Genomic DNA, 115,343 nt, shown 5'->3' with positions numbered 1-115,343 from the left:
TTCAGATTCGTTTTATAGCGCGAAGTTCCGAACTAAAGTTTCTGCAAAAAGTAAAAATTTATTGTCCGTCTTTACAAAAGCCTGGTTATTGTTCTACAGCCATCAGACGCCGGTATTCATCCCACGCATAGAGGTCTGTCATACCGCTGATATAATCCTGTAGCAGGCGGCAGCGATAATAATATTCCCATAGAGGAAATTCAGGAGAATCTGACGATAATTTACTGACGGCCTCGACATAGGCCAGCCGATGGCGCGTGGAGAGCTTGTGGAATAAGCGCGATTCAATCGGAAAGCGTTTCACCCGTTCTTTTTCTACCAGTTCAGTAAAGTCTGATAACGACAGACTTAATAAAGGACGATAAATCTCTAATAACCCACTAATCACCCGGTAGCCCTGTAATTCAAGCTGCTCGACATCTGGATGGCTAAATACATGTTTTACAGCGACATTTTTATATAACTTCAGAAGATCGCTACATTCACTGGCATCTTCCAACAGCGCATGATTAAACGTTCCGGCAAAAATCGTCGGTAAATTATCAATAAATCGTTGTGCCGCATAAGGCACCAATTTATTGAGAGTATTAACCCGTAAATACATAAAAAACTGATCTTCCGTGCTGCGACTTAAGCTATTTGAGCGTGATTTTTCCCAGGCATTTTCTACTACCTGTGCAAACAGCGAACCTTTCTCATGCTGACCCCATGCCTCGTGGAGATGATGATAAAGCTGTTCAACGGTAAATATTCTTTTCTCAACCGCATCTTCAAGATCAGCCACACAATAAGAGATATCGTCGGCAGCTTCCATAATCCACGTTAATGGAAAACGACTGTAAAGAGCCAAATTAAGTTCTTTACGCAAACGGGAAATATAGACTTCTTCGGAAAGATAATAGCCCGGCTTTTTCATTAAATAGTTATGCGTCTCAGGCGTATCACCACGCCACCACGCCGGACGGGTATATTTTAAAATACCGCCAACCTGCGACCAGGTGAGATTCATCCGCATCAATGTATGCACCAGGCGAATCCCCTGCGCATTGCCTTCAAAATGACATAAATCCTGACGAATTTTGCGCCGCAATTCATTGAGCGGTTCCTCTCCTTCCCTTAATCGCAACGTTGCCACACGACAGCGATCATCGGTCAGCGGCTGACTTTCGGCATCCCCCGGGTACAAACGCTGGCGAAACCAGTCATTAATCGCCGCTTCGCCAAAATGACCAAACGGCGGGTTACCGATATCGTGCATCAGGCATGACATCTCGACAATGCTTTCAAAGGGGCCGGTCAGCTCGTCCAGACCATACTCCTCCAACAATTTAAGCTCTTTCAGACGACTTAATATCTCTTTGGCGATATAGCGCCCTACCTGCTGCACTTCCATAGAGTGGGTAAGACGCGTGCGCACGGCTGCATTACGCTCAAGTGGGAAGACCTGGGTCTTTTGTTGCAGACGGCGAATTGCCGGGGAGTTGATAATACGTCCCCGATCGCTTTCAAAGATCCGCAGGATCTCATGCTCGGTTTTAACGCCCTGCGGTGAACGATAACGACGATGCCAGTTTATTTTTTTTCGGAAATCAATCTGTGTCATGTCCTCTCCCGCGTGAGAAATACGCTTCCCCTTAAGCGCATGATAAACTATGCCCTCAAATCGGGCTTATCGCGAGTAAATCTATGAAAATCGGCATCATTGGTGCAATGGAAGAAGAAGTTACGCTGCTGCGTGACAAAATCGAAAACCGTCAAACTCTCCGCCTGGGTGGCTGTGAAATCTACACGGGTCAACTGAACGGAACCGAGGTTGCGCTTCTGAAATCGGGTATCGGTAAAGTCGCTGCGGCGCTGGGTGCGACTCTACTGCTGGAGCACTGCAAGCCAGATGTGATTATTAACACCGGTTCTGCGGGGGGGCTGGCATCAACGCTGAAAGTAGGCGATATCGTTGTCTCTGACGAAACACGTTATCACGACGCCGACGTGACGGCATTTGGCTACGAATACGGTCAGCTACCTGGCTGCCCGGCAGGCTTCAAAGCTGATGATAAATTGATCGCGGCTGCCGAGTCCTGCATTGCCGAACTGAATCTTAACGCCGTGCGCGGTCTGATTGTCAGTGGTGACGCTTTCATCAACGGCTCCGTTGCTCTGGCGAAAATCCGTCACAACTTCCCGCAAGCCATTGCGGTAGAGATGGAAGCGACGGCTATCGCTCATGTCTGCCACAATTTTAACGTACCGTTTGTGGTGGTACGCGCCATCTCTGACGTGGCCGATCAGCAGTCTCATCTCAGCTTCGACGAGTTTCTGGCCGTTGCAGCCAAACAGTCCAGCCTGATGGTTGAGTCACTGGTGCAGAAACTGACTCATGGCTAAGTCACTGTTCAGGGCGCTGGTCGCCCTGTCTTTTCTCGCGCCGCTGTGGCTCAACGCCGCGCCGCGCGTTATCACTCTTTCTCCCGCCAACACTGAACTTGCCTTTGCCGCCGGGATCACCCCGGTAGGGGTCAGCAGTTATTCCGACTATCCACCAGAAGCCCGGAAGATTGAGCAGGTTTCCACCTGGCAGGGGATGAATCTGGAGCGCATCGTGGCGCTGAAGCCCGATCTGGTGATTGCCTGGCGCGGGGGCAATGCCGAGCGGCAGGTTGACCAACTGATTTCGCTGGGAATAAAAGTGATGTGGGTCGATGCGACAAGCATTGAACAAATTGCTGATGCGCTACGCCAACTGGCACCCTGGAGCCCGCAGCCAGACAAAGCCGGGCAAGCCGCGCAAACCTTACTGGAACAGTATGCGCAACTGAAAGCGCAATATGCTGATAAACCTAAAAAACGTGTTTTCTTACAATTCGGCATTAATCCGCCGTTCACCAGCGGAAAAGAGTCGATTCAGAACCAGGTGCTGGAAGTTTGCGGCGGAGAAAACATCTTTAAAGACAGCCGGGTTCCCTGGCCGCAGGTTAGCCGCGAACAGGTATTAGCACGCGCCCCACAGGCTATTGTCATCACGGGCGGAGCGGATAAAATTCCTAAAATAAAGCAATACTGGGGCGAACAGCTCAAAATTCCCGTTATTCCTCTCACGAGCGACTGGTTTGAACGCGCAAGCCCACGTATTATCCTCGCTGCACAACAACTCTGTAATGCGCTTTCACAGGTGGATTAGCGCCTGATATTTTCAGGTGCTCAGTGGGGATTGAGAAATGCTCGTCTATTGGCTGGATATAGTCGGCACAGCGGTATTTGCCATCTCCGGCGTTTTGCTAGCCGGAAAATTGCGTATGGACCCTTTTGGCGTCCTGGTTCTGGGCGTGGTTACCGCAGTAGGTGGCGGGACAATTCGCGACATGGCGCTGGATCACGGTCCGGTATTTTGGGTGAAAGATCCCACAGACCTGGTCGTCGCGATGGTGACCAGTATGTTGACTATCGTTCTGGTACGCCAGCCAAGACGCTTACCAAAATGGATGCTGCCTGTGCTTGACGCGGTTGGCCTGGCGGTGTTTGTTGGTATTGGTGTCAACAAAGCCTTTAATGCGGAAGCAGGCCCACTGATTGCCGTTTGTATGGGTGTGATCACCGGCGTTGGCGGCGGGATCATCCGGGATGTACTGGCGCGTGAAATCCCGATGATATTACGCACAGAAATCTACGCGACGGCCTGCATTATCGGCGGTATTGTCCACGCTACAGCCCATTACACGTTCTCCGTACCGCTGGAAACAGCCAGTATGATGGGGATGGTTGTAACGCTATTGATTCGGCTGGCAGCTATCCGTTGGCATCTTAAACTACCGACGTTTGCACTGGATGATAATGGACGTTGAAGAGAAGATATGCCGGATAGGTTATCCGGCATATTAAAAGCAGATTAGATGCTGAAGGAAGAACCGCAACCGCAGGTGCTTTTCGCGTTCGGGTTGGTCACGATGAAACGTGAACCTTCCAGACCTTCGGTATAGTCAACGGAACCGCCGACCAGGTATTGCAGACTCATCGGGTCAACCACCAGGCCTACGCCCTGTTTTTCGATAGTCATATCGCCTTCGTTCACCTGATCATCAAAGGTGAAACCATACTGGAAGCCGCTGCAACCGCCACCAGTGATATACACGCGTAACTTCAGATTCGGGTTATCTTCATCAGCGATCAGGCTTTTAACTTTGTTGGCTGCTGCGTCGGTAAATTCCAGCGGCAGTGCTACGTCATCACTCATATTTTGCTCCAAACGACATCGGCAATTGGGCAAATTCTAACCCAATAATAAGCGCCATTATCTAATACCCTGGTATTTCGTTCAAGTATTCTCGCTGGCAGCCGCGGCCTTGCTTCGCGCCAGTTGTTCCGCTTCCTGTTTTGCCAGCGTGCGGGCAAGAATCGCTGAGTATAGCGGTTTTCCGCCGGTAAATTGTGCTAATAGTGTTGCGCCAAGACCGGTAATAATCATTGGCAAAATGAGCTGATAGTTATCTGTCATCTCAAGTACCAATATTATCCCGGTTAGCGGCGCACGAACGGATGCCGCCAGTAACGCGCCCATTCCAGCAATAGCAAATGTCCCTGCTTCAAGGTGATATTGCGGAAACAGTTCCGTAGCGACCATGCCAAATGCCGTTCCCAAAACCGTACCAAGCGCCAGCATCGGGGCGAAAATACCGCCCGGTGCACCAGAAGAAAAGCAGAGCAGTGTGGTGATCACCCGCGCAACAAAAATAAAAATCAGCATTCCCATGCTGAAATTCCCTGCTGTCGCGATAGGAATCAGGTTAAAACCGCCGCCCGAAGTTTCTGGCGCAACGAAACCAAGCAAGCCACACAGGCCGCCAATCGCACCGCCCATCAGCACCCATTTCGTGATATTGCCGCCGTGCACACGGTGCAACAAATCCTGCATCCCCAGCACCCATTTATTAAAAATAGGGCCGAAGATACCAAAAATAATACCGAGGATCAGATAAAGCCAGAGCGTATTGAGCGGCGCATCAGAGAGTTTACCTACGTCAATTAACGCGACTTCGTGATTAAATATCCGGTACATAATGGTCGACATAATGACGCCAATAAATACCGCTTTAATCGAAATTAGCGTATAGCGGAATTGCGGACGCATCTCTTCGATAATAAAAAGAATGCCCGCGAGCGGCGCGTTAAAGGCCGCCGCCAGCCCCGCCGCCGCACCGGTTGCCAGCAACGTGTGACGAGCTTCATCACCTTTCATGCGGAAAATATCAAGCACCATGCGGCCAATGTTACCGCCGATCTGTACGGTTGGCCCTTCACGTCCCAGCACCATGCCACCGCCCAACGTTCCCAGACCACCAAAGAACTTCACCGGCAATACACGCCACCAGCGGACGGGACGTTGATCTTCCAGCGCGCCTTCAATTTCCGGAATACCCGAACCACCTGCTTCCGGCGCGTATTTGCGCACCAAAAAATAACCGAACATCGCCAGCACCGCCGAACAGAGAAAAGCGACGGTCAACAAAAGTGGGTAATTATCGGCAGTATGTACCAGCGCGCCCATACGTTGGTTCTGCAACCAGGCGACGCCTTTGTCAAAAGCTACTGCCGCCAGCCCGACAAGGGTGCCAACGACCGCAGCCATAAACAAAATGGCTAATGGCGTTTTGTCGCGCTCAAGAAGTTGACGAATCAGTTGTCTACGTCGCAGACGCGCAGCCTGCGGTATTTCAGAAGAGGGTGTATCAGTTTTCATCCAATGATCACTTATTGGTCATACAAATAAGATGACGGCATTCTACTCGCTCGTTCGATGAAAATCCTTTGCAAAGCGTAATGTTTCAAATGCGCAAAACTTTTATACTCTTAGAAATCCGGGTTGCCGCAGTACAAGCAACCTGATGCTTGACGAGTATTTAACTTGTTATGAATAACATAGAATAGCAGCCATTCACTTTTTCTACGAATCAGGAACCCTCCATGAGTAAGTCTGAAAATCTTTACAGCGCAGCGCGCGAGCTGATCCCTGGCGGTGTGAACTCCCCTGTTCGCGCTTTTACCGGCGTGGGCGGCACTCCACTGTTTATCGAAAAAGCGGACGGCGCTTATCTGTACGATGTTGATGGCAAAGCGTATATCGATTATGTCGGTTCCTGGGGGCCGATGGTGCTGGGCCATAACCACCCGGCGATCCGTAACGCAGTAATTGAAGCCGCCGGGCGCGGTCTGAGCTTTGGTGCGCCGACCGAAATGGAAGTAAAAATGGCGGAACTGGTGACCGAACTGGTGCCGACAATGGATATGGTGCGTATGGTGAACTCCGGCACCGAAGCGACGATGAGCGCTATCCGCCTCGCCCGTGGTTTTACCGGCCGCGATAAAATCATTAAATTCGAAGGTTGTTACCACGGCCACGCCGACTGTCTGTTAGTGAAAGCAGGATCTGGTGCACTGACGCTGGGTCAACCGAACTCTCCGGGCGTTCCGGCGGATTTCGCCAAACATACCTTAACCTGTACCTATAACGATCTGGCGTCTGTGCGCGCCGCGTTTGAGCAGTACCCGGAAGAAATTGCCTGTATTATCGTTGAACCGGTAGCCGGTAACATGAACTGCGTTCCGCCGTTGCCGGAGTTTCTGCCGGGTCTGCGCGCGCTGTGTGACGAGTTTGGCGCGTTGCTAATCATTGATGAAGTAATGACCGGCTTCCGCGTGGCGCTGGCGGGCGCACAGGATTATTACGGTGTCGTGCCGGATCTCACCTGTCTGGGCAAAATCATTGGCGGCGGGATGCCTGTTGGTGCCTTCGGCGGCCGTCGTGATGTGATGGATGCGCTGGCCCCGACCGGCCCGGTGTATCAGGCGGGTACACTTTCCGGTAACCCAATTGCGATGGCAGCCGGTTTCGCCTGTCTGAATGAAGTCGCGCAGCCGGGTGTTCACGAGACGCTGGATGAATTAACCACGCGTCTGGCGGAAGGCTTGTTGGAAGCGGCAGAAGAAGCGGGGATTCCTCTGGTTGTGAACCACGTTGGCGGCATGTTCGGTATTTTCTTTACCGATGCCGGGTCAGTGACGTGTTATCAGGACGTAATGGCCTGTGACGTGGAACGCTTTAAGCGTTTCTTCCATATGATGCTGGACGAAGGTGTTTACCTGGCACCGTCAGCGTTTGAAGCGGGCTTTATGTCCGTGGCGCACAGCATGGAAGATATCAATAACACCATCGATGCCGCACGTCGGGTGTTTGCTAAGTTGTGATGATTTTGCCTCGCCCACCGGGCGAGGCATTTTATTAACGGCTCTGCTTTCTCAGCAAATAAATAAAATACGGCGCGCCGATAAACGTCGACAATAATCCCGCCGGGATCTGGAACGGAAACAACACCATCCGCCCGCACCAGTCCGCAAACACCAGCAGCAAACCACCCACCAGCGCCGAAATCACAATGTGCGGCATCGTCCGTCGAAAGCCCATCATCCGTGCAATATGTGGTGCCATCAGACCAACAAAACTCAATGGCCCAATGGTCATTGTCGCGGTCGCCGTCAGACAGGCCGCCAGCATCAGCAACGCAATTCGCGTCGGCGTCAGCGCCATTCCCACGGCTCGTGCGGTATCACCACCCAGCGGTAAAATGGTCAGCCAGCGACGGCACAGCGGCGTAATTGCCAGCAAAATCACCATCACAATTCCGGTGCGCCAGACCTGCGCATCGGTGGCATTGTAGGTCGAACCGGAAATCCAGGTCAGCACTTGCGCCATACGTGGATCGCCGCTCGCCTGCAACATCATCAGCAGCATAGTGAACGCGGTGCTTAATGCCATCCCCGCCAGCAGCATCCGATGTGGTGAAAATCCACCGCGCCCGGCGGCGATCATAATGATCAACAGCGTCACCGCCGCACCGAGACTTCCCGCGGGCAGCAACCAGCCAAAGGCGTTGCCCGGCACCAGAAACAGCATCAGCACTACGCCAAACGCCGCACCAGAGCTGATCCCCAGCACTTCGGGGCTTGCCATCGGGTTTCCGGTCAGCCGCTGAATAATACAGCCAGCCACTGCCAGCATCACGCCTGCAAACAGTGCCGCCATAATTCGCGGCCAGCGCCAGGGCATTAAATCCTCAAGCAGTACCCCACTCGCCCACGTCCAGCCTTGCGAATCACGACCAAACGACAGCGCCACCACTACGGCAATCAGCAGCAGCACACCACCAGCAAGGGCAAACGCCAGCACATGTTGGCGTTCAATCGCGACCCGATCGTTAACCTTCATATCCGGCGCGCTAATGCTGCGTAAACGTGGCAGCAGCCACAGCAGCAGCGGCGCACCAATCAGTGCAGTGACCGATCCGGTGGAAACTTCCATCCATACGCGGGTTAGCCAGAGAATTATCTGATCGGAAAGCCAGAGAATGAGTGCCCCAATCAGTGACGCCAGCATCAGCCGCGGCAGCAGACGACGCGCGCCCAGCATTTTCGCCAGCAGCGGCGCGAACAAACCGATAAAGCCGATAATCCCGACCGCGTTCACCAGCAAGGCGCTGATAACAATCGCCAGAGACAGCGCAGCCAGACGCGCCAGCGACAGTGCCAGCCCCAGATTGCGCGCCACGCCATCATCAAGCCCCATCAGGGTTAACGGGCGCAGTAGTAGCAATGTCAGCATCACGCCGCCCAGTAACTGCGGCCATAAACGTTCAACGCCGCCCCAGTCGGTTTGCGTCAGCGTACCGGTGCTCCACAGGAACATGCTTTGCAACTGGTCATGATGAAAAATGACCAGTAACTGGTTGATTGCCCCACAATAAAGGCTCACGACCAGACCCGCGAGGATCAACGTCACTGGCGAAAGGCGTTTACCCCACGCGACGCCAAAGACGATTAAGCCAACCACACAAGCCCCCGCCAGCGCGGCGAACTGACTTGCCGCCACACCAGGAATCGCCCACAGCGTGGTGACGGTAATCCCCAGTTGCGCGCCCGTTGCGACGCCAAGCGTGGTCGGTTCCGCCAGCGGGTTACGTAGCACTTGCTGAAACAGCACGCCAACCAGCCCCAGACCCGCGCCAACCAGCAGCGAAATAGCCAGACGCGGCAGCAAGCTGTAGTGAAAAATCATCTGCTCAATGACGTCAATATCCGGCGACCAGATTGCCTGAGTCCACTGGCTACGCGGCAGCGCATGCGAGAAGTTCATCCAGGTGAGCACCACAGCGGCAATCACCAGCAACGCCAACAATAATGCCGGAAAAAGCACAATTCGTTTACTCACGCCTGGCCTCCAATGGCGTTATCCAGAATGCGCACAAAGTGCATTGCCGAAAGCGTCGCGCCATAGAACCAAACTGCGGGTACGCGTTGAAAACGCCCTGCACGGACAAACGGCATGGCCTGCCACAGCGGTGTCGCCATTAACGCGTCCATGTCCTTACTGTTATCGTGATCAAAACACAGCACATCAACATCTTTATACGCCGCCAGACGATCAATACTGACCGCGGTGCTGCCCCAGAAGTTGGTTTCCCCTTGCCATGCATTCACAATACCGTACTCATCGAGAATTTCCTGGAACAAGCTGTTTGGACCGAAGACCAGCATATGGCGCGGATCGAGAAGCGACGTCAGCAATAACGGGCGCGCTCCACGCTTTACAAAGCGGGGTTTCATACTGCGGATAAATTTTTCATATTGCGCTAAATGCTTTTCTGCCGCACTTTGCAGGTTGAGCAAATCCGCCATTTCCGTCAGTGACTTACGCGCCATCATCAGTGGCTGTTTGCCGTCGCTGAAGTTAAATCCGCGCCCCGGTGCAATGCGTGCCAGCATTTCTGGCGAAGGGCCATATCCTGCCGACCAGACCATAAACGACGGTTTCATTTCGGTCAGTAGTTCGAGGTTAGGTTCTGTACGCAAACCAACGTCAATCACCGATTCCGGTAATGGCGGTTCGCTGACCCACAGTCGATAGTTAATGGTGTCCGCCACACCGTAAGGCATGATGCCGAGCGCCAGTAGCAGTTCCACCGGCAACCACTCCAGCGCCACAATACGATGCGGATCAATCGCCGCCGCGCGAGCGGTATTCATCTGCCATAACAACGGAGAAAGCGCCATCGCCGTTAACAGTCGACGACGCGAAAAAAGAGGTAAGCCGCTCATCAATAAACAAAACTCACAGGTGCGGCACCCGCCGGATGCGGCAAAATACCCATCGGGATGCCATAAATCATTTCGAGGGTTTCGCCGCGCATAATTTCCGCAGGCGCTCCCTGAGCAATCATTTCACCGCCGCGCAGGGCGACCAGATAATCACAGTAACGCGCCGCCATATTGATATCGTGCAGCACAGCAATCACCGTCAGGCCGCGTTCCTGGCTTAAACGATGCACCAGCGCCAACACGTCAACCTGATGAGCGATATCCAGCGCCGAGGTCGGTTCATCCAGCAGCAGGCATCGGCTATCCTGCGCTACCAGCATGGCGATCCACGCTCGCTGACGTTCACCGCCAGAAAGGCTATCCACCAGCCGATGCGCCAGTGGTTTTAAGCCGACAAGAGCGATGGCTTCTTCGACCTTTTCGCGATCTGCCGCGCCAAATCGCCCCAACGCGCCGTGCCACGGATAGCGACCAATCGCCACCAGTTCGCGCACGGTCATCCCTTCAGCCGGAGGAATCTGCTGCGGCAAATAAGCAACTTTGCGGGCAAAGGCTTTACTGCTCCAGCTTTCCAACGGCTGGGCATCAAGAAGAATTTCGCCTTCCGACGGCGGCTGATGACGTCCCAGCATTTTGAGCAGTGTGGATTTACCAGAACCGTTGTGACCAATCAGGCCGGTCACTTTCCCGGCAGGAAAGGTTAACGACAGCGGATGCAAAAGCGTGCGCCCCGGCACACGAAAGGAAATATTACGCAGTGCAAAAGTGGTATCGGAATGATTCGTGTATTCCTGCATAACAGCCAACTTGTGAAGCGGGCACGGAAATCCGTGCCCAAAGCGAAAATTAGAAACGGAAGGTTGCGGTTGCAACGACCTGACGTTCTGCGCCCCAGAAGCAGCCATAGGTGTTAAAGCAACTGGCGACGTATTCACGATCGAACAGGTTGTTAACATGCAGCGCCACGTTGGAGCCAGCCATACCAACTCGCGCCAGATCATAACGCACTAATGCATCAACTACCGTATAACTTCCCACTTTAAAGGAGTTAGCCGGATCACCGTAGCTGGAGCCAGTATAACGACCGCCAGTACCCAGCGTCAGGCCAGAAAGTGGGCCGTCAAAGAAGGTATAGTCAGCCCACAGAGAAGCCATGTGTTTTGGCACCTGCGCAGGCGTATTACCTTTGTAGGTAGTATCGGTGGTGTATTCCGCATCGGTGTAGGTATAAGAACCGACCACGTTAACACTTGCCGACAGCGCCGCTTTTGCTTCGATTTCTACGCCACGCGCGCGGATCTCACCACCTTCAACCGAGAAGAATGAACCCTCAGGATCTGCCATCAGGTTGTTAGTTTTGGTGAGATTATACAGTGCACCCGTCACCACGATTGGGCGATCTTCCGGTACGTATTTCACGCCGACTTCGTACTGCTTACCTTTAGACGGTGCGAAAATATTACCATCCTTCCCGACCTGAGAAGAAGGTTCAAACGATTCGCTATAGCTGAAGTACGGTGTTACGCCGTTATCAAACAGATAGTTAACACCACCACGCCAGGTGAACTGTTTGTCATCACGTTTGTCAGTCGTTCCCGCTACGCGGTTAAGCGATTCTTGATCTGCCCAGTCATAACGACCGCCCAGAGTGACCAGTACTTTATCCCACTGCGCCTGATCCTGAACGTAAATGCCTGTTTGCTTCTGCTTATTCAGGATGCGGTACGGGCCGGAGTTATCCGGGTCCTTGGCATTGAAATCGAAATCGGTATTCACCGGATTATACAGATTCAACAGCGGCACAGAGTCGTCGTAACCAAACCAGGCGTTGATGTCATTACGCATACGCATAAAGTCGACGCCAGTCAGCAGAGTATGGTCGATATCGCCAGTGGCGAATTTGCTTTGTAACTGGGTATCAACAGAGAAGTTTTGCAGTTTCTCATCATCAACAACGTATTTCCGCGCCAGGTAGTGACCTTTATCCGCAGGTGCTATAGCTGCACACTGCTGGCTGTAAGCATTCGCCGGATCGGAGCAGACACCGTAGCCATAAACGCTGTTTTGCGAGGTTTTGTTTTCAGCAAAACGCAGGTTCTGACGCACCGTAAAGGTGTCGTTAAATTCGTGGTCGAAGCTATAGCCCACCATCTTCTCGTTACGAGAATAGGTATTGTTCTTCGCACCTTCGTTAAAGTCGGTCGGCAGACGCTTACCGTTCGGCAGCGGCTCAACGGTTCCCTCTTTCGGCAACCAGCCGTAATAGCCCGTTTCCGGCTCGTTCTGGAAGTAAGAAAGGAAGGTGAAATTGGTTTTATCGTCCGGACGCCAGGTGAACGCAGGAGCAATAGCATAACGCTGCTCTTCTGCGCCCTTCTGCTGGGCATTAGCAGAACGCGCAAGACCGGTCAGACGATAAGAATAAACGCCGTCATCATCCAGCGCATCGCTGAAATCAAAACCAGTCTGGAACAGACTGTCAGTCCCGGCTTTAAATTGAACTTCTTTCAGCGGTTCGGTAGTCGGGCGCTTGCTGACCATATTCAACAAGCCACCTGGGCTGCTTTTCCCGTAAAGCACGGAAACAGGACCACGCATGATTTCAGCGCGCTCAAGCATATACGGATCGATAACCGCATCGTTATAGAAGTTACCCTGCATCTTCAGGCCGTTCAGATAGTTATTCTGACTTTGGCCTTCTGCAGCAAAACCACGGATGATCAGGTGGTCATAAGTGTTGGACGCACCACGCGTACCGACCGAAACCCCTGGCGTATAGCTAAGCGCTTCTTTTACTGACTTCGGCTGGTGTAGCGCCATCTCTTCGGCTGTGACCACAGAAATAGACTGCGGTACTTTTTGAATCGGCGTATCTGTTTTAGTACCGGTGGCTGACTGTCGCGCCGCAATAGTGGCTGCCGGCCCCCATGCGCTTTCTTGCGGCGCAGGTGCAGCGGTAACGGTGATAGTCTCTTCTTTCGGTTCAACCGCTGCCTGTGCATAAACAGACATGCCGCTAACCGCTGTGGCTACTACGACTGCGATTTTACGCAGCGAGTGTTTTGGCTGAGCAGTTTTGTAACGCGCCATTGGTATATCTCTGATGTAAAGTGAAAGTGAATGATAACGTAAACGAGAATGATTATTATAAAGATGAAATAATATTCGAAACGGCGAGACGATGGCAAGCAGTACCCATCAGAGAAGCAACCAAAGGGTCAATAAACAATCAGATGAAAAGAAAGGGTTAATGCTTTTGGAAGGATGTTATTTTACCGGATGGCGGCACGCCATCCGGTAGGTCACAGTTAAATGTTAATTACTACCAAACATTTCCTTAATCCAGCCCGCCACGCCGTCGCTGTCTTTCTGCTCTTGTTGAGCAGGTTGCTGCTGCTGCGGCTGAGAAGACTGATCAAACGGATTGCCTGACGGCTGCTGCTGCATCTCACTCTGTTGACACAGCGATTGCGGATCGCTGGTCCAGACCGGCAAGATACGCATTCCACCGCTGCAAACAAAGTTGCCGTCGTAGTCGACGCCCATATCCACGATATCTTCCGGCGGTACAAGATTCAGCGGCGTTGGCGTCTGGTTAGCCAGATAACGCTGGTAAATCGACATCGCCCCGCTGGCACCGTACAACTTAGTCGGCTGGTTGTTATCGCGGCCAACCCAGGTGATGGTCACCGTGCTGCCGTCAATGCCCGCAAACCAGGTATCAACGTTGTTGTTGGTAGTCCCGGTTTTGCCCGCCAGGTGCAGATTCGGGTATTTCGCTCCCAATTGGCGACCAGTACCACGTTGCACCACTTGCTGCATGGTCCATAGCGTCAGATACGCCGCTTGTGCCGGAACTGCGCGTTCCGCCTGCGGGAAGCTCTGATAGAGCACTTTACCATCTTCGGCAATAACTGAACGCAATGCAGAAAGCGGCGCACGGTTACCACCGCTGGCGATAGTCTGGAATGCCTGCGCCACTTCGATTGGCGTTAAGTTCAGCGCCCCAAGCAACATTGCCGGAACCGGATTCAACTGATCTTTCGGCACGCCCAGTTTAATCCAGGTGTCCGTTACCGCAGGTAACCCTAACGCCATCCCCAGATTCACCGTTGGCACGTTCATCGAACGGGTCAGCGCATCTACCAACATTACTCTGCCGCTCTCGCTATAACGGCGGTCATCGTTCTGTGGTGACCAGACCTGACCGTTAGGCTGACGCAGCGCGATTGGCGCATCGGCAATCCACGTATTCAGGCGATAGATTTTCGGCTGGCTTAAGGCCGTCAGATAGGTCGCTGGTTTTGCCAGTGATCCAATCGAACGACGCGCCTGCATCGCACGGTTGTAACCCGCAAACTGCGGTTCGGAGCCACCGACCATCGCGCGAACTTCACCGCTAAAGCGGTCAACAACCACAATCGCCGTTTCCAGATCGCTCAACTTACGCTGTTTCTTCAGTGCCGGAATGCCTTCCACGGCGGCTTTTTCTGCCGCGTCCTGAGCCACTGAGTCAAAAGTAGTGAAGATCTTCACGCCAGAGAGATCTTTCACTTTATCGCCCAGTTTCGCCTGCAACTCCTGGCGCACCAGTTGCATAAAGGCAGGCTGCGGAGAGATCACCCCACCGCGCGGCTGTACGCCCAGCGGACGTGCGCTCAACATGTCGTAGAGTTCTTGATCAATAATCTGCTGCTGTTGCAACAGACGCAGTACCAGGTTACGTCGCTCAAGCGCCAGTTTCGGGTTGCGCCACGGGTTATAGATAGACGCACCTTTCACCATACCGACTAACAGCGCCTGCTGATCAAGGCTCAACTCTTCTACCGGACGACCAAAGTAGTACAGGCTTGCCAGCGGGAAACCACGGATTTCGTTGTCACCGCTCTGACCGAGATATACCTCGTTCATATACAGCTCAAGAATGCGGTCTTTGCTGTAACGCGCATCCATGATTAACGCCATATAGGCTTCGTTCGCTTTACGCCAGTAAGAACGTTCGCTAGAGAGGAACAGGTTCTTCACTAACTGTTGAGTCAGCGTACTCGCCCCCTGCACCGTGCGCCCGGCGGTCAGGTTCGCCAGCACCGCACGTCCAATGGAGTAGAGACTGATACCATCATGCTCGTAGAAATGACGGTCTTCTGTCGCCAGCAAAGTATCTACCAGCAAATCCGGGAAGCCACTACGCGGCACAAACAGACGCTGTTCGCCGTTTGGTGAGGAGATCATGGTGATCAGACGCGGATCAAGACGGAAGAAACCGAACTGACGGTTGTTCTCCATATTGACAATAGTCGCCAGATGATCGCCCTCAAAAGTCAGACGCGCACGCACCTGTCCTTCTTTACTATCCGGGAAATCAAACGGACGGCGGATCATCTCAATGCTGTTGGCCTGCACGGTAAATTCGCCAGGACGGGTCATCTTCGACACCTGACGATATTGCGTGGCCTCCAGCAATTTCACCATCTCGTTCTTGCTGATGGTCATGTCTGGCTCAAGGTTTACCATCCGACCATAAACTGCCGCTGGCAATTGCCACACCTTGCCATCAATACGGCTGCGAATTTTTTGATCGAGATAAACACCGTAAACGGCGATTAACACCGCAAATACGATCCCCAGTTTCAGTAGCAGCCATAGCCAGCCGCGTTTACCACGAGGCTTACGCCCTTTGCCCTTACCTTTGCGTGGCATCGGTTCTTCATCCTCATAGTCATCATAATCGTCGTCATCTTCGTAGCGACGACGTCTTACCTTTTGTTTGACAGGACGCGTCGGTTTCCCTTTGCGTCCAATTGGCTCGCGGTCATTCCCGGCCATACATTTTCTCCGCAATATTCAGGCGCAAAAGCCCGATTTTCTATTCTTCTGTGACAAGACAGAAGAAGATATCTCTCAAAGTACTTTTCGCCCTCCCCCTATGGGAGAGAACCGGGGCGAAGGGACTGCCCGTGCCCGTTTACCAACCTCACGAATACTTTTTCGTCCGTCGCGTCGGTGCGGTATTCGCCGGGTCGTCCGGCCAGACGTGTTTGGGATAACGCCCTTTCATCTCTTTTTGCACCTCGCGATACGCTCCCTGCCAGAAGGCACTTAAATCACGCGTGATTTGCAGCGGCCTCTGGGCGGGTGAAAGCAATTCCAGCACCAGCGGCACGCGCCCCTGAGCGATAGTCGGATTAGTGGCTTCGCCAAACATCTCTTGCATTCTCACCGCCAGCGCGGGTGGGTTATCTTCATGATAACGAATGGCGATCCGGCTTCCCGTCGGCACAGTGTAATGCGCAGGCAATTCACTATCCAGACGTTGCTGCATTCCCCAATCAAGTAATCCGCGCAGCGCCTGATAAACATCAAGAGATTTCAGGCCACGCAGCGAATGTACGCCGGCCATATGTGGCAGCAGCCACGTTTCCAGCGACGCCAGCAAGCTCGCCTCATCCATTGCTGGCCAGTCATATTCCGGTAACCACTTTGCAGCACACAGCAAACGCAAGCGTAGCTGCTCCGCTTCCGGCGTCCAGTTAAGAACGTTTAGACCTTTATCGCGAATACCGTTGAGCATTGCATGATGTAATTCATCTTCCGACGGTTTCGCCAGCGGCTGTACTTTTACTGTGAGCTGACCAATCTGCAACCGACGCCAGGCCTTCAGCGTGCCTTGTGCATCGTCCCATTCAACGGTGTCAGATTGCTGTAATAGCTGTGAGCAGCGTTGCACTAACTCATCAATATCGACCGGTAGCGCCAGTAGAATTCGTGCATCCGGCGAGGCGCTGCCCTGCAATAACAAAGGAGCGATCAACCACTCGTGGCGGCTTAAGGCATCATCCGCGTCCAGCATTGCTCCCATACCGTTCGCCAGTTGATAACGACCATCCTGGCCACGGCGACGAGCAATACGATCGGCAAAGACCTGGGCAAGTAGCGGCGCAATAAACGCACTGTCGGCCTCGCCACCACGGACGTTTAAGCGCTTTAACAGTTGCTGACTACGCTGTTGCCAGGCCGGTTGATTGCGGGAAAACGCCACTTCCAGGTCGCTATTCCCCATGCGGGGCGGCTCTTCGAGAATGGCGGCAATTTTTGCGGCGGTAGCGGCTTCATCATCACTCTTCGCGCTCACCAGCATAGCGGCTAACCGCGGATCATTACCCAGCGTCGCCATTTTTTGCCCTTTCGCGCTAAGTCGTTCGCCATCCAGCGCGCCAAGCATCTGTAACAGGCGTTTCGCAGCCTGTAGATTCACCGTTGGTGGTTGATCCAACCAGTTCATCTGCGCCGGATCGCTGCATCCCCATTGCAGTAATTCCATCAGCAAACCGGAGAGATCGCTTTGTAAGATTTCCGGTTCACTTTGTGCAGCGGCGCGTTCCGCCTGCTCTTTGGCGATCAAATGCAGGCAAATGCCCGGCTCCAGTCGCCCGGCGCGCCCGGCACGCTGCGTCATCGACGCCTGACTAACTCGCTGGGTAATCAACCGTGTAAGACCCGTTCGCGGATCAAAGCGCGCCATCCTTTCCTGGGCGCAATCCACCACCAGGCGAATACCTTCGATAGTTAAACTGGTTTCAGCAATATTGGTTGCCAGCACCACTTTGCGCATCCCTTGTGGTGCCGGGAGGATCGCTTTTCGCTGATCGTTCAACGACAATGCGCCATACAGTGGACAAAGCAACACATCACTGCCTACACGCGAAGCCAGTTGTTCCTGCACACGCTGAATTTCCCCGACGCCAGGTAAAAACAGCAGCAGAGATCCAGCTTCCTGGCGTAGCAATTCGGCGGTGGCGACAGCAACGGCTTCGTCAAAACGTTGATGTGTAGGCAGCGGCAAATAGCGGCGCTCCACCGGATACGAACGCCCTGCGGAAACAACAACGGGGGCTTCCGGCAACATTTGCTGTAAGCGCTCGTTATCCAGCGTGGCTGACATAATCAGCAGCTTCAGGTCATCGCGCAGCCCTTGTTGCACATCGAGTAACAACGCCAGCGCCAGATCCGCCTGCAGACTGCGTTCATGAAACTCATCAAGGATCACCAGACCGACGCCGCTTAGTTCCGGGTCGCGTTGGATCATGCGCGTCAACACCCCTTCAGTAACGACTTCCAAACGGGTATTCGGCCCGACGCAATTTTGCGCACGCATCCGGTAGCCAACGGTATCGCCGGGCTTTTCGTTAAGCAGCTCCGCCAGCCGTTGCGCGACGTTACGCGCCGCCAGACGCCGCGGCTCCAGCAGGATGATTTTCCCGCGAATACCAGGATGCGCCAGCAGTTGCAGCGGCAGCCAGGTCGATTTCCCGGCTCCGGTCGGCGCGCTTAATAACACCTGCGGTGCACAATCGAGGGCGGCAAGTAATTCAGGTAAGACGGCAGCAACGGGCAACGACGACACAAAACGCTCCTGAGGGTTAACATTCTTCGCGGCGCATTGTAGCATCGCGGTAATTCATAACCGAGTGCCTGACATGTCTGAACCGCAACGGCTGTTCTTTGCCATCGACTTACCTGCAGAAATCCGCGAACAGATTATCCACTGGCGCGCCGCACAGTTTCCACCAGAAGCGGGGCGTCCGGTTGCCGCTGAGAACTTGCATCTGACGCTGGCGTTTTTAGGCGAAGTGAGCGCAGAGAAAGAGAAGGCGCTCTCACTTTTGGCCGGACGGATTCGTCAACCCGGTTTCACACTAACGCTTGATGACGCCGGTCAGTGGCTACGTTCTCGCGTGGTGTGGCTTGGTATGCGCCAGCCGCCGCGCGGATTAATCCAACTGGCGAATATGCTTCGTTCACAAGCAGCGCGCAGTGGTTGTTTTCAAAGCAATCGACCGTTTCATCCGCATATCACCTTATTGCGCGATGCCAGCGAGGCGGTGACAATCCCGCCGCCTGGCTTTAACTGGTCGTATGCGGTGACGGAGTTCACCCTTTACGCTTCCTCGTTTGCCCGAGGACGCACACGCTACACGCCGCTAAAACGCTGGACACTGACGCAATAACAAGGGTTTTATCGCAATGGAATTTTCACCCCCTCTACAACGCGCCACGCTGGTTCAACGTTATAAACGTTTTTTAGCCGATGTGATCACACCAGATGGCCAGGAATTAACGCTACACTGCCCGAATACTGGCGCGATGACCGGTTGTGCAACACCTGGAGATACCGTCTGGTATTCAACTTCCGACAACACAAAACGGAAATATCCGCACACCTGGGAACTGACCCAAAGCCAAAACGGTGCATTTATTTGCGTCAATACACTTTGGGCAAACAGATTGACGAAAGAGGCTATCCTTAATGGGAATATTTCGGAGCTGTCAGGCTATAGCTCGCTGAAAAGCGAAGTAAAATACGGTGCCGAACGCAGCCGTGTTGACTTCATGTTACAGGCGAGGTTTCGACCTGACTGCTATATTGAAGTGAAATCGGTTACGTTAGCGGAAAACGAACAGGGATACTTTCCCGATGCAGTGACTGAACGAGGTCAGAAACATCTTCGGGAGTTGATGAGCGTAGCGGCTGAAGGCCAGCGTGCAGTGATTTTTTTCGCCGTGCTACATTCAGCCATTACACGGTTTTCACCCGCGCGCCACATCGATGAGAAATACGCGCAACTATTGTCAGAGGCTCAACAGAGGGGGGTAGAAATTCTGGCTTATAAGGCGGAACTTTCTGCTGAAGGTATGGCTCTTAAAAAATCACTGCCCGTTACTCTGTAGTTGAATAAGTAACTGGTTAATTTACATTCTGGTCGCGTGCGCAAATACGCTTTTCCTCACACAGTTGTCAAGTGTTACGTTTAGATAATTGCTATCCGGAAAAGCATCTGCTATTTATAGCGGCCTCATTTTTCCCCCGAACATGGGGATCGATAGTGCGTGTTAAGGAGAAGCAACATGCAAGAAGGGCAAAACCGTAAAACATCGTCCCTGAGTATTCTCGCCATCGCTGGGGTGGAGCCATATCAGGAGAAGCCGGGCGAAGAGTATATGAACGAAGCCCAGCTGGCGCACTTCCGTCGTATTCTGGAAGCATGGCGTAATCAACTCAGGGATGAAGTCGATCGCACCGTTACACATATGCAGGATGAAGCCGCCAACTTCCCGGATCCGGTAGACCGTGCCGCCCAGGAAGAAGAGTTCAGCCTCGAACTGCGTAACCGCGATCGCGAGCGTAAGCTGATCAAAAAGATCGAGAAGACGCTGAAAAAAGTGGAAGACGAAGATTTCGGCTACTGCGAATCCTGCGGTGTTGAAATTGGTATTCGTCGTCTGGAAGCGCGCCCAACAGCCGATCTGTGCATCGACTGCAAAACGCTGGCTGAAATTCGCGAAAAACAGATGGCTGGCTAATTAAAGCTGTTCCATCACGTTTACCACAGGCGGGAAATGCTCCCGCCTTATTTTTTGTTCAAAGAGATGACAGACACACACTATATTGGGCGCTTTGCCCCCTCACCTTCCGGCGAACTTCATTTTGGTTCTCTGATCGCTGCGCTTGGCAGCTATCTGCAAGCACACGCCCGGCAAGGTCGCTGGCTGGTACGCATTGAAGATATCGACCCACCCCGTGAAGTTCCCGGTGCCGCAGAGACTATCCTGCGCCAACTGGAACATTACGGCCTGCACTGGGACGGCGATGTTCTCTGGCAATCCCAACGTCACGACGCCTATCGTGAAGCCCTCGCCTGGTTACGTGAGCAAGGACTAAGTTATTACTGCACCTGTACGCGCGCACGTATTCACAGTATTGGCGGTATCTACGACGGTCATTGCCGTGAATTGCATCATGGCCCGGACAACGCGGCTGTACGTATTCGGCAGGTGCATCCGGTTATGCAGTTCACTGACCAACTGCGCGGCATTATCCACGCCGACGAAAAACTGGCGCAGGAAGATTTTATTATTCATCGCCGTGATGGTTTGTTTGCCTATAACCTGGCTGTGGTGGTTGATGATCACTTCCAGGGCGTGACTGAAATTGTCCGTGGCGCAGATTTGATTGAACCCACAGTGCGGCAAATCTCGCTGTACCAGCTTTTTGACTGGCAAGCGCCAGATTACATTCATTTGCCGCTGGCGCTTAACGCACAAGGCGCTAAACTTTCCAAGCAGAATCATGCGCCTGCGTTACCAAAAGGCGACCCGCGCCCGGTACTAATCGCGGCACTTCAATTTCTTGGTCAGCAGGCAGAAACACATTGGCAGGATTTCAGCGTCGAGCAAATCCTTCAGTCAGCCGTCAAAAACTGGACGCTGACCGCCGTACCTGAGTCGGCAATTGTAAATTCAACATTCTCAAATGCGTCATGCTGAGCTATGATTAGCCGCTATTTTTTTGTCCTGAATGATGTTTGACACTACCGAGGTGTATTATTTTTACCCGAGTCGCTAATTTTTGCCGCAAGGTGCTAAGCCGCGAGGAGAGCGAGGCTGAACAGGCAGTCGCCCGTCCACAGGTGACGGTGATCCCGCGTGAACAGCATGCTATTTCCCGCAAAGATATCAGTGAAAATGCCCTGAAGGTAATGTACAGGCTCAATAAAGCGGGATACGAAGCCTGGCTGGTTGGCGGCGGCGTGCGCGACCTGTTACTTGGCAAAAAGCCGAAAGATTTCGACGTGACCACTAACGCCACGCCTGAGCAGGTGCGCAAACTATTCCGTAACTGCCGTCTGGTGGGTCGCCGTTTCCGTCTTGCTCACGTGATGTTTGGTCCGGAAATTATCGAAGTCGCAACCTTCCGTGGGCACCACGAAGGCAACGTCAGCGACCGCACGACCTCCCAGCGTGGGCAAAACGGCATGTTGCTGCGCGACAACATATTTGGCTCCATCGAAGAAGACGCCCAGCGCCGCGATTTCACCATCAACAGCCTGTATTACAGCGTCGCGGATTTTACCGTCCGTGATTACGTTGGCGGCATGAAAGATCTGAAAGACGGCGTGATTCGCCTGATTGGTAACCCGGAAACGCGCTACCGTGAAGATCCGGTACGTATGCTGCGCGCGGTACGTTTTGCCGCCAAGTTGGGTATGCGTATCAGCCCGGAAACCGCAGAACCGATCCCACGCCTGGCTACCCTGCTGAACGATATCCCACCGGCACGCCTGTTTGAAGAATCACTCAAACTTCTACAAGCAGGCTACGGTTACGAAACCTATAAATTGCTGTGTGAATATCATCTGTTCCAGCCGCTGTTCCCGACCATTACCCGTTACTTCACGGAAAATGGCGACAGCCCAATGGAGCGGATGATTGAGCAGGTACTGAAAAATACTGATACGCGTATCCATAATGATATGCGCGTTAACCCGGCGTTCCTGTTTGCCGCGATGTTCTGGTATCCACTGCTGGAGACGGCACAAAAAATCGCGCAAGAGAGCGGCCTTACCTATCACGATGCTTTCGCGCTGGCGATGAACGATGTGCTGGACGAAGCCTGCCGTTCACTGGCGATCCCGAAACGTCTGACTACGCTAACTCGCGATATCTGGCAGTTGCAGTTGCGCATGTCCCGTCGTCAGGGCAAACGTGCATGGAAACTGCTGGAGCATCCGAAATTCCGCGCCGCTTACGACCTGCTGGCACTGCGTGCAGAAGTGGAACGCAACGCTGAGCTGCAACGTCTGGCGAAATGGTGGGGTGAATTCCAGGTTTCTGCGCCACCAGATCAAAAAGGGATGCTCACCGAGCTGGATGAAGAACCAGCACAGCGCCGTCGTACTCGTCGTCCGCGCAAACGCGCGCCGCGTCGCGAGGGCACCACATGACAGTGGCATATATTGCCATAGGCAGCAATCTGGCCTCTCCGCTGGAGCAGGTCAATGCTGCCGTGAAAGCACTCGGTGAAATTCCTGAAAGCCGCATTCTTGCCGTTTCTTCGTTTTACCGTACCCCTCCGCTGGGGCCACAAGATCAGCCGGATTACTTAAACGCCGCCGTGGCGCTGGAAACAACTCTCGCACCTGAAGAGTTACTCAATCACACACAGCGTATTGAATTGCAGCAAGGTCGCGTTCGTAAGGCCGAACGCTGGGGGCCGCGCACGTTAGATCTCGACATCATGCTGTTTGGTGATGCGGTGATTAACACTGAACGCCTCACTGTTCCGCACTATGATATGAAGAATCGTGGTTTTATGCTCTGGCCGCTGTTTGAGATTGCGCCAGGTCTCGTATTCCCGGATAACCACACGCTTGCCCGGTTACTGACTGATGCACAATTTCCGCGCCCTTCTCTTTGGTAATACGTGTTCTCCTGTATTAATTAGCCCTGCTTTCGCGTAATACAAAAAATACGCACAAAAAAATAATTAAAACATCCTCTAATTTAATATTATTTCCCCCGTTCGCTTTGACATCAAACTTTAACCAATTACACATAATTTTATCTTAAATGTAATTTAATTTATTCTAACAATGATAAATATTGACTTTTAAAACGATTTAGAGCCATTTAAATGAAATAGAAAGAATATATATATCTTTCATCCACTTACCCTGCCAGATTTGCCGCTAAACAATTCATCACATAAATAAAAAGACACATATAATATTCATTATAAAAATAATATTTAATATAGAAATACAAATAACCCATTAATATAAAAACAATATTTTACAAAAAAACACACTCCTATTATATTGCCCATCCCGTAATTAACTTTACGTATCATTTTTTAACTCATTTAATATTTTATGGAGAATTATAATGAACAAGAAGCTTCTGGCGGTTGTTCTGGCAGCGTCCTGTTTTTCTGCTGGTAATGCAATGGCTGTGGATGGTGGTGAAATCAATATCAACGGTCTGGTTTCTGATGAAACCTGCCCGGCAACCGTTAACGGTGGCAGCAACGACGTTAACATCACCCTGAAAACCGCGAAACCAAGTGATATTGCAGCGCTGAATGACAAAGCGCTGGGTGCATACCCGGCAGCAATCAGCATCTCAGTAAACTGCTCCAATGCAGCCGCAAATAAAACGGCAACAATGAGCTTTACCTCTACTTTCCACAGCTCCACCCAGGGTACTCTGGAAAATGACAACTCCATCAGCGGCCCGGCTAAAGGTGTCAACATCGCACTTCACGATGTCTCCGCCACCACCCCGGCACTGGTTAAAGTGAACGATCCTTCAAGCAAAATTTCTTCTCCTATCGATTCAACCAGCCATATCGCCACCTTCAGCTATATGGCGTCCTATGTGAAATCTTCTTCAACCGCAACCGTCACCAGCGGCCCGGTGAAAACCAACGCAACCTATACCCTGACTTATCAGTAATAGCGTTACCGTTGTAAAAATCACAAGGGGATGTGTTACATCCCCTGTTTCAGGATTTAGAGATGTTTCAGGGAGAGATAACATGTTGAATTATAACAAGACTATCGCTGCTATCGTTGTCGGTGCAACGCTTACGGCATTCAGCCCCATAACCCAGGCCGATATCGTTATCAACGGTACGCGCATCATCTATAAAGAAAGCGACAAAAAGATCACTGCTCGCCTGGAAAATAAAGGCTCTCGCCCATTGCTGGTGCAGTCCTGGCTTGATACCGGTGATGACAATGTAGACCCGGCTTTGATCAAAGTCCCGTTTAACGCGACCCCACCGGTCTCACGCATAGACCCGAAAAAAGGCCAAACCGTTACCATCACCTATACCGGTACGCAGGCATTACCGAAAGACAGGGAAAGTGTGTACTGGTTTAACGTGCTGGAAGTTCCACCCAAAATGCAGGCAAAAGAAGCTGAAAATAAAAATGTCCTGCAACTGGCTTTCCGTACCCGTATCAAACTGTTCTATCGCCCTGATGGATTAGCCGGTGAGCATTTCAAAGCGCCAGAGCAATTAACCTGGCGCTGGAATGGAAATAAAATAAAAGTAACGAACCCAACGCCTTATTATGTTTCCTTCTCGTCTGTCGATGTGCAGTCGGGAAATAAAAAATATACCGTAGACGCCACAATGGTTGCGCCAAAAAGCGATGCCGAATTTACAGTACAGGGTCTGAATACCTCCCCTGGCGGCGCTAAATTACACTATTCAGCTATTAGTGATTACGGCAGTGAAATAAAAGGCGAAGCAAATATGTAATCTCACGAATTACATTATCGCCAGGGTAAATATCTTGAATTAATTATTGACTGAATGATTACAACGTCGAGCATAAGAAAAAACAGATGACTCATTGTAAACTGACACGGATTGCCGTTATTTTTGCCTGCATTTATGGCCATGCTGCCAATGCGGCAGAAAGTATTGAATACGATCCCAGCTTCCTGATGGGGAGTTCTGCCCAGGGGATTGACCTGTCGCGTTATTCCGACGGTAACCCTGCTATGCCCGGCAGCTATGACGTAAAAGTCTACGTCAATGAAAGTGCCGCAACGAGCATGACCGTAGAACTTATTGATACCGGCAAGAAAAGTGCCGACGCCTGTATTTCTCGTAAAATGCTCAATCAGTTGCATATTAAACAGCCGGATCTCAAAGACGGAGAGGCTGTATTACGCAAAGGCGAAGCGGAAGCTGATGATTGTCTCGATCTGGCGCGGGCGATCCCACAGTCAGAAGTCTATTTCGATACTAACGATCAGAAGTTGGATATCACGGTTCCGCAGATCTGGATCCTCAGTAATTATCAGGGATATATCGACCCGTCATTATGGGAAGACGGCATCAGTGCCGCCATGTTGTCCTACCGTATGAACGGCTGGCGCAACACGCGCCGGGGTGATGAAACTCAGTCGTTCTATACTGCGCTCAACGCAGGGCTTAACCTCGGGAACTGGCATTTCAGAAGCAACGGTAACTATAGCTGGCAGCAGGATGTTGGCGGTAATTTTGATATCCAGAACAGCTATATGCAGCGCGAGCTGCCATTTATTCGTTCTCAACTTGTGGTCGGGGAGACCTACACCACCGGGGAAACCTTCGACTCTGTCGGCATTAAAGGCGCACGCCTGTACAGCGACGACCGCATGTTACCGCCTTCCATGACCAGTTTTGCCCCGGTGATCCGCGGCGTGGCAAACAGTAACGCCAAAGTCACCATCACCCAGGGCGGCTATAAAATTTACGAAGGAACCGTACCGCCTGGCGAATTCGCCATTGATGACATCATGCCTTCTGGCTACGGCAATGATCTGGTGGTCACCATTGAAGAAGCCGACGGTTCACGGCGGACATTCTCACAACCGTTCTCCTCGGTTATGCAGATGCTGCGTCCGGGCGTCGGGCGTTGGGATCTCAGCGGTGGGCAAATCGTTCGCGACGATTTGCGCGAAGACTATAACTTGCTGCAAGGGTCATTCTACTACGGTATCAACAACACCTTTACCGGCTATACGGGTATCCAGTTCACCGATGCTGACTTTATGGCCGTGCTGCTGGGGCTGGGCGTAAACACCAGCATCGGCGCAGTATCGCTGGACGTCACTCAGTCGAAGGCGAATATCTACAACGATCAAACCTACACCGGGCAAAGCTATCGTATTTCGTGGAACAAAATGTTCAGTGCCACCAATACCTCACTAAACCTGGCCGCCTATCGCTATTCCACCAGTAATTACCTGGGGCTGAACGATGCCCTGACGTTACAGGATGATGCCAGACACAGCTCGCCAGACGAGCAACGCACAATGGGGAATTATCAGCGTACCCGCAATCAGTTCACTATCAGTCTCAACCAGCCGCTGATGTTCGAGGAGGTCGATTACGGCTCGTTTTATCTTAATGGTAGTTGGACGGATTACTGGAGCGGAAGCCATAGCCAGAGCACGTACTCTATGGGCTACAGCAAAGGGACAAGTTGGGGAACCTGGAGTGCCACAGTACAACGCACCTGGAACGAAGACGGCGATCAGGATGACAGCTTCTATCTGAGTTTCAGCATTCCGCTGGAAAATTTACTGGGCGGTAAACGTCGCGAAAGCGGCTTCAAGTATCTCGACAGCCGTATGAGCACTGACTTTAACGGCAGCCATCGTTTGAGCGCCAGCGCCAACGGCAGCAGCGGCGATGGAAAATATAACTACAGCGTGAATACCAATTACTCCACCAATAAGCAGAGTTCCAATCTGGCAGATATTGGCGGTTATCTCAGCTATGAATCGCAATGGGGTACATGGTCTGGCTCAGCATCGGCTGACACTGACCACAGCCGTCAGCTCTCTCTCAGCACCGATGGCGGCTTTGTCCTGCACGGTGGCGGGCTGACGTATACCAATCACAGCTTTAGCGATACCGATACGCTTGTCCTGGTGAAAGCCCCTGGCGCGCATGGCGCACGAATCAACTACAGCAGTAACACCATTGACCGCTGGGGTTATGGCGTCGCCACGTCCGCCTCTCCATATCGGGAAAACAACATCACGCTTGATATTCAGGAGCTGGAAAACGACGTAGAGCTTAAGAGCACCAGTTCACAAACGGTTCCGCGCTACGGGGCAATTACCCTGACCAATTTCGAAACCGACCAGGGCCGCTCGGCGATGATCACGATGCGTCGTAGCGATGGCGAACCTCTGCCATTTGCCGCCAATATCACCAATGAGCAAGGGCAGTCTCTGGGCTATATCGGCCAGAACAACCAGGCCTTTGTGCGTGGTATCGAAGATAACGGCGTGTTGCAGGTGAACTGGTCCGATAAGGACAACGTTTCGCAGCACTGCATCGCGCGCTATCAGGTTCCGGCATCCGCTGCTGACCAGCGCGGCAACCAGACCCTGTCACTGGATAACGTACTCTGTACGGTATCTGCAACTCACTAAAATCCGCGAGATATGGATAACCTATGACACGGAAAAATATACCTCTGGCACTCGCCGTGCTGACGCTCTCAGCCTCGGCACTGGCCGTTGATGTCGACGTTAAATTCAGGGCCGATATTATACAGCCGACCTGTGATATCAAACTGGAAGGAACCGGTACTTCTAAAACAGGTACTGATGCCTATAAGCTGGTCATTCCTGATATCAGGCTGGACCAGTTACGCGCGAAAAGTGCTGAAACGGTAGGTGAATTTACCTTAAAAACGGAAAACTGTACGGGTAGCCCGAGCAAAATCATTTCTACCATCACGGCAGAGAAAAAAACCGGTGTCGCGGGGATGAACCTGGCGATCCCTCTCACAGGTGGGGCAGGGTTAACGGGCAGTATCGGTGTCGGTTTCCGTCGGGCCAGTACGTCAACTGACACATTTTTTAAAGTTCAGAACGATGAAAAAATCACGTGGACAACTGCTGAAATCAGCGGCGGATTAAAACTGGCTGCCGTAATGCGAGAAACCCAGATTAATCAGGGTACAATCGGTGATTTCAGCGCCAAAGTCACGTTTAACTTCACCTATGAATAACGGGGTAGCACAATGAAAAAAACAACTTTAGCCTGCTACGTCGTCAGCGCCATGGCATGCTTCAGCATTGGGATGAATACCGCCAATGCCACCACGGATTCCCTGGATCTTACCGTCGTGACAAAAGTCACCGCAGGAACCTGTAGCGCCGAAGTACAGGAAAACTCAAAGACAGTTACCGACATTGATTTTCAGGATGTTTTCATCCCGGAAGTGATCAGCGGAAACAAAGCAAAATCATTCAATCTGATACTCAGCAACTGCGCAGCCACATCCAGCGCAGAGTTCACATTGAAACCGGCCAGTGGTTCAACCTGTGATAGCGCAGGCGCGGGAGAAGCATTTGCCAACGCCTCCGTTGCAACCCCGAAAGCAGCAGCGGTCGCCGTTGAGGTCTGGGGGTCAGCAACCCCTAAAAGCGGTACACAACTGAAGTGTAAATCCGCCAACGCGTTCCCGGTCACCATGGTCGGTGGTGGCGCGACCGTGCCGCTCAGCGCACGCCTGATCCGCGATAGCGGTAAGGCTGACGCGGACGTCACTGCCGGTGAGTTTTCCAGCCAGGCAGTATTTGATATTACCTATAAGTGATTTACAGCGCAGCCTGTGTAAAAGGGACGTTATGAAAAAGCACGGTTTATCTACCACTCTTATCATTGGTGCTGCGCTATTTAGCGCCAGTACATTGGCTGATGTGAGTGTCGACTTTAACGCAAAAGTGCTGAGCACCACCTGCACGGTATCCGTTAGCAACAGCGGGACGGTCGATTTAGGTACGGTGAGCCTGGGTTATTTCGCCAGCGGCATTACGGCGGAGCAATATTTTTCAGGGGGTCAGGAATTCTTTATCCATTTGTATAACTGTTCCGGGAGTGCCCCTACAGGGACTACAAATTTGCATCTGGATTTCAAACCTAAAAGCGGCGCTTTTGCAGCAGGCTCGCAACAAATTTTTCCGAATGAGGAAAGTAATGGTGCCAAAAATGTTGGCGTGGTGATTTTCTCAACGCACGATCGCAGCAATATGTTTAACGTCTGGTCTCCTGCAGGTATTTCACGGTCGACATACACGGTGAATGCACAGGGTCTGAATAATTCGACCTGGGCTTTTTATACCCGAATGCAAAAAATTGATAATATTGCCTCTGTCACTGCCGGAAAAGTGGCAACCAGTGTACTGGTTGATACCTGGTACGATTAATTCAATGGAATGAAAGATAAAGAGCGGATTCAGATGATTATTAACAGACTGAGTAAAGCAGTAATTAGCCTGGTATTATTAATCAGCACTGGTGCTGTATTTTCAACATGGGCGGGAACACGTATTAGCTACGGCGAACCCGGTGCCAATGGTGATGTTATAATCAATATTTTCCCTAATGGAACACAACCCGCTTCTGCCGGAGGGCAGCCTGCACCAGGATTGATTAAGCCGTTAGGCGTATCCATGATATCGAACTCCACATCCAATATGATTTACTGTTATTTTGGCGACGCGTCCAGCGGAGATCAATCCAATTCGGAGATTTACCATAACCTGATTAACTCAGGCAAACAGTATGATGGCAAGCCCTTATTTAATACAACGACACAAGGCGTCTATGTGTCGGTCGAAATCCTTAATTTCAGTAGCCCTGGCATTACATTTGGCATAGGAGCGGAACACAGCCTCCTTGCTGATGGAACCCATAGAGATGAATTCTCGGGCCATGTTGTCGACCCATCACAATGTACAGGCTATCAACAACTCACTTTCCAGGTGAGAACCACCTATTACCTCGGCAGCGACTATCAGAGCCGTATATATACTGGTGGCGGCGGTGCCGGTAACTACGATTCATTTAAGGCGGAGATTGACAGTAACAGTACCCTTGATACCCGTGGTTTCGCTTCAACAAATTCCCCCGGTTTTAGCATCAGAAGCAGTACCCAGGGACAAGGGGGTTATCTCGTGGTTGAGTTTAGAAACCTTGGTCTGATGATTACGGCCCCAACCTGTTATGCCGATGCCGTTGCAGGTACAAATGTTAAAGGCAATACCGTCGATTTTGGCAATGTTTTAACCTCGGATATTAGTAACGGGACCAGTAATTCCAAACGTCAGTTCCAGATAGCATTAAAAGACTGTGTGGGGATTGGAAGCATAGTAACGAAACTGTCCACCACAAAAACCGCGAACAGCGTCAGGCTATTGGGTAACCAACAGACAAACAATGCAGCCGGTGGAATTGGGGTGAAAATTACTGGCCTGAACGATGCCGCGACCGGTAAAGCGGAACAGCTTTATCCTAATAATCAATATTCCGTTTATACAGAATATGAGTCGGCGACTAACCCCGACGGTTGGATTGACGTTTTAACCACCGATGTGACACACCCTGGGGTCGAACATACCCTGAACTTCGAAGCGCAACTGGTTCCCGATTTCGTGCAGGATCAACCTGCCCCGGTGATCACCGCGGGTGGATTTGAAGCAACAGGTACATTCTCTATTACCTATCCCTGATATTACTTACTGCCAGGTGCGCACTGCGCCTGGCAGTCAGCGGTTTGTGCAACATAACTACACTGATAAATTAAAAAATCATAACTCCGTATCATTTCTATTATATTAATAAATGATGTTAGCTACGCAAAAGGGAACCAGCATTATGCTGATTAAATCTTACTATCACTAAATATCAAATACTCATGCAATGAGTGTCTGAAATGGAGTGCGTATGAAAACTACTCTACAATTTGTTATTTTTACCATTCTTATCTTTATTAATTCTGTCTGTAACGCAACCGTCGATTTTATTGTTGGCGCGGGGCCTGATGGTGTACCGCCGGAAAGAAATGGCTACGCAAATTTCCAGTATTCCGGGAGCAGTAATAACCTGGTATTTTACCGCCCAACTCAACTCGGCCCGACTGGAGTAGTTTTACGGTGGCCTAATCAGGATACCCATGACAGTGGCAGTGTATATTGTACAGCACATTCCAGCGCTACTGGTGGCCCTATCACTGTCAGAAATAAAATGGTTGATTCAGGGCTCGTTTACGGGGGACATAAATTATTCAAAACATCCGTTACAGGACTGTATTATACCTTAAAAATCTCAACTATATGGACAGCTTATAATACAACCTCTGACGTCCCGGATATATTTATCGGGGACGCACCAACACAAACTTTCCACTTTAGATTCCATGACGCCGATCTGCAACGAGCCTGTGAGCAACGGGATGGCAGGTGGACTCCAAAATTTTTTAGAATAGGTGGAATTTTTCAAGACTTTACTGTTGAGTTTTATTCAGATACGACATTTAACCCTACAGCAGGCCAAAAAATAACATTACTCAGCAGCAGCGATTACCTTTACAGTTTTAAGGCCGAGAATGCGGGTGGAACGGTTCAAGGGTACAGTGGGAGCATCTATTTTAACTTTAATTTAGCGAATGTGACCTTATCACTTCCGACCTGTTTTTCCTCAGTGATTACAGGAAAAACAGTCAATGGAACGACTGTTGAACTTGGCAGCTATACAACCGGTCAGATCAAAAATGGTGCAACTCCAGTACCTTTTCAAATAGCCCTACAAAACTGTATTCGTGTGCAAAATATTGAAACCAAAATGTCCTCTGGAAACATTGGGGTGCAAAACAAAAAATTAATCACTAATACGTTGACTGGTTCCAATGCCGCAGAAGGCGTCGGTGTTCTGATCGAAGGGTTAAAAAACCGTGTGAGTGAAAAAATGGTTCTCGAACCTAACGTGGGAACCTCTGTGTATAAAGCATATGAAGATGAAATTGATACTTCAGGTGGCATCTACCCAGGCAAAGGCCAGGGAACAACGCAGGTGCTTGAGTTTCAGGCAACATTGCAACAAGACGGTAATGCGACTATCAAGGGAGGCGCTTTCGAGGCCACCAGCAGATTCCAGATAACTTATCCTTGATAGACAGATCAGATTGCTGGAAAAGCGTTCGTTGTTACATGCCGGATGCGACGCGAACGCTTTATCCAGCCTATAAAATTGTGAAAAAAAATTCAATAAATTGTGATGCGCCATGTAAGTCTGATAAGCGTAGCGCATCAGGCAATTTTGCGTTCGTCATCAGTCTCAAGTCATATCATCACTTAACTGGTGATATGAGCGTACCGAAATGATTGCCCCACCCGATATGGCTGCTAGAATGCCAATAATTGCACTTTAGCCATCAGGATACGTTATGAAACCGACGACTATTTCGCAGCTTCAAAAATACAAGCAGGAAAAAAAACGCTTCGCGACCATTACCGCTTACGACTACAGCTTCGCCAAATTGTTTGCCGATGAGGGCCTCAATGTCATGCTGGTCGGTGACTCGCTGGGGATGACAGTGCAGGGGCACGACTCTACCCTGCCGGTCACCGTTGAAGATATCGCCTATCACACCGCCGCCGTGCGTCGCGGTGCGCCAAACTGCCTGCTTTTGGCCGATCTCCCCTTTATGGCTTATGCCACGCCGGAACAGGCATTTGAAAACGCTGCCAGGGTAATGCGTGCCGGAGCCAATATGGTCAAAATTGAAGGCGGTGCATGGCTGGTAGAAACGGTACAAATGCTGACAGAACGTGCCGTGCCGGTATGTGGTCACTTAGGCTTAACGCCACAGTCCGTGAATATTTTTGGTGGCTACAAAGTGCAGGGGCGTGGTGATGAGGCTGGCGACCAATTACTCAGCGATGCGTTAGCACTAGAAGCCGCAGGTGCACAATTGCTGGTACTGGAGTGTGTACCCGTTGAGCTGGCAAAACGCATTACCGAGGCACTGGCGATCCCCGTCATTGGCATTGGTGCGGGTAACGTCACTGACGGACAGATCCTCGTGATGCACGACGCATTCGGCATTACCGGTGGTCACATTCCTAAATTCGCCAAAAATTTCCTCGCTGAAACGGGCGACATCCGTGCTGCGGTGCGGCAGTATATGGCTGAAGTGGAGTCCGGCGTCTATCCGGGCGAAGAACACAGTTTCCATTAAGGAGTGACGTTGTGTTAATTATCGAAACCCTGCCGCTGCTGCGTCAGCAAATTCGCCGCCTGCGTATGGAAGGCAAGCGCGTGGCACTGGTGCCCACTATGGGTAACCTGCATGATGGCCATATGAAACTGGTCGACGAAGCCAAAGCCCGCGCCGATGTGGTGGTGGTTAGCATTTTCGTTAACCCAATGCAGTTCGACCGCCCGGAAGATCTGGCGCGCTACCCGCGCACCTTGCAGGAAGATTGCGAGAAGTTAAACAAGCGTAAAGTGGATTTGGTCTTTGCGCCATCGGTAAAAGAGATCTACCCGAACGGAACAGAAACCCACACCTATGTTGATGTTCCCGGCCTTTCCACTATGCTGGAAGGCGCCAGCCGCCCGGGACATTTCCGTGGCGTGTCGACCATCGTCAGCAAGCTGTTCAACCTGGTCCAGCCAGACATCGCCTGCTTCGGAGAAAAGGATTTTCAGCAACTGGCGCTGATCCGCAAAATGGTCGCTGATATGGGCTTTGATATTGAGATTGTCGGCGTGCCGATTATGCGCGCGAAAGACGGCCTTGCGCTCAGCTCCCGTAACGGTTATCTGACGGCAGAACAACGCAAAATTGCACCAGGTCTGTACAAAGTTTTAAGTTCGATTGCTGACAAATTGCAGGCTGGAGAGCGGGATCTCGATGAAATTATCGCCATTGCTGGGCAAGAGTTGAATGAAAAAGGCTTCCGCGCCGATGATATTCAGATTCGCGATGCCGACACGTTGCTGGAAGTCACTGAAAAAAGCAAACGGGCAGTGATTCTGATTGCCGCCTGGCTTGGCGATGCTCGCCTGATCGACAATAAAATGGTCGAACTGGCGTAATACTTAATTGGCGCTACGGCTGATAGCGCCAATTATTAATTGCCACGTAATCTGTCATAACACAGGTAACTTAGTTAAGGTTAATTAGCTTATCAATCTCTGTAAGTGGTAAATTTGCCAACTCTGCAACATCCTCACGAAGCATTCCTTTACTCAGAAGACGCTGGGCGAATTCCTGTCTTACTTCCTGTCTTACCTTCTGGAGTCCCTCTTTATATCCCTTCTGAAATCCCTTCTGAAATCCCTTCTGAAATCCCTTCTCTTCAAACCACTGCGCCAACGTCTGCCTGGTTTCTCTCCGTGTCTTTATGTCCATAGGTTCCCTTAATTATCTGGTCAGTTAATAATAATCATTATCTGGCTATAACTGATAATGCCGGCAACTTAGTTAATTAGCTTATCAAGCTCAGCAAGAGATAAATTCGTCATCTCTGCAACGTCTTCCCGAGACATCCCTTTACTCAGAAAACGCCGGGCGAATTCTTGCCTTTCCTCCTGTCTTCCCTGCTGAATCCCCTTCTCAATTCCCTTCTCAATTCCCTTCTCAATTCCCCTCTCAATACCCTTCTCAATACCCTTCTCTTCAAACCACTGCGCCAGCGTCATCATAGACTCCCCTCCCGTTTCCCTGTCTCTCACCACACCGTAAAACAAATCCGCTTGTTCAGTATGACCGCGTTGCAGCATATAGTTTTGCATGGCAACTAACTGACTTCCGCTAGTGTACCCTTCGTCAATCAGCGTGACCAGTTGCTCCAGCAATAACATTAAGTCGCGCTGGCGAATATGTTTTTGCAGCAGTTCGAGAATCGCAATCCGCCGATGTTTCATGATTTCATCATCTGGCGTGATGGTGATATCCACCAGCGGGAAAGGGTTGTTATAGACACGTCGCGCCAGCTCCGGTGAGTAAAACATATCAAACCAGCACATCGAGAGTGGGTAAGGCGTGGCCTCGCCCTGATAAAACAGAATCGGCACCACCAGCGGCAGCTTATCGTGGTCCGCTTCCAGATGTCGGTGCATGGCGGCAATAGAGTAGCGCATCATGCGAAAGGCCATTTTTTTGTCCGGCTTGCTTTGATGTTCAATCACAACATGCAGATAGCCGGGATTACCCAGCATTTGCACAGAATAGAGTACGTCAGTGCTATGCCCTTTCAGGCTTTCTTCGATAAAACTCCCCGACTCAAGATGCAGCGTGTCGAGATCACACAGCTCGCGTAATTCCGCTGGCAAATGTATCTCCAGGAAATCGCGGGCCGTTTCCGCATGCATTAAAAATTGTTTAAAAACCGCGTCATGCGGAGTGGTACTTGGTGCGTCCATCTTCCCTGTCTTCCATGTTGGCTTGCGTGAAGGCAGTATCCAGTCAATGTATACCGTCGTCAGCCGTCTCTTTATTGTTTACCGAGCAGCGTTCAGAGAAATTTCAATCGGTTACAGGAGTTGCATAGCGGGCTTCGGCGCGGCACGCAAACTCCCGCTGTAAATGGCCTCAGATGAGTAGACACTAAACAAAAATCGGGCAATACTGCGTGAGAATTTTCTCAAGGCAGGCATCGCCTGCTTCGTTAACGACAGGGTAGAAAGGTAGAAGTTATGATTCGCACGATGCTGCAGGGCAAACTCCACCGCGTGAAAGTGACTCATGCGGACCTGCACTATGAAGGTTCTTGCGCCATTGACCAGGATTTTCTTGACGCAGCAGGTATTCTCGAAAACGAAGCCATCGATATCTGGAATGTCACCAACGGCAAGCGTTTCTCCACCTACGCTATCGCGGCAGAACGCGGTTCGAGAATTATTTCTGTCAACGGTGCGGCGGCCCACTGCGCCAGCGTCGGTGATATTGTGATCATCGCCAGCTTCGTCACCATGCCGGATGAAGAAGCCCGTACCTGGCGGCCAAACGTCGCCTACTTTGAAGGCGACAACGAAATGAAACGTACCGCAAAAGCCATTCCGGTACAGGTTGCCTGAGTATTACCCCTGCGGCTGGTTACTCACCAGCCGCGACATTGTCTCCAGCGAATCCGTTCTTAAGATATAAAGCCGTTTTAACAACAATGGATTATCCCCCGGTTTAACTTTACCTTTCATGGTGGTCACCGCCAGATGAAACCCGGCTTCATTTGCCGCTTTAACCGCTTTATCATTAAATCCGCCAAACGGGTAAGAAAGATACAATACATGCGGATTAAATTGCGTCAGCGCCCGGCGTGAGCGTTCGAAATCAAACAGAATATTGTGCTCACTACGGCTGAGTAATATTGGTCGTCGATAACCATCAACCCGATGTAAAAAATGGGTATGTGACTGGAAATCAAAAACATCGCTGACATCACGTAGTTCAGAAATACTCATAAACTGTAATGACTGCGGATTCCATTTTTGTGGGTGACGTTTAATACGCGAGGTAATAATAAATGCCGTCGCCTTCATACCATATTGTTTCAGAACAGGATACGCATAGCGACTTACCGATTTTAAGCCATCATCAAAAGTCAGCACAACCGCGCGAGCTGGAAGATTTATCGAATTATGCAAATATCCTTCCAGTTGATACAAGGTTAACGTGGTATATCCCCTGTCGCGCAACCAGGTCATCTGGTTATTGAATGCACGTACCGACGTTGTGGTCGAAGTATGGCGAAAACGGGTATTCTCTTCATCGCGTAAAATATGATGGTAGGTCAATACAGGAATACCATTATCCTGCTGCGCATCTAACGCACTGATATAGGCCAGACGTTCGCCAATACGAATTTGATACCAGGTTTGATTCAGGCGATCTTTCAATTTATTAATAATGGGATAACGCAAATTATCGGCCAGCACGCCAAATGGTGCGCTGCCAGCATCAGGCGCGTTATATATCGGTGTATCTTTCCAGGTAATAAGATTTTGGTTGCTCAGTGGCTTATGCAAATCCCCCAGGCCATCTTCAACTTTTTGCCGCCCTTGTACCGGTTCCAGATGACCTTTATCAATATATCCCGTACCAAAACCAAAGTTGAATTCATAATAATCGGCTGCGGTTGGCATGACCGAAATAATCTGCCCGGCGCGAATGTTACCAACAGTTACCGTTTTGTCGCCAATTTTACCCCAGATAGCCGCATCCTGAGTGGTTTGCATATAACGCATGGGAAGCGCTGCGCCGGCACCAGATGAAACCAGCAGCAGTAGAAAAATAAACTTTTTAATCATGAGGAAACAACCAGGCGAGAAACAACGCCGTTAGTGTAGCAAAATCGGAATGCGATTTAATACTCGAACCAATTGTGCTTGAGCACAAAGGGGGGATTTTTTTGTTGCTGATGCCAGAGACTACTGACTTCAGGAGCCCCCAGTTCGACAATGCGATTGCGGAACTCTGCACTCGACATTGTTTCACGACAAGCAATCATCTGTTCAATTAACGGTAGCGTGATACCAGAAATCACTTCGCAACAGGAATGTTTGTGGCTTAATAAAGACGCAACGCGATAAGGCGCTGCGCCCGCGATATCCGTGAAAAAGATCACGCCATCGCCGGAATCCGTCCCATGCAGGGCATCACATAACATTCGGCTAAGCATATTGGCACTAAGACCACGCCAAAAATTCACTGCCCGGCACTGGATAAGTGCGCCATATTTTTTTTCCAGCGCATCCAGTATCTCTTGCGCCCGATCGTCGTGACAGGTAATGACCCAACCTAACATCGCTTTCCTCCTTAGCCGAAAATCAGTCTACCCTGACCATTGTTGATAAAGGGTGATAACCGTCAAAACTCCCCTCCCCCGCATCCGGAGGAGAGGAGATCAACTTAGCTACGCAAGCCGCGTCCGCGCTGAATCAGCGACCAGCAGATCAGATAAAACGCAATAATAAAGACAACCAGTACACCAAAGGTAGTGACCAGCGGCACATCATTAATGCCGAGGAAGCCGTAGCGGAAACCACTGATCATATAGACTATCGGGTTCAGGTGCGACAGCCCCTGCCAGAACGGCGGCAGTAAAGTCAGGGAGTAAAATACCCCGCCCAAATAAGTGAGTGGCGTTAACACAAAGGTCGGCACCAGGCTGATGTCATCAAACGTTTTGGCAAACACGCCGTTCAGCAGTCCGGCAAGAGAGAACAACACCGCCGTGAGCACCAGCGTTAAAGCAACAAATACCCACGAATGCACCTGAAACGGCACAAAGAATAGCGAAATAGCCGTCACCAGCATGCCAACAAGCAGTCCGCGCGCCACGCCACCGCCGACATATCCGGCAATAATGACGTGTGTTGGCACCGGCGCTACCAGCAATTCTTCAATATTACGCTGGAACTTGGCACCAAAAAATGATGATGCAACGTTAGCGTAGGCATTGGTGATCACCGACATCATGATCAGCCCCGGCACGATAAACTGCATATAACTAAAGCCATGCATATCGCCAATGCGCGAACCAATCAGGTTACCAAAGATAATAAAATAAAGGGTCATGGTGATGACCGGCGGCACCAGCGTTTGTATCCAGATACGCATAAAGCGATGGATCTCTTTCGCCCAGATGCTTTTTAGCGCCACCCAGTAAAGATGCATCATGCGCGATCTCCTTGTTTTTCATTAACCAGTGAAACAAACAACTCTTCCAGACGGTTGGCTTTGTTACGCATACTTAATACCTGCACGCCCTGCTCACTTAGCTGCGTGAATACGCTGTTAATCCCCTGCTCGCGCAACACTTCAACTTCAAGCGTAGCGGTATCCACCAGCCGATACTGGTAGCCATCGAGCTTCGGTAATGGACTTTTCGGCGCAAGATCGAGAATAAAGGTTTCCGATTTCAGCTTCGCCAATAGCGCCTTCATCGAAGTGTTCTCCACCAGTTCACCATGCTGAATAATGCCGATATTGCGACACAGCATTTCTGCTTCTTCCAGGTAGTGCGTGGTGAGAATGATCGTGGTGCCTTTGTCGTTTAAATCCTTCAAAAATCCCCACATTGAGCGGCGAAGTTCGATATCCACGCCTGCCGTTGGTTCATCCAGAATCAGCAGTTTAGGTTCATGCATTAACGCACGGGCGATCATTAAACGGCGTTTCATCCCACCAGATAACATACGCGCACGTTCGTTGCGTTTTCCCCACAAATCAAGCTGCTTAAGATACTTTTCGCTGCGGATATACGCTTCTTTGCGCTCTACACCGTAGTACCCCGCCTGATTCACCACAATTTGCTGCACGGTTTCAAACGGGTTGAAGTTAAATTCCTGCGGCACCAGTCCTAACTGGCGTTTGGCGTTCACGACATCTTTTTCAAGATCGTAGCCAAATACGCTGACCCGCCCGGAGGTTTTATTCACCAGCGAGCTAATAATACCGATGGTGGTCGATTTCCCGGCTCCGTTCGGCCCCAGAAGCGCATAAAAATCGCCGGCTTCGACCTGTAAATCTATTCCACGAAGCGCCTGAACGCCGCCTGGATAGGTTTTTTTAAGCTGTTGAAGTTCCAGTGCAATGGTCATAAATTTTTACTTACCTTACGTTCTTACACTTTATCTGTGGTTTAAATCGTCCCGGAGTTGCCCTATATTAGCCAAACGTAATTATTTGGTTACAGGTCGTTAACCTCCATGAAAGACATAGATACACTCATCAGCAATAATGCACTATGGTCAAAAATGCTGGTGGAAGAGGATCCCGGGTTTTTTGAGAAACTGGCACAAGCGCAAAAACCGCGCTTTCTATGGATTGGATGTTCCGACAGTCGCGTTCCTGCAGAACGTTTAACCGGTCTTGAGCCGGGCGAACTCTTTGTTCACCGTAATGTTGCCAACCTGGTCATTCACACCGATCTCAACTGCCTCTCCGTGGTGCAGTATGCAGTGGATGTTCTCGAAGTTGAACACATTATTATCTGTGGCCACTATGGTTGCGGTGGTGTGCAAGCCGCGGTTGAAAACCCGGAACTGGGGCTGATCAACAACTGGCTGCTGCACATCCGCGATATCTGGTTCAAACATAGCTCATTGCTTGGCGAAATGCCGCCAGAGCGCCGTCTGGATACCCTGTGCGAACTGAACGTAATGGAACAGGTATATAACCTGGGCCACTCCACCATTATGCAGTCAGCATGGAAACGCGGGCAGAAAGTGACCATCCACGGCTGGGCTTACGGCATTCACGACGGCTTGCTGCGCGATCTGGATGTTACAGCCACCAACCGCGAAACCCTGGAGCAACGTTATCGCCACGGGATTTCCAACCTCAAGCTAAAGCACATCAACCACAAATAAATTCGCCATGCCGGATGCAACACATCCGGCACATCCGCACTTACTCGTCCAGCAGCACCACTTTGCCGATATACGGCAGATGACGGTAACGCTGTGCGTAATCGATGCCGTAGCCAACCACAAACTCATCCGGAATAGAGAAACCGATAAATTCTACCGGTACGTTCACTTCACGGCGAGACGGTTTATCCAGCAGCGTACAAATCGCCAACGATTTCGGTTCGCGCAGGCTTAAGATTTCACGCACTTTCGACAGTGTATTACCCGAGTCGATGATATCTTCAACAATCAGCACATCCTTGCCGCGGATATCTTCATCCAGATCTTTGAGGATTTTCACATCACGGGTGGTGGACATGCCGCTACCGTAGCTGGAGGCGGTCATAAAATCGACTTCATGAGATACCTGAACTTCACGGCACAGGTCCGCCATAAACATAAATGAGCCACGCAGCAGGCCTACCAGCACCATATCGCTGCCGCTGTCTTTGTAACGCTCAGTAATCTGACGACCCAGTTCAGCGATACGCGCTTTAATCTCCGCTTCGGGGATCATTACTTCTACAGTATGTTTCATATCTCTAACCATATGATTTAAAAACAAATCACTTCGCACGGGCGGGTTTCAGCGCCGCAACAAAGCGCAAGACACGCAGTATACCAGCAAAACTATTCATTGGCGGAATCTGTTAATAAAGCTCAAATTGTGATGACGATCACACATGTTAAAACCTATAATTAATTGCTACTAAAATATTAATGAATTGAAATGATGTTTCTTTATGGCAATTAACAATACCGGCTCGCGACGCTTACTCGTGTCGCTAACCGCCCTTTTTGCAGCACTCTGCGGGCTATATCTTCTCATTGGCGGAGGCTGGTTGGTCGCGATTGGCGGCTCCTGGTACTACCCCATCGCTGGTCTGGTGATGCTTGGCGTCGCCTGGATGTTGTGGCGCAGTAAACGCGCAGCACTTTGGCTGTACGCCGCTCTGCTGCTCGGCACCATGATTTGGGGCGTCTGGGAGGTCGGTTTCGATTTCTGGGCACTCACTCCGCGCAGCGATATCCTGGTCTTCTTCGGTATCTGGCTGATCCTGCCGTTTGTCTGGCATCGCCTGGTCATTCCTGCCAGCGGCGCAGTTGCCGCACTGGTGGTCGCACTGTTGATTAGCGGTGGTATCCTCACCTGGGCCGGATTTCACGATCCGCAGGAAATCAACGGCACCTTAAGCGCTGATGCCACACCTGCCGAAGCTATCTCCCCCGTTGCCGATCAGGACTGGCCTGCCTATGGCCGCAATCAGGAAGGTCAACGCTATTCACCACTGAAGCAGATTAACGCCGATAACGTCCACAAGCTGAAAGAAGCCTGGGTGTTCCGCACAGGCGATGTGAAACAGCCGAACGATCCGGGCGAAATCACCAATGAAGTGACGCCGATTAAAGTAGGCGACACGCTTTACCTGTGTACCGCTCACCAGCGTCTGTTTGCGCTCGATGCCGCCAGCGGCAAAGAGAAATGGCATTACGATCCTGAGCTGAAAACCAACGAGTCTTTCCAGCATGTAACCTGCCGTGGCGTCTCTTACCATGAAGCCAAAGCAGAAACTGCTTCGCCGGAAGTGATGGCGGATTGCCCGCGTCGTATCATTCTTCCTGTGAATGATGGTCGCCTGATTGCAATTAACGCTGAAAACGGCAAGCTGTGCGAAACCTTCGCCAATAAAGGCGTGCTCAACCTGCAAAGCAACATGCCGGATACCAAACCGGGTCTGTATGAACCGACGTCGCCGCCGATTATCACCGATAAAACCATCGTGATGGCCGGTTCAGTCACCGATAACTTCTCAACCCGCGAAACGTCTGGCGTAATCCGTGGTTTTGATGTCAACACCGGTGAACTGCTGTGGGCTTTTGATCCGGGCGCGAAAGATCCGAACGCCATCCCATCAGACGAACACACCTTTACCTTTAACTCGCCAAACTCGTGGGCACCTGCGGCCTATGATGCGAAGCTGGATCTGGTGTATCTGCCGATGGGCGTGACCACGCCCGATATCTGGGGCGGTAACCGCACACCGGAACAGGAACGTTATGCCAGCTCGATTCTGGCACTGAATGCCACCACCGGGAAACTGGCGTGGAGTTACCAGACCGTTCACCACGACCTGTGGGATATGGATCTTCCGGCACAACCAACGCTGGCGGATATCACCGTTAACGGTGAAAAAGTGCCGGTCATTTACGCTCCTGCAAAAACTGGCAACATTTTTGTACTCGATCGTCGTAATGGCGAACTGGTCGTTCCGGCTCCGGAAAAACCGGTTCCACAAGGCGCAGCGAAAGGCGATTACGTTACTCCTACCCAACCGTTCTCTGAACTCAGCTTCCGTCCGACGAAAGATTTGAGCGGTGCGGATATGTGGGGTGCCACCATGTTTGACCAACTGGTGTGCCGCGTGATGTTCCACCAAATGCGCTATGAAGGCATTTTCACCCCACCATCTGAACAGGGTACTCTGGTCTTCCCGGGTAACCTGGGAATGTTCGAATGGGGCGGGATTTCCGTTGATCCGAATCGTGAAGTGGCAATTGCCAACCCAATGGCGCTACCGTTTGTGTCGAAACTGATCCCGCGTGGCCCGGGTAACCCGATGGAACAGCCGAAAGATGCCAAAGGCACAGGTACGGAATCCGGCATTCAGCCGCAATATGGCGTGCCGTATGGCGTAACGCTCAACCCGTTCCTTTCGCCGTTTGGTCTGCCGTGTAAACAGCCTGCCTGGGGATACATCTCGGCGCTGGATCTGAAAACCAATGAAGTGGTATGGAAGAAACGTATTGGTACGCCGCAGGACAGTATGCCGTTCCCGATGCCCGTTCCGGTGCCGTTCAATATGGGGATGCCAATGCTCGGCGGGCCAATCTCCACTGCGGGCAACGTGTTGTTTATTGCCGCTACGGCAGATAACTACCTGCGCGCTTACAACATGAGCAACGGTGAAAAATTGTGGCAGGGCCGTTTACCAGCAGGTGGTCAGGCAACGCCGATGACCTATGAAGTGAATGGTAAGCAATATGTGGTGATCTCCGCAGGCGGTCACGGTTCATTTGGTACGAAGATGGGCGACTATATTGTGGCTTATGCGTTACCGGATGATGTGAAGTAACCATAATGCCCGGAGAGATCCGGGCATATTCCCGAAGACGCTGTTTTTACACCGTAAACCCTAACATCATCCCCGTATCTTCATGCTCCAGCAGATGGCAGTGCGCCATATAAGCATGTTCTTTCGGTGCATCGTGATTAAACTTCACCAGCACCTCACTGACATTACCTTCCACCTTCACAGTATCTTTCCAGCCCGCGCGATGCACCGCTGGTGGTTGGCCATTTTCCGACAAGATACGGAACTGGGTGCCGTGAATATGGAACGGATGCAACATCATGTCGCCAACGCCAGAGATAATCCAACGTTCGAACTTCCCTTTCGCCGCCGCAAACATCGGCTTGTTCATATCGAAGGCCTGACCGTTGATTTTATTAGCATGGTGAAAATCGAACTTCCCGCCGTGGTTCATATGATTCATATTGCCGTGGCCCATGTGGCCCATCATCTGGCTGTGGTTCATTCCGCTCATTGCCTGATCGCCATATTTCTCCATTAACATCTGCATCCCCATCATATCGAGCATCGGATCCATAGAGAGTTGCAGTTTGCGTATCGTTAATCCGTCCAGCGAAGGTAACGCTGGCAGGCTACTCAAGGTATCCGGCAAAGCACCAGAGGCACTAATGGCAATCGGCTGAATACGCATTACCGGGTGCGGCTTGTCAAACGGTGCAATCGCCATTCCCATCTGGCTGACAGGCAGTGTCACCAGATCAAACGGTTTGTTGTCGTTAACCTCCACCAGCACTTCAAAACGCTCGCCCATCAGCACCGGAAGTTCACTCACCTTTACCGGTTCAGGCAACAGGCCACCATCGCTGGCGATCACATACAGTGGGCGATTATCACTGGTGGCAAAATTGAGCGAGCGGGCGTTACAGCCATTGAGCAAACGCAGCCGCAACCAGCCACGCGGCGCGGCATGTTGCGGGTAAATAGCGCCGTTGGTCAGCAACGTATCGCCAAACCAGCCCACGGCGGCGGTCATCACATCGAGTTGATAATCAATCTGCCCGTCGGCGTTAAATTTTTTATCCTGAACAATCACCGGGACATCATCGATCCCCCACTGTTTTGGCAGCATTAATTTCAGGATCTCATCGTCCTCAATCACCACCAGCCCAGCCAGCCCCATCGCCACCTGACGCCCGGTTTTTCCATGTTGATGCGGGTGGAACCAGCAGGTAGCGGCAGGCTGATCGACATTCAGCGTCACTGTGCGTTTACCGCCAGGCGGAATAATTCCCTGCGGGCCGCCGTCCACTTCCCCCGGCACTTCCAGACCGTGCCAGTGCAACGTCGTCTCTTCCGCCAGTTGGTTATAGATATCAACCGTCACGGCTTTTCCACGCTGTAACTTCACCGCAGGCCCCAATAAATTGCCGTTATAGCCCCAGGTGGTCGCCGTTTTTCCAGCAAAGGTGGACTGGCCTGTGCCAATGGTCAACTGAATGCGATTACGGGCATCGGTAGCGAGCAAATCAGGGATCGGTAATGTTGGGCGTTCAGCAGCAAAAACCGCGCGGCTCCATAGTGGTAAAGCAGAAGCCACGCCCAACGCGACGGAATATTTTAAGAAATCACGACGTTGCATAGATATTTCCTTATTCTCAAGCAGGCGAAACAAAATCAAACGTTGAGCATAGTCCTTCCCCTTACGGGAAGGTCAAGCCACAGACACAACTTAATCCACAATAATGGTCGTCGCCTCGCTCGCAGTGTGCTAACGTTTATCTTCTTTAAGCCCCTGGTAGAAGCAATGAAGACGTTTTTCAGAACAGTATTATTCGGCAGCCTGATGGCTGTATGCGCAAACAGTTACGCGCTCAGCGAGTCTGAAGCCGAAGATATGGCCGATTTAACGGCAGTTTTTGTTTTTCTGAAGAACGATTGCGGTTACCAGAACTTGCCTAACGGGCAGATTCGTCGCGCACTGGTCTTTTTTGCCCAGCAAAACCAGTGGGATCTCAGCAACTACGACAACTTCGACATGAAAGCCCTCGGTGAAGATAGCTACCGCGATCTGAGCGGTATCGGCATTCCCGTCGCTAAAAAGTGTAAAGCCCTGGCCCGCGATTCCTTAAGCCTGCTTGCCTACGTAAAATAATTCCTGATACCTTTTTGTAGAAACATTGACCGTGCATCCGCGGTCAATGTTAGCTATTATGTTGCGCCCTTTTTTTACGGGTGTTAACAAAGGAGGTATCAACCCATGGCCGAAAAAAAACTGTGGCATGAAACGCTACACGACCAGTTTGGGCAGTACTTTGCTATAGATAACGTTCTGTATCATGAAAAGACCGATCACCAGGATCTGATCATTTTTGAGAACGCCGCATTTGGTCGCGTAATGGCGCTGGATGGCGTAGTACAGACCACCGAGCGCGACGAATTTATCTATCATGAGATGATGACCCACGTTCCGCTGCTGGCTCACGGTCACGCTAAACACGTGTTAATCATTGGCGGCGGCGACGGCGCGATGTTACGTGAAGTAAGCCGACATAAAAACGTTGAGTCAATCACGATGGTGGAAATCGACGCGGGCGTAGTGTCTTTCTGCCGTCAGTATCTGCCTAACCATAACGCCGGTAGCTACGACGATCCCCGTTTTAAACTGGTGATCGACGATGGCGTCAATTTCGTGAATCAAACCAGCCAGACCTTTGATGTGATCATCTCCGACTGCACCGATCCCATCGGTCCCGGCGAAAGCCTGTTCACCTCAGCATTTTATGAAGGCTGCAAACGCTGCCTGAATCCTGGCGGGATTTTTGTCGCGCAAAACGGCGTCTGCTTTTTACAGCAGGAAGAAGCCATCGACAGCCATCGCAAACTCAGCCATTACTTCAGCGATGTTGGCTTTTATCAGGCGGCAATCCCGACCTATTACGGCGGCATCATGACCTTTGCATGGGCGACAGATAACGACGCCTTACGCCATCTCTCTACCGAAATTATTCAGGCACGTTTTCTCGCCTCTGGCCTGAAATGCCGTTATTACAACCCGGCAATCCACACGGCAGCGTTTGCCTTACCCCAGTATCTGCAAGACGCACTGGCTTCACAGGCGTCCTAAGGAGAAGATAAGAAATTGAAAAAACTGAAACTGCATGGCTTTAATAATCTGACCAAAAGTCTGAGTTTTTGTATTTACGATATCTGCTACGCCAAAACCGCCGAAGAGCGCGACGGTTATATCGCTTATATCGATGAACTCTATAATGCCAACCGTCTGACCGAAATCCTGTCAGAAACTTGTTCCATTATCGGGGCCAATATTCTTAACATCGCCCGCCAGGATTACGAACCACAAGGTGCCAGCGTCACTATTCTGGTGAGCGAAGAACCTGTCGACCCGAAACTTATCGACAAAACGGAACACCCCGGGCCGCTGCCAGAAGCCGTGGTTGCGCATCTCGATAAAAGTCATATTTGCGTACATACCTACCCGGAAAGCCATCCTGAAGGCGGTTTATGTACTTTCCGCGCCGACATAGAAGTCTCTACCTGCGGCGTGATTTCCCCGCTGAAGGCGTTGAATTACCTGATCCACCAGCTTGAATCCGATATCGTGACCATTGATTATCGCGTGCGCGGTTTTACCCGCGATATTAACGGTATGAAGCACTTTATCGACCATGAGATTAATTCGATTCAGAACTTTATGTCTGAAGATATAAAGGCGCTGTATGACATGGTGGATGTAAACGTCTATCAGGAAAATATCTTCCATACCAAGATGTTGCTTAAAGAGTTCGACCTTAAGCACTACATGTTCCACACCAAACCGGAAGATTTAACCGACAGCGAGCGCAAAGAGATTACCGCTGCGCTATGGAAAGAAATGCGCGAAATTTATTACGGGCGTAATATGCCTGCCGTTTAACAGCTCTGGCGGAGCACAAAGGCTCCGCCAGATTTACCTACTTCTGCTGTACGAAATTGCGGTACGCCGCCACCACCTGAAGAAAATCCTCAACGCCGCACAGCGACAGGCTTTCTTCGTCGTAGTAGTTCATCCCTTCTTCCATTTCGTCACCCGCAAATTCCAGTTGATTGGCGCGGATCATCACCTCCTCGCCATCCATCCACAGGGTGTATTCGTGCCCTGCCCGCTGCCAGGAACGTTCGCTACCTTTTAATGTGCGCGCGGCTTGTTCCACTTCATCAAGCAAGGCCAGGTTTTCTTTCACCTCTTCATTAAACCAGTGCCCGACCACTTCATGCCCCATGGACATGCGCACCTTTACCACTCCGGTAATATCGCGCAGAAATTCGTAATCCATAGTGTGTTCCTCTGCTCCCGGCAATGCGCCGAAATCGCATTGCGCCATTGATGTAATTATCGCAGCCTTACCAGAGAAAAACAGCGGAACGACGATGGTTTAGAGATAAAAATAGTGAAAAAAGCGTTCCAGCCACCATGGCCAGAATTTTTGTCATTTTCGACAGACATCTTCTTACCAGGGAAGAAGACAATCCAGTGCTACTCTGCGCACAAAACATAGATTAATAAAGAGGGTGAATTGTTTTATAATCAAAAATCCACCAGTCATCCGTAATCTTGCCATTATCATAAAGTTGAAGATCGCTACTTCCCTCTGCGTCGGTGGTTGTTATCACATCAGCATTTCGCTTCCAGTGTGATATAGGAGATTCAGTGCTCATGGTTAAAAGGTTTTCTTTCATCGGCTCACACTGTGCGCATCCCCTGACATTACCGTCCTCATAAAAACCCACTAATCCACCATTTGCGACAAACAAATATTGTAATTTTGCTGTCGCGGCAAAAGCGTTGCCGCATAGTAGAAAAAAGATAATTATAATAAACGCTTTTTTCATTCACTTTATCTCCATTAAGTGAAAAACTTCACCCTGTAATAACCAGCAGAAAACCAAATAAGATAAACACTATCAATATCTTATTTCGCCTATCAGAATTGAAATCGATTGATTTTTTAGCGAACATATTCATTTAAAACATAAAAATATAATTCACTAAAATGATAACGACATTATTATGATAATCGCTCTCTTACATGCAGGGAAACACTATCCTTAAGGAAAAGAGTGCGGGTTCTGAGAATTAACGTTATTGAGTTGCCCGTCAGATATTCCGGCAAAAAAAAGCCACTCCCCAAAAGAAGTGGCTCAGATTGCTGACAAAGTGCGCTTTGTTCTTGCCGGATGCGGCGTAAACGCCTTATCCGGCCTACAAAATAGTGCAAATTCAATAAATTGCAGAAACGTTGTAGGCCTGATAAGCGCAGCGCATCAGGCAATGTTGCGTTTATCATCAGTCTTAGCCACTTCCCAAAAGAAGTGGCTTTTCACAACAGGCTACTACCTTAAACCGCAGTCTGGAAAATCACCCCATCCGCTTTTTCGGTGTACTGAGAAAGCTGGTTGAAGTTCAGATAACGGTAAGTATCAACGGCTGTTTTATCTACCTGCGCAACGTAGGTCTGGTACTCTTCCGGCGTTGGCAGTTTGCCAAGAAGCGCTGCAACGGCTGCCAGTTCCGCAGAAGCCAGGAAGACGTTCGCGCCAGTACCCAGACGGTTCGGGAAGTTACGGGTAGAGGTGGAAACCACCGTCGCGCCGTCCGCCACACGCGCCTGGTTACCCATGCACAGTGAACAGCCCGGGATCTCGATACGCGCGCCGCTCTTACCGAAGACGCTGTAGTAGCCTTCTTCTGTCAGTTGCGCGGCGTCCATCCGGGTTGGCGGTGCTACCCACAGGCGGGTCGGCAACTGGCCTTTATGCGCATCCAGCAGTTTACCTGCTGCACGGAAGTGACCGATGTTGGTCATGCAAGAACCGATAAACACTTCGTCGATCTTCTCGCCCTGAACCGCTGACAGCGGACGTGCGTCGTCCGGATCGTTCGGTGCACAGAGGATTGGCTCTTTGATATCTGCCAGATCGATGTCGATCACTGCCGCGTATTCGGCATCAGCATCGGCTTCCAGCAGCTCAGGATCCGCCAACCATTTTTCCATGCCCTGAATACGACGTTCCAGGGTACGACGATCGCCGTAACCTTCCGCGATCATCCACTTCAGCAGGACAATGTTGGAGTTCAGGTATTCGATGATCGGCTCTTTATTCAGCTTGATGGTACAGCCCGCCGCGGAACGTTCAGCGGAAGCATCGGTCAACTCAAATGCCTGCTCAACTTTCAGATCCGGCAGGCCTTCAATTTCCAGAATGCGACCAGAGAAGATGTTTTTCTTACCTTTCTTCTCAACGGTCAGCAGACCTTGCTTGATTGCGTACAGCGGGATCGCGTGTACCAGATCGCGCAGGGTGATGCCCGGCTGCATTTTGCCTTTAAAGCGCACCAGAACGGATTCCGGCATATCCAGCGGCATGACGCCAGTCGCCGCAGCAAACGCGACCAGACCAGAACCTGCCGGGAAGGAGATACCGATCGGGAAACGGGTATGGGAGTCACCACCGGTGCCCACGGTATCCGGCAGCAGCATACGGTTCAACCAGGAGTGGATTACGCCATCACCTGGGCGCAGCGACACACCGCCACGGTTCATAATGAAGTCAGGCAGCGTATGGTGCGTGTTAACGTCAACCGGCTTCGGATACGCCGCTGTATGACAGAAAGACTGCATCACCAGGTCAGCCGAGAAGCCCAGGCACGCCAGGTCTTTCAGTTCATCACGGGTCATTGGGCCGGTAGTGTCCTGAGAGCCGACAGACGTCATTTTCGGTTCGCAGTAAGCGCCCGGACGAATGCCTTTCACGCCACAGGCGCGCCCCACCATTTTCTGTGCCAGCGAGAAGCCACGATCGCTTTCAGCGACATCTTTCGCCTGACGGAACACATCGCTCTGCGGCAGACCGAGCGCTTCACGCGCTTTGGTGGTCAGACCGCGACCGATAATCAGCGGAATACGACCGCCCGCCCGCACTTCATCAATCAGTACGTCGGTTTTTAGTTCAAAGGTCGCCAGCAGTTCACCGGTTTCGTGGTTACGCACTTCACCTTTGTACGGGTAAACGTCAATCACGTCGCCCATATTCAGGTTGGAAACGTCCACTTCAATTGGCAGTGCACCGGCATCTTCCATCGTGTTAAAGAAGATTGGCGCAATTTTGCCTCCGAGACACAGACCGCCGCCGCGTTTGTTCGGCACATGTGGAATATCGTCGCCCATAAACCACAGTACAGAGTTAGTGGCGGATTTACGCGAAGACCCCGTACCCACAACGTCACCCACATAAGCCAGCGGGAAACCTTTCTGTTGCAGGGCTTCGATCTGCTTGATCGGGCCAACAACACCGGGTTGATCTGGCTCGATCCCTTCGCGGGCGTTTTTCAGCATCGCCAGCGCGTGCAGCGGGATATCCGGGCGTGACCACGCATCCGGTGCCGGAGAGAGGTCATCAGTGTTGGTTTCGCCGGTGACCTTGAAGACGGTAACGGTCAGTTTTTCAGCCAGTGCCGGGCGATTCAGGAACCATTCAGCATCCGCCCAGGACTGCATAACCTGCTTCGCGTATTTGTTACCTGCTTTGGCTTTCTCTTCTACGTCATAGAAGTTATCGAACATCAGCAGCGTGTGGGACAGTGCTTTAGCAGCGATCGGTGCCAGTTTGGCATCGTCCAGCGCGTCGATCAGCGGATGAATGTTGTAACCACCCTGCATGGTGCCCAGCAGTTCAATGGCTTTTTCCGGAGTCAGCAGCGGAGATTTGGCTTCACCTTTTGCGACGGCGGCCAGGAAGCCTGCTTTTACATAGGCTGCTTCATCGACGCCAGGGGGAACACGGTTGGTTAACAGATCTAACAGGAATTCTTCTTCGCCCGCGGGCGGGTTTTTCAGCAGCTCTACGAGCGCGGCCATTTGGTTTGCATCCAGGGGTTTGGGCGCAATCCCCTCAGCGGCACGCTCAGCTACGTGCTTACGGTATTCTTCTAGCACGACGGTTCTCCTCGCTCTCATTGTCATAGTGCGGCAGGCGATTCTCTTCACGCTCCTGTGAGACAGCAGTTTGTAGGGTAAATGCCCAGTACCGCAACGGGCAGAATAGCAGGATTTTGACGATGTGTTAATCTGTTTACAAAAAAGCAACATAAAAAAGTGGCTGAATCGTTAAGGATAGTCTAGAGATTGTTTCCCTCCGAAAAACCTGTTAATTCGCATTGTGATAATCACCCTTCTCAACAAATCCCAACATTAGTCAAAATTTAAACTACCGCCTCTTTATACTCGTGCCTACAGCACCTGCGGGTGGCAGTTCGTCGACCATTGCGATTTCCTTGAGATCAGGACTATGAAAATTACTTTGCCGTTTAAACCCCATGTGCTGGCGCTAATTTGCAGCGCCGGGCTATGTGCCGCTTCCGGTACGTTGTATGTGAAAAGTCGCACGGTGGAAGCCCCCGTAGTAGCGCAATCAACACAACAGCCTGCGCCTGACGTCGCTGCGGTTACGCTTCCTGCAACAGTTTCCATGCCCCCGGTAACGCCTGCCGTCGTCAAATCTGCCTTCAGTACTGCGCAAATCGATCAATGGCTCGCACCTGTCGCGCTGTACCCCGATGCACTGCTTTCGCAAGTGCTGATGGCATCGACCTATCCGGCAAATGTCGCCCAGGCCGTGCAGTGGTCGCACGATAACCCGCTCAAACAAGGCGATGCGGCTATTCAGGCAGTATCCGGTCAGCCGTGGGATGCCAGCGTCAAATCACTGGTGGCTTTTCCGCAATTGATGGCGTTGATGGGTGAAAACCCGCAGTGGGTACAAAATCTTGGCGATGCGTTTCTGGCGCAGCCGCAGGATGTGATGGACTCGGTACAACGTTTGCGGCAACTGGCGCAACAAACCGGGTCACTGAAGTCATCAACTGAACAGAAAGTTATTACGACCACGAAGCAAGCCGTACCGCTAAAACAGACTGTCACGGCTCCTGTCACACAATACAATACCGTTTCAACATCCAGCCCCGTCGTCGCAGAACCTGCGCCGACCGTAATAACCATTGAGTCAGCCAATCCGGATGTAGTTTATATTCCCAACTACAACCCAACCGTGGTTTACGGGAACTGGGCCAATACCGCGTATCCGCCGGTTTACCTGCCGCCACCAGCCGGAGAACCGTTTGTTGACAGCTTCGTGCGCGGATTCGGCTACAGCATGGGCGTTGCCACCACATACGCGTTATTCAGCAGCATCGACTGGGATGACGACGATCATGACCACCATCACCACGACAACGATGATTATCATCACCACGACGGTGGTCATCGTGACGGCAACGGCTGGCAACACAACGGCGACAACATCAACATCGACGTCAACAATTTCAACCGTATCACCGGTGAGCATCTTACGGATAAGAATATGGCATGGCGGCACAATCCGAATTACCGCGATGGTGTGCCTTATCATGATCAGGATATGACTAAGCGATTTCATCAAACCGATGTCAAAAGCGGTATGAGCGCCACACAACTACCCGCACCGTCGCGCGACAACCAGCGCCAGGCGGCTGCAAGTCAGTTTCAGCAACGAACACATGCTGCACCAGTCACTACGCGCGACACCCAACGTCAGGCTGCGGCACAGCGGTTTAATGAGGCGGAACACGATGGGAGTTATGACGACTTCCGCGAGTTCAGCCGTCACCAGCCACTGACCCGGCAGCAAAAGGACACCGCTCGCCAGCGTTATCAATCGGCCTCTCCTGAGCAGCGCCAGGCAGTCCGCGAGAAAATGCAAACCAGCCCGCAGAATCAGCAGCGAAGAGAGACGGCACGTCAGCATATTCAGTCCACTACTCCCGAACAGCGCCAGGTATTTAAAGAAAAAGTACAGCAGCGCCCGCAGAACCAACAACAGCGTGATAACGCCCGCCAGCGTATTCAATCGGCATCACCAGAACAGCGGCAGGTCGCACGCGCGAGAATTCAGGAGAGTCACCCGCAGCGTTTAAACGACAATAACCGTCCGGCCAGACTGAATAACGAACAACGGTCAGCGGTACGCGAACGGTTGTCTGAGCGTGGAGCAAGACGACTGGAAAGGTAAATTACAGGCATAAAAAAAGCGGCGCTGTTAGCCGCTTAAGACTGATGACAAACATCGAATTGCCCGATGCGCAAGCTTATCGGGCCTACACGGAACCTGCAATATATTGAATTTGCATGATTTTGTAGGCCGAATAAGGCGTTTACGCCGCATCCGGCGTAAACAACCAGCACTTTGCCAACAATCTGAAGCGTCAGAATAGCCGCTTCTTAATTTACCGGATGCCCCGGCACAAGAAAAATTACTTCTTCTTCGCTTTCGGGTTCGGCAGGTCGGTAATGCTACCTTCGAACACTTCTGCCGCCAGGCCCACAGACTCGTGCAGAGTCGGGTGCGCGTGGATGGTCAGCGCGATGTCTTCAGCGTCGCAACCCATTTCGATTGCCAGACCGATTTCACCCAACAGCTCGCCGCCGTTAGTACCGACAATCGCACCACCGATCACACGATGAGACTCTTTGTCGAAAATCAGCTTGGTCATACCGTCCGCGCAGTCAGAAGCGATCGCACGACCAGAAGCAGCCCACGGGAAGGTGGCAGTTTCGTAGCTGATGCCTTTCTCTTTCGCTTCTTTCTCGGTCAAACCCACCCATGCAACTTCTGGTTCGGTATAGGCAATAGACGGAATAACTTTCGGATCGAAGTAGTGTTTTTTACCGGCGATAACTTCAGCGGCAACGTGACCTTCGTGAACACCTTTGTGTGCCAGCATCGGCTGACCGACGATATCACCGATAGCAAAGATGTGTGGTACGTTGGTACGCAGTTGTTTGTCAACGCGGATGAAGCCACGGTCGTCCACTTCCACGCCTGCTTTGCCTGCGTCGAGGTTTTTACCGTTCGGCACACGACCAATCGCCACCAGCACGGCGTCGTAACGCTGTGGTTCAGCCGGTGCTTTTTTGCCTTCCATCGTCACGTAGATACCGTCTTCTTTTGCTTCAACGGCAGTGACTTTGGTTTCCAGCATCAGGTTGAATTTCTTGCTGATACGCTTGGTGAAGACTTTAACGATGTCTTTATCTGCTGCCGGGATAACCTGGTCGAACATTTCAACCACGTCAATCTGTGAACCCAGCGCGTGGTATACCGTCCCCATTTCCAGACCGATGATACCGCCACCCATAACCAGCAGGCGTTCTGGCACTTCTTTCAATTCCAGAGCGTCAGTGGAGTCCCAGATACGCGGATCTTCATGCGGAATAAACGGCAGTTGGATCGGGCGAGAACCCGCCGCGATGATCGCATTGTCGAAGTTGATCACAGTCTTACCGTTCTCACCTTCAACTTCCAGGGTGTTCGCCCCGGTGAATTTACCCAGACCGTTGACCACTTTCACTTTACGGCCTTTCGCCATACCAGCCAGACCGCCGGTCAGTTGAGTGATAACTTTCTCTTTCCAGGTACGAATCTTGTCGATATCGGTTTTCGGCTCACCGAAAACGATACCGTGTTCAGCCAGTGCTTTGGCTTCTTCGATAACTTTTGCTACGTGCAGCAGTGCTTTAGAAGGGATACAGCCGACGTTCAGGCAAACACCGCCGAGGGTGTTGTAGCGTTCTACGATTACGGTTTCCAGACCTAAATCAGCGCAGCGGAAGGCAGCGGAGTAACCTGCGGGGCCTGCCCCAAGTACCACGACCTGAGTTTTGATTTCAGTACTCATCATGACCTCTATATATTTATCTCCGGCGGGTCTGACGTTTTTTTTATGACGCCCATTATCCACCGGGTCGTTCTATCCGTCGGTATTTTACAAAATTGTTAACAATTTTTAAACAACAAACGGCAACCGATTTGTCTATTACCTGATAACCTCAATATATTCATAAGATTACCAGAAAAAAGCCGGCCGTTGGGCCGGCTCTTTTATTTACATCACCAGACGGCGAATGTCAGACAGCGTGTTGTTAATGATGGTAATGAAACGCGCACCATCAGCACCGTCGATCACGCGGTGGTCAAAGGAGAGAGAAATCGGCAGCATCAGACGCGGCACGAACTCTTTACCATTCCACACAGGTTCCATCGCGGACTTGGAAACGCCGAGGATAGCCACTTCCGGTGCGTTCACAATCGGCGCGAAGTGGGTAGTACCCAGGCCGCCGATACTGGAGATGGTGAAGCAACCACCCTGCATTTCGCCCGCAGTCAGCTTACCGTCACGCGCTTTCTTGGAAATGGTCATCAGCTCGCGAGACAGCTCGATGATGCCTTTCTTGTTGACGTCTTTGAATACCGGAACAACCAGACCGTTCGGAGTATCCACCGCCACACCGATGTTGATGTATTTCTTCAGGGTCAGACGCTGACCGTCTTCCGACAGAGAACTGTTGAAGCGAGGCATCTGCTCAAGTGCCGCAGCAACGGCTTTCATGATGAAGACAACCGGGGTGATCTTCACATCCAGCTTACGTTTCGCAGCTTCTTCGTTCTGCTGTTTACGGAACGCTTCCAGCTCGGTGATATCGGTTTTGTCGAAGTGGGTAACGTGCGGGATCATCACCCAGTTACGGCTCAGGTTAGCACCAGAGATTTTCTGAATGCGACCCAGTTCCACTTCTTCGATTTCACCAAACTTGCTGAAGTCCACCTTCGGCCACGGCAACATGCCTGGGATACCGCCGCCAGTCGCTGCCGGAGCCGCTTCTGCACGTTTGATGGCTTCTTTCACATAAGCCTGAACGTCTTCGCGCAGGATACGACCTTTACGGCCAGTGCCCTTCACTTTCGCCAGGTTAACGCCGAACTCGCGAGCCAGACGGCGGATCAGCGGAGTCGCGTGAACATAAGCGTCGTTTTCAGCAAATTCAGATTTGCCTTCCGCTTTTGCAGCCGGTGCTGCTGCCGGAGCTTCAGCTTTTGCAGCCGGGGCCGGAGCAGCCGCTTCCTGTTTCGCCGGAGCTGCCGCAGGCGCTGCGCCTTCAACTTCGAAGATCATAATCAGCGAGCCAGTTTTCACTTTGTCGCCAACATTCACTTTCAGTTCTTTCACCACGCCCGCGAACGGAGCCGGAACTTCCATAGAAGCTTTGTCGCCTTCTACGGTGATCAGTGACTGCTCAGCGGTAACTTTGTCGCCCACTTTCACCATCACTTCGGTCACTTCAACTTCGTCACCGCCGATATCCGGAACGTTAACTTCTTTCACGCCAGTCGCTGCCGCAGGTGCCGGAGCCGCTTCCTGTTTTGCCGCCGGAGCCGGAGCTGCCGCGCTGGCTGCCCCCGCAACTTCGAAGACCATAATCAGTGAGCCGGTAGACACTTTGTCGCCAACGTTCACTTTGATCTCTTTCACGATGCCCGCAAACGGAGCCGGAACTTCCATAGAAGCCTTGTCGCCTTCTACGGTGATCAGCGACTGTTCAGCTTCAACTTTGTCGCCCACTTTCACCAGGATTTCGGTCACTTCAACTTCGTCGCTGCCGATATCCGGAACGTTAACGTCTTTTGCCGCCGCAGCCGCTGGTGCTGCTGCCGGAGCTGCTTCTTTCTTCTCTTCTGCCTGAGCAGGTGCAGCGTCTGCTGCACCGTCGGCGGAATCGAAAATCATAATCAGTGCGCCGGTCTGGGTTTTATCGCCAACAGAGACTTTGATCTCTTTAACGATACCCGCCTGCGGAGACGGAACTTCCATAGAGGCTTTGTCGCCTTCTACGGTGATCAGCGACTGTTCGGCTTCAACTTTGTCGCCCACTTTGACCAGGATCTCGGTGATTTCAACTTCATCAGCCCCGATGTCCGGTACTTTGATTTCGATAGCCATTATTCTTTTACCTCTTACGCCAGACGCGGGTTAACTTTATCTGCATCGATGTTGAATTTGGCGATTGCGTCAGCAACCACTTTCTTATCGATTTCGCCACGTTTAGCCAGTTCGCCCAGCGCCGCAACCACGACATAAGAAGCATCAACTTCAAAGTGGTGACGCAGGTTCTCACGGCTGTCGGAACGACCGAAGCCATCAGTACCCAGTACGCGGTAGTCGTCAGCCGGTACGTAAGTACGGACCTGCTCAGCGAACAGTTTCATATAGTCGGTAGATGCCACTGCCGGAGCGTCGTTCATCACCTGAGCGATGTACGGAACGCGCGGAGTTTCCAGCGGATGCAGCATGTTCCAGCGTTCACAATCCTGACCATCACGCGCCAGTTCGGTGAAGGAGGTCACGCTATAAACGTCAGAACCTACGCCGTAATCTTTCGCCAGGATCTGTGCTGCTTCACGGACGTGGCGCAGGATAGAACCGGAGCCCAGCAGTTGAACTTTACCTTTGCTACCTTCAATGGTTTCGAGTTTGTAGATACCTTTACGGATACCTTCCTCAGCACCTTCCGGCATTGCCGGCATGTGGTAGTTTTCGTTCAGCGTGGTGATGTAGTAGTAAACGTTCTCTTGTTTTTCACCGTACATACGCTCCAGACCATCATGCATGATGACAGCAACTTCGTAAGCGTAAGCCGGGTCGTAAGAGATACAGTTCGGGATAGTCAGCGACTGAATGTGGCTGTGACCATCTTCGTGCTGCAGACCTTCGCCGTTCAGGGTGGTACGACCGGAAGTACCGCCGATCAGGAAGCCACGCGCCTGCTGGTCGCCAGCCGCCCAGCACAGATCGCCAATACGCTGGAATCCGAACATCGAGTAATAGATGTAGAACGGAATCATCGGCAGATTGTTGGTGCTGTAAGAGGTCGCCGCAGCCAGCCAGGAACAACCTGCGCCCAGCTCGTTGATCCCTTCCTGCAGAATCTGACCTTTCTCGTCTTCTTTATAGTACGCAACCTGCTCGCGATCCTGCGGGGTGTACTGCTGACCGTTCGGGCTGTAGATACCAATCTGACGGAACAGACCTTCCATACCGAAAGTACGCGCTTCGTCAGCGATGATCGGCACAAGTCGGTCTTTGATCGACTTGTTCTTCAGCATCACGTTCAGGGCACGAACGAAAGCGATAGTGGTGGAGATCTCTTTGCTCTGTTCTTCCAGCAGCGCACCGAAGTCTTGCAGGCTCGGCAGCTCCAGCTTCTCGGTAAAGTTCGGCTGGCGGCTTGGCAGATAACCGTGCAGTTTCTGACGCTGAGCGTGCAGATAGGTATGCTCTTCAGAACCTTCCGGGAAGGTGATGTACGGCAGTTTTTCGATATCTGCATCAGACACCGGCACATTGAAACGGTCGCGGATATGGCGCACGCCGTCCATGTTCATTTTCTTAACCTGGTGCGCAATGTTTTTACCTTCAGCCGCATCGCCCATGCCGTAACCTTTAATGGTATGAGCAAGGATTACTGTCGCTTTGCCTTTGGTTTCCTGCGCTTTCTTAAATGCAGCGTAGATTTTCTTCGGATCGTGACCGCCACGGTTCAATGCCCAGATCTGCTCGTCAGTCCAGTCTGCAACCAGCGCTGCGGTTTCCGGATATTTACCGAAGAAGTGTTCACGAACGTACGCACCATCTTTCGATTTGAAGGTCTGGTAGTCGCCGTCAACGGTTTCGTTCATCAGTTGGATCAGTTTACCGCTGGTATCTTTACGCAGCAGCTCATCCCAACGGCTACCCCACATCACTTTGATCACGTTCCAGCCAGCACCTTCGAAGATGCCTTCCAGTTCGTTGATGATCTTGCCGTTACCGGTGACCGGGCCGTCAAGACGCTGCAGGTTACAGTTGATAACGAAGACCAGGTTATCCAGTTTTTCACGGGTAGCGATGGTGATCGCACCTTTGGATTCTGGTTCGTCCATCTCGCCGTCACCAAGGAATGCGTAAACGGTCTGTTTAGAGGTATCTTTCAGGCCACGGTGTTCCAGATATTTCAGGAACTTCGCCTGGTAGATAGCACCGATTGGCCCCAGCCCCATAGATACGGTCGGGAACTGCCAGAATTCCGGCATCAGTTTCGGGTGCGGGTAGGAAGAGAGGCCATTACCGTGGACTTCCTGACGGAAATTATCCAGTTGCTCCTGAGTCAGACGACCTTCCAGGAAAGCTCGTGCGTAAACGCCCGGGGAGATGTGCCCCTGGAAGTAAACCAGGTCGCCGCCATCCTGCTCGTTGCGTGCACGGAAGAAGTGGTTAAAACACACATCATAAATGGTTGCGGAAGACTGGAAAGACGCCATGTGGCCGCCCAGTTCCAGATCTTTTTTGGATGCACGCAGAACCGTCATGATGGCGTTCCAGCGGATAGCTGAACGAATACGGCGTTCCAGTTCCAGATTACCCGGATACTCCGGCTGTTCTTCAACGGGGATGGTGTTGATGTAATTGCTGACGCCGGTGCCTGCGGCTACGTTGACTCCGCCTTTGCGGGCTTCAGCAAGCAGTTGGTCGATCAGATACTGAGCACGCTCAACACCTTCTTCACGGATGACCGATTCGATCGCCTGGAGCCAGTCGCGAGTTTCGATCGGATCCACGTCATTTGGGAAACGTTCTGACATGGGTTATTCCTTATCTATCTAATAACGTTGAGTTTTCTGGAACCTGTCCCATTGAACTCTCGCTGGAAAGCTCAATAAGACAGGTTCTACGTTTAGTTGCTGCGCTTTTATATGCGCTTGATTTACAACATCTTCTGGCTAATTTTCACCAGAAAAATCACTAATTCTTTCGTTGCTCCAGACGGCGCAGAGAACGCTCACGGCGGCTCTCCTCACGGCTTCTGTCGAGCAAGATTTCTTCGATAAAGGCCAGATGGCGATGCGATGCTTCGCGCGCTTCTTCTGGCTTACCGGCCATAATTGCTTCGAATATGCGAGTGCGGTGACTACTCACCAGCGGCAGCATCTCTCGACGCGAATAGAGCAATTCGAAGTTTTGACGGACATTCTGGGCCAACATCGGCTCCATACACCTTAGCAGATGAAGCAAAACCACATTGTGGGCCGCTTCGGTGACGGCAATCTGATACTGGAGTACGGCGTTTGATTCCGCGTCCAGATCGCCAGACTGCTGCGCCAGCTCTATGGCGTGGTGGAGTTCACGAATGCGTTCCTTGTCTTCATCGGTACTACGCAACGCGGCGTAATAGGCGGCTATGCCTTCCAGGGCGTGTCGTGTTTCGAGCAAGTCGTATTGTGATTCAGGATGGTCGGAGAGCAGCTCCACCAGCGGATCGCTGAAGCTTTGCCAGAGGCTGCTCTGGACAAAAGTGCCGCCACCCTGGCGACGAAGCAACAAGCCCTTCGCTTCGAGACGTTGAATCGCCTCACGCAAGGAGGGACGGGAGACGTCGAACTGTTTCGCCAGTTCGCGTTCCGGTGGGAGTTTTTCACCAGGGCGAAGGGTGCCCTCGAGGATCAAAAACTCCAGTTGCTGCTCAATCACATCGGAGAGTTTTGGTTGGCGGATTTTGCTGTAGGCCATGAGTTCCTGTCTTAAGCCACTTGCCGAAGTCAATTGGTCTTACCAATTTCATGTCTGTGACGCTAAAGTAACAAAGTATTCACCTTATGTCTATACAGGTTTTGATTGAAATCATGAAACTGCGCACATTTTAACAACTTGACATATATAGCGTTTCAAAGTTGTAACTATGCACAAATGTAGGCTTTACGTGAGCAAGGTTTTTTTTAACGATTATTAAACTATAAAAATCCGAATTGAACCGATTCACTTACCAATTTTTCGATTTTTAATTCAATAAAAATGAATTTATATTCTTTGTTATGGGTGGGATTGTTTGAGACTGGTCTTTACAAATGGTTTCTTTTTAGACAACCCATCTTCAACCATGCATAAAGCGGGTGCATTCGCTGCCGCATACCATTATTCTTGATCTGACGGAAGTCTTTTTGTAACAATTCAAACTTCCCAGTTGTAAACAAATTAATACAACAAACGGAATTGCAAACTTACACACGCATCACTGCGTAGATCAAAAAAACAATCACCGCACGAGGTTTCATGATGGAAGGTCAACAGCACGGCGAGCAGCTAAAGCGCGGCCTTAAAAACCGCCATATTCAGCTTATCGCGCTGGGTGGCGCGATAGGGACCGGGCTATTCCTGGGAAGCGCCTCCGTAATACAGTCCGCAGGGCCAGGGATCATTCTGGGTTACGCCATTGCTGGTTTTATCGCCTTTCTGATCATGCGTCAGCTAGGTGAAATGGTGGTCGAAGAACCGGTAGCAGGCTCCTTCAGCCACTTTGCTTATAAATACTGGGGGAGCTTTGCTGGCTTCGCCTCAGGCTGGAACTACTGGGTATTGTACGTATTAGTTGCCATGGCGGAGCTTACTGCCGTCGGCAAATACATTCAGTTCTGGTATCCGGATATCCCAACCTGGGCTTCTGCCGCCGTGTTCTTTGTGGTGATCAACGCCATCAACCTGACCAACGTTAAAGTGTTTGGCGAGATGGAGTTCTGGTTTGCCATTATCAAAGTTATCGCGGTGGTGGCGATGATCATCTTCGGCGGCTGGCTGCTGTTCAGTGGCAACGGCGGTCCGCAAGCGACCGTCCGTAACCTCTGGGAACAGGGCGGATTCCTGCCGCACGGCTTCACCGGGCTGGTGATGATGATGGCGATTATCATGTTCTCGTTTGGTGGTCTGGAGCTAGTGGGGATCACCGCCGCAGAAGCCGATAACCCGGAGCAAAGCATCCCGAAAGCAACCAATCAGGTTATCTACCGCATCCTGATTTTCTACATTGGTTCGTTAGCCGTCCTGCTCTCACTGATGCCGTGGACGCGCGTTACCGCTGATACCAGTCCATTCGTGTTGATCTTCCATGAACTGGGCGACACCTTTGTGGCTAACGCCCTGAATATCGTGGTGTTGACGGCGGCACTTTCCGTGTACAACAGTTGCGTCTACTGCAACAGCCGTATGCTGTTTGGTCTGGCACAACAGGGAAATGCACCGAAAATGCTCGCTTCCGTCGATAAACGCGGCGTACCGGTCAACACCATTCTGGTATCTGCGCTGGTTACGGCATTGTGCGTACTGATTAACTACCTTGCCCCAGAGTCCGCATTCGGACTGTTAATGGCGCTGGTGGTTTCCGCTCTGGTAATCAACTGGGCGATGATAAGTCTTGCGCACATGAAATTCCGTCGTGCCAAACAAGCACAAGGTGTGGCTACCCGCTTCCCTGCCCTGCTCTATCCGCTGGGTAACTGGATCTGCCTGCTGTTTATGGCGGCGGTACTGGTAATTATGCTGATGACGCCGGGGATGGCGATTTCGGTTTACCTGATCCCGGTATGGCTGGTGGTGTTAGGCATCGGCTATCTGTTTAAAGAGAAAACCGCAAAAGCAGTAAAAGCGCATTAACCTCTCTCCGCCCTCACCCTGTCTGGGTGAGGGCAACAATCTTTACACCAATGTCCCGTAAATCGTCAGTAGCGCAATCACTACCACGACCACAAACGAGGTTTTCTTCGCCATTGAAACTGCTGCTTTCGGTGTCTCCACCTTATCGACATGCGGTTCACGCGCCAGAGAGAACTGCGCCAGACGCGTTAACACCTGATATTGCGAAGTATGGAAATCGGCCAGCGAAGCAAACCAGGCAGGTAACGCTTTCTCACCGTGGCCGATCAAGGCATAAACCACACCCGCAAGGCGAACCGGCACCCAATCCGCGACATGAAGCACTGCATCAATCCCCGACTGTAAACGATGATGCGGCGTCTGGTAACGCGCCAGCCAGTATTGCCATGCGCGCAAAAACGCATACCCCATCAGCGTAACTGGCCCCCAACTTCCCCCCACAATCAACCAGAACAGCGGTGCCAGGTAAAAACGAAAGTTAATCCACAGCAGTGCATTTTGCAGTTCCCGCAAGTATTCACGTTCATCGCAGCCTGCAGGGACGCCGTGAATCATAGTGAGTTCGCCAGCCATTGTGGAACGGGCATGGCTATCATTACGTGAAGCGGCTGCCAGATAAGCATGATAATGAAGACGAACTTTACCTGCGCCAATACACAGCAAACCAATCAGCAGCCACACCAGCAGCGTCGGAACGTTGAACAATAGCCCATGCAACGCGCGCAACAGCAAAAAAGTCACCCCCATCGCAATAATGGTCATACCTAACGTGCGCCCGAGTGAAAAATGTTTCACCCGCCGAAAGAACGCCTCAAGGCGGTGATCAAGCTGCCAGTGCTCGCCCAACTTAAACAGGCGCTCAAAAATTAACACCAGTAAGGTTGTGAATAGCGTCATGTTGTCTCCTTGCTGACCAGCGCGCGAAACCGTGCCCAATCAAATGCAGGACCAGGATCGGTTTTACGATCCGGCGCAATATCGCAATGCCCCGTCATGTTATTAGCAATAGCTGGATAGCGATCAATCAGCGCCCGAGTGACCGCCGCCAGTTGCTGATACTGCGCATCGGTGTAAGCCAGCGTATCGGTGCCTTCCAGCTCAATCCCAATAGAAAAATCATTACAGCGTTCACGACCTTGATACTGAGAGACACCCGCGTGCCAGGCGCGTTTATCGAAAGGAACATACTGGACAATTTCACCATCACGGCGAATCAAACAGTGAGCGGAAACGCGCAAATGAGCTATCTCAGCAAAGAAGGGATGCGCCTGCGGATCAATAGTTCCGGTGAATAATGCGTCGATCCACGGGCCGCCAAACTCACCTGGCGGCAGGCTAATATTGTGCACCACCAGCAGGGTGGGAACTTCGTCATCCGGGCGACAATCGTAATGAGGCGAGGGAACGCGGCGCGCGCCGGTCAGCCACCCCTGTTCTAACAACATGCAGGATCTCCTTATATGTGGTGCTAATATCCGGTTCAGAGTAGCATGTTTCTACCTTATGATTCGTTAGCTATCTGGAGTTTTAACATGCCGCCTCGCCGCTATAACCCTGACACCCGACGTGACGAGCTGCTGGAACGCATTAATCTCGATATACCCGGCGCGGTGGCCCAGGCGCTGCGGGAAGATTTAGGCGGAACAGTCGATGCCAACAATGATATTACGGCAAAACTTTTACCGGAAAATTCTCGCTCTCATGCAACAGTGATCACCCGCGAGAATGGCGTATTTTGCGGCAAACGCTGGGTTGAAGAGGTGTTTATTCAACTGGCTGGTGACGATGTCACCATTATCTGGCATGTGGATGACGGTGATGTCATCAACGCCAATCAACTCCTTTTCGAACTTGAAGGCCCCTCCCGCGTGCTGTTAACGGGTGAACGTACGGCGCTCAATTTTGTACAAACCCTTTCTGGGGTTGCCAGTAAGGTTCGCCACTATGTCAAACTGCTGGAAGGCACCAACACGCAGTTGCTGGATACTCGCAAAACCTTGCCCGGTCTGCGTTCGGCTCTGAAATATGCGGTACTTTGCGGCGGCGGAGCGAATCACCGCCTGGGACTTTCTGACGCCTTCCTGATTAAAGAAAACCATATTATTGCCTCTGGCTCAGTACGTCAGGCGGTCGAAAAAGCGTCCTGGCTGCACCCGGATGCGCCAGTAGAAGTCGAAGTCGAGGATCTGGAAGAACTTGATGAAGCCCTGAAAGCAGGTGCCGATATCATCATGCTGGATAACTTCGAAACAGAACAAATGCGCGAAGCTGTCAAACGTACCAATGGTAAGGCGCTGCTGGAAGTTTCGGGTAACGTCACCGACAAAACTCTGCGCGAATTTGCCGAAACAGGCGTGGACTTTATCTCTGTCGGCGCACTGACCAAACACGTACAGGCACTCGACCTTTCAATGCGTTTTCGCTAATTGCTGACAGATTCATCCGCTCCGTAGCGAGCGGATGAATCTTACCTTCTCCAACTTTCTTCGTAACGCCTCGCAAATATCTTGTCTTTCACTGCAACATAATAAAAAACCTCGGAACCCGCCTTCCCGTTTCGTTTTTTGCCCCTCGCCTGTGCCGATGGCGTTTGCCAAAGTAGCGCCAACGAAATCAAGGAGCGAAACAGATGGACAAACAACGCGGCTTTACACTCATCGAACTAATGGTAGTTATTGGCATTATTGCCATTTTAAGCGCCATTGGTATTCCCGCTTATCAGAACTACCTGCGCAAAGCAGCGCTCACCGACATGCTGCAAACCTTTGTGCCTTACCGCACCGCCGTAGAATTATGCGCACTGGAGCATGGCGGATTAGATACCTGCGACGGCGGCAGTAACGGCATCCCCTCGCCCACCACCACTCGCTATGTCTCTGCTATGAGTGTGGCAAAAGGCGTGGTGTCGCTGACAGGACAAGAGAGCCTCAATGGGTTAAGCGTCATCATGACACCAGGTTGGGATAACGCCAACGGCGTCACCGGCTGGACGCGCAACTGCAATATTCAAAGTGACAGCGCGTTGCAGCAAGCCTGCGAAGATGTCTTCCGCTTTGATGACGCCAACTAAGGAGCGGCAATGAATATTTCACAGCTCACCGCTCTGTGCCTGCGTTACCAGGGCGTCTTGCTGGATGCCAGCGAAGAGGTGGTTCATGTTGCGGTGGTCGATGCGCCCTCACATGAGTTACTTGACGCTTTGCATTTCGCTACTACCAAACGCATTGAGATCACCTGCTGGACGCGCCAGCAGATGGAAGGCCACGCCAGCCGGTCACAACATAGGTTGCCCGTAGCAGCCCCGGAAAAATATCAGCCCAAAACAGAATTGCTGACTCAAACGTTACAATCTGCACTCGAACAACGCGCTTCTGATATTCATATCGAACCAGCGGACAATAGCTACCGCATCCGCTTACGCATCGACGGCGTGTTGCATCCTTTACCAGATGTTCCACTGGATGCCGGAATAGCATTAACCGCCAGATTAAAAGTGCTGGGAAGCCTGGATATTGCGGAACATCGCCTGCCGCAGGATGGGCAATTCACTGTCGAACTGGCGGGTAACACAGTCTCATTTCGCATTGCTACCTTGCCATGTCGGGGCGGTGAAAAAGTGGTATTGCGGCTGTTACAGCAGGTGGACCAGGCGCTGGATGTCAACACGCTGGGAATGCAGCAGTTACAACTGGCGGACTTTGCTCATGCCCTACAGCAACCACAAGGGCTGGTGTTGGTTACCGGTCCTACCGGTAGCGGTAAAACGGTCACACTTTATAGCGCTCTGCAAACGCTGAATACCGCCGATATTAATATTTGCAGCGTCGAAGATCCGGTGGAGATCCCCATCGCAGGGCTTAACCAGACGCAAATCCATCCGCGTGCTGGTCTTACCTTTCAGGGGGTTTTGCGTGCGTTATTACGTCAGGATCCCGATGTCATCATGATCGGAGAGATCCGTGATGGTGAAACGGCAGAAATTGCCATTAAAGCCGCACAAACGGGTCACCTGGTGTTGTCCACGCTACACACCAACTCTACCTGCGAAACACTGGTGCGTTTACAGCAAATGGGTGTTGCCCGCTGGATGCTCTCATCAGCACTCACGCTGGTGGTAGCCCAACGTCTGGTTCGCAAACTTTGCCCGCATTGTCGCCTGCAGCAAGGGGAAGCAATCCGCCTTCCAGGCAATTTATGGTCATCTTCGTTGCCCCGCTGGCAAGCACCTGGTTGTAAACATTGCTACCACGGTTTTTATGGCCGCACGGCCTTATTTGAAGTGTTGCCCATAACACCTGTCATACGCCAGCTCATTTCCGCTAATACCGACGTTGAATCGCTGGAAACGCACGCCCGACAAACTGGAATGCACACGCTTTTTGAAAACGGCTGCCTGGCCGTGGAACAAGGTTTAACCACCTTTGAAGAGTTAATCCGCGTATTGGGGATGCCACATGGCGAGTAAGCAACTCTGGCGCTGGCATGGCATAACCGGCGACGGCAATGCGCAAGATGGAGTACTGTGGGCAGAGAGCCGTTCTTTGCTACTTATCGCACTACAGCAACAAGCCGTTACCCCACTGCACCTGAAGCGGATATCTATTAATTCAGCCCAGTGGCACGCAGACAAAAGCGCGGAAGTCATTCATCAACTGGCAACATTACTCAAAGCCGGACTAACCCTTTCGGAAGGATTAACCCTATTGGCGGAGCAACATCCGAGCAGGCAATGGCAGGCGTTATTGCAATCGCTGGCACACGATCTCGAACAGGGTATTGCCTTTTCCAATGCCTTATTGCCCTGGTCAGAGGTTTTTCCGCCGCTTTATCAGGCGATGATCCGCACAGGCGAACTGACCGGTAAGCTGGATGAATGCTGCTTTGAACTGGCTCGTCAGCAAAAAGCCCAGCGCCAGTTAGCCGACAAAGTGAAATCAGCATTGCGTTATCCCATTATCATTTTAGCGATGGCGATAACGGTAGTTGTAGCAATGCTGCATTTTGTTCTGCCCGAGTTTGCCGCTATCTATAAAACCTTTAACACCCCGCTACCGACACTTACGCAGGGGATCATGACGCTGGCAGATTTCAGCGGTGAGTGGGGCTGGCTGCTGCTGTTGTTCGGCTTACTGCTGGCAATAGCCAATAAGTTGCTGATGCGCCGCCCGACCTGGCTTATCGTGAGGCAGAAATCGCTGTTACGCATCCCAATTATGGGTTCACTAATGCGGGGACAAAAGCTCACGCAGATCTTTACGATTCTGGCGCTGACACAAAGTGCAGGTATTACTTTTTTGCAAGGGGTAGAGAGCGTCAAAGAGACAATGGGCTGCCCGTACTGGGCACAACTTCTGACACAAATCCAGCACGATATCAGCAACGGTCAGCCCATCTGGCTGGCGTTAAAAAATGCCGGTGAGTTTAGCCCGCTCTGTTTGCAGTTAGTGAGAACGGGAGAAGCATCCGGGTCGCTGGATCTCATGCTGGAGAATCTCGCCCACCATCATCGGGATAACACGTTGGCGCTGGCAGATAATCTTGCTGCTTTACTGGAACCGGCCTTACTGGTCATTACCGGAGGAATTATCGGCACGCTGGTGGTGGCAATGTATTTGCCAATTTTTCATCTGGGCGACGCGATGAGTGGGATGGGATAACGCTGGCGCAGTGATCCACGCCAGCATTGGGAGATTACAGGTTATTGAAGATGCGGTTTTCTTGTTCCAGTACGCGGATAAACGTGGTGCGCTTGGTCAGTTCTTTCAGGCGAGAAGCCCCAACATATGTACAAGCTGAACGCAGGCCACCCAAAATATCACGCGCGGTGTTTTCAACTGGGCCACGCAGCGGCAGCTTAACGGTTTTACCTTCCGCTGCACGATATTCTGCAACGCCGCCAACGTGACGTTTCATCGCAGACTCGGAGCTCATACCGTAGAACAACATAAATTTTTCGCCGTTCTCTTCGACGATACGACCGCCGCTCTCTTCGTGACCCGCCAGCATACCGCCGAGCATCACGAAATCAGCACCGCCACCAAAGGCTTTAGCTACATCGCCCGGCGTGGTGCAACCGCCATCGCTGACGATCATCCCGCCCAGACCGTGCGCGGCATCAGCACATTCGATTACTGCAGAAAGCTGCGGGTAACCGACGCCCGTCTTGACGCGAGTCGTACAAACAGAACCTGGGCCAATGCCAACTTTAACGATATCGGCACCGGAGAGGATAAGCTCCTCACACATTTCACCTGTCACTACGTTGCCAGCACAAATGGTTTTGGTCGGCCACGCTTCACGCGCTTTCGCAACGAACTGTACGAAGTGCTCGGAATAACCATTCGCCACGTCAATACAAACGAAGTTTAATGCCGGGTTCAGGTCGAGAATCTGTTTAGTTTTTTCGAAATCCGCATCTGACGTGCCGGTAGAAACCATCACATGTTTCAGCACATCAGCGGAAGAATTGTTGATAAACGCTTGCCACTCGTCAACAGAGTAATGTTTATGTACAGCAGTCAGAATATCGAAAGAAGCCAATGCCGTAGCCATGGTAAAAGTGCCTACGGTATCCATATTTGCGGCGATAATCGGCACGCCGGACCAGCTCTGACCTGAATGTTTGAAGGTGAATTGACGTTCCAGTTCAACATCGGAACGGCTTTTAAGAGTGGAGCGTTTAGGACGGATGAGAACGTCTTTAAAACCTAACTTCAGATCTTCTTCAATACGCATGTGCGGATTCCTGGGGTTAATGGCTATAAGGGTAAGAGCGCAACTCCAGTGACGCTATCATACGCACTAATCTATGTGGCGCAAGACTGCGAAATTGTCTTTTTTTACGCTACAATCCCATAAATTTACCTGGTAAATAATGGGCGAACGTTTCATTAATCCCGCTTTCGCGTGCTCATTTTTAATGTTTTGATAATCATGATGAATTCCCGGGAATATAAAATATGAGGTATACGGTTGCCTTAACGGGTGGCATTGGCAGTGGCAAGAGTACCGTTGCAAATGCGTTTGCTGACCTCGGAATTAACGTCATTGATGCCGATATTATTGCGCGTCAGGTAGTTGAACCGGGTAGACCTGCACTGCGTGCCATTGCTGAACATTTCGGCGCTGATATGATTGCTGCTGATGGAACATTGCAGCGCCGGGCCTTACGCGAGCGGATCTTCGCCAACCCGGAAGAGAAAAACTGGCTTAATGCCCTGCTACATCCGTTGATTCAGCAGGAGACGCAACGTCAGTTCCAGCAAGCAACTTCCCCCTATGTACTTTGGGTTGTGCCATTGCTGGTAGAAAACTCGCTGTATAAAAAAGCGAATCGTGTGCTGGTGGTGGATGTCAGCCCAGAAACGCAACTTAAGCGCACCATGCAGCGCGATGATGTTACTCGCGAACATGTCGAACAAATTCTTGCTGCCCAGGCAACGCGCGAAGCCCGCCTTGCCGTGGCAGATGACGTCATTGATAATAACGGCGCACCGGATGCTATTGCATCGGATGTTGCCCGCCTGCACGCAAATTACTTGCAGCTTGCGTCGCAGTTTGTCTCACAGGAAAAACCTTAATGCAGACCCAGGTCCTTTTTGAACATCCACTAAATGAAAAAATGCGTACATGGCTACGCATTGAGTTTTTGATTCAGCAACTCACTGTAAATTTACCCATCGTTGACTACGCTGGCGCTCTGCATTTCTTCCGTAATGTCAGTGACTTGCTGGATGTTTTCGAGCGTGGGGAAGTACGCACCGAATTGTTGAAAGAGCTTGACCGCCAGCAGCGTAAACTCCAGACCTGGATTGACGTGCCAGGCGTGGACCAGAGCCGTATTGAAGCATTAATTCAGCAGTTAAAAGCGGCGGGCAGCGTGCTGATTTCCGCACCGCGTATCGGGCAATTTCTGCGTGAAGATCGTCTGATTGCTTTAGTGCGCCAGCGTCTGAGCATACCCGGCGGTTGTTGTAGCTTTGATTTGCCAACTTTGCATATCTGGCTGCATTTACCCCAGGCGCAGCGCGACAGCCAGGTAGAAACCTGGATTGTCAGCCTGAATCCGCTCACCCAGGCACTTACCATGGTGTTAGATTTAATTCGCCAGTCGGCACCGTTTCGCAAACAAACCAGTCTGAACGGTTTCTATCAGGATAATGGCGAAGACGCTGATCTTCTACGGCTGAATCTGGCCCTTGATTCACAGCTTTATCCGCAAATTTCCGGTCATAAGAGTCGTTTTGCGATTCGTTTTATGCCGCTGGACAGTGAAAATGGTCTGGTGCCAGAGCGCCTGGATTTTGAACTGGCGTGCTGCTAAGGAGTTACGATGTCAGAAACTATTACGGTGAACTGCCCAACTTGCGGGAAAACGGTGGTATGGGGTGAAATCAGCCCGTTTCGGCCATTTTGTTGCAAACGTTGTCAGTTGATCGACCTCGGAGAATGGGCTGCTGAAGAAAAACGCATCCCCAGCAGCGGCGATCTGTCCGAAAGCGATGACTGGAGCGAAGAGCTGAAGTAATTGGGTGTAAGAGGTGAGGCATTGTCGGATGCGGTGTAAACGCCTTATCCGACCTGCAAGATCTTGCATATCAACGGATTACAAAATCCCGCAGGCCTGATAAGACGCGCCTGCGTCGCATCAGGCATCAGGGCAAATGTCGGATGCGGCGTGAACGCCTTATTTGACCTACAGGCGCTTAAGCTTCGCAATTACCGGTTCGTTGGCTGGCGGAAAATCTTCTGCATTGAGGCTGGCCAGCGCCATCCACTCACCAGGTTGCCCTTCTTTCCCCCACGGTTCCCCTTCCCAGCCTTCGACCAGCCAGAACCACAGTGTGATATGCCTGTCAGGGAACTGATATTCCAGCTTTTCAAACAGCGAAAAACGTTGTGGCGTAATCCCGACTTCTTCCTGAAGCTCCCGCACCACCGCCTGTTCTGGCGTTTCGCCCGCTTCAATTTTACCGCCAGGAAACTCCAACTTATTCGCCATGTGCGCATCTGCGGCACGGCGGGTTATAAAGATTTCGTGGTTCTCGTTGCGAATAATACCTACCGCAATTTGCAGTTTTTTCATTGTCTTAAACCTATAAAAAAGGCGCAGATTTCTGCGCCTTTTGTCTTATTGATTAGCTTTTATTGCAGGCGACCATGGCACTGCTTGTATTTTTTACCGGAACCGCACGGGCAAGGATCGTTACGCCCAACTTTACGCTCGCCGGTTTGTGCAGCCAGCGCCGCTGCGGCTGCAGAGTCGTCATCCTGATGGCTAAGCTGCTGCATTTGCGCTAAACGCTCGGCTTCCATACGACGCTGTTGCTCCAGCTCTTCAACTTCTTCCGGCATACGAACCTGAACTTTGCTCAGCGTGCTAACCACTTCATATTTCAATGATTCCAGCATCGCCGCAAACATTGCGAAGGATTCACGTTTGTATTCCTGCTTCGGATCTTTCTGCGCGTAACCACGCAGGTGGATCCCCTGACGCAGGTAATCCATCGCCGCCAGGTGCTCTTTCCACAGGGAGTCCAGCGTTTGCAACATCACACCTTTCTCGAAGTGACGCATCATCTCGGCGCCAACCACTTCTTCTTTACGCTGATACACTTCGATGGACTGCGCCAGAATACGCTCACGCAGCGTCTCTTCATGCAGCTCTGGCTCTTTGTCCAGCCACTCGGCAATCGGCATATCGAGATCGAAATCGTTTTTCAGACGCTCTTGCAGCCCAGGAATGTCCCACATTTCTTCCAGTGATTGTGGCGGAATGTAGGCATCGATGGTCGCTTTGAACACATCTTCACGAATGCTGTTGATGGTTTCGCTCACATCGCTGACATCCAGCAGTTCGTTACGCTGGGAGTAAATGGCGCGACGCTGATCGTTAGCTACGTCATCGTATTCCAGCAACTGTTTACGAATGTCGAAGTTACGGCTTTCAACTTTACGCTGGGCGTTGGCAATTGCTTTGGTTACCCAAGGGTGTTCAATCGCTTCACCAGGTTTCATACCCAGTTTACGCATCATGCCGGAAACACGGTCGGAGGCAAAAATACGCATCAGCGCATCTTCCATCGACAGGTAGAAACGGGAAGAACCGGCATCGCCCTGGCGACCCGAACGGCCACGCAACTGGTTATCGATACGACGAGATTCGTGACGTTCTGTACCGATGATATGCAAACCACCTGCTGCCAGAACCGCGTCGTGGCGTACCTGCCAGTCAGCTTTAATTTTTTCAATTTGCTCTGCGGTCGGGTTTTCCAGCGCGGCAACTTCTGCCTGCCAGCTACCGCCGAGCACAATGTCAGTACCACGACCCGCCATGTTGGTCGCGATAGTCACAGCCGCCGGATAACCCGCCTGGGCAACAATCGCAGCTTCGTTGGCGTGGAATTTGGCGTTCAGAACGTTATGCTTGATACCCGCTTTGGTCAGCTCGTTTGATACCAGTTCTGATTTTTCGATGGAGATAGTACCAACCAGCACCGGCTGGCCTTTCGCGGTACGCTCTTTGATATCTTCAATGATCGCCTGGATTTTTTCCGCTTCGGTCATGTAGACCAGATCCGGCAGATCTTTACGAATCATCGGACGGTTAGTCGGAACGACGACGGTATCCAGCTTGTAGATTGAGCTAAATTCGAATGCTTCGGTATCAGCCGTACCGGTCATCCCCGCCAGTTTTTCATACAAACGGAAGTAGTTCTGGAAGGTGATAGAAGCCAGCGTCTGGTTTTCGTTCTGGATCTGCACACCTTCTTTCGCTTCCACAGCCTGGTGCAGGCCATCGGACCAGCGACGCCCTTGCATGGTACGACCGGTATGTTCGTCAACGATGATAACTTCACCATCTTTAACGATGTAATCGACGTCGCGGGTAAATAGCGCGTGGGCACGCAGCGCCGCCGTTACGTGGTGCATCAGCATGATATTAGCCGGAGAATACAACGACTCGCCTTCGGCCATGATCCCTTCTTTCACCAACAGCTCTTCAATCAGCACCAAACCACGTTCGGTCAGGTTCACCTGACGAGATTTTTCATCAACCGAGAAGTGACCTTCGCCCTGGAAGGTTTCAGAGTCTTCTTTTTCCTGGCGGATCAGGTGTGGAATGATTTTGTTGACGCGCTTATACATTTCCGAACTGTCTTCTGCCGGACCAGAAATGATCAGCGGTGTACGCGCTTCATCGATCAGGATGGAGTCCACTTCGTCCACCAGCGCATAGTGCAGTTTACGCTGTACACGCTCTTCTGGGCTGAACGCCATGTTGTCGCGCAGGTAGTCGAAACCGTACTCGTTGTTAGTACCGTAAGTAATGTCGGCCGCATAGGCTTCACGTTTCGCTGGCGCAGGCATGCCCGGTAGGTTGATGCCGACGGTCATACCGAGGAATTCAAACAGCGGACGGTTGTTTTCGGCGTCACGCTGCGCCAGGTAATCGTTGACGGTAACAACGTGCACGCCCTTACCGGTTAATGCGTTCAGGTAAGCAGGCAGCGTTGCGGTCAGTGTTTTACCTTCACCAGTACGCATTTCCGCGATACAGCGTTCATTAAGAACCATGCCGCCGAGCAACTGAACGTCGAAGTGACGCATCCCAAAGACACGCTTACTTGCTTCACGCACAACGGCAAAGGCTTCCGGGATCAGGTTTTCCAGCACTTCGCCTTTTTCCAGACGTGCGCGAAACTCTGCAGTTTTTCCCTTCAGTTCTTCGTCGGAGAGTTTTTCCATCTCCGGTTCCATGGCATTGATGAGGTTGACGACTTTGCGCATCCGGCGCAGGGTGCGGTCGTTACGGCTACCGAAAACTTTTGTTAATAATTTGATTAGCATAATAAAATCTCAAACGCCCCGCAGTGCGGAGTTAATAAAATGAAATAAAGGTTTTGTCGTTATTAGCTAAGGCGTTGAGGGCCAGCACGGATACCTTGCGCCTGGCTGATCCAGACGGGCGTGCTGAATGCTGCTTGCGGAGTAAAATGCGCATAATCAATGCGATAACCATTTTCAGGCGGCGTGCCTTCCTGGGTCAGCAGCGCGCTGAGCGTATCCAGTAAAGCAAGATGTTGCGCCTGAAACGGTAAAGACTCTTCAGCAACGGGCAGCGTTTGCGGTGCCATTGCGAAGGAAAGATGACGGATTACCGTGCGAATTGCGTGTTGATGCCAGTAATCAACGGAATAGTTCGAGTTTGGGCGGCGCGTATTCGCTTCCAACAAGGCCAACTGACTAAAGTTAACTTTGGCGGAAGGCTCGTGGTTGCGGGTTGTCGCTTTTGCGGGCGCATTTGGTTCGGCGGCGTTGCTGAGCGCAGGCAAACCTAAACTCGCCGCGACCATCCCTAATAAGAGATGCGGCCAGAAGTAGCGTTTACCAAACTGTCGCCAGCGCGTCAGTATTCCACTCACGTTATTGCCATCCCAATCGTATTCAAACGTTTTTAGCGCACAAATCTTATCATTAAAGGCCGAAGTCCACAGCAGGAATGAAGATAAGTTGTGCGTAAAAGTGCTTAAGAAAACAGCGTTCGCACCGTTTCTTACGGCCCTGATAACAACTCAAAAAAAACGACTGGTTCACCTGGCCGGAGAGAGTGCCAGATTTGCCAGTCGAATTTTATACGACAGTATAAATGTCGTTATGCCAGTACCGTCGAAGGCGCTTTGAAGGCCAACGGCAGTTCTGCGTCGTCCTGGAAGGTCACATATTCCCAGGCTTCCTGTTTTGCCAGGACAGCCTGCAACAGTTTGTTATTCAGTGCATGACCGGATTTATAGGCGGTAAATGCACCAATAATATTGTGACCACACATGAACAAGTCACCGATCGCGTCAAGCATTTTGTGACGCACAAATTCGTCTTCAAAACGCAAACCGTCTTCGTTCAGTACGCGATAATCGTCAACAACGATGGCACAATCGAAGCTGCCGCCCAGGCACAAACCACGAGACTGCAGATATTCAATATCGCGCATGAAACCGAATGTACGCGCACGGCTGATCTGACGCATAAACGCATCAGCAGAGAAGTTCATCGCATAGCGTTGATTGCTGGAATCGATAGCCGGATGGTTGAAATCGATGGTGAAATCCAGCGAAAAACCATTATATGGCTTAAATTCAGCCCACTTATCGCCATCTTCGACACGAACAGTCTCTTTGATGCGAACAAATTTCTTGGCGCAGTTGAGTTCGTCGATACCAGCATCAAGCAGCAGGTAAACAAACGGAGCAGCGCTGCCGTCCATAATCGGGATTTCCGGTGCGTTAACTTCGATAACGATGTTATCGATGCCTAAGCCCGCGAGCGCAGCGTTCAAGTGCTCAACGGTTGAAATCCGTACATCATGCTCGTTGACCAGACACGTACAGAGCATGGTATCACGCACAGATTTGGCATCGGCCGGGAAATCTACCGGTGGATTCAAGTCGGTGCGACGATAGATGACCCCGGTGTTGGCCGGCGCAGGGCGTAACGTCAGGGTGACTTTCTTGCCGGTATGTAAACCGACACCCGTCGCCTGAACGATACGTTTAAGTGTCCTTTGTTTGATCATCGTATTATCTCGCCAAATTATCTATCCAACCGAAGTGTACTATACATTCGGCAGGCCAGTTTAGCACAAAGAGCCTCGTAACCCAAATTCCAGCTTATTCTTAGTCAGCTTGCTTACGCAAGAATGCAGGGATATCCAGATAATCAGGTTCTTTCGCGGTTTGCGGCGTATTGTCGTTCACCACTTTAGCGACCGGTTTCTGTTCCTGAGTCAGCGGTGCCATACCGTGCTGTTGGTAACGATCCATCACCGGCTGCTGAACTTGTTTATTGGTCACGAGAGTGATTTCAGGACGTTTGTCCATGCCGATGCCTGTTGCAACCACGGTTACACGCAGTTCATCGTTCATATCCGGGTCAAGAGATGTACCGATAACCACAGTCGCGTTATCCGAAGCAAATGCACGGATGGTGTTACCTACGGTTTCGAATTCATCCAGACGCAGGTCGAAGCCCGCCGTGATGTTAACCAGCACGCCGCGCGCGCCAGACAGGTCGATGTCTTCCAGCAGCGGAGAAGAGATAGCCATTTCAGCCGCTTCTTCCGCACGGTCTTCGCCGCTTGCCACACCAGAACCCATCATCGCGTAGCCCATTTCAGACATCACGGTACGAACGTCTGCAAAGTCGACGTTCATCAGACCCGGACGAGTAATCAGTTCAGCGATACCCTGAACAGCACCTTTCAGCACATCATTCGCTGCGCCAAACGCATCAAGCAGGGAAATACCGCGACCGAGCACCTTCAGCAGTTTATCGTTCGGGATGGTAATCAGTGAGTCCACATGCTTGGACAATTCAGTGATCCCCTGCTCCGCGAAGGCCATACGCTTCTTGCCTTCAAAGTTGAAAGGCTTAGTCACGACAGCAACGGTCAGGATCCCCAAATCTTTTGCAACTTCAGCAACGACCGGCGCAGCACCTGTACCAGTACCGCCCCCCATACCTGCTGCAATAAATACCATGTCTGCACCTTCCAGCGCCGCACGCAGTGCATCGCGATCCTCATCAGCCGCATTACGGCCAACTTCTGGATTAGCGCCAGCTCCCAGTCCTTTGGTTATACCACTACCGATCTGAATCGTCTGCCCAACCGCTGTTTTACGCAGCGCCTGTGCATCGGTATTTACCGCGAAGAATTCAACACCTTCAATGCGCTCACGCACCATGTGCTCAACAGCATTACCGCCGCCGCCGCCGACGCCGATGACTTTAATCACCGCGTCGTTGGTAAGTTCCATTGGTTCAAACATAGTTTCTCTCCGATATGTGCCTGTCGCCTGAGGCCGTAATCACCGTCGACCTCATAAAAATTAAAACTCTTTTCGCAGCCAACTATTGAGTCGCTTGATCCACGAGCCAACTGATGCTGTAACACGTTTTTCTACTTCCGCTTCACCGTTAAGATGTGACTCTTTCCCGTAGTGAAGCAATCCCACAGCCGTCGAGTAATACGGCTCCTGAGCATAATCAGTTAAACCAGTGATATTCAGCGGCGCGCCAATACGCACCTGCGTATGAAACACTCGCTGAGCGCAGGCGGCAAGACCTTCGATCTGCGCCGCGCCACCGGTTAATACAATGCCCGCCGCCAGGTGATGTTTCACACCTTGTTGGCGAAGCTTTTCCTGCAACTGCAATATCTCTTCGTTGACCAGATTGAGCAGCTCGGTATACCGTGGCTCAATCACCTCCGCCAGCGTCTGACGTTGCAGACTACGCGGTGGTCGCCCACCTACGCTCGGCACTTCCACACTCTCATCTTTACCAACGATGGAGCCTAACGCGCAGCCATGGCGAACTTTAATCGCTTCGGCGTCGCTTGGCGGCGTGCCAAAGGCATAGGCGATATCACTGGTCACCACATTGCCAGCATAAGGAATTACCTTGGTGTGGCGCAATGCCCCACCGGTATAAACGGCGATATCCATTGTACCACCACCGATATCGACGACGCAGACTCCCAATTCACGTTCGTCTTCCGTCAATACCGAATAACTTGATGCCAGTCCGGCAAATATCAGTTGGTCAACTTTCAGGCCACAACGTTCAACCGCTTTAACAATGTTTTTCGCCATATCATTGTGACATGTGATCAGGTGCACTTTTGCCTGCATTCGCACGCCGGAAAGCCCCACCGGGTTCTTGATCCCTTCCTGATAGTCAATCGCGTACTCTTGCGGGATCACGTGCAACACACGATGTTCATCACGCACGCGCACCGATTTCGCGGTATGGACGACGTTTTCCACATCTTCTTGCGTCACTTCTTCTTCAGAAATGGGCACCATACCTATTTCATTCTGACAACTGATGTGCTTACCAGAAAGCGCCAGATATACTGAAGAGATCTGACAATCTGCCATCAATTCTGCCTGGTCAATAGCGCGTTGTACGCATTTGACCACGGATTCGAGGTCGTTAACCCCGCCTTTATCCATACCACGTGACGGGCAACTGCCCACACCAATGATATTGACCATACCGTCGGGCAGAACTTCCCCTACTAAAGCGGCAACCTTCGCGGTACCAATCTCCAGTCCTACTACCAGTTTTCTGTCCGTCGCCTTGATCATTGTTGTTCTGCCTGTGCCTGATTTTGTTGCTGAGTAGATTCCTCTGGCGGCAAGGGCGCCCAGCCTACTGCCGCACCAGAGTCATAACGCAAATCAACGTAGCTAATCCGTTTGCCATCGGTTTGCGCCTGCTGCTGTAAAACCGGATAAAGTTCTACAAAGCGAGCCAAACGTTTCATCGTATCGCCCCGGCCAAGGTTGAGCTTAATATCGTTATTCAGCGTCAACTGCCAGGAACGCCGCGCGGTCATCGCCGCTTCCTTCAGAGTAAATCTGTCCTTTGCCAGCATCTGCCCCATTTCGCGATAGCCCTGCAACACTTCATTTGCGCTGCCTTCCGGGCCATACAACATCGGGAGCACCTGCTTGCTGGTGCGATCTGGTGGCACGCTGAAGGTATTTCCTTCGGCGTCTACCATATGTTGATCATTCCACCGCGCAATCGGCACATATTCAACCAGATGAATCTTCAATTCATCAGGCCACTGCTTTCTGACGCTCACCTGCTTAATCCACGGCAGGCGTTGTTCTATTTGCGTCTGGATGATGTTGACATCCTGGGTCATAAAAGTACCCGGCTCACCCAACGCCAGGATCGACTGCCGGATATCGTCATTACGCGTGTAATGCCGTTCACCGGTCAACACCAGCTTTGAGAGCGGCAGGCGTTGCGCATCTTCCATCCAGCCCAACACGACCCAGCCGCTCACCAACACTGTCGTTAAAACCGTCAGCAGGAAAAGGATCCCCGCCAGACGTGTTCCATTATTGCGGCGAGAAGAAATCTCTTCCTCGCTGTTTCGCGTGTTCAGAGCAGCCTGCGACATATTAGTCCGCCAGTTCCAGAATTCGTACTACCAACTGCGAGAAGCTTAACCCCGCCTGACGCGCCGCCATCGGCACCAGACTATGGCTGGTCATACCCGGTGAGGTATTGGCTTCCAGCAGATAAAACTGTCCATCACTGTCCAGCATGACGTCAATACGCCCCCATCCTTTGCAGCCTAAAGTCGTCCATGCTTTCAGCACTAATGCCTGCAAATTGGCCTCTTGTGACGCTTCCAGACCTGCGGGGCAGAAATACTGTGTCTCATCAGAGAGATACTTTGCCTCATAATCATAGAAGGTTCCGGCGGGTTGAATACGTATTGACGGTAAAATTTCTTCACCGAGTATCGCAACCGTGAACTCCGGCCCACTTAGCCATTTTTCAATCAATACTTCTTCATCGTGCTGAAATGCCAATCTTAATGCATCTTGTAGAGCATTTTCTGCTACTACTTTTGACATTCCAACGCTGGAACCTTCGCGACTCGGCTTGACAATAAGCGGCAAACCTAAGGCAGAAATTTCTGCTAACTGCTTATCACTAAGGCCTTTTTCAAATTCTGCGCGGGTTAATGCCACCCACGGCGCTACCGGTAAACCTGCTCCCTGCCACAGCAATTTGCTGCGTAGTTTATCCATTGAAAGCGCAGATGCCATCACCCTGCTGCCGGTATAAGGTAGCCCCATCAGCTCGAGCATGCCCTGCAATGTGCCGTCTTCACCGCCGCGCCCGTGCAGAGCGATAAATACTTTCTGAAAGCCCATCGCCTTCAGTTGCGTCACGTCGACTTCTTTCGGATCGACAGGATGCGCGTTGATACTGCCTTCACGCAGCCCGGCTAACACTGCAGCACCAGAATTCAAAGAAACTTCTCTCTCTGCGGAGTTCCCGCCCAACAGGACCGCGATTTTATCAGTCATGTTGCTCTTCCTCCGGAGTTTGCGGCTTCAGTTTGATTTCAGCTAAAGAACGAGCAATTTTTCCGATATTACCCGCCCCCTGCACAAGAATCAGGTCGTTACCAGTTAATACCGGTGCTAACATCTCGGCTACCTGCGCCGGATCAGGCACCAGAATGGGATCAATTTTCCCACGTCCACGAATTGTACGACACAACGAACGGCTGTCCGCTCCCGGAATCGGTGCTTCGCCAGCCGGATAAACGTCCAGCATCAATAAGGTATCGACCTGGGTCAGGACATTGGCAAAATCGTCATACAGATCACGAGTGCGGGTGAAACGGTGCGGCTGAAACAGCATCACCAGGTTTTTATCCGGCCAGCCAGCACGCGCCGCTTTAATCGTGGCATCCACTTCTGTCGGATGGTGGCCGTAGTCATCGACCAGCATTGCTGTACCGCTTTTACCGTTGACCGGCTCCAGCGGAAACTCACCGAGGAAATCAAAGCGACGACCGGTTCCCTGGAAGCTCTCCAGCGCACGCAGAATAGCGTCGTCGTCAATCCCCTCTTCCGTGGCGACCGCAACCGCAGCGGCAGCGTTCAGCGCATTATGACGGCCTGGCGCATTCAGAGTAACGCGCATCGGCTCTTTGTCCTGGCGCAGCAACGTAAAGTGCCCCTGCGGGCCAATCTGCTGATAATCTTCCACACGAACGTCAGCATCTTCACTGAAACCATAAGTGGTAATCTGACGGCCAACGCGCGGTAACAACTCACGGATCACCGGGTCGTCAACACACATCACCGCACGTCCGTAAAACGGCAGGTTGTGCAGAAAATTAATAAAAGTCTGTTTTAAATTCTCGAAGTCACCCTGGTAGGTATCCATGTGATCGGCTTCGATATTGGTGACAATCGCCACCATCGGTTGCAGATGCAGGAACGATGCGTCGCTCTCATCCGCTTCGGCAATCAGGTAACGCCCGTGACCTAAACGCGCATGAACACCCGCCGCTTTTACCAGCCCACCGTTAACGAAGGTCGGGTCGAGGCCCGCTTCTGCGTAGATGCTGGAAACCATCGCGGTGGTGGTGGTTTTACCGTGTGTCCCGGCAATGGCGATGCCATGACGAAAACGCATTAACTCAGCCAGCATTTCCGCACGACGAATAACCGGAATACGCGCTTCATGGGCAGCAACAATCTCTGGGTTGTCAGCAGAAATCGCGCTGGAAACAACGACCACGCTGGCGTCACGCACGTTTTCCGGGCGATGGTTGAAGTAAATCGTCGCCCCCAGATTCATTAACTGCTGCGTGACCGGATTTGGCGCTAAATCGGAACCACTGATCTGATACCCTTCATTGGCCAGAACTTCGGCAATACCGCCCATACCGGCACCACCGATGCCGACAAAGTGTATGTGCCGAACGCGACGCATTTCGGGCACGATGGAACGCAGTTTTGCCAATTGTTGTGTATTCATTCTTTACGCCATTAACTTCTCAAATTCATGCGATGCAAAAGGCATCGCCACAATTACGCCCGGGCAGCCCGGCTCACTTCATTTGCCACTCGCTCGGTGGCATCCGGAATGGATGCAGCACGGGCGCGTTCTGCCATGGTTAATAAGGTTTCTCGCGACCACCCGGCCAGGGTGTTGGCGACAGCGTCCACAGTAAGTTGCGGTTGCTCGATAATTTTGGCTGCGCCCGCTTTTTCCAGCGGCAGCGCATTCCAGTATTGCTGGCGGTCTTTATGCTGAAACGGCACAAACAATGCCGGTAGCCCCGCCGCGGCGATTTCACTCACCGTCAACGCGCCGGAGCGGCAAACAACGACATCCGCCCATGCATAGGCCGCCGCCATATCATCAATAAATTCTGTCACTTTATGCTGCGGTTGCCCCGCTTCGGCATAAGCCTGTTCAACAGATTGTTGCGAACCTTTGCCACTCTGATGCCAGATAGTTACCGTATCGCCCAGCTTTGCTGCGACCTGAGGCATTGTCTGGTTAAGAATACGCGCGCCCTGCGAACCGCCCACCACCAACACACGAATCGGGCCTTCACGCCCGGCCAAACGTTGCTGCGGTAACGGCAGCGCCAGCACATCGGTACGCACCGGGTTACCAACCACTTCCGCATTGGGGAAAGCGCCAGGAAACGCCTGCATCACTTTGGTGGCAATTTTCGCCAGCCATTTATTGGTCAAGCCTGCAATGCCGTTTTGTTCGTGAAGTACAACCGGAATGCCTAACGACCATGCTGCCAGACCACCTGGCCCGGAAACGTAACCGCCCATCCCGAGCACCACATCAGGCTTGTAAGCTTTCATAATTGCCCGCGCCTGCCGCCAGGCGTTAAAGATACGCAGCGGAGCCACGAGTAATGCTTTGATCCCCTTACCACGCAGGCCGGAGATACGAATAAAGTCGATCTCAATACCGTGTTTCGGCACTAAGTCCGCTTCCATACGATCGGCAGTACCCAGCCAGCGAACTTGCCACCCCTGGGTCATTAAATGGTGCGCAACCGCCAGCCCGGGGAACACATGTCCGCCAGTACCGCCAGCCATCACCATTAATCGCTTCCCTTGACCACTCATCGTGAACCTCGTGCAAACGCCTGCGCTTTCTCCAGACGCGTTTCATAATCAATACGCAACAGCATCATGATGGCTGTCGACATAATCAGTAAACTCGAACCACCGTAACTGATCAGCGGCAATGTCAAACCTTTGGTCGGTAGCATCCCTGCCGCCGCGCCTACGTTAACCAGCGCCTGGAAACTAAACCAGATGCCAATTGAACAGGCGAGAAAACCAGAAAAGCGGTGGTCAATTTCTAACGCTTTACGGCCAATCGACATCGCACGAAAAGCGACGAAGAATACCATTAAAAGCGCCAGCACCACACCGATATACCCCAGTTCTTCTCCGATAATGGCGAAAATAAAGTCAGTATGCGCTTCCGGCAGATACTCCAGTTTTTGTACCGAGTTACCTAAACCTTGCCCCCACAATTCGCCACGACCAAACGCCATCAATGATTGCGTCAACTGATAGCCGCTGCCGAACGGGTCTTCCCACGGGTTCCAGAACGCGGTAACGCGGCGAATACGGTATGGTTCAGCGAGGATCAGCAACACAACCGCTGAAATCCCCATGCCGATAATGGCAATGAATTGCCATAATTTCGCCCCCGCCAGGAACAGCATCGCCAGCGTGGTCACAAACAACACCACCACCGTACCGAGGTCAGGCTGCGCCAGCAGCAACACTGCCAGTACCAGAATCACCCCCATCGGTTTCAGGAAGCCGCGCAAGTTATTACGCACTTCGTCACCTTTGCGCACCAGATAGTTGGCGATATAGCAAAACAGCGACAGCTTAGTCAGTTCCGCAGGCTGAATACGCAGCAGGCCGAGATCGATCCAACGCGATGCCCCTTTAACTGAGCTACCCACCACCAGCACGATCATCAGCAAGATGATTGACCCGAGCAGCATTGTGGCGCTGTAGCGCTGCCAGAACTCCATCGGCAGGCGCAGCGTAATGATCGCCAGAATGAACGCCAGGATCAGGTAAACACCATCACGCTTCGCGAAGAAGAACGGATCGTTGGTTAAGCGTTGCCCGATGGGCATTGACGCCGAGGTCACCATGATAAAGCCAATCGCCGCGAGGCCGAAGGTCAGCCACAGCAAGGTACGATCGTACATGATCAGGCTGTCGGTATCTTTTTCCCGCGAGCCCATCACCCAGCCCTTCAGCGCCGTGGAGATCCAGACCAGGATACTGAATCCCGGCAGACGCGGCATTTTCAGGCGAGGGAAAGATAAACGCATCAACCAAACTCCTTCGCCAGACGAGCAAATTCATTGCCCCGTTGTTCAAAGTTCTTGAACTGATCGAGGCTGGCACAGGCCGGAGAGAGCAGAACCATATCTCCCGGTCGCACGCGCGGAGCCAATAGACGCATCGCCTGCTCCATGGTTTCGGTTTGTTCAGCCACTTCCGGGCGTAAAGCCGCTAACTGCGCACCGTCGCGACCGAAGCAATACAGACGAACGTTATCGCCATTCAGATAGCGCGCCAGCGGACTAAAATCCGCCGATTTGCCATCGCCGCCTAACAACAAGTGCAGCGTACCGTCAACATGCAAGCCGTTTAGCGCGGCTTCCGTACTGCCGACGTTGGTAGCTTTCGAGTCGTTAATCCAGCGTACGCCATTGTGCTCAAGCACCACTTCAAAGCGATGCGGCAGACCGGTAAAAGTCGTTAGCGCTGTCAGGCTGCTGGCTCGCGGTAACCCTGCGGCATCCGCCAGCGCCAGTGCCGCCAGCGCATTGGTGTAGTTATGTTGCCCTGAAAGTTTCATCTCTTTCACGTTCAACACTTTCTCACCTTTCACCCGCAGCCAGGTTTCGCCCTGCTGATGATTCAGGTGATAGTCACCCATGTTGACGCCAAAGCTGACGCAACGTTCATCCGCACCGCGGATCGGCATCGTTAAGGCATCATCGGCATTAACCACGCAAACTTTCGCATTTTCGTAAATGCGCAGTTTTGCCGCACGATACTGTTGCAAACCAAACGGATAACGATCCATATGATCTTCAGTTACGTTCAGAATGGTCGCTGCCACCGCCTGTAAACTGGAGGTTGTTTCCAGTTGGAAGCTCGACAGTTCCAACACGTACAGTTCGCACTCATCATCGAGTAACATCAACGCTGGCAGACCAATGTTGCCACCGACGCCAACGTTAACACCTGCTGCTTTCGCCATTTCGCCCACTAAGGTGGTGACCGTACTTTTGCCGTTAGAACCCGTGATCGCCACAATCGGCGCTTGCGCTTCGCGGCAGAACAGTTCGATATCACCAACGATTTCGATTCCGGCATCGGCAGCGGCGCTTAAGGATGGATGCGCCAGCGCAATGCCGGGGCTGGCGACAATAAGATCTGCCGCCATCAGCCATTCATCATTAAGACCGCCAGTATGACGTTCTACCGTTTCGGGTAATTTATCCAGGCCAGGCGGTGTCATACGCGTATCCATAACGCGCGGCGTCACGCCGCGAGCAAGGAAAAAGTCTACGCAGGAAAGCCCGGTGAGGCCCAGGCCGATAATGACGACATTTTTACCCAGGTAATCAGCCATGATTAACGCACCTTCAGCGTTGCCAGACCAATCAGGACCAGCATCAGCGAAATAATCCAGAAACGCACGATGACACGCGGTTCCGGCCAGCCTTTAAGTTCATAGTGGTGATGGATCGGCGCCATGCGGAAAATACGTTGCCCGCGCAGTTTAAAGGAGCCGACCTGCAAAATAACCGACAGGGTTTCGACAACAAACACGCCCCCCATAATCACCAGCAGGAATTCCTGACGCAGCAGCACAGCGATAATGCCCAACGCGCCACCTAACGCCAGCGAACCAACGTCGCCCATAAAGACCTGCGCGGGATAGGTGTTAAACCACAGGAAGCCCAGCCCTGCCCCGACTATCGCGGTGCAGACGATAACCAGCTCCCCGGCGTGTCGCAGATACGGTATATGTAAGTAGCTGGCAAAGTTCATGTTGCCGGTAGCCCAGGCCACCAGTGCAAAACCACCTGCGACAAAGACGGTCGGCATAATGGCCAGACCGTCGAGGCCATCGGTCAGGTTTACCGCGTTGCCCGTACCGACAATCACAAAATACGCCAGCAGGATATAAAACAAGCCTAACTGCGGCATCACATCTTTAAAGAACGGCACCACCAGTTGCGTTGCTGGCGTGTCTTTTCCTGCAAGATAAAGTGCGAAAGCAACGCCCAACGCAATCACCGACATCCAGAAATACTTCCAGCGCGCGATCAAACCTTTGGTGTCTTTGCGCACGACTTTGCGATAGTCATCAACAAAACCAATAATGCCGTAACCGACCAGCACCACCAGTACGCACCAGACATACGGGTTGGAGGGATAAGCCCACAAGATCACGGAGACGACAATCGCAGTCAGGATCATGATCCCACCCATGGTCGGCGTGCCGCGCTTACTGAAGTGTGATTCAGGGCCATCGTTACGAACAACCTGCCCGAAGGAGAGTTTTTGCAAATGAGCAATCATGCGCGGGCCCATCCACAATGAGATGAACAGCGCAGTCAGCAGGCTGACGATGGCGCGAAACGTCAGATAGGAAAAGACGTTAAAGCCGGAATAATATTTGACCAAATGTTCGGCCAGCCAAACTAACATGTCCCATTCTCCTGTAAAGCGCGTACTACCTCTTCCATGGCAGCACTACGTGAACCCTTAACTAAAATCGTAATCACCTGTTGCTCTGCAATCAGTGATTTAAGACGCGTAATCAACGCGGATTTATCAGCAAAATGTTCGCCAGCACCGCTGGCGGTGCTGATAGCATGGCTTTGCTTGCCCACGCTTAACACGCGGTCAATACCAGCCGCCTTCGCCGCTTCCCCCACCTGGACATGACAGGCATCACTTTCAGCACCCAGCTCGGCCATATCACCAACCACCAGCACGCGATAACCCGGCATTTCAGCCAGTACCTGAACTGCGGCGGTCATTGAGCCAACATTGGCGTTGTAGGAGTCGTCGAGCAGCAACTGGTTTTCCGCCAGTTGAATGGGGAACAGACGACCAGGAACAGCTTGCAGATTTGCCAGTCCCGTTTTGATGGCATCAAGCGTTGCACCCACGGACATGGAGAGCGCCGCGGCAGCCAACGCATTTGCGATATTGTGACGCCCCGGCAGCGGCAGCAGAACATCGACGCTACCTGTTGGGGTTTGCAGCGTAAATTCAGTACCATGTGAAGTCACATGGATATTGGTAGCGGTAAAATCGCTGTTGGCGGCATTTGGCGAAAAACGCCACACTTTGCGTGAGCCAATCACACTCTGCCAGTTCAGCCAGTCGTTGTTATCGGCATTCATGATAGCGATACCGTTTTCTGGCAGGCCGGTAAAGATTTCGCCTTTCGCTTTCGCAACACCCGCAAGCGAGCCGAAACCTTCCAGATGCGCAGCCGCCAGATTGTTGACCAGTGCGGCTTCCGGACGGGTCAGGCTAACAGTCCAGGCAATTTCGCCCTGATGGTTAGCGCCAAGCTCAATGACCGCGTAATCGTATTCCGGCCTTAAACGCAGCAGCGTCATTGGCACGCCGATGTCGTTGTTGAGATTGCCAGCCGTATAAAGCGTGTTGCCACACTGACTTAAAATCGCCGCGGTCATCTCTTTCACAGAGGTTTTACCGGAGGAACCGGTCAGGGCAACCACACGAGCAGGAACTTGCTGACGAACCCATGCTGCCAGTTCACCAAATGCCAGACGCGTATCGTTAACGATTAACTGTGGCAGGTCGATATCCAGCGGACGGCTAACCAGCAGCGCGCCCGCCCCTCCAGCTTTCGCCTGGTCGGCAAAATCATGGGCATCGAAACGTTCGCCTTTCAGGGCGACGAACAGACAGCCAGGCGTCAATTTACGGGTATCGGTGGTTACGGCGTCAAGGGTGATATCAGCCCCTTTCAGTTCGCCGTTGAGAATATTCGCCAGTTGGCTAAGGGTTACACTAATCATGCGATTACCCCCAGCAAACGCGCCACCGTGACGCGATCGGAGTAGTCCAGACGCTGATTACCGACAATCTGGTAATCTTCATGGCCTTTACCCGCGACCAACACGACATCATTTTCTTTCGCCTGCATAACGGCGCACGTTACCGCTTCGGCGCGCCCTTCCATCACTTTGGCATGTCCGGCGTCTAACATCCCCGCCAGAATATCGTTGATGATGGCACGCGGCTCTTCAGTACGTGGGTTGTCATCCGTTACCACCGCCACGTCGGCAAACTCTTCAGCAATCGCCCCCATCAGTGGGCGCTTGCCTTTATCGCGATCGCCGCCACAGCCGAAGACGCACCACAGCTTACCCGCACAGTGCAGGCGCGCAGCCTGCAAGGCTTTTTCCAGCGCATCCGGAGTGTGAGCATAATCCACAACAACCGTCGGTTTGCCTGGCACAGTGAACACTTCCATACGTCCGCAAACCGGTTGCAGACGCGCGGCGGTTTTCAGCAGGTCAGCTAATGGGTAACCGAGCGCCAGCAGCGTCGCCAGCGCCAGCAGCAGGTTACTAACGTTGAATGCGCCCATCAGGCGGCTTTCTATTTCCCCATCGCCCCAGCTTGAGGTGAAGCGAATGGTCGCACCGCTGTCGTGATAGTTCACGCCAGTCGCTTTCAACCAGCGGCCATGACAGTTCGGATTGATATTTTCTTCCATCGACACGGCAACCGCGTCCGGCAATTTTGCCAGCCAGCGGCGGCCTACTTCGTCATCAGCGTTGACAATCGCCTGACCGCAATGATGTTCGGAGTAAAGCAACCATTTCGCCGCTTCGTAGTGTTCCATATCACCATGATAATCAAGGTGATCGCGACTTAAGTTAGTAAAGACCGACGCCGCAAATTTCAATGCCGCCACACGGTGCTGTACCAGCCCGTGTGAGGAAACTTCCATTGCGCAAAAAGTCGCGCCCTGATCCACCAGCCCCGCCAGCTCATGCTGAACGTCGACTGCCGAACCGGTGGTATTTTCCGTCGGGATCACTTTACCCAGCAGGCCGTTACCAACAGTGCCCATTACCGCGCTGGTTTCACCAAGCAGTTGGCTCCATTGCGCCAGAAGCTGAGTCGTTGTGGTTTTACCGTTGGTGCCCGTTACGCCCACGAGACGTAGATTGTCAGAGGGTTCATGGTAAAAGCGACCCGCCAGTGCTGATAAACGCTCGTTGAGCTGACTGAGATAGATGACTGGTACACCGTGCATTTCACGGATTTCACCGTCGGTCGCCTCATCTTTCGCCTCTGCAATAATGGCAGCCACACCTTGCGCTATCGCCTGCGGGATATATCGACGCCCGTCCGCCTGATGACCTACTACAGCTACAAAGAGATCGCCCGACGCAGCCACACGGCTGTCAAGTGTCATCTCTCGCAGTGCTCGCGAAGGTGCGTCTGGCACCCACGGAGCAAGAAGGTCGCGCAAATTACGATCTGCCACCTGTCCCCTCGCCTTGATTAATCACAAATTCATTTTTATCACCCGTTGTCAGCGCATCCGGCTCGATGTTCATGGTGCGCAATACGCCGCCCATGATGGCACCAAAGACCGGCGCGGAAACGGCACCGCCGTAGTATTTACCCGCCTGCGGATCGTTGATAACAACAACCAGCGCGAAGCGCGGCTGACTCGCAGGCGCAACGCCTGCGGTATAAGCAATATATTTATTGATGTAGCGACCATCCGGCCCGACCTTTTTCGCAGTACCGGTTTTAATAGCAATGCGATAGCCTTTAATCGCCGCCTTCACACCGCCACCGCCTGGTAGCGCCACGCTTTCCATCATATGTACCACGGTGCGGACAATGGATTCCGGGAAGACGCGCTCACCGGGAACCGGGGGGTCAACCTTGGTAATCGACAGCGGGCGATAAATGCCGTAGCTGCCGATGGTTGCGTAGACTCGCGCTAACTGTAACGGTGTTACCATTAGCCCGTAGCCGAAAGAGAAGGTGGCCCTCTCTATGTCAGACCACCGTTGTTTTTGAGGATATAAGCCACTGCGTTCTCCGACCAACCCCAAATTGGTCGCTTTTCCCAGTCCAAAACGTGAGTAAGTATCTACTAACGCTGAGGACGGCATCGCTAACGCCAGCTTGGAAACACCGACGTTACTCGACTTCTGTAAAACCCCGGTCAGGGTCAATTCGCTGTAGCGCGCCACGTCTTTGATTTCGTGGCCGTTAATTCGATAAGGAACGGTATTCAATACTGAGTTTTCCCGCACCACACCACGTTGCAACGCGGTCATCACCACCATCGGTTTAACCGTTGAGCCAGGTTCAAACACGTCGGTGATGGTACGGTTACGCATCGCCTCTTTCGGCGTGCCACTCAGATTGTTTGGGTTGTAAGACGGGCTGTTAGCCATCGCCAGCACTTCGCCGGTATTGACATCCACCAGCACGGCACTACCGGATTCTGCCTTGTTAAAGGCCACCGCGTTGTTCAGTTCGCGATAAACCAGCGCCTGCAGGCGTTCATCAATACTCAACGCAAGGTTGTGCGCCGCCTGGCTGTCGGTAGAAGAAATATCTTCAATTACGCGGCCGTAGCGGTCTTTACGCACAATACGCTCGCCCGGTTGCCCAGTGAGCCATTTATCAAAACTCTTCTCAACACCTTCAATCCCCTGGCTATCGACGTTGGTAAAGCCAATGAGGTGAGCGGTCACTTCGCCGGACGGATAGTAACGGCGGGATTCCTCACGCAGATGAATCCCCGGTAGTTTTAGTTTTTTGATGTAGTCAGCCATGTCAGGGTTAACCTGACGCGCCAGATAGATAAAACGTCCTTTCGGGTTGGCGTTAATGCGGGCTGAGAGCTGATCCAGCGGAATGTTAAGTGCGTTAGCGAGCGCCTTCCAGCGGTCACCGACGCTGATGCCGCCAGCGTCATGCACTTCTTTCGGGTCAGCCCAAATCGCTTTTACCGGTACGCTCACCGCTAACGGACGACCAGAGCGGTCGGTAATCATGCCGCGGGAGGTGGAGACTTGCTGAACGCGAAGAGAGCGCATATCGCCCTCTTTCACCAACATGTCCGGGGAGATAACCTGTAACCACGCTACGCGTCCCAGCAGAAAAGCCAGTGCCAGCAAAATACAGCCGCATAACAACGCAAAACGCCAACTGATAAAGTTGGCATGTTCTTCCTGACGTTTTGGTTTCTGCGTTTTCGCCGCTGCTTTCATGCGTCGCGTTTATCCTTATTTTTGCACTACAATATTTTCTTGTGATGGATCAACATGCTGCATCTGCAGCTTCTCTGTGGCGATCCTTTCCACCCGGCTATGGTCACCGAGCGCATTCTCTTCAAGAATCAGGTTGCGCCATTCAATGTCTAAAGCGTCTCGCTCCAGCACCAGTTGTTCGCGCTGAGCGGTCAGCAAACGGGTATGGTGCGCCGTGGTCACCACGGTCACCGCCGTCAAGATAATGCAAATGAACAGACAGAGTGGCAGCTTCCCGAACCGCAAAAGATCGTCACCGATAACGCCAGGCAAGGCATGGCGCTCGTGGCTTCCCATCGATCCTTTAACTTTGCTTAGAGCTTCTGTCACTCTGCTGATCATGCGTTCGTCCTCTCTGCAATACGCAGAACTGAACTTCGGGCACGAGGGTTCTCAGCCACCTCTTCTTCGCCCGGCATCAACTTGCCTAGTGCTCGCAACTGACGGCCACCCAATTTTTTGAGCTGCTCTTCGGTCATCGGTAACCCTGCCGGAACCTGCGGACCGCGACTGTTTTCACGCATAAAGCGTTTCACTATACGATCTTCCAGCGAATGAAAACTGATGATCGAAAGCCGCCCACCCGGAGCCAGCACGCTGAGCGAGCTTTTTAGCGCCTGCTCTATCTCCTCCAGTTCACTGTTCACCCAAATGCGCACCGCCTGGAAGGTACGGGTCGCGGGATGTTTGAATTTGTCCTTCACCGGGGTTGCCGCAGCAACGACTTCCGCCAGTTCTTTGGTACGGGTCATCGGCTGTTCGCGGTTACGCTCAACAATGGCGCGCGCAATGCGTTTGGCAAAACGCTCTTCGCCATAAGTTTTTAATACCCAGGCAATATCAGCTTCTTCTGCGCTTTGTAGCCACTCGGCGGCAGACTGGCCGCGTGTCGGATCCATACGCATGTCCAGCGGACCGTCGCGCATAAAGGAAAAACCGCGTTCTGCATCATCGAGTTGCGGTGAAGAGACACCAAGATCGAGAAGAATTCCGTCAATCTTGCCGATAAGATCACGCTCAGCGACGTATTCGCCCAGCGCGGAGAAAGGTCCATGTATGATGGAGAAGCGCGGATCATCAATAGTCTTTGCGACGGCGATAGCCTGCGGATCGCGATCGATTGCCAACAAACGCCCCTCTTCGCCAAGTTGCGAAAGGATCAGACGTGAGTGACCACCGCGACCGAAAGTCCCATCAATGTAAATGCCATCAGGACGGATATTGAGGCCGTTTACGGCTTCGTCCAGCAGCACCGTGGTGTGTTTATAGTTTTCCATCATTTTATAGAGACAAGTCCTGCAGTCGTTCCGACAAGCTTTCGGTAACAGACTGTTCAGCGTCGATATCTTCCCTGACCTGTTGATGCCAGGTTGTTTCATCCCACAGTTCAAACTTGTTGAACTGTCCAACCAACATCACTTCTTTTGTCAGCCCGGCATGTTGCCGCAGTACTGGCGCGATTAATAATCGACCTGCGCCATCCATCTGACATTCACTGGCATGGCCTAACAGAAGGCGCTGCACACGGCGCTCAACCGGGTTCATGCTCGACAGACGCGATAATTTTTGCTCGATAATTTCCCATTCAGGAAGGGGGTAAAGCAGCAGGCATGGGTGATGAATGTCAATGGTACATACCATTTGACCGGCAGCGTTCCCGAGCAGCTCTTCCCGATAACGGGTGGGCACCGATAAGCGCCCTTTACTGTCGAGATTGACTAACGTTGCTCCCCGGAACATGCCAGTCTTCCCCCAATTACCACTTTATCCCACAAATTCCCACTAAAAGGAGTTTACGGAGCGGAGGAAAAGCTTGTCAAGCCAGGAACATTCTTTACCGAAGCAAAAAACCCAATGTTTACGACTAATATCTGCATTGTTTAAAAATCGCCCAACGAACGAAGCAAATTAACGTCATGAATAGTTGTAAGAAAAATTCCCACTCATCATTACCGTTTTAAAAACGACTCCATTTTCCTTAATGAAAATATAAAGTGTCAGTTTGCGACGCGAGCGGCATTTTAGGACATATCGCCCCCGGATAACAGTCCCTGTTGCGCGTGCACCGCGCCTGACGCCAGTGGCTTTGTGTAAAAGTTTAGAAAAGTGTTTGTTTAATCGGCAATTGACGATTTGCATGTAACAAAATAATGCAATCGCAACCTGGCGTTACGCCTTAATTATCATTAGGCACAAAGAATGAAGTTAATTGGGGAGATATTTTGAAGGTCTTATGGATAATTGTCAGGAATAGTCTTATTTACATAAAGGATATTGATGTCCAATTACGTACTCAATGCGCCAGCGACAATCCGCTGACGCATCATTTTCTGTTTAACGCTTAGCTACGGCTGAGGATGCCACGGCGATAGAGATTTCGTTTGATGCGCGTTAAGCCCGGTTTTGGCTTACGCGGCTCATCCAGGCTCGCCAGGACAATCTCCAGCACGCGTTCTGCGACATCACGATGACGCTGAGCCACCGCCAGCACTGGGCATTGTAAGAAGTCGAGCAATTCGTTATCGCCAAAGGTCGCAATCGCCAGATCGGAAGGAAGTTTGCCATCGCGGCGCAACGTAACATCCATAACCCCCTGCAACAATGCAAAAGAGGTAGTAAACAGCGCCTGCGGCATCGGATGCGTTTCCAGCCATTTTTCGAATAGCTGGGCAGCGGCTTCCCGCTCATAGCTGTTGGCATAAAGAAAATGCACTTCGCGCGGATCATCTTTCCAGGCCGTGCGGAAACCCTGTTCACGCAGGAAGCTGACAGAAAGCTCCGGCAGTGCACCAAGATAAAGCACTGTCTCGGCCGGAAACTTACGTAACTCTTCCGCCAACATTTCAGCATCATCCTGGTCAGCGCCAACGACGCTGGTAAAGTGTTCACGATCAAGCGCACGATCCAGCGCGACAATCGGGAACGGGTCGTTAGCCCAGCGTTGATAGAAAGGATGCTCTGGCGGCAGCGACGTCGAAACAATGATGGCATCGACCTGACGCTGTAAAAGATGCTCAATACAACGCATTTCGTTGTCTGGCTGATCTTCGGAACAGGCAATTAATAGCTGATAACCACGTTGCCGCGCCTGGCGTTCAAGATAGTTAGCAATACGGGTGTAACTTGTGTTCTCCAGATCGGGGATCACAAGACCAATAGAACGTGTGCGTCCAGCACGAAGCCCAGCCGCCACGGCATTCGGGTGGTAATTGTGCTCACGCACCACAGCCATGACTTTTTCAACGGTTTTGTCGCTCACACGGTATTGCTTCGCTTTGCCGTTAATAACATAGCTTGCAGTGGTCCGCGATACTCCCGCCAGCCGAGCGATTTCATCCAGTTTCACAATTGCCCCTTGCGTAAAATGTAAAAACCATAACCATTGTACTGGTATGGATTAAATTCATTAACATCTAAGCGCAGAAAATTAACTGCGGCAACTGCTTTTATTCCAGGTTCCTACTGAATTCGCAAAAAAAGCCCAACGTGACATGCTGGGCTGTAAATTGCGTATTGAGATCATTCTTAACGCATTATTTTATCGCCGCGTGAAAGTCCGACAACGCCGGAGCGGGCAACTTCAACAATTTTCGCCACATCGCGAATCGATGCTAAAAATGCATCGAGTTTATCGCTGGTTCCCGCCAGTTGAACGGTATAAAGCGACGGTGTGACATCGATAATTTGCCCACGGAATATTTCCGTATTGCGTTTCACTTCGTCACGTCCGTAGCCGCTGGCCTGAATTTTCACCAGCATAATTTCCCGCTCAACGTGCGCGCCCTGCCCCAGTTCGCTCACGCGCAAGACATCGACCAGCTTGTGTAATTGCTTTTCGATCTGCTCAAGCACTTTTTCATCGCCCACGGTCTGGATAGTCATGCGCGATAATGTCGGATCGTCGGTTGGCGCAACGGTCAGACTTTCAATGTTATAGCCACGCTGGGAAAAAAGGCCGATCACACGGGATAACGCGCCTGATTCATTTTCGAGTAATACTGATAATATCCGGCGCATAATCAGGTTCTCTCCGTTTTGCTTAACCACATTTCATCCATTCCCCCCCCGCGAATATGCATCGGGTAGACATGCTCACTGCCATCAACGGTGACATCAACAAACACCAGACGGTTATTACCGACCTGCTCAAGTGCCTCGCTCAGTTTGCTTTCCAGCTCATCCGGACGTGAAATTTGGATACCCACATGGCCATAGGCTTCTGCCAGACGGACGAAATCTGGTAGCGACTGCATATAAGATTGTGAATGACGGCCGGAATAGATCATGTCCTGCCATTGCTTCACCATCCCCAGGTAGCGGTTATTGAGATTCACCACCAGCACCGGCAGTTCATATTGCAAGGCTGTAGACAGTTCCTGAATGTTCATCTGAATACTACCATCGCCAGTGACGCAAACCACGGTTTCTCCCGGCAGTGCCATTTTGACGCCCAGCGCCGCAGGTAAACCAAAGCCCATAGTGCCGAGGCCGCCGGAGTTGATCCAGCGACGCGGTTTATCGAAAGGATAATAAAGCGCAGCGAACATCTGGTGTTGCCCGACATCGGACGTCACATAAGCGTCCCCCTTCGTCAGTCGCCAGAGCGTCTCGATCACCGCCTGCGGTTTAATGCTTTCACTGTGGGTATCATATTTCAGGCACTGGCGAGCGCGCCACTGTTCAATTTGCTGCCACCAGTCGCGGATCTCATCCAGAGGTTGCGAAGAGGTTTCTTGCGGTAACAATTCCAGCATTTGCTCCAACACCAGACGCGCATCGCCAACGATCGGGATGTCGGCGGTCACGGTTTTTGAGATCGAGGTAGGATCGATATCAATATGTAACACTGTCGCATTTGGGCAGTACTTTGCCAGATTGTTAGTGGTGCGATCATCAAAGCGTACACCAACCGCAAAAATGACATCGGCATTATGCATCGTCATATTAGCTTCGTAAGTGCCGTGCATTCCCAGCATTCCCAAGGCCTGACGATGCGTTGCCGGAAACACACCTAATCCCATTAATGACGAGACGACAGGAAGATTAAGTTGCTCAATAATCTGTTTGAGTTGTTGATGGCAACCCGCAGTCACTGCGCCACCGCCAACGTAAATTACCGGTTTTTTCGCCGCCACCAGCGTTTGCAGCGCGCGTTTAATCTGCCCCTTATGGCCCAGCGTTGTTGGGTTATAAGAGCGCATACTGACCGACTCCGGCCAGACGTACGGTAATTTGTTCGCCGGATTAAGAATGTCTTTCGGTAAATCAACCACCACAGGCCCAGGACGACCGCTTGCCGCCAGCCAGAATGCCTTTTTCAGCACCTGCGGTATATCTTCCGTTTGCTTAACCAGAAAACTGTGTTTAACCACCGGCCGGGAAATTCCCACCATGTCACACTCCTGAAAGGCATCGTAACCTATCAGCGAGGTTGCTACCTGCCCGGAAAGGATAACCAGCGGAATGGAGTCCATATAGGCAGTGGCGATACCAGTAATTGCGTTGGTGGCCCCAGGGCCCGATGTCACCAGCACAACGCCCACTTCTCCGGTCGCGCGCGCCAGACCATCGGCCATATGCACTGCCGCCTGTTCATGACGAACTAATACGTGATCAATACCGCCCACGGTATGCAATGCATCGTAAATATCAAGGACTGCGCCTCCGGGGTAACCGAATACTTGTTTAACGCCCTGATCGATAAGCGATCGGACGACCATCTCGGCTCCAGACAACATCTCCATGGCTTGCCTCACTGTTTGGCGGAAAAAATGTGTAAAACACATTAACCGTCCGATCTGGCTTAAGCAATTGACAGGCAGAGTCACAAGCGTGAATAAATAAGAATAAACAGGAGGAAAGGAGAAAATAAACGATAAAATACTCCAGAATGGCGGACAGAATTGATAATAAATCGGCTAAATCTGCCTCGTTACAGCAATTTCTCTATTTTTTTATTATTTCTAATATCAGGGTGAACATGCATTCAGAATAAAATTCTACATTGAATAAAAAATGCAGAATAAACCAGAGATGCACACCTGATTTACTCTGCCTCTGCTTAACGTTTACAAATAGAGACTAATTGCTCTTCCATCCATTGATGACCTTTATCACGCCCGGCTGCCTCATGCCAGGAGAGGTAACAGGTTCTGCTATTTTGTTTTAATGGCAGCGGTAATATCTGCAATTCTAAGGATTCAGCAAACTCCTCAGCCAGCCAACGAGGCGCAATAGCGACAAGATGCGTTTGTGACACCACGCTAAGGACGCTCATCATTGCCATTCCCTGATAAGCGATACTGGCTTGTTTATCTACTGTGTCGTACCACGGTTGACTAAACGACGCGAAACGGTCGAGCGAAACTGCCGCATGTTGTTCGTTATAAACATCATGTTTCAGTAATGGGCCGTTAATCGTCGGATGCTTCTTACTGGCTACCAGTACCATTTCATCTTTAAATAATGGAACGCTGGTAAATTCAGGACGATGGAAGTCTTCATAACTAATAACGAACTCTGTTTCCTGATAACGGAGTTGATGTTCGGTGTTCTGATTTAATGAAGACTTGAATATCACATGAATATTTGGCGCAATTTGCTCAATGTGATTATAAATCTGCGAGGTCAGAATGCTATCTAACGGGCTGCAAACGCAGAGATGGAATACGCGCTCGCTGCTGGAAGGCTCAAACCCTGAACCCGGTAACTCGTTTTGTACTAATTGCAGCGCCTGACGCACAGAGCCAAAAAGCTGAAATGCGCGGGCAGTCGGTTGGATGCCACGACCATAACGAACAAACAACTCATCATTAAACATCACCTTCAGGCGTGCAACAGCATTACTGACCGCAGGTTGCGACATTCCCAGAACATGCGCGGCACGAGTAATATTCTGCTCCTGCATCACAGCATCGAAAACGGTTAATAAGTTTAAATCGACCATACGCAACTGTGGCTTGCTTAACTCCACAATCTCCGCAATCTCTGGATGATCTGTTTTTACCTCTGACATACTTAACTCCACTGTCACACTTAACTCCCTTTCCCTTATTGGAATGCAGAGAAATAATCCTGAAAAATATGATTTACCATGCATATAAAATAAGAAGAAGGAAAATGAGTAAAATTAGGAAAACATAAAGATAAGGGTTCTGATAAAAACAGAATCCATTGCCGTGCGAAGAGTCATTCATCACAGCTTAATAATCCATAATGTTTTTGTTGCGAAAACATTCTAATCATAACCACCGCGAATACTCAATCATCTAAAAAATGGATTAATTGTGCTAATTTAATGCTTATTTTATGCGTTTAATATATTAATCCTTAACATTAATCGATCAATAATATTCACTAAATCAATATAAAAACATTCGTACAGCATATAATTCAATACAAATCATCAGGATAGTTGCGGTAGCGAGCAAGTTTTACTCTTTCTTACCTCGTTGATTAAATGCAATAAATTATTCTGAAGTATGTCTACCAATGAAAAGTATGAGCGGTTAAACAGAAATTAATATCGACTGTTTTTACTCTTGCAGCACAATTAGCTAATTTGACGCATACAGAACTCTCGCTGGTGAACCGTTTTTGTTGCATCAGGGTTGACATCCGTTTTTGTATCCAGTAACTCTAAAAGCATATCGCATTCATCCGGAGCTGATTTAATGACTCACATCGTTCGCTTTAACGGTCTACTACTACTAAACGCATCTTCTTTGCGCGGTAGACGAGTGAGCGGCATCCAGCATTAAGCCAGCACGCAGTCAGACAAAAAACCCGCGCATTGCGCGGGTTTTTTTATGCCCGAAGCGAAGCGCCCTAAAAGAGACAAGGATCCAAACTATGAGCCAGCAAGTCATTATTTTCGATACCACATTGCGCGACGGTGAACAGGCGTTACAGGCAAGCTTGAGTGCGAAAGAAAAACTGCAAATTGCGCTGGGCCTTGAGCGAATGGGGGTTGACGTGATGGAAGTCGGTTTCCCCGTCTCTTCTCCGGGCGATTTCGAATCGGTGCAAACCATTGCTCGCCAGGTCAAAAATAGCCGCGTTTGTGCGTTAGCCCGTTGCGTGGAAAAAGATATCGACGTGGCGGCAGAATCCCTGAAAGTTGCCGAAGCCTTCCGTATTCATACCTTTATTGCCACCTCCCCAATGCACATTGCCACCAAGCTGCGCAGCACGCTGGATGAGGTGATCGAACGCGCCATCTATATGGTGAAACGTGCACGCAATTACACCGATGATGTTGAATTTTCTTGCGAAGACGCCGGACGCACACCGATTGCCGATCTGGCGCGAGTGGTCGAAGCAGCAATTAACGCCGGTGCCACTACCATCAACATCCCGGACACCGTGGGCTATACCATGCCATTTGAGTTCGCCGGAATCATCAGCGGTCTGTATGAACGCGTACCAAACATCGATAAAGCCATTATTTCCGTACACACTCACGATGATTTAGGCCTGGCGGTCGGCAACTCGCTGGCGGCGGTACATGCCGGAGCACGGCAGGTAGAAGGTGCGATGAACGGGATCGGTGAACGCGCGGGTAACTGTTCGCTGGAAGAAGTGATCATGGCGATCAAAGTGCGTAAGGATATTCTCAACGTCCACACCGCCATTAATCACCAGGAGATATGGCGCACCAGTCAGTTAGTTAGCCAGATTTGCAATATGCCGATCCCGGCAAACAAAGCCATTGTTGGCAGCGGCGCGTTCGCACACTCCTCCGGTATTCATCAGGATGGCGTGCTGAAAAATCGCGAAAACTACGAAATCATGACACCAGAATCTATTGGTCTGAACCAAATCCAGTTAAATCTGACCTCTCGTTCTGGTCGTGCGGCAGTAAAACACCGCATGGATGAGATGGGATATAAAGAAAGTGAATATAATTTAGACAATCTGTACGACGCTTTCCTGAAACTGGCAGATAAAAAAGGCCAGGTATTTGATTACGACCTGGAGGCTCTGGCCTTTATTGGTAAACAGCAAGAAGAACCGGAACACTTCCGTCTGGATTACTTCAGTGTGCAGTCGGGTTCTAACGATATCGCCACTGCCGCCGTCAAACTGGCCTGTGGCGGGGAAGTCAAAGCGGAAGCCGCCAACGGTAATGGCCCGGTCGATGCCGTCTACCAGGCGATTAACCGTATCACTGACTACAACGTCGAACTGGTGAAATACAGCCTGACCGCCAAAGGCCACGGTAAAGATGCGCTGGGTCAGGTGGATATCGTCGCTAACTACAACGGTCGCCGCTTCCACGGCGTCGGCCTGGCCACCGATATTGTCGAGTCCTCCGCCAAAGCAATGGTGCACGTGCTGAACAATATCTGGCGCGCCGCAGAAGTCGAAAAAGAGTTACAACGCAAAGCTCAACACAACGAAAACAACAAGGAAACCGTGTGATGTCGAAGAATTACCATATTGCTGTTTTACCTGGGGATGGGATCGGGCCGGAAGTCATGACCCAGGCCCTGAAAGTACTGGATGCCGTGCGTAACCGCTTTGCGATGCGTATCACCACCAGCCATTATGATGTTGGCGGCGCAGCCATTGATAACCACGGGCAGCCGTTGCCGCCAGCGACGGTTGAAGGCTGTGAACAAGCCGATGCCGTACTGTTTGGCTCGGTAGGTGGCCCGAAGTGGGAGCATTTGCCGCCAGACCAACAACCAGAACGCGGCGCGCTGTTACCTCTGCGTAAACATTTCAAATTATTCAGCAATCTGCGCCCGGCAAAACTGTATCAGGGGCTGGAAGCATTCTGTCCGCTGCGTGCTGATATTGCTGCTAACGGCTTCGACATCCTGTGCGTGCGTGAGTTAACCGGCGGCATCTATTTCGGTCAACCGAAAGGCCGTGAAGGTAGCGGTCAGTATGAAAAAGCGTTTGATACCGAGGTATATCACCGTTTTGAGATCGAGCGCATTGCCCGCATCGCGTTTGAATCTGCCCGCAAACGTCGCCGCAAAGTCACGTCAATCGACAAAGCCAACGTGCTGCAATCCTCTATTTTATGGCGGGAGATCGTTAACGAGATCGCCATTGAATATCCGGATGTTGAACTGGCACATATGTACATCGACAACGCCACCATGCAGTTGATTAAAGATCCGTCGCAATTTGACGTGCTGCTGTGCTCCAACCTGTTTGGTGACATTCTTTCTGACGAATGCGCGATGATTACCGGTTCGATGGGGATGTTGCCTTCCGCCAGCCTGAACGAACAAGGTTTTGGTCTGTATGAACCGGCAGGCGGCTCTGCGCCGGATATCGCAGGCAAAAACATCGCTAACCCAATTGCGCAAATTCTGTCGCTGGCGCTGCTGTTGCGCTACAGCCTGGATGCCGATGATGCGGCTTCCGCTATTGAACGCGCCATTAACCGCGCATTAGAAGAAGGCATTCGCACCGGAGATTTGGCCCGTGGCGCTGCCGCCGTAAGTACCGATGAAATGGGCGATATCATTGCCCGCTATGTGGCAGAAGGGGTGTAATTATGGCTAAGACGTTATACGAAAAATTGTTCGACGCTCATGTAGTTTACGAAGCTGAAAACGAAACCCCGCTGTTATATATCGACCGCCATCTGGTGCATGAAGTGACGTCACCGCAGGCGTTTGATGGTCTGCGCACCCACGGACGCCCGGTACGTCAGCCAGGTAAAACTTTCGCCACTATGGACCACAACGTCTCGACCCAGACCAAAGACATTAATGCCTGCGGAGAAATGGCGCGCATCCAGATGCAGGAGCTGATCAAAAACTGCAAAGATTTTGGCGTCGAGCTGTATGACCTGAATCACCCGTATCAGGGAATTGTCCACGTGATGGGGCCAGAACAAGGCGTCACCTTACCGGGAATGACCATTGTTTGCGGCGACTCGCATACCGCCACCCACGGCGCGTTTGGCGCACTGGCGTTTGGCATCGGTACTTCCGAAGTTGAACACGTGCTGGCAACGCAAACCCTGAAGCAGGGTCGTGCGAAGACCATGAAAATTGAAGTCCAGGGTAAAGCCGCACCAGGAATTACTGCGAAAGATATCGTGCTGGCAATTATCGGTAAAACCGGCAGTGCAGGCGGCACCGGGCATGTGGTGGAGTTTTGCGGTGAAGCAATCCGTGATTTAAGCATGGAAGGTCGCATGACCCTGTGCAATATGGCAATCGAAATGGGCGCAAAAGCCGGTCTGGTTGCGCCGGACGAAACCACCTTTAACTATGTCAAAGGCCGTCTTCATGCGCCGAAAGGCAAAGATTTCGACGACGCCGTCGCCTACTGGAAAACACTGCAAACCGACGAAGGTGCAACTTTCGATACCGTTGTCACTCTGCAAGCAGAAGAGATTGCGCCGCAAGTCACCTGGGGCACCAACCCAGGCCAGGTGATCTCCGTGAACGACAATATTCCCGATCCCGCTTCGTTTGCCGATCCGGTTGAGCGCGCGTCAGCAGAAAAAGCGTTGGCCTATATGGGGCTGAAACCGGGTATTCCGCTGACCGAAGTCGCTATCGATAAAGTGTTTATCGGTTCCTGCACCAACTCACGTATTGAAGATTTACGTGCAGCGGCGGAAATCGCCAAAGGGCGGAAAGTTGCGCCAGGCGTTCAGGCACTGGTCGTTCCCGGCTCCGGCCCGGTAAAAGCGCAGGCAGAAGCAGAAGGGCTGGACAAAATTTTTATTGAAGCGGGTTTTGAATGGCGCTTGCCTGGCTGCTCAATGTGTCTGGCGATGAACAACGATCGCCTGAATCCGGGCGAGCGTTGTGCCTCCACCAGCAACCGTAACTTTGAAGGCCGCCAGGGGCGCGGCGGGCGCACGCATCTGGTTAGCCCGGCAATGGCGGCCGCCGCTGCCGTCACCGGTCATTTCGCTGACATTCGCAACATTAAATAAGGAGCACACCATGGCAGAGAAATTTATCAAACACACAGGCCTGGTTGTTCCATTGGATGCCGCCAATGTCGACACTGATGCCATTATCCCGAAACAGTTTTTGCAGAAAGTGACGCGCACTGGTTTTGGCGCGCATCTGTTTAACGACTGGCGTTTTCTGGATGAAAAAGGCCAACAGCCAAACCCGGACTTCGTGCTGAATTTCCCACAATATCAGGGTGCTTCCATTTTACTGGCGCGGGAAAACTTCGGCTGTGGCTCCTCGCGTGAGCACGCTCCCTGGGCGCTGACCGATTACGGATTTAAGGTGGTGATTGCGCCCAGTTTCGCGGACATCTTCTACGGCAACAGCTTTAACAACCAGTTGCTGCCGGTGAAATTAAGCGATGCCGAAGTGGACGAGCTGTTTACACTGGTGCAGGCTAATCCGGGAATTCACTTCGACGTGGATCTGGAAGCGCAAGAGGTGAAAGCGGGGAATAAAACTTATCGTTTTACCATCGATGCCTTCCGCCGCCACTGCATGATGAACGGTCTCGATAGCATCGGTCTGACGTTGCAGCACGGCGATGCCATTGCTGATTATGAAGAGAAGCAACCGGCGTTTATGCGCTAGTTTTATGAGTCGGATAAGGCATTCACGCCGCATCCGGCACTCAATCGCCAAAAAGAAAAAAGCCAGCAGGTATTCACTGCTGGCGTGGCGATTAACACCAATACTCAGTCACACATGATGTCTGCAGATCAGTAGTCAGAATGACTCCCCTCCCACTGCATCAGTTATTCAAGCATGGCTAATCGTTGTGGAACGCTTAACCAACTCAGTCAGCACATCATTGCTGTCATTGCAAAATAGTGCCGATAAAACTGACGAATGGGATACCTCCTTGCTTCATCGTTAAGAATTATTGACTTAATATAGGGATAATAAAATTGCTGACTTTTGCGCAGGAGTTCCCCTTTTATGCCTTCAGGTCGTCTGCAACAACAGTTCATCCGACTGTGGCAATGCTGCGAGGGTAAATCGCAGAACACGACGCTCAACGAACTGGCAGAGTTATTGAGCTGTTCCCGCCGTCATATGCGCACCCTGCTAAACACCATGCAGGATCGTGGCTGGCTGACGTGGGAGGCGGAGGTTGGCCGCGGTAAACGCTCGCGTTTGACCTTCCTCTACACCGGACTTGCGCTTCAGCAACAGCGGGCGGAGGATCTGCTGGAACAGGATCGTATCGATCAACTGGTGCAACTCGTCGGTGATAAAACCGCTGTGCGGCAAATGTTGGTTTCCCATCTGGGGCGTAGCTTCCGCCAGGGGCGGCACATTCTGCGCGTGCTCTACTATCGTCCGTTGCGTAATCTGCTACCTGGCAGCGCATTACGCCGTTCCGAAACGCATATCGCCCGGCAAATCTTCAGCGCGTTAACCCGCATAAATGAGGAAAATGGGGAACTGGAGGCGGACATTGCCCACCACTGGCAACAAATTTCCCCACTTCACTGGCGTTTCTTTTTACGTCCCGGTATCCAATTTCATCATGGCCGTGAGCTGGAAATGGACGATGTCATCGCCTCTTTGAAACGGCTCAATACGCAGCCGCTCTATTCCCACATTGCTGAAATTGTTTCGCCAACGCCCTGGACGCTGGATATCCATCTTACGCAGCCCGATCGTTGGTTGCCGTTACTACTGGGGCAAGTTCCGGCGATGATCCTGCCGCGGGAATGGGAAACCATCAGCAACTTTGCCAGTCATCCGATCGGCACCGGTCCGTATGCGGTAATGCGTAACAGCGCCAATCAGTTGAAAATTCAGGCATTCGATGACTTCTTCGGTTATCGGGCACTCATCGATGAAGTTAACGTCTGGGTTCTGCCGGAAATTGCCGACGAGCCAGCCGGAGGGCTAATGCTGAAAGGGCCGCAGGGTGAGGAAAAAGAGATTGAAAGCCGCCTGGAAGAAGGTTGCTACTATTTACTGTTCGACAGCCGCACCCATCGCGGGGCGAATCAGCAAGTCAGAGACTGGGTAAGCTACGTTCTTTCTCCGAGCAATCTGGTCTACTTCGCGGAAGAACAGTACCAGCAACTCTGGTTCCCGGCCTACGGACTGCTCCCCCGTTGGCACCATGCCCGCCCCACGCATTGCGAAAAACCCGCCGGGCTGGAAAGCCTTACCCTGACCTTTTATCAGGATCATATTGAACATCGGGTAATTGCCAGGATCATGCAGCAAATTCTGGCGAGCCATCAGGTAACGCTTAACATCAACGAGATCAGCTACGATCAGTGGCATGCGGGAGAGATCGAAAGCGATATCTGGCTTAACAGCGCCAACTTTACGCTGCCGCTGGATTTTTCGCTGTTCGCGCATTTGTGCGAAGTGCCGCTGCTACAACACTGTATTCCGATCGACTGGCAAGCCGATGCCGCGCGCTGGCGCAATGGCGAGATGAACCTGGCGAACTGGTGCCAGCAGTTAGTGACCAGCAAAGCGATGGTGCCATTGATCCATCACTGGCTGATCATTCAGGGGCAACGCAGTATGCGCGGCCTGCGCATGAATACCCTTGGATGGTTCGATTTTAAATCAGCGTGGTTTGCGCCGCCGGATCCATGATTGCTGGTTGATAACAAACTCACTACACTAACGCCGTTCTCAACGGGGTGCCACGCAAATGCGTGCGCTGAGAAAATACCCGTCGAACCTGATCCGGATAACGCCGGCGAAGGGATTTGAGGCTCCTTCTCAAGTCCTTTGCCACTCTTCTTTGAGGTGCAAAGTGTTAAAAAAATGTCTTCCTTTGCTGTTGCTGTGCACAGCCCCCGTTTTTGCGAAACCTGTTCTGACCGTCTATACCTACGACTCCTTCGCTGCCGACTGGGGGCCAGGTCCGGTAGTCAAAAAAGCCTTTGAAGCCGACTGTCATTGCGAACTGAAACTGGTGGCGCTGGAAGATGGCGTCTCGCTGCTCAACCGTCTGCGGATGGAAGGTAAAAACAGCAAAGCCGATGTGGTGCTGGGTCTGGATAACAATCTGTTAGATGCCGCCAGCAAAACCGGGCTGTTTACCAAAAGCGGCGTGTCAGCGGATGCGATCAATGTACCCGGCGGCTGGAATAATGACACTTTCGTACCATTTGATTACGGCTACTTCGCCTTCGTCTATGACAAGAACAAACTGAAAAATCCGCCGCAAAGCCTGAAAGAACTGGTTGAGAGCGATCAAAACTGGCGGGTGATTTATGAAGATCCACGCACCAGTACGCCAGGTCTGGGTCTGCTGCTGTGGATGCAAAAAGTCTATGGCGATGACGCCCCGCAAGCCTGGCAGAAACTGGCGAAGAAAACCGTCACCGTCACCAAAGGCTGGAGCGAAGCCTATGGCCTGTTTTTAAAAGGCGAAAGCGATCTGGTATTGAGCTACACCACTTCTCCGGCTTATCACATTCTCGAAGAGAAGAAAGATAACTACGCCGCCGCCAACTTTAGCGAAGGTCACTATCTGCAAGTGGAAGTCGCCGCCCGCACCGCTGCCAGCAAGCAGCCGGAGCTGGCACAAAAATTCCTCCAGTTTATGGTTTCTCCGGCTTTCCAGAATGCGATCCCAACCGGCAACTGGATGTATCCGGTAGCAAACGTCGCACTACCTGCCGGTTTTGAACAACTGACCAAACCGGCCACCACGCTGGAATTCACGCCAGCCGAAGTGGCGGCACAACGTCAGGCATGGATTAGCGAATGGCAACGCGCCGTCAGCCGTTAATTCCTGGCTGGTTAATTCCAGGTGTAAGCGCCGCCATGCTGGTGGTGGCGGTTGCACTGGCGGCGTTTCTCGCGCTGTGGTGGAACGCGCCGCAGGGGGACTGGGCAACAATATGGCAGGACTGCTACCTGTGGCATGTGGTGCGCTTCTCCTTCTGGCAGGCGTTTCTCTCTGCGCTGCTCTCTGTCGTGCCCGCAATATTCCTCGCCCGCGCCCTCTACCGCAGGCGCTTTCCGGGGCGGCAGGCGCTGTTGCGTCTGTGCGCCATGACCTTAATCCTGCCTGTGCTGGTCGCTGTTTTCGGCATTCTTAGCGTTTATGGTCGCCAGGGCTGGCTGGCATCGCTCTGGCAATTGCTTGGGCTGGAGTGGACTTTTTCGCCCTACGGCCTGCAAGGCATTTTGCTGGCGCACGTATTTTTTAATCTGCCGATGGCGAGCCGCTTATTACTCCAGGCACTGGAAAACATCCCCGGTGAACAACGTCAACTTGCCGCCCAGCTTGGGATGCGCGGCTGGCATTTTTTCCGCTTCGTCGAATGGCCGTGGTTACGGCGACAAATCCCGCCGGTTGCTGCGCTTATCTTTATGCTCTGTTTCGCCAGCTTCGCCACCGTGCTGGCGCTGGGCGGCGGGCCACAGGCGACGACTATCGAACTGGCAATCTATCAGGCGCTGAGTTACGACTACGATCCCGCCCGCGCAGCAATGCTGGCGCTGATCCAGATGGTGTGCTGTCTGGGACTGGTGTTGTTGAGCCAACGATTAAGTAAGGCCATCGCCCCCGGCACTACGCTGCTGCACGGTTGGCGCGACCCGGACGATCGTCTGCACAGCCGCATTTGCGATACGGTGCTGATCGTGCTGGCGCTGCTGTTGTTGCTGCCACCGTTACTGGCGGTGATCGTTGATGGCGTGAATTACCAGTTACCAGAAGTGCTGGCACAACCGGTACTGTGGCAGGCACTGTGGACCTCATTGCGCATCGCGCTGGCGGCAGGCGTATTGTGCGTAGTGCTGACCATGATGCTGCTGTGGAGCAGTCGCGAACTGCGGGCGCGGCAGAAAATGCTGGCTGGTCAGACACTGGAGATGAGCGGAATGCTGATCCTCGCCATGCCCGGCATTGTGCTGGCAACGGGCTTCTTTTTATTGCTCAACAACACTACTGGCCTGCCACAATCTGCTGACGGCATTGTGATTTTCACCAATGCGCTAATGGCGATCCCTTACGCGCTGAAAGTGCTGGAAAACCCGATGCGCGATATCACCGCCCGCTACAGCATGTTGTGTCAGTCGTTGGGCATTGAAGGCTGGTCGCGTTTAAAAGTGGTCGAGCTGCGCGCCCTGAAACGTCCGCTGGCGCAGGCACTGGCTTTTGCCTGCGTGCTGTCGATTGGTGATTTTGGTGTGGTGGCATTGTTCGGTAACGATGATTTCCGCACCCTGCCGTTTTATCTCTACCAGCAAATTGGCTCTTACCGCAGCCAGGACGGCGCGGTCACCGCATTAATTCTGCTGCTGCTCTGTTTTCTGCTGTTTACCATGATTGAAAAACTACCGGGGCGAAATGTTAAGACTGACTGATATCACCTGGCTTTATCACCATTTGCCAATGCGTTTTAGCTTAACGGTGGAACGCGGCGAGCAAGTGGCGATCCTCGGGCCAAGCGGCGCAGGTAAAAGTACCCTGCTGAATTTGATCGCCGGTTTTCTGACGCCAGCCAGCGGTTCGCTGACTATCGACGGTATTGATCACACGACGACACCGCCGTCACGCCGTCCGGTATCAATGCTGTTTCAGGAGAACAACCTGTTCAGCCACCTGACGGTAGCGCAGAACATCGGGCTGGGATTGAATCCGGGATTGAAGTTGAACGCAATACAGCAGGAGAAAATGCACGCAATCGCCCGTCAGATGGGGATTGATAATTTAATGGCACGGTTACCGGGTGAGCTTTCCGGCGGCCAGCGGCAGCGCGTGGCGTTAGCGCGCTGTCTGGTACGTGAACAGCCCATTTTATTGCTTGATGAACCGTTCTCCGCACTCGATCCGGCGCTGCGTCAGGAGATGTTGACGCTGGTGAGCACGAGCTGCCAGCAGCAAAAAATGACGCTATTGATGGTGTCACATAGCGTAGAAGATGCCGCGCGGATCGCCACGCGCTCGGTGGTGGTTGCCGACGGGCGCATCGCCTGGCAGGGGAAGACAAATGAGTTATTGAGCGGTAAGGCGAGTGCTTCGGCGCTGTTGGGAATTAAAGGCTAATATGCACTGTCGGATGCGGCGTGAACGCCTTATCCGACCTACGGGGGGCGTATTGTGGGCCTGATAAGACGCGGCAAGCGTCGCATCAGGCGCCCCGTACAAGACTATGCCCTAAACCCCAACCACTTTACGCAAAATATCGATATACACCGGCATCAACGGATGGCGAATCAACACCACCAGCGCCACTACCCCAACGCCAGAAATTAGCGGCGTCAGCCACAGCAGATGACCACGCGACAAATAATGGCTTAAGCGATCGGTTACTTTGCCACTGCGCCATAACCGCCAGCACAACCAGCCGCCAACCCACAAAAACACCGCCGTTGCCAGCAATAACCACTTAAATTCACCGCTCTGCATCCCGGCAGGAATATCAATCGCCGCCCCCGCCAGAATCCCCGGCAGGAAGTAAAACGGTGGCCACAGCAGGCAGCCGATAATATTTGGCGTAATAAATTTTGCTACGGGCAGATCCAACATCCCTGCCACCATTGGCACCAGCGGACGCGTCGGGCCGACAAAACGACCGACCAGAATGGTAAACATGCTGTGTTGATGCAACGCATGTTCGGTTTTATCGAGCAATGCTTTGTTTTTCTTCAGAAACGACCAACGATGGAGCGGCTTTTTAAAACGCCAGCCCAGCCAGAAAGAGATCCAGTCCCCCATCAGGCAGCCAACAATCCCCGCCAGCCAGGCGTGCCAGAAACTTAACTCGCCGCTGCCAATCAGCGCTCCCAGCCCCGCCATCAGTACCGTACCGGGCAAAATCAAACCGACCAGCGCCAGCGACTCCAGAAAAGCCACCAATACCACCGCCATCAGCGAATAAACGGTGGATTGGGTAATAAAGTGTTCCAGCAATGCTTGCATAATGTGCCTGTCAAATGGACGAAGCAGGGATTCTGCAAACCCAATGCTACTCCGTCAAGCCGTCAATTCTCTGATTCGTTACCAGTTATGACAACCTGACAGCTACATCATTCACTTTTTTTTCACAACCAGCACGGAACTCGCTTGGGCTGGCCCCAGTATATTTTTTAAATACCCGCGAGAAATAGAGTTGATCATCAAAGCCAACATTGCGCCCGACCGTCGCGATAGGCATCCGGGTTGTACTCAATAGCAGCTTCGCCTGGCTAATGCGTTGATCCTCACGCCAGCTTAAGACGCTAATCCCTAACTGCTGACGGAACAAATGCGACAAACGCGACGGCGACAGGCAGACATGCTGTGCAACGCTGGCGATATCAAAATTGCTGTCTGCCAGGTGGTCGCTGATGTACTGACAAGCCTCGCGTACCCGATTATCCATTGGCGGATGCATCGACTCATTGATCGCTTCCATCCGCCGCAGTAACAATTGCTCAAGAAGATTTATCGCCAGCAGTTCCGAATAGCGCCCTTCTCCTTGTCCGGCGTTAATAATTTGCCCAAACAACTCGCTGAAATGCGGCTGGTGCGCTTCGTCCGGGCGAAAGAAGCCGGTATTGGCAAATATCGACGGCCAGTTAAGCCATTCGTGCCAGTAGGCGCGAGGACGAAAGTAAACCCACTGGTGATACCATTCACGAGCCTCCGGATGACGACCGTAGTGATGAATTTCTCCCGGCGGGAACAACAAAATATCCCCCGGTCGGCAAACAAATTCTCGTCCCTGATTTTTCACCACACCCTGTCCACGAATGGTGAGATTGAGAATATAGCCTTTCATTCCCAGCGGTCGGTCGATAAAAAAATCGAGATAACCGTTGGCCTCAATCGGTGTTAAACCCGCCACCAGATGGGCGTTAAACGAGTAACCCGGCAGCAAGGGATCATTTTGCGCTTCAGCCATACTTTTCATACTCCCGCCGTTCAGAGAAGAAACCAATTGTCCATATTGCATCAGACATTACCGTCACTGCGTCTTTTACTGGCTCTTCTCGCTAATCCAACCGGCAACCCCGCTTGTGAAAAGCATTTTGTAACAAAGGGGGCCGAAAGCCATGACAAAAACGCGTAACAAAAGTGTCTATAATGACGGCAGAAAAGTCCACATTGATTATTTGCACGGCGTCACACTTTGCTATGCCATAGCATTTTTATCCATAAGATTAGCGAATACTGCCTGACTGTTTTTATCGCAACTCTCTACTGTTTCTCCATACCCGTTTTTTTGGATGGAGTGAAACGATGGCGATTGCAATTGGCCTCGATTTTGGCAGTGATTCTGTGCGAGCTTTGGCGGTGGACTGCGCCACCGGTGAAGAGATCGCCACCAGCGTAGAGTGGTATCCCCGTTGGCAGGAAGGGCAATTTTGTGATGCCCCAAATAACCAGTTCCGTCATCATCCACGTGACTACATTGAGTCAATGGAAGCGGCGCTAAAAACTGTGCTTGCAGAGCTTAACGCCGAACAACGCGCGGATGTGGTCGGCATTGGTGTGGATAGCACGGGCTCCACGCCTGCACCAATCGACGCCGACGGCAACGTGCTGGCGCTACGCCCGGAGTTTGCTGAAAACCCGAACGCGATGTTCGTCTTGTGGAAAGACCACACAGCGGTTGAAGAAGCGGAAGAGATCACCCGCTTGTGTCACGCACCCGGCAAAGTTGACTATTCTCGTTATATTGGCGGTATTTATTCCAGCGAATGGTTCTGGGCGAAAATACTCCACGTTACCCGCCAGGACAGCGCCGTGGCGCAATCAGCCGCGTCGTGGATTGAGCTATGTGACTGGGTGCCAGCCCTGCTCTCTGGCACCACTCGCCCGCAAGATATCCGTCGCGGGCGTTGCAGCGCCGGACACAAATCACTGTGGCATGAAAGCTGGGGCGGTCTTCCACCAGCCAGTTTCTTTGATGAGTTGGACCCGCTCCTCAATCGACATTTGCCCTCCCCGCTGTTTACTGACACCTGGACTGCCGATATTCCAGTTGGCACTTTATGCCCGGAATGGGCGCAGCGTCTCGGTCTGCCTGAAAGCGTAGTGATTTCTGGTGGCGCGTTTGACTGCCATATGGGCGCGGTCGGCGCGGGCGCACAGCCTAACGCACTGGTAAAAGTGATCGGTACTTCTACCTGCGACATTCTCATTGCCGACAAACACAGCGTTGGCGAGCGCGCAGTGAAAGGTATTTGCGGTCAGGTTGATGGCAGTGTAGTGCCTGGGTTTATCGGCCTGGAGGCCGGTCAGTCAGCATTTGGTGATATCTACGCCTGGTTTGGTCGCGTACTCGGCTGGCCGCTGGAACAACTTGCCGCCCGGCATCCGGAACTGAAAGAACAAATCAACGCCAGCCAAAAACAACTGTTACCTGCGCTGACCGAGGCGTGGGCCAAAAATCCGTCTCTGGATCACCTGCCGGTGGTACTCGACTGGTTTAACGGTCGCCGCACGCCAAACGCTAACCAACGCCTGAAAGGGGTGATTACCGATCTGAACCTCGCTACCGATGCTCCTCTGCTGTTTGGCGGTTTGATTGCCGCTACCGCCTTTGGCGCGCGCGCAATTATGGAGTGCTTCACCGGGCAGGGGATCGCCGTCAATAACGTGATGGCGCTGGGCGGCATCGCCCGCAAAAACCAGGTCATTATGCAGGCCTGCTGCGACGTGCTGAATCGCCCGCTACAAATTGTCGCTTCTGACCAGTGCTGCGCGCTCGGCGCAGCGATTTTCGCCGCCGTTGCTGCAAAAGTGCACTCAGATATCCCATCAGCACAACAAAAAATGGCCAGCGCGGTCGAGAAAACGCTGCAACCGCGCAGCGAACAGGCACAACACTTTGAACAGCTTTATCGCCGCTATCAGCAGTGGGCGATGAGCGCCGAACAACACTACCTTCCAACTTCTGCCCCGGCACAGGCTGCCCAGGCCGTTCCGACTCTATAAGGACACGATAATGACGATTTTTGATAATTATGAAGTGTGGTTTGTCATTGGCAGCCAGCATCTGTATGGCCCGGAAACCCTGCGTCAGGTCACCCAACATGCCGAGCACGTCGTTAAGGCGCTGAATACGGAAGCAAAACTGCCCTGTAAACTGGTGCTGAAACCACTGGGCACCACGCCGGATGAAATCACCGCGATTTGCCGTGACGCCAATTATGACGATCGTTGCGCGGGTCTGGTGGTGTGGCTGCACACTTTCTCCCCGGCCAAAATGTGGATCAACGGATTGACCATCCTCAACAAACCACTGCTGCAATTCCACACCCAGTTTAACGCTGCATTACCGTGGGACAGCATCGATATGGACTTTATGAACCTGAACCAGACCGCACACGGCGGCCGCGAGTTCGGCTTCATCGGCGCTCGTATGCGCCAGCAACATGCCGTGGTCACCGGTCACTGGCAGGATAAACAAGCTCATGAACGTATCGGCTCCTGGATGCGCCAGGCTGTGTCTAAACAGGATACCCGTCATCTGAAAGTCTGCCGCTTTGGCGACAATATGCGTGAAGTGGCGGTCACTGACGGCGATAAAGTTGCCGCGCAGATCAAGTTCGGTTTCTCCGTTAATACCTGGGCAGTTGGCGACCTGGTGCAGGTGGTGAACTCGATCAGCGATGGCGATGTCAACGCGCTGGTTGATGAGTACGAAAGCAGCTACACCATGACACCTGCCACACAGATCCACGGTGAAAAACGGCAGAACGTGCTGGAAGCGGCACGGATTGAGCTGGGAATGAAGCGTTTCCTGGAACAAGGTGGCTTCCACGCGTTCACTACCACCTTTGAAGATCTGCACGGTCTGAAACAACTCCCTGGTCTCGCCGTACAACGTCTGATGCAACAGGGCTATGGCTTTGCGGGCGAAGGCGACTGGAAAACTGCCGCCCTGCTTCGCATCATGAAGGTGATGTCAACCGGTCTGCAGGGCGGCACCTCCTTTATGGAGGACTATACCTATCATTTCGAGAAAGGTAATGACCTGGTGCTCGGCTCCCACATGCTGGAAGTCTGTCCGTCGATCGCGGCGGAAGAGAAACCGATCCTCGACGTTCAGCACCTTGGTATTGGCGGTAAAGATGATCCTGCCCGGCTGATCTTCAACACTCAAACTGGCCCGGCCATCGTCGCCAGCCTGATTGATCTCGGTGATCGTTATCGTCTGCTGGTTAATTGCATCGATACGGTGAAAACGCCGCACTCCCTGCCGAAACTGCCGGTGGCGAATGCACTGTGGAAAGCGCAGCCGGATCTGCCAACCGCTTCCGAAGCGTGGATCCTCGCTGGTGGCGCACACCATACCGTCTTCAGTCATGCGCTGAACCTGAACGATATGCGCCAGTTTGCCGAGATGCACGACATTGAAATCACGGTGATTGATAACGACACCCGCCTGCCTGCGTTTAAAGACGCGCTGCGCTGGAACGAAGTGTATTACGGATTTCGTCACTAATTAGCGGCATCAGGTAAGCAGCGCCTGATGCAACGCTGGCGCGTCTTATCAGGCCTGCGATT

At 51.9% G+C, this 115,343-nt stretch carries 102 protein-coding genes and 1 riboswitch; of the genes, 46 read left to right on the top strand and 56 right to left on the bottom strand.

All coding sequences use genetic code 11. The features are described from left to right. Positions 1-85 precede the first annotated feature (85 nt). A complete protein-coding gene (dgt, locus tag A31E_RS00260; RefSeq protein ID WP_016249631.1) occupies positions 86-1,603 on the bottom strand; it encodes a dGTPase in 1,518 nt (505 codons plus the stop codon). Between the two features lie 83 nt (positions 1,604-1,686). Here dgt and mtnN point away from each other — a divergent pair, with 83 nt between their 5' ends. Genes mtnN through A31E_RS00275 form a run of 3 tightly spaced genes read left to right on the top strand, consistent with a single transcriptional unit; the run spans position 1,687 to position 3,839 of the window. Then, the gene (gene mtnN / locus A31E_RS00265; protein ID WP_000689856.1) at positions 1,687-2,385 is read left to right on the top strand and encodes a 5'-methylthioadenosine/S-adenosylhomocysteine nucleosidase; all 699 of its coding nucleotides are present in this window, start codon (positions 1,687-1,689) and stop codon (positions 2,383-2,385) included. Then, the gene (btuF, locus tag A31E_RS00270; RefSeq protein WP_001129924.1) at positions 2,378-3,178 is read left to right on the top strand and encodes a vitamin B12 ABC transporter substrate-binding protein BtuF; all 801 of its coding nucleotides are present in this window, start codon (positions 2,378-2,380) and stop codon (positions 3,176-3,178) included. Before mtnN ends, btuF begins: the two co-directional genes overlap by 8 nt. Before the next feature lie 37 nt (positions 3,179-3,215). Beyond that, entirely contained in the window at positions 3,216-3,839 is a 624-nt protein-coding gene (locus tag A31E_RS00275; protein ID WP_000964219.1) for a TRIC cation channel family protein, read from the top strand. Positions 3,840-3,883: 44 nt separating this feature from the next. Here A31E_RS00275 and erpA read toward each other — a convergent pair whose 3' ends face one another. Genes erpA through A31E_RS26290 form a run of 4 tightly spaced genes read right to left on the bottom strand, consistent with a single transcriptional unit; the run spans position 3,884 to position 5,790 of the window. Further along, positions 3,884-4,228 carry an iron-sulfur cluster insertion protein ErpA gene (gene erpA / locus A31E_RS00280; RefSeq protein ID WP_001295564.1) on the bottom strand — a complete coding sequence of 115 codons (345 nt, stop codon included), beginning with the start codon at positions 4,226-4,228 and terminating at the stop codon, positions 3,884-3,886. Beyond that, positions 4,221-4,286, bottom strand: coding sequence for a small protein YadW (yadW, locus tag A31E_RS26000; protein WP_122983118.1), 66 nt, complete (start codon positions 4,284-4,286; stop codon positions 4,221-4,223). Before yadW ends, erpA begins: the two co-directional genes overlap by 8 nt. A 23-nt stretch (positions 4,287-4,309) precedes the next feature. Beyond that, positions 4,310-5,731, bottom strand: coding sequence for a H(+)/Cl(-) exchange transporter ClcA (gene clcA / locus A31E_RS00285; protein ID WP_000845418.1), 1,422 nt, complete (start codon positions 5,729-5,731; stop codon positions 4,310-4,312). 11 nt (positions 5,732-5,742) lie between these two features. Continuing rightward, complete coding sequence (locus tag A31E_RS26290) at positions 5,743-5,790, bottom strand: hypothetical protein (RefSeq protein WP_214678600.1); 48 nt, start codon at positions 5,788-5,790, stop codon at positions 5,743-5,745. Between the two features lie 165 nt (positions 5,791-5,955). Here A31E_RS26290 and hemL point away from each other — a divergent pair, with 165 nt between their 5' ends. Further along, on the top strand, positions 5,956-7,236 hold the full coding sequence (gene hemL, locus A31E_RS00290; RefSeq protein ID WP_000045318.1) for a glutamate-1-semialdehyde 2,1-aminomutase: 1,281 nt from the start codon (positions 5,956-5,958) through the stop codon (positions 7,234-7,236). Between the two features lie 34 nt (positions 7,237-7,270). Here hemL and fhuB read toward each other — a convergent pair whose 3' ends face one another. From fhuB to hrpB, 6 genes are all read right to left on the bottom strand, one after another. Beyond that, a complete protein-coding gene (fhuB, locus tag A31E_RS00295; protein WP_016249630.1) occupies positions 7,271-9,253 on the bottom strand; it encodes a Fe(3+)-hydroxamate ABC transporter permease FhuB in 1,983 nt (660 codons plus the stop codon). Beyond that, a complete protein-coding gene (gene fhuD, locus A31E_RS00300; protein WP_016249629.1) occupies positions 9,250-10,140 on the bottom strand; it encodes a Fe(3+)-hydroxamate ABC transporter substrate-binding protein FhuD in 891 nt (296 codons plus the stop codon). The genes fhuB and fhuD overlap by 4 nt, the downstream gene beginning before the upstream one ends. Beyond that, positions 10,140-10,937, bottom strand: coding sequence for a Fe3+-hydroxamate ABC transporter ATP-binding protein FhuC (fhuC, locus tag A31E_RS00305; protein ID WP_016249628.1), 798 nt, complete (start codon positions 10,935-10,937; stop codon positions 10,140-10,142). The genes fhuD and fhuC overlap by 1 nt, the downstream gene beginning before the upstream one ends. Positions 10,938-10,986: 49 nt before the next feature. Beyond that, positions 10,987-13,230, bottom strand: coding sequence for a ferrichrome porin FhuA (gene fhuA, locus A31E_RS00310; protein WP_000135211.1), 2,244 nt, complete (start codon positions 13,228-13,230; stop codon positions 10,987-10,989). 225 nt (positions 13,231-13,455) lie between these two features. Next, positions 13,456-15,966: a bifunctional glycosyl transferase/transpeptidase gene (mrcB, locus tag A31E_RS00315; protein ID WP_016249627.1), complete on the bottom strand. Its 2,511-nt coding sequence runs from the start codon at positions 15,964-15,966 to the stop codon at positions 13,456-13,458. Between the two features lie 148 nt (positions 15,967-16,114). Beyond that, positions 16,115-18,544, bottom strand: a complete 2,430-nt coding sequence (gene hrpB / locus A31E_RS00320) for an ATP-dependent helicase HrpB (RefSeq protein WP_016249626.1) — start codon at positions 18,542-18,544, stop codon at positions 16,115-16,117. 73 nt (positions 18,545-18,617) lie between these two features. On the opposite strand from hrpB, the gene thpR reads away from it, so the two are divergent. From thpR to panC, 16 genes are all read left to right on the top strand, one after another. Beyond that, positions 18,618-19,148 carry an RNA 2',3'-cyclic phosphodiesterase gene (thpR, locus tag A31E_RS00325; RefSeq protein WP_001294671.1) on the top strand — a complete coding sequence of 177 codons (531 nt, stop codon included), beginning with the start codon at positions 18,618-18,620 and terminating at the stop codon, positions 19,146-19,148. 16 nt (positions 19,149-19,164) lie between these two features. Beyond that, on the top strand, positions 19,165-19,869 hold the full coding sequence (sfsA, locus tag A31E_RS00330) for a DNA/RNA nuclease SfsA (protein WP_000396058.1): 705 nt from the start codon (positions 19,165-19,167) through the stop codon (positions 19,867-19,869). Between the two features lie 177 nt (positions 19,870-20,046). Continuing rightward, the gene (dksA, locus tag A31E_RS00335; protein ID WP_001155227.1) at positions 20,047-20,502 is read left to right on the top strand and encodes an RNA polymerase-binding protein DksA; all 456 of its coding nucleotides are present in this window, start codon (positions 20,047-20,049) and stop codon (positions 20,500-20,502) included. Positions 20,503-20,568: 66 nt separating this feature from the next. Further along, on the top strand, positions 20,569-21,465 hold the full coding sequence (gluQRS, locus tag A31E_RS00340; RefSeq protein ID WP_032141541.1) for a tRNA glutamyl-Q(34) synthetase GluQRS: 897 nt from the start codon (positions 20,569-20,571) through the stop codon (positions 21,463-21,465). Positions 21,466-21,524: 59 nt separating this feature from the next. After that, positions 21,525-22,922: a polynucleotide adenylyltransferase PcnB gene (gene pcnB / locus A31E_RS00345; RefSeq protein WP_206196644.1), complete on the top strand. Its 1,398-nt coding sequence runs from the start codon at positions 21,525-21,527 to the stop codon at positions 22,920-22,922. After that, the gene (gene folK, locus A31E_RS00350; RefSeq protein ID WP_000215161.1) at positions 22,919-23,398 is read left to right on the top strand and encodes a 2-amino-4-hydroxy-6-hydroxymethyldihydropteridine diphosphokinase; all 480 of its coding nucleotides are present in this window, start codon (positions 22,919-22,921) and stop codon (positions 23,396-23,398) included. Before pcnB ends, folK begins: the two co-directional genes overlap by 4 nt. 464 nt (positions 23,399-23,862) lie before the next feature. After that, complete coding sequence (locus A31E_RS00355; RefSeq protein WP_016249625.1) at positions 23,863-24,432, top strand: fimbrial protein; 570 nt, start codon at positions 23,863-23,865, stop codon at positions 24,430-24,432. An 82-nt stretch (positions 24,433-24,514) separates the two neighbouring features. Further along, positions 24,515-25,246 (top strand): fimbrial chaperone, encoded by a 732-nt coding sequence (locus tag A31E_RS00360; protein ID WP_000935954.1) that lies wholly within the window; start codon positions 24,515-24,517, stop codon positions 25,244-25,246. A gap of 86 nt (positions 25,247-25,332) precedes the next feature. Beyond that, on the top strand, positions 25,333-27,924 hold the full coding sequence (locus A31E_RS00365) for an outer membrane usher protein (protein ID WP_016249624.1): 2,592 nt from the start codon (positions 25,333-25,335) through the stop codon (positions 27,922-27,924). A 23-nt stretch (positions 27,925-27,947) separates the two neighbouring features. Beyond that, on the top strand, positions 27,948-28,508 hold the full coding sequence (locus A31E_RS00370; RefSeq protein ID WP_016249623.1) for a fimbrial protein: 561 nt from the start codon (positions 27,948-27,950) through the stop codon (positions 28,506-28,508). Between the two features lie 12 nt (positions 28,509-28,520). Continuing rightward, a complete protein-coding gene (locus A31E_RS00375) occupies positions 28,521-29,099 on the top strand; it encodes a fimbrial protein (RefSeq protein WP_000753931.1) in 579 nt (192 codons plus the stop codon). A gap of 31 nt (positions 29,100-29,130) precedes the next feature. Next, positions 29,131-29,709 (top strand): fimbrial-like protein, encoded by a 579-nt coding sequence (locus A31E_RS00380; RefSeq protein ID WP_016249622.1) that lies wholly within the window; start codon positions 29,131-29,133, stop codon positions 29,707-29,709. A gap of 9 nt (positions 29,710-29,718) precedes the next feature. Beyond that, a complete protein-coding gene (locus A31E_RS00385; protein WP_024193629.1) occupies positions 29,719-31,014 on the top strand; it encodes a fimbrial protein in 1,296 nt (431 codons plus the stop codon). Positions 31,015-31,228: 214 nt separating this feature from the next. After that, entirely contained in the window at positions 31,229-32,452 is a 1,224-nt protein-coding gene (locus A31E_RS00390; protein WP_016249620.1) for a fimbrial-like adhesin, read from the top strand. Between the two features lie 274 nt (positions 32,453-32,726). After that, the gene (gene panB / locus A31E_RS00395) at positions 32,727-33,521 is read left to right on the top strand and encodes a 3-methyl-2-oxobutanoate hydroxymethyltransferase (RefSeq protein WP_000805500.1); all 795 of its coding nucleotides are present in this window, start codon (positions 32,727-32,729) and stop codon (positions 33,519-33,521) included. A gap of 11 nt (positions 33,522-33,532) precedes the next feature. Further along, entirely contained in the window at positions 33,533-34,384 is an 852-nt protein-coding gene (panC, locus tag A31E_RS00400; RefSeq protein ID WP_000905373.1) for a pantoate--beta-alanine ligase, read from the top strand. 70 nt (positions 34,385-34,454) lie between these two features. Here the strand turns inward: panC and A31E_RS00405 are convergent, their stop codons facing one another. Then, positions 34,455-34,700, bottom strand: coding sequence for an RpnC/YadD family protein (locus A31E_RS00405; protein WP_016249619.1), 246 nt, complete (start codon positions 34,698-34,700; stop codon positions 34,455-34,457). A gap of 68 nt (positions 34,701-34,768) precedes the next feature. Next, positions 34,769-35,713, bottom strand: a complete 945-nt coding sequence (locus A31E_RS00410) for an Rpn family recombination-promoting nuclease/putative transposase (protein ID WP_016249618.1) — start codon at positions 35,711-35,713, stop codon at positions 34,769-34,771. A gap of 273 nt (positions 35,714-35,986) precedes the next feature. On the opposite strand from A31E_RS00410, the gene panD reads away from it, so the two are divergent. Beyond that, entirely contained in the window at positions 35,987-36,367 is a 381-nt protein-coding gene (gene panD, locus A31E_RS00415) for an aspartate 1-decarboxylase (protein ID WP_000621515.1), read from the top strand. Positions 36,368-36,370: 3 nt separating this feature from the next. On the opposite strand, the gene A31E_RS00420 is transcribed toward panD, so the two are convergent. The 4 genes from A31E_RS00420 to A31E_RS00435 form a co-directional block, all read right to left on the bottom strand. Beyond that, on the bottom strand, positions 36,371-37,597 hold the full coding sequence (locus A31E_RS00420; protein WP_001517754.1) for a polysaccharide deacetylase family protein: 1,227 nt from the start codon (positions 37,595-37,597) through the stop codon (positions 36,371-36,373). 56 nt (positions 37,598-37,653) lie between these two features. Beyond that, a complete protein-coding gene (locus A31E_RS00425) occupies positions 37,654-38,094 on the bottom strand; it encodes a PTS sugar transporter subunit IIA (RefSeq protein WP_000901999.1) in 441 nt (146 codons plus the stop codon). A 104-nt stretch (positions 38,095-38,198) separates the two neighbouring features. Further along, positions 38,199-38,969, bottom strand: a complete 771-nt coding sequence (locus A31E_RS00430) for an ABC transporter permease (RefSeq protein WP_000972195.1) — start codon at positions 38,967-38,969, stop codon at positions 38,199-38,201. Further along, positions 38,966-39,892 carry an ABC transporter ATP-binding protein gene (locus A31E_RS00435; protein WP_000150640.1) on the bottom strand — a complete coding sequence of 309 codons (927 nt, stop codon included), beginning with the start codon at positions 39,890-39,892 and terminating at the stop codon, positions 38,966-38,968. Before A31E_RS00435 ends, A31E_RS00430 begins: the two co-directional genes overlap by 4 nt. Positions 39,893-40,000: 108 nt before the next feature. On the opposite strand from A31E_RS00435, the gene can reads away from it, so the two are divergent. After that, the gene (can, locus tag A31E_RS00440) at positions 40,001-40,663 is read left to right on the top strand and encodes a carbonate dehydratase (RefSeq protein ID WP_000651596.1); all 663 of its coding nucleotides are present in this window, start codon (positions 40,001-40,003) and stop codon (positions 40,661-40,663) included. A gap of 40 nt (positions 40,664-40,703) precedes the next feature. On the opposite strand, the gene hpt is transcribed toward can, so the two are convergent. Beyond that, entirely contained in the window at positions 40,704-41,240 is a 537-nt protein-coding gene (gene hpt / locus A31E_RS00445) for a hypoxanthine phosphoribosyltransferase (RefSeq protein WP_000683336.1), read from the bottom strand. 205 nt (positions 41,241-41,445) lie between these two features. Here hpt and gcd point away from each other — a divergent pair, with 205 nt between their 5' ends. Then, positions 41,446-43,836, top strand: a complete 2,391-nt coding sequence (gcd, locus tag A31E_RS00450; RefSeq protein ID WP_001517753.1) for a quinoprotein glucose dehydrogenase — start codon at positions 41,446-41,448, stop codon at positions 43,834-43,836. Between the two features lie 46 nt (positions 43,837-43,882). Here the strand turns inward: gcd and cueO are convergent, their stop codons facing one another. After that, positions 43,883-45,433: a multicopper oxidase CueO gene (gene cueO, locus A31E_RS00455; RefSeq protein ID WP_016249616.1), complete on the bottom strand. Its 1,551-nt coding sequence runs from the start codon at positions 45,431-45,433 to the stop codon at positions 43,883-43,885. A gap of 165 nt (positions 45,434-45,598) precedes the next feature. Here cueO and A31E_RS00460 point away from each other — a divergent pair, with 165 nt between their 5' ends. The 3 genes from A31E_RS00460 (at position 45,599) to speD (ending at position 47,728) form a co-directional block, all read left to right on the top strand. Next, positions 45,599-45,946: a YacC family pilotin-like protein gene (locus A31E_RS00460; protein WP_000846616.1), complete on the top strand. Its 348-nt coding sequence runs from the start codon at positions 45,599-45,601 to the stop codon at positions 45,944-45,946. Between the two features lie 105 nt (positions 45,947-46,051). Continuing rightward, a complete protein-coding gene (gene speE / locus A31E_RS00465) occupies positions 46,052-46,918 on the top strand; it encodes a polyamine aminopropyltransferase (RefSeq protein ID WP_016249615.1) in 867 nt (288 codons plus the stop codon). A 15-nt stretch (positions 46,919-46,933) separates the two neighbouring features. After that, on the top strand, positions 46,934-47,728 hold the full coding sequence (gene speD / locus A31E_RS00470) for an adenosylmethionine decarboxylase (RefSeq protein WP_000734282.1): 795 nt from the start codon (positions 46,934-46,936) through the stop codon (positions 47,726-47,728). Between the two features lie 37 nt (positions 47,729-47,765). Here the strand turns inward: speD and yacL are convergent, their stop codons facing one another. The 3 genes from yacL to acnB all read right to left on the bottom strand — a co-directional run bounded on the left by yacL (position 47,766) and on the right by acnB (position 51,788). Then, positions 47,766-48,128, bottom strand: coding sequence for a protein YacL (gene yacL / locus A31E_RS00475; RefSeq protein ID WP_001517750.1), 363 nt, complete (start codon positions 48,126-48,128; stop codon positions 47,766-47,768). A gap of 223 nt (positions 48,129-48,351) precedes the next feature. Next, positions 48,352-48,684, bottom strand: coding sequence for a hypothetical protein (locus A31E_RS00480; RefSeq protein ID WP_000708862.1), 333 nt, complete (start codon positions 48,682-48,684; stop codon positions 48,352-48,354). A gap of 506 nt (positions 48,685-49,190) precedes the next feature. After that, positions 49,191-51,788, bottom strand: coding sequence for a bifunctional aconitate hydratase 2/2-methylisocitrate dehydratase (acnB, locus tag A31E_RS00485; protein WP_001517749.1), 2,598 nt, complete (start codon positions 51,786-51,788; stop codon positions 49,191-49,193). 352 nt (positions 51,789-52,140) lie between these two features. On the opposite strand from acnB, the gene A31E_RS00490 reads away from it, so the two are divergent. Then, positions 52,141-53,898 (top strand): DUF3300 domain-containing protein, encoded by a 1,758-nt coding sequence (locus A31E_RS00490; RefSeq protein WP_016249614.1) that lies wholly within the window; start codon positions 52,141-52,143, stop codon positions 53,896-53,898. Positions 53,899-54,139: 241 nt separating this feature from the next. Here the strand turns inward: A31E_RS00490 and lpdA are convergent, their stop codons facing one another. From lpdA to pdhR, 4 genes are all read right to left on the bottom strand, one after another. Next, positions 54,140-55,564, bottom strand: a complete 1,425-nt coding sequence (lpdA, locus tag A31E_RS00495) for a dihydrolipoyl dehydrogenase (RefSeq protein WP_000102487.1) — start codon at positions 55,562-55,564, stop codon at positions 54,140-54,142. Positions 55,565-55,771: 207 nt separating this feature from the next. Then, positions 55,772-57,664, bottom strand: coding sequence for a pyruvate dehydrogenase complex dihydrolipoyllysine-residue acetyltransferase (gene aceF / locus A31E_RS00500; protein WP_000963495.1), 1,893 nt, complete (start codon positions 57,662-57,664; stop codon positions 55,772-55,774). A gap of 14 nt (positions 57,665-57,678) precedes the next feature. Beyond that, on the bottom strand, positions 57,679-60,342 hold the full coding sequence (aceE, locus tag A31E_RS00505) for a pyruvate dehydrogenase (acetyl-transferring), homodimeric type (protein WP_000003835.1): 2,664 nt from the start codon (positions 60,340-60,342) through the stop codon (positions 57,679-57,681). 160 nt (positions 60,343-60,502) lie between these two features. Continuing rightward, positions 60,503-61,267, bottom strand: a complete 765-nt coding sequence (gene pdhR, locus A31E_RS00510) for a pyruvate dehydrogenase complex transcriptional repressor PdhR (protein ID WP_000331776.1) — start codon at positions 61,265-61,267, stop codon at positions 60,503-60,505. 540 nt (positions 61,268-61,807) lie between these two features. Between pdhR and aroP the strand changes: the two genes are divergently transcribed. Beyond that, positions 61,808-63,181 carry an aromatic amino acid transporter AroP gene (aroP, locus tag A31E_RS00515; protein WP_000969908.1) on the top strand — a complete coding sequence of 458 codons (1,374 nt, stop codon included), beginning with the start codon at positions 61,808-61,810 and terminating at the stop codon, positions 63,179-63,181. Between the two features lie 42 nt (positions 63,182-63,223). On the opposite strand, the gene ampE is transcribed toward aroP, so the two are convergent. Together ampE and ampD are read right to left on the bottom strand one after the other, a co-directional pair. Continuing rightward, positions 63,224-64,078 (bottom strand): beta-lactamase regulator AmpE, encoded by an 855-nt coding sequence (gene ampE / locus A31E_RS00520; protein WP_000171988.1) that lies wholly within the window; start codon positions 64,076-64,078, stop codon positions 63,224-63,226. Next, on the bottom strand, positions 64,075-64,626 hold the full coding sequence (gene ampD / locus A31E_RS00525) for a 1,6-anhydro-N-acetylmuramyl-L-alanine amidase AmpD (RefSeq protein ID WP_000923708.1): 552 nt from the start codon (positions 64,624-64,626) through the stop codon (positions 64,075-64,077). Before ampD ends, ampE begins: the two co-directional genes overlap by 4 nt. Before the next feature lie 87 nt (positions 64,627-64,713). Here ampD and nadC point away from each other — a divergent pair, with 87 nt between their 5' ends. From nadC to hofC, 4 genes are all read left to right on the top strand, one after another. Beyond that, positions 64,714-65,607 (top strand): carboxylating nicotinate-nucleotide diphosphorylase, encoded by an 894-nt coding sequence (gene nadC, locus A31E_RS00530; RefSeq protein ID WP_001135155.1) that lies wholly within the window; start codon positions 64,714-64,716, stop codon positions 65,605-65,607. A 203-nt stretch (positions 65,608-65,810) separates the two neighbouring features. Next, positions 65,811-66,251: a prepilin peptidase-dependent pilin gene (ppdD, locus tag A31E_RS00535; protein WP_000360899.1), complete on the top strand. Its 441-nt coding sequence runs from the start codon at positions 65,811-65,813 to the stop codon at positions 66,249-66,251. Positions 66,252-66,260: 9 nt separating this feature from the next. Next, the gene (gene gspE, locus A31E_RS00540) at positions 66,261-67,646 is read left to right on the top strand and encodes a type II secretion system protein GspE (RefSeq protein WP_001027409.1); all 1,386 of its coding nucleotides are present in this window, start codon (positions 66,261-66,263) and stop codon (positions 67,644-67,646) included. After that, entirely contained in the window at positions 67,636-68,838 is a 1,203-nt protein-coding gene (gene hofC, locus A31E_RS00545) for a protein transport protein HofC (RefSeq protein ID WP_016249613.1), read from the top strand. The genes gspE and hofC overlap by 11 nt, the downstream gene beginning before the upstream one ends. Positions 68,839-68,872: 34 nt before the next feature. Here the strand turns inward: hofC and guaC are convergent, their stop codons facing one another. Further along, on the bottom strand, positions 68,873-69,916 hold the full coding sequence (guaC, locus tag A31E_RS00550; RefSeq protein WP_016249612.1) for a GMP reductase: 1,044 nt from the start codon (positions 69,914-69,916) through the stop codon (positions 68,873-68,875). Positions 69,917-70,071: 155 nt separating this feature from the next. Beyond that, entirely contained in the window at positions 70,072-70,116 is a 45-nt protein-coding gene (locus A31E_RS26165) for a hypothetical protein (protein WP_175419238.1), read from the bottom strand. A 24-nt stretch (positions 70,117-70,140) separates the two neighbouring features. Between A31E_RS26165 and coaE the strand changes: the two genes are divergently transcribed. Genes coaE through yacG form a run of 3 tightly spaced genes read left to right on the top strand, consistent with a single transcriptional unit; the run spans position 70,141 to position 71,708 of the window. Continuing rightward, positions 70,141-70,761, top strand: coding sequence for a dephospho-CoA kinase (gene coaE, locus A31E_RS00555; protein ID WP_016249611.1), 621 nt, complete (start codon positions 70,141-70,143; stop codon positions 70,759-70,761). Further along, on the top strand, positions 70,761-71,504 hold the full coding sequence (zapD, locus tag A31E_RS00560; RefSeq protein ID WP_016249610.1) for a cell division protein ZapD: 744 nt from the start codon (positions 70,761-70,763) through the stop codon (positions 71,502-71,504). The genes coaE and zapD overlap by 1 nt, the downstream gene beginning before the upstream one ends. 9 nt (positions 71,505-71,513) lie before the next feature. Further along, a complete protein-coding gene (yacG, locus tag A31E_RS00565; protein WP_000005032.1) occupies positions 71,514-71,708 on the top strand; it encodes a DNA gyrase inhibitor YacG in 195 nt (64 codons plus the stop codon). Between the two features lie 168 nt (positions 71,709-71,876). Here yacG and mutT read toward each other — a convergent pair whose 3' ends face one another. The 24 genes from mutT to leuO all read right to left on the bottom strand — a co-directional run bounded on the left by mutT (position 71,877) and on the right by leuO (position 98,952). Beyond that, the gene (gene mutT / locus A31E_RS00570) at positions 71,877-72,266 is read right to left on the bottom strand and encodes an 8-oxo-dGTP diphosphatase MutT (protein ID WP_001517744.1); all 390 of its coding nucleotides are present in this window, start codon (positions 72,264-72,266) and stop codon (positions 71,877-71,879) included. A 59-nt stretch (positions 72,267-72,325) separates the two neighbouring features. After that, the gene (secA, locus tag A31E_RS00575; protein WP_000905806.1) at positions 72,326-75,031 is read right to left on the bottom strand and encodes a preprotein translocase subunit SecA; all 2,706 of its coding nucleotides are present in this window, start codon (positions 75,029-75,031) and stop codon (positions 72,326-72,328) included. Between the two features lie 62 nt (positions 75,032-75,093). Beyond that, positions 75,094-75,606: a secA translation cis-regulator SecM gene (secM, locus tag A31E_RS00580; RefSeq protein ID WP_000014327.1), complete on the bottom strand. Its 513-nt coding sequence runs from the start codon at positions 75,604-75,606 to the stop codon at positions 75,094-75,096. 230 nt (positions 75,607-75,836) lie between these two features. After that, positions 75,837-76,754: a UDP-3-O-acyl-N-acetylglucosamine deacetylase gene (gene lpxC / locus A31E_RS00585; RefSeq protein ID WP_000595484.1), complete on the bottom strand. Its 918-nt coding sequence runs from the start codon at positions 76,752-76,754 to the stop codon at positions 75,837-75,839. A gap of 100 nt (positions 76,755-76,854) precedes the next feature. Then, the gene (ftsZ, locus tag A31E_RS00590; RefSeq protein WP_000462777.1) at positions 76,855-78,006 is read right to left on the bottom strand and encodes a cell division protein FtsZ; all 1,152 of its coding nucleotides are present in this window, start codon (positions 78,004-78,006) and stop codon (positions 76,855-76,857) included. 60 nt (positions 78,007-78,066) lie between these two features. Next, the gene (gene ftsA / locus A31E_RS00595; protein ID WP_000588474.1) at positions 78,067-79,329 is read right to left on the bottom strand and encodes a cell division protein FtsA; all 1,263 of its coding nucleotides are present in this window, start codon (positions 79,327-79,329) and stop codon (positions 78,067-78,069) included. Further along, a complete protein-coding gene (ftsQ, locus tag A31E_RS00600) occupies positions 79,326-80,156 on the bottom strand; it encodes a cell division protein FtsQ (RefSeq protein ID WP_000075732.1) in 831 nt (276 codons plus the stop codon). The genes ftsA and ftsQ overlap by 4 nt, the downstream gene beginning before the upstream one ends. Position 80,157: 1 nt before the next feature. Then, positions 80,158-81,078 carry a D-alanine--D-alanine ligase gene (ddlB, locus tag A31E_RS00605; RefSeq protein WP_016249609.1) on the bottom strand — a complete coding sequence of 307 codons (921 nt, stop codon included), beginning with the start codon at positions 81,076-81,078 and terminating at the stop codon, positions 80,158-80,160. Then, positions 81,071-82,546: a UDP-N-acetylmuramate--L-alanine ligase gene (murC, locus tag A31E_RS00610; protein WP_001096039.1), complete on the bottom strand. Its 1,476-nt coding sequence runs from the start codon at positions 82,544-82,546 to the stop codon at positions 81,071-81,073. The genes ddlB and murC overlap by 8 nt, the downstream gene beginning before the upstream one ends. A gap of 53 nt (positions 82,547-82,599) precedes the next feature. Further along, positions 82,600-83,667, bottom strand: a complete 1,068-nt coding sequence (gene murG / locus A31E_RS00615; protein ID WP_000016580.1) for an undecaprenyldiphospho-muramoylpentapeptide beta-N-acetylglucosaminyltransferase — start codon at positions 83,665-83,667, stop codon at positions 82,600-82,602. Then, positions 83,664-84,908, bottom strand: a complete 1,245-nt coding sequence (gene ftsW / locus A31E_RS00620) for a cell division protein FtsW (protein WP_001517743.1) — start codon at positions 84,906-84,908, stop codon at positions 83,664-83,666. The genes murG and ftsW overlap by 4 nt, the downstream gene beginning before the upstream one ends. After that, complete coding sequence (gene murD / locus A31E_RS00625) at positions 84,908-86,224, bottom strand: UDP-N-acetylmuramoyl-L-alanine--D-glutamate ligase (RefSeq protein WP_000796427.1); 1,317 nt, start codon at positions 86,222-86,224, stop codon at positions 84,908-84,910. Before murD ends, ftsW begins: the two co-directional genes overlap by 1 nt. Before the next feature lie 2 nt (positions 86,225-86,226). Then, positions 86,227-87,309 carry a phospho-N-acetylmuramoyl-pentapeptide-transferase gene (gene mraY, locus A31E_RS00630; RefSeq protein ID WP_000964135.1) on the bottom strand — a complete coding sequence of 361 codons (1,083 nt, stop codon included), beginning with the start codon at positions 87,307-87,309 and terminating at the stop codon, positions 86,227-86,229. Further along, a complete protein-coding gene (gene murF, locus A31E_RS00635) occupies positions 87,303-88,661 on the bottom strand; it encodes a UDP-N-acetylmuramoyl-tripeptide--D-alanyl-D-alanine ligase (protein WP_016249608.1) in 1,359 nt (452 codons plus the stop codon). Before murF ends, mraY begins: the two co-directional genes overlap by 7 nt. Next, positions 88,658-90,145 carry a UDP-N-acetylmuramoyl-L-alanyl-D-glutamate--2,6-diaminopimelate ligase gene (murE, locus tag A31E_RS00640; protein ID WP_016249607.1) on the bottom strand — a complete coding sequence of 496 codons (1,488 nt, stop codon included), beginning with the start codon at positions 90,143-90,145 and terminating at the stop codon, positions 88,658-88,660. Before murE ends, murF begins: the two co-directional genes overlap by 4 nt. Then, a complete protein-coding gene (gene ftsI / locus A31E_RS00645) occupies positions 90,132-91,898 on the bottom strand; it encodes a peptidoglycan glycosyltransferase FtsI (protein ID WP_000642204.1) in 1,767 nt (588 codons plus the stop codon). Before ftsI ends, murE begins: the two co-directional genes overlap by 14 nt. 15 nt (positions 91,899-91,913) lie before the next feature. Next, positions 91,914-92,279, bottom strand: coding sequence for a cell division protein FtsL (gene ftsL / locus A31E_RS00650; RefSeq protein WP_000625658.1), 366 nt, complete (start codon positions 92,277-92,279; stop codon positions 91,914-91,916). Next, on the bottom strand, positions 92,276-93,217 hold the full coding sequence (gene rsmH / locus A31E_RS00655; RefSeq protein ID WP_000970467.1) for a 16S rRNA (cytosine(1402)-N(4))-methyltransferase RsmH: 942 nt from the start codon (positions 93,215-93,217) through the stop codon (positions 92,276-92,278). The genes ftsL and rsmH overlap by 4 nt, the downstream gene beginning before the upstream one ends. Before the next feature lies 1 nt (position 93,218). Further along, entirely contained in the window at positions 93,219-93,677 is a 459-nt protein-coding gene (gene mraZ / locus A31E_RS00660; protein ID WP_000488289.1) for a division/cell wall cluster transcriptional repressor MraZ, read from the bottom strand. A gap of 601 nt (positions 93,678-94,278) precedes the next feature. Further along, positions 94,279-95,283, bottom strand: coding sequence for a catabolite repressor/activator (gene cra / locus A31E_RS00665; RefSeq protein WP_001517741.1), 1,005 nt, complete (start codon positions 95,281-95,283; stop codon positions 94,279-94,281). Positions 95,284-95,364: 81 nt separating this feature from the next. Next, a complete protein-coding gene (locus tag A31E_RS25990) occupies positions 95,365-95,451 on the bottom strand; it encodes a hypothetical protein (protein ID WP_032141500.1) in 87 nt (28 codons plus the stop codon). A gap of 11 nt (positions 95,452-95,462) precedes the next feature. Then, on the bottom strand, positions 95,463-95,954 hold the full coding sequence (ilvN, locus tag A31E_RS00670) for an acetolactate synthase small subunit (RefSeq protein WP_001252744.1): 492 nt from the start codon (positions 95,952-95,954) through the stop codon (positions 95,463-95,465). 2 nt (positions 95,955-95,956) lie between these two features. Beyond that, positions 95,957-97,681 carry an acetolactate synthase 3 large subunit gene (gene ilvI, locus A31E_RS00675; RefSeq protein ID WP_000425629.1) on the bottom strand — a complete coding sequence of 575 codons (1,725 nt, stop codon included), beginning with the start codon at positions 97,679-97,681 and terminating at the stop codon, positions 95,957-95,959. Positions 97,682-97,998: 317 nt separating this feature from the next. Further along, positions 97,999-98,952 (bottom strand): transcriptional regulator LeuO, encoded by a 954-nt coding sequence (leuO, locus tag A31E_RS00680; protein ID WP_001517740.1) that lies wholly within the window; start codon positions 98,950-98,952, stop codon positions 97,999-98,001. Positions 98,953-99,610: 658 nt separating this feature from the next. Between leuO and leuL the strand changes: the two genes are divergently transcribed. The 9 genes from leuL (at position 99,611) to thiQ (ending at position 109,889) form a co-directional block, all read left to right on the top strand. Continuing rightward, entirely contained in the window at positions 99,611-99,697 is an 87-nt protein-coding gene (gene leuL / locus A31E_RS0123445; RefSeq protein WP_010378126.1) for a leu operon leader peptide, read from the top strand. A gap of 91 nt (positions 99,698-99,788) precedes the next feature. Continuing rightward, a complete protein-coding gene (gene leuA / locus A31E_RS00685; RefSeq protein ID WP_016249606.1) occupies positions 99,789-101,360 on the top strand; it encodes a 2-isopropylmalate synthase in 1,572 nt (523 codons plus the stop codon). Beyond that, positions 101,360-102,451: a 3-isopropylmalate dehydrogenase gene (gene leuB, locus A31E_RS00690; protein WP_000042367.1), complete on the top strand. Its 1,092-nt coding sequence runs from the start codon at positions 101,360-101,362 to the stop codon at positions 102,449-102,451. The genes leuA and leuB overlap by 1 nt, the downstream gene beginning before the upstream one ends. A gap of 2 nt (positions 102,452-102,453) precedes the next feature. Further along, on the top strand, positions 102,454-103,854 hold the full coding sequence (leuC, locus tag A31E_RS00695; RefSeq protein ID WP_001140679.1) for a 3-isopropylmalate dehydratase large subunit: 1,401 nt from the start codon (positions 102,454-102,456) through the stop codon (positions 103,852-103,854). Positions 103,855-103,864: 10 nt separating this feature from the next. Further along, positions 103,865-104,470, top strand: coding sequence for a 3-isopropylmalate dehydratase small subunit (gene leuD, locus A31E_RS00700; RefSeq protein ID WP_001517737.1), 606 nt, complete (start codon positions 103,865-103,867; stop codon positions 104,468-104,470). A gap of 348 nt (positions 104,471-104,818) precedes the next feature. Then, positions 104,819-106,474: a DNA-binding transcriptional regulator SgrR gene (gene sgrR / locus A31E_RS00705; protein WP_001517736.1), complete on the top strand. Its 1,656-nt coding sequence runs from the start codon at positions 104,819-104,821 to the stop codon at positions 106,472-106,474. Positions 106,475-106,507: 33 nt separating this feature from the next. Further along, a riboswitch (TPP riboswitch) is annotated at positions 106,508-106,607 on the top strand. A 30-nt stretch (positions 106,608-106,637) separates the two neighbouring features. Next, positions 106,638-107,621, top strand: coding sequence for a thiamine ABC transporter substrate binding subunit (thiB, locus tag A31E_RS00710; protein ID WP_001517735.1), 984 nt, complete (start codon positions 106,638-106,640; stop codon positions 107,619-107,621). After that, complete coding sequence (thiP, locus tag A31E_RS00715; protein ID WP_016249605.1) at positions 107,597-109,207, top strand: thiamine/thiamine pyrophosphate ABC transporter permease ThiP; 1,611 nt, start codon at positions 107,597-107,599, stop codon at positions 109,205-109,207. Before thiB ends, thiP begins: the two co-directional genes overlap by 25 nt. Next, on the top strand, positions 109,191-109,889 hold the full coding sequence (thiQ, locus tag A31E_RS00720; protein WP_000945249.1) for a thiamine ABC transporter ATP-binding protein ThiQ: 699 nt from the start codon (positions 109,191-109,193) through the stop codon (positions 109,887-109,889). The genes thiP and thiQ overlap by 17 nt, the downstream gene beginning before the upstream one ends. Before the next feature lie 111 nt (positions 109,890-110,000). Here the strand turns inward: thiQ and A31E_RS00725 are convergent, their stop codons facing one another. Both A31E_RS00725 and araC read right to left on the bottom strand, forming a co-directional pair. Then, on the bottom strand, positions 110,001-110,765 hold the full coding sequence (locus A31E_RS00725; protein ID WP_016249604.1) for a DedA family protein: 765 nt from the start codon (positions 110,763-110,765) through the stop codon (positions 110,001-110,003). Between the two features lie 85 nt (positions 110,766-110,850). Then, the gene (gene araC / locus A31E_RS00730) at positions 110,851-111,729 is read right to left on the bottom strand and encodes an arabinose operon transcriptional regulator AraC (RefSeq protein ID WP_016249603.1); all 879 of its coding nucleotides are present in this window, start codon (positions 111,727-111,729) and stop codon (positions 110,851-110,853) included. A gap of 338 nt (positions 111,730-112,067) precedes the next feature. Between araC and araB the strand changes: the two genes are divergently transcribed. Continuing rightward, positions 112,068-113,768 carry a ribulokinase gene (araB, locus tag A31E_RS00735; protein WP_000951828.1) on the top strand — a complete coding sequence of 567 codons (1,701 nt, stop codon included), beginning with the start codon at positions 112,068-112,070 and terminating at the stop codon, positions 113,766-113,768. 10 nt (positions 113,769-113,778) lie between these two features. Further along, entirely contained in the window at positions 113,779-115,281 is a 1,503-nt protein-coding gene (gene araA, locus A31E_RS00740; protein ID WP_000151713.1) for an L-arabinose isomerase, read from the top strand. Positions 115,282-115,343: the final 62 nt, after the last annotated feature.

Source organism: Escherichia sp. KTE159 (assembly GCF_000408805.1).
In the GTDB taxonomy this organism is placed as follows: domain Bacteria; phylum Pseudomonadota; class Gammaproteobacteria; order Enterobacterales; family Enterobacteriaceae; genus Escherichia; species Escherichia marmotae.
This window is presented reverse-complemented; position numbering and strand designations above follow the sequence as displayed.

Excerpts from the sequence above, each read along its gene's own strand:
- dgt (WP_016249631.1), bottom strand. The coding sequence starts at position 1,603 with ATGACACAGATTGATTTCCGAAAAAAAATAAACTGGCATCGTCGTTAT.
- mtnN (WP_000689856.1), top strand. The coding sequence starts at position 1,687 with ATGAAAATCGGCATCATTGGTGCAATGGAAGAAGAAGTTACGCTGCTG.
- btuF (WP_001129924.1), top strand. The coding sequence starts at position 2,378 with ATGGCTAAGTCACTGTTCAGGGCGCTGGTCGCCCTGTCTTTTCTCGCG.
- A31E_RS00275 (WP_000964219.1), top strand. The coding sequence starts at position 3,216 with ATGCTCGTCTATTGGCTGGATATAGTCGGCACAGCGGTATTTGCCATC.
- erpA (WP_001295564.1), bottom strand. The coding sequence starts at position 4,228 with ATGAGTGATGACGTAGCACTGCCGCTGGAATTTACCGACGCAGCAGCC.
- clcA (WP_000845418.1), bottom strand. The coding sequence starts at position 5,731 with ATGAAAACTGATACACCCTCTTCTGAAATACCGCAGGCTGCGCGTCTG.
- hemL (WP_000045318.1), top strand. The coding sequence starts at position 5,956 with ATGAGTAAGTCTGAAAATCTTTACAGCGCAGCGCGCGAGCTGATCCCT.
- fhuD (WP_016249629.1), bottom strand. The coding sequence starts at position 10,140 with ATGAGCGGCTTACCTCTTTTTTCGCGTCGTCGACTGTTAACGGCGATG.
- fhuC (WP_016249628.1), bottom strand. The coding sequence starts at position 10,937 with ATGCAGGAATACACGAATCATTCCGATACCACTTTTGCACTGCGTAAT.
- fhuA (WP_000135211.1), bottom strand. The coding sequence starts at position 13,230 with ATGGCGCGTTACAAAACTGCTCAGCCAAAACACTCGCTGCGTAAAATC.
- mrcB (WP_016249627.1), bottom strand. The coding sequence starts at position 15,966 with ATGGCCGGGAATGACCGCGAGCCAATTGGACGCAAAGGGAAACCGACG.
- thpR (WP_001294671.1), top strand. The coding sequence starts at position 18,618 with ATGTCTGAACCGCAACGGCTGTTCTTTGCCATCGACTTACCTGCAGAA.
- sfsA (WP_000396058.1), top strand. The coding sequence starts at position 19,165 with ATGGAATTTTCACCCCCTCTACAACGCGCCACGCTGGTTCAACGTTAT.
- dksA (WP_001155227.1), top strand. The coding sequence starts at position 20,047 with ATGCAAGAAGGGCAAAACCGTAAAACATCGTCCCTGAGTATTCTCGCC.
- gluQRS (WP_032141541.1), top strand. The coding sequence starts at position 20,569 with ATGACAGACACACACTATATTGGGCGCTTTGCCCCCTCACCTTCCGGC.
- folK (WP_000215161.1), top strand. The coding sequence starts at position 22,919 with ATGACAGTGGCATATATTGCCATAGGCAGCAATCTGGCCTCTCCGCTG.
- A31E_RS00355 (WP_016249625.1), top strand. The coding sequence starts at position 23,863 with ATGAACAAGAAGCTTCTGGCGGTTGTTCTGGCAGCGTCCTGTTTTTCT.
- A31E_RS00360 (WP_000935954.1), top strand. The coding sequence starts at position 24,515 with ATGTTGAATTATAACAAGACTATCGCTGCTATCGTTGTCGGTGCAACG.
- A31E_RS00365 (WP_016249624.1), top strand. The coding sequence starts at position 25,333 with ATGACTCATTGTAAACTGACACGGATTGCCGTTATTTTTGCCTGCATT.
- A31E_RS00370 (WP_016249623.1), top strand. The coding sequence starts at position 27,948 with ATGACACGGAAAAATATACCTCTGGCACTCGCCGTGCTGACGCTCTCA.
- A31E_RS00375 (WP_000753931.1), top strand. The coding sequence starts at position 28,521 with ATGAAAAAAACAACTTTAGCCTGCTACGTCGTCAGCGCCATGGCATGC.
- A31E_RS00380 (WP_016249622.1), top strand. The coding sequence starts at position 29,131 with ATGAAAAAGCACGGTTTATCTACCACTCTTATCATTGGTGCTGCGCTA.
- A31E_RS00385 (WP_024193629.1), top strand. The coding sequence starts at position 29,719 with ATGAAAGATAAAGAGCGGATTCAGATGATTATTAACAGACTGAGTAAA.
- A31E_RS00390 (WP_016249620.1), top strand. The coding sequence starts at position 31,229 with ATGAAAACTACTCTACAATTTGTTATTTTTACCATTCTTATCTTTATT.
- panB (WP_000805500.1), top strand. The coding sequence starts at position 32,727 with ATGAAACCGACGACTATTTCGCAGCTTCAAAAATACAAGCAGGAAAAA.
- A31E_RS00405 (WP_016249619.1), bottom strand. The coding sequence starts at position 34,700 with ATGGACATAAAGACACGGAGAGAAACCAGGCAGACGTTGGCGCAGTGG.
- A31E_RS00410 (WP_016249618.1), bottom strand. The coding sequence starts at position 35,713 with ATGGACGCACCAAGTACCACTCCGCATGACGCGGTTTTTAAACAATTT.
- panD (WP_000621515.1), top strand. The coding sequence starts at position 35,987 with ATGATTCGCACGATGCTGCAGGGCAAACTCCACCGCGTGAAAGTGACT.
- A31E_RS00420 (WP_001517754.1), bottom strand. The coding sequence starts at position 37,597 with ATGATTAAAAAGTTTATTTTTCTACTGCTGCTGGTTTCATCTGGTGCC.
- A31E_RS00425 (WP_000901999.1), bottom strand. The coding sequence starts at position 38,094 with ATGTTAGGTTGGGTCATTACCTGTCACGACGATCGGGCGCAAGAGATA.
- A31E_RS00430 (WP_000972195.1), bottom strand. The coding sequence starts at position 38,969 with ATGATGCATCTTTACTGGGTGGCGCTAAAAAGCATCTGGGCGAAAGAG.
- A31E_RS00435 (WP_000150640.1), bottom strand. The coding sequence starts at position 39,892 with ATGACCATTGCACTGGAACTTCAACAGCTTAAAAAAACCTATCCAGGC.
- can (WP_000651596.1), top strand. The coding sequence starts at position 40,001 with ATGAAAGACATAGATACACTCATCAGCAATAATGCACTATGGTCAAAA.
- hpt (WP_000683336.1), bottom strand. The coding sequence starts at position 41,240 with ATGAAACATACTGTAGAAGTAATGATCCCCGAAGCGGAGATTAAAGCG.
- gcd (WP_001517753.1), top strand. The coding sequence starts at position 41,446 with ATGGCAATTAACAATACCGGCTCGCGACGCTTACTCGTGTCGCTAACC.
- cueO (WP_016249616.1), bottom strand. The coding sequence starts at position 45,433 with ATGCAACGTCGTGATTTCTTAAAATATTCCGTCGCGTTGGGCGTGGCT.
- A31E_RS00460 (WP_000846616.1), top strand. The coding sequence starts at position 45,599 with ATGAAGACGTTTTTCAGAACAGTATTATTCGGCAGCCTGATGGCTGTA.
- speE (WP_016249615.1), top strand. The coding sequence starts at position 46,052 with ATGGCCGAAAAAAAACTGTGGCATGAAACGCTACACGACCAGTTTGGG.
- yacL (WP_001517750.1), bottom strand. The coding sequence starts at position 48,128 with ATGGATTACGAATTTCTGCGCGATATTACCGGAGTGGTAAAGGTGCGC.
- A31E_RS00480 (WP_000708862.1), bottom strand. The coding sequence starts at position 48,684 with ATGAAAAAAGCGTTTATTATAATTATCTTTTTTCTACTATGCGGCAAC.
- A31E_RS00490 (WP_016249614.1), top strand. The coding sequence starts at position 52,141 with ATGAAAATTACTTTGCCGTTTAAACCCCATGTGCTGGCGCTAATTTGC.
- lpdA (WP_000102487.1), bottom strand. The coding sequence starts at position 55,564 with ATGAGTACTGAAATCAAAACTCAGGTCGTGGTACTTGGGGCAGGCCCC.
- aceF (WP_000963495.1), bottom strand. The coding sequence starts at position 57,664 with ATGGCTATCGAAATCAAAGTACCGGACATCGGGGCTGATGAAGTTGAA.
- aceE (WP_000003835.1), bottom strand. The coding sequence starts at position 60,342 with ATGTCAGAACGTTTCCCAAATGACGTGGATCCGATCGAAACTCGCGAC.
- pdhR (WP_000331776.1), bottom strand. The coding sequence starts at position 61,267 with ATGGCCTACAGCAAAATCCGCCAACCAAAACTCTCCGATGTGATTGAG.
- aroP (WP_000969908.1), top strand. The coding sequence starts at position 61,808 with ATGATGGAAGGTCAACAGCACGGCGAGCAGCTAAAGCGCGGCCTTAAA.
- ampE (WP_000171988.1), bottom strand. The coding sequence starts at position 64,078 with ATGACGCTATTCACAACCTTACTGGTGTTAATTTTTGAGCGCCTGTTT.
- ampD (WP_000923708.1), bottom strand. The coding sequence starts at position 64,626 with ATGTTGTTAGAACAGGGGTGGCTGACCGGCGCGCGCCGCGTTCCCTCG.
- nadC (WP_001135155.1), top strand. The coding sequence starts at position 64,714 with ATGCCGCCTCGCCGCTATAACCCTGACACCCGACGTGACGAGCTGCTG.
- ppdD (WP_000360899.1), top strand. The coding sequence starts at position 65,811 with ATGGACAAACAACGCGGCTTTACACTCATCGAACTAATGGTAGTTATT.
- gspE (WP_001027409.1), top strand. The coding sequence starts at position 66,261 with ATGAATATTTCACAGCTCACCGCTCTGTGCCTGCGTTACCAGGGCGTC.
- hofC (WP_016249613.1), top strand. The coding sequence starts at position 67,636 with ATGGCGAGTAAGCAACTCTGGCGCTGGCATGGCATAACCGGCGACGGC.
- guaC (WP_016249612.1), bottom strand. The coding sequence starts at position 69,916 with ATGCGTATTGAAGAAGATCTGAAGTTAGGTTTTAAAGACGTTCTCATC.
- coaE (WP_016249611.1), top strand. The coding sequence starts at position 70,141 with ATGAGGTATACGGTTGCCTTAACGGGTGGCATTGGCAGTGGCAAGAGT.
- zapD (WP_016249610.1), top strand. The coding sequence starts at position 70,761 with ATGCAGACCCAGGTCCTTTTTGAACATCCACTAAATGAAAAAATGCGT.
- yacG (WP_000005032.1), top strand. The coding sequence starts at position 71,514 with ATGTCAGAAACTATTACGGTGAACTGCCCAACTTGCGGGAAAACGGTG.
- mutT (WP_001517744.1), bottom strand. The coding sequence starts at position 72,266 with ATGAAAAAACTGCAAATTGCGGTAGGTATTATTCGCAACGAGAACCAC.
- secA (WP_000905806.1), bottom strand. The coding sequence starts at position 75,031 with ATGCTAATCAAATTATTAACAAAAGTTTTCGGTAGCCGTAACGACCGC.
- lpxC (WP_000595484.1), bottom strand. The coding sequence starts at position 76,754 with ATGATCAAACAAAGGACACTTAAACGTATCGTTCAGGCGACGGGTGTC.
- ftsZ (WP_000462777.1), bottom strand. The coding sequence starts at position 78,006 with ATGTTTGAACCAATGGAACTTACCAACGACGCGGTGATTAAAGTCATC.
- ftsA (WP_000588474.1), bottom strand. The coding sequence starts at position 79,329 with ATGATCAAGGCGACGGACAGAAAACTGGTAGTAGGACTGGAGATTGGT.
- ftsQ (WP_000075732.1), bottom strand. The coding sequence starts at position 80,156 with ATGTCGCAGGCTGCTCTGAACACGCGAAACAGCGAGGAAGAGATTTCT.
- ddlB (WP_016249609.1), bottom strand. The coding sequence starts at position 81,078 with ATGACTGATAAAATCGCGGTCCTGTTGGGCGGGAACTCCGCAGAGAGA.
- murC (WP_001096039.1), bottom strand. The coding sequence starts at position 82,546 with ATGAATACACAACAATTGGCAAAACTGCGTTCCATCGTGCCCGAAATG.
- murG (WP_000016580.1), bottom strand. The coding sequence starts at position 83,667 with ATGAGTGGTCAAGGGAAGCGATTAATGGTGATGGCTGGCGGTACTGGC.
- ftsW (WP_001517743.1), bottom strand. The coding sequence starts at position 84,908 with ATGCGTTTATCTTTCCCTCGCCTGAAAATGCCGCGTCTGCCGGGATTC.
- murD (WP_000796427.1), bottom strand. The coding sequence starts at position 86,224 with ATGGCTGATTACCTGGGTAAAAATGTCGTCATTATCGGCCTGGGCCTC.
- mraY (WP_000964135.1), bottom strand. The coding sequence starts at position 87,309 with ATGTTAGTTTGGCTGGCCGAACATTTGGTCAAATATTATTCCGGCTTT.
- murF (WP_016249608.1), bottom strand. The coding sequence starts at position 88,661 with ATGATTAGTGTAACCCTTAGCCAACTGGCGAATATTCTCAACGGCGAA.
- ftsI (WP_000642204.1), bottom strand. The coding sequence starts at position 91,898 with ATGAAAGCAGCGGCGAAAACGCAGAAACCAAAACGTCAGGAAGAACAT.
- ftsL (WP_000625658.1), bottom strand. The coding sequence starts at position 92,279 with ATGATCAGCAGAGTGACAGAAGCTCTAAGCAAAGTTAAAGGATCGATG.
- rsmH (WP_000970467.1), bottom strand. The coding sequence starts at position 93,217 with ATGATGGAAAACTATAAACACACCACGGTGCTGCTGGACGAAGCCGTA.
- mraZ (WP_000488289.1), bottom strand. The coding sequence starts at position 93,677 with ATGTTCCGGGGAGCAACGTTAGTCAATCTCGACAGTAAAGGGCGCTTA.
- ilvN (WP_001252744.1), bottom strand. The coding sequence starts at position 95,954 with ATGCGCCGGATATTATCAGTATTACTCGAAAATGAATCAGGCGCGTTA.
- ilvI (WP_000425629.1), bottom strand. The coding sequence starts at position 97,681 with ATGGAGATGTTGTCTGGAGCCGAGATGGTCGTCCGATCGCTTATCGAT.
- leuO (WP_001517740.1), bottom strand. The coding sequence starts at position 98,952 with ATGTCAGAGGTAAAAACAGATCATCCAGAGATTGCGGAGATTGTGGAG.
- leuL (WP_010378126.1), top strand. The coding sequence starts at position 99,611 with ATGACTCACATCGTTCGCTTTAACGGTCTACTACTACTAAACGCATCT.
- leuA (WP_016249606.1), top strand. The coding sequence starts at position 99,789 with ATGAGCCAGCAAGTCATTATTTTCGATACCACATTGCGCGACGGTGAA.
- leuB (WP_000042367.1), top strand. The coding sequence starts at position 101,360 with ATGTCGAAGAATTACCATATTGCTGTTTTACCTGGGGATGGGATCGGG.
- leuC (WP_001140679.1), top strand. The coding sequence starts at position 102,454 with ATGGCTAAGACGTTATACGAAAAATTGTTCGACGCTCATGTAGTTTAC.
- leuD (WP_001517737.1), top strand. The coding sequence starts at position 103,865 with ATGGCAGAGAAATTTATCAAACACACAGGCCTGGTTGTTCCATTGGAT.
- sgrR (WP_001517736.1), top strand. The coding sequence starts at position 104,819 with ATGCCTTCAGGTCGTCTGCAACAACAGTTCATCCGACTGTGGCAATGC.
- thiP (WP_016249605.1), top strand. The coding sequence starts at position 107,597 with ATGGCAACGCGCCGTCAGCCGTTAATTCCTGGCTGGTTAATTCCAGGT.
- thiQ (WP_000945249.1), top strand. The coding sequence starts at position 109,191 with ATGTTAAGACTGACTGATATCACCTGGCTTTATCACCATTTGCCAATG.
- A31E_RS00725 (WP_016249604.1), bottom strand. The coding sequence starts at position 110,765 with ATGCAAGCATTGCTGGAACACTTTATTACCCAATCCACCGTTTATTCG.
- araC (WP_016249603.1), bottom strand. The coding sequence starts at position 111,729 with ATGGCTGAAGCGCAAAATGATCCCTTGCTGCCGGGTTACTCGTTTAAC.
- araB (WP_000951828.1), top strand. The coding sequence starts at position 112,068 with ATGGCGATTGCAATTGGCCTCGATTTTGGCAGTGATTCTGTGCGAGCT.
- araA (WP_000151713.1), top strand. The coding sequence starts at position 113,779 with ATGACGATTTTTGATAATTATGAAGTGTGGTTTGTCATTGGCAGCCAG.